The following is a 112,588-nucleotide window of genomic DNA, read 5'->3' as shown; positions in this document are numbered from 1 at the left end:
CAGGCCCAGGAGCACAAGTACGAGCTCATCGCCCGCAAGCTCGACCTCCAGCCGGGGCAGCGGCTGCTCGACGTCGGCTGCGGTTGGGGTGGCATGGTCCGCCACGCCGCCAAGCACCACGGCGTCAAGGCACTCGGGGTGACGCTCTCCCGGGAGCAGGCGGACTGGGCCAAGCGGGCCATCGACCGCGAGGGCCTGGGGGAGCTGGCCGAGGTGCGCTTCATGGACTACCGCGACGTGCCCGAGAGCGACTTCGACGCGATCAGCTCGATCGGCCTGACCGAGCACATCGGTGTGGCCAACTACCCGGCGTACTTCGCGGCGATGCGCGACCGGCTGCGGCCCCACGGACGGCTGCTCAACCACTGCATCACCCGCGACCACAACCGCTCGACCCGCACCGGCGCCTTCATCGACCGGTACGTCTTCCCCGACGGGGAGCTCACCGGTGCGGGCACGGTCATCGCGCGGATGCAGGACGCAGGGCTGGAGATGCAGCACGCCGAAAACTTCCGGGTCCACTACGCCCGCACCCTCGCCGGCTGGGTGGACAACCTCGTGGCGAACTGGGACGAGTGCGTCGCCGAGGTCGGTGAGGGCACGGCCCGCCTGTGGGGCCTCTACCTCGTCGGCTCCCGGATCGGCTTCGAGCGCCACGACATCGAGCTGACCCACGTCCTCGCGACGAAGACGGACTCCTCCGGCGTCAGCGGCTACCCCCTGCGCCACACCTTCTGACCGGCGCCGCGAGCGGTCGGCAGGCGCACCGAGAGCGAGCGGAAGCGGACGTACCCCGGGAACCCAGCCCGACGGGCATGTCGCCCGGCAGGGCGTCTGACGCGGCGTCAGCCGAGGATCAGACGTGCCCGGACAGCTGGGCCATGCGCGACTCGAGGGCGGTGAGCATCGCGCTGCACCGCTTGTCGGCGTCCTTGCGGGCGGCCTTGGTGCCCCCTTCGGCCGGCTCGGTGCACATCGGCAGCACGTCGACGGACAGGCGGGCCCCGCCGGCGAGCGAGCGCAGCTCGTCGAGCTTGGCCGCGAAGGGGGAGCCGCTGCCCGGGCTGTAGTACCGGACCGCGTCGTCGACCTCGTCGGGGAAGAGGTCGGCCTTGGTGACGACGATGACGAGCCACACCGGTCGGTCGCGCCGCAGGGCCATGGAGGCGATGCGGTGGGCCGTGATCGTCCAGTCCTCGAGCTCGGCGGCCAGCTGCTCCTCACGGGTCGCGGCGGCGTCACCGCTCGTGCCGGCGGTGCGCCGCGGGGTCGCGTGCCCCCACGCGACGACGTGGAGGACACCGTCGACGGGGTCGTCGTGGAAGACCTCGTCCAGGGCGCCCAGGCGCGTGGCCGCGTTGTCACCGGGAACGACGCGGAAGCGGAAGCCCTTGCCCTTCGCCGAGCGCCGGGTGCGCCGCTCCATCGTCGCGGAGCCGACCTCGACGGTGCTCTCCGCGGTGGTGCGCCGGGCCAGCCGGTCGGCGAGCCGGGTCTTGCCGACACCGGTCATGCCGGTCACGGCGACGGCGGGGAAGCGCCCGCGGAAGAGGTGACCCAGCTGGTGCGGGGCCCCCGACAGCGCCGAGAGGGCGGTGCCGGCGAGGGTCGTGCCCATGGCAGTGCGGGTGGCGGAGGACATGCGCGCCATCTCAGCCCAGCGCCTTCTTCACGTCGGCGAGGGAGGGGTTGGTCGCGGAGGAGCCGTCGGGGTAGAGCACGGTCGGCACCGTCTGGTTGCCGCCGTTGATGACCTCGACGAGCTCGGCAGTGCCGGGAGTCGTCTCGATGTTGATCTCGGTGTAGCCGATGCCCTCGCGGTCGAGCTGGGACTTCAGCCGGCGGCAGTAGCCGCACCAGCTCGTGGAAAACATCGTGACCGTCCCGTCAGCGGGCAGGTCGACACCGGGGGGCAGGATCTCGCGAACGTTCACCCCTCCAGCCAACCACGAGTCGGCGCCCGGACCATCACTCGGGGCGGGTCAGGCGGCCTCGACGTCGTCGAAGGGGACGGTGAGCACCATGCCGCGACCACGGACGTGGTACCGGGAGCGGCCTCGTTTGGTGACGACGCCGACGAAGCCCTCGTAGCGGCCCGGCGTGAGGACCCGGACCCGGTCGCCGATGGCGACGGGGACGCTCGACGGGGGCCGGGAGGCGCGGCGCTCGATGGTCGCCAGCTCGCGCTCGTAGGCCGGGCTCATCACGGCGGGGACCCCGTCGTGGGTCCAGGTGAAGACGGCATCCGCCGAGAACCCAGCACTGCACTCGCGGCAGGAGGTGACCCGCGACGGGCGGCGGTGCCGGTCCACGGTGTGCCCGGCCGGGCAGGTCCCCACCCAGGCGCCCGGGATCGTCGCCGCCTCCTCCGGCAGACACCGTCGGGGGCTGGCCCCGATGCTCACGGCCATCGCCTGCCAGCGGGGGCCGTGCCCGTGGCGTGGGCCGACGAGAGCATGGGCGATCTCGTGCAGGACGGTGTCGCGCACCTGCTCCCGGTCGTGCAGGCGGGTCAGCGGCGCGCTCAGCCCGATCGACCGGCGACCCCAGCGGCAGACGCCGGCGCGCTTCTTGGCCCGGTCGAGCTCGAGCTGCCAGTCGTGCAGCCCGTGCTCGTCCATGAGCTCCCGCGCCATGCGCTGCGCCTCGCCGATGTCCATGGCAGGAGCGTAGGTCGTGTGGCCGACGGCCCGGTCCGGCCACGGCCACCTGTGGACCGCTCCCTTCGTGCGGTGCCGGGTGTGGAATACCTGCGCTCCGCACGGGGTTGCCGCCAACGTGATGCCGAAGCTCTCTCTCCTCGACCTGGCCACCGTGGGCCGCGACCAGCCCGTCCGAGACGCGCTCGCGGACACCGTCACCCTCGCCCAGCGGGCCGACGAGCTGGGCGCCTTCGAGCGTCTCTGGTTCGCCGAGCACCACAACATGGGCCGGATCGCCTCTGCCGCCACCTCCGTGCTCATCGGCCACGTCGCCGCCCGCACCGAGCGGATCCGCGTCGGCTCCGGCGGCGTCATGCTCCCCAACCACTCGCCGCTCGTCATCGCCGAGCAGTTCGGCACCCTCGCCGAGCTCCACCCCGGTCGCATCGACCTCGGGCTCGGCCGCGCACCCGGCACCGACGGCGCGACGATGCGCGCGCTGCGCACGGACCCGCGCGCCGCCGAGTCCTTCCCCCAGGACGTCCGCGAGCTGCAGGGCTACCTCGCCGACGAGTCGATCGTCGACGGAATCCACGCCTATCCCGGCCGCGGCACCCGGGTCCCCCTCTACATCCTCGGCTCGTCGCTCTTCGGCGCCCAGCTCGCCGCCGCCTACGGGCTGCCCTACGCCTTCGCCAGCCACTTCGCGCCCGACGCGCTCGAGCAGGCCGTGCAGGTCTACCGCGAGCGCTTCACCCCGAGCGAGCAGCTCGACGCCCCCTACGTCATCGCCGCGGCCAACGTCATCGCCGCCGACGACAGCGCCACGGCGACCGACGCCGCGGACCAGGTGCTGCGGGCCCGGGTGCGCATGCTCGCCGGCCGGGTGGGCGGCAGCGACTCCCGCCTCGACGACGACATGGTCACCGCCCTCCTCGACACCGCCGTGGGCGCGCAGGCCCGTCACATGCTCACCCACACGATCGTCGGCGACGCGACCCAGGTGGCCGAGGGGCTGCGCCAGTTCGCTTCTCTCGCAAGGGCGGACGAGGTCATGCTGACCAACCCGGCGCCTGCCCTCGACCTGCGGCTGCGCACCCTCGAGATCCTCGCCGGCATCCACACGGACGGCGACTGACGCCCCCTTCGGCCTCGCCCGCGACCAATGCTTGGTGGTCCTGACGAAGTCCTGAAGCGCCCTTCCGCATCCCTGACGTGCTGGGGATGGAGTCGAGGGACGGTGCGCGCATAGCGTCCAACCCACCGAGGCAACGCAATCGCGAGGCCGGAGATGAAGGGTGAAGCACATGAAGCGCACCACCAAGCGCGCTACCACCGTCCTGGCGCTCGCCGCCGTCGTCTCGCTCGGCGGGGCCGGGCTCGTCCAGGCGGACCAGGTCGACGAGCCGTCGTACTCGGAGTTCAAGTCCGGGACCTACCAGGACCCGACGGACGGCCAGTACATCGTCAACGGTGACATGCCGCTCAAGGGTGAGAAGCAGCTGCGCGACTTCTACCAGGACCTCGTCAACCCGCAGTACGAAAACCAGCTCATCGTCAACACCGTCTACGGCAAGGACGACATCTGGAGCGCCAGCCAGGCGCAGGATCTCACCTACTGCGTGAGCACCGACTTCGGCTCCGACCACACGGCGATCGTCGACGCCATGGAGGCTGGCGGCAACCAGTGGGAGAGCGCGAGCTCCGCGGTCGACTTCACCTACGACTCCAGCCAGGACGCCAACTGCTCGACGAGCAACGACAACGTCCTCTTCTCGGTCGAGCCGGTGCAGGGCGCCAGCTACATCGCCCGCGCCTTCTTCCCGAGCACCTCGAAGTCCGCGCGCAACGTGCTGGTCAACACCGACCAGATCTTCTCGTCGGGCTCCTGGACGGCCGACAACGTCCTGGCGCACGAGCTGGGTCACGCGCTCGGCTTCCGTCACGAGCACACCCGCCCTGAGTCGGGGACCTGCTTCGAGGACAACAACTGGCGTCCGCTGACCCCGTACGACTCGTCGTCGATCATGCACTACCCGCAGTGCAACGGCTCGAGCGACGACCTGAGCATGACCGAGGCGGATCGCGAGGGTATCCGCTCGGTCTACGGTTCCTGAGCCTCCCTGGGCTCCGGGACCACCCCTGGAAGGGATGCCCCCTTCGCGCCGGACTTCCTCCCCGGACGCGAAGGGGGTTTCTCATGCCCGCGACTCGTCCCTGACCGGATAGCTGCTGGTCGGGCCCTGCCGCTGGCGGCGGCCGCGGTCAGTCGGTGGGCGGCACGCGGGAGGGGTCGGTGACGAGCAGGGGGTGGACCGCTGCGCACGCGGCGTCGATGGCCTGCCACCCCGGGGCCGCGTCGTCGTCGACGTGCTCCTCGGGCTCGGGTTGCTCGTCCTGCCTCTACTTCTTGCCCCACCTGGACATGCGGCCAGTCTGGCAGTCCTCCGGCCCGGTGGGCCTGCGCCGGGCCGGAGGGCCGGCGACGATGAAGGGATCCTCACGAGCGACTCATGGTCACCTCATGGTGGCTCCCTAGCGTGCAGTCATCGGGGTCGGCCGCAGGGGCAGGCCCGGGACGTCGAAAGGCACGCCACCATGAAGCGCATCCTCTCCACCCTCGCCGCCTCCGGGCTCGTCCTCACCGCTGCCGTCGCGACCGCTCCGTCAGCCGCGGCCGGCGACCGCACCTGCCGCGGCACGATCGGCAAGGTCACCGTCGACGACGTCAAGGTCCCGAAGGGAGCCACCTGCACGCTCAAGGGCACCCGGGTCAAGGGCAACATCACCGTCGGCTCCAAGGCCGTGCTCAAGGGCCACAACATGCGCGTCGACGGCAACATCCAGTCCTCCGGTCACAGGTCGGTCGCCCTGGGCTACAACACGATCGACGGCAACATCCAGCTGAAGTCCGGCGGCAGCATGAGCATCCGCAAGAACACCGTCGACGGCGACATCCAGGTCTTCAGCAACAAGAGCGGCGCGAAGAACATCTACGACAACCGCGTCGACGGCAACCTGCAGTGCAAGAGCAACTCGCCCGCCCCCAAGGGCGCGCGCAACAAGGTCAAGGGCAACAAGGAGGACCAGTGCCGCCGCTTCTGAGGCACCGCGCTGGCACCATGGGCTGATGGATGACATCGAAGCCTTCTGGCAGCGGGCGCAGCAGCACGCCGACCTCGCCTCGGTGAGCTCGTACACGGGTGAGAACCCGCTGGCGCTGCTGCGTCCGCCAGCCTGGGGCTTCGGTGCGACGCCGGCCCAGGCGGACGAGCTGCTCGACCTCGTCCTCGCGGGTACCAAGACCGCGACCGCCTCGTCGCAGTGGGAGTACGAGGCCGAAGGGGAGGAGCTGCCCTCGGCCGGCACGCTCGGCATCGTCGTCGACGGCTCGGGCACGCCCCGTGCGCTCGTCGTGACGACTCGGGTGCGGGTGCTCCCCTTCGACGAGGTCGACGAGGAGCACGCCCGCGCCGAGGGCGAGGGCGATCGCACCCTGCGCCACTGGCGCGAGGTGCACGAGCAGTTCTTCACCGAGCACGCGGGCGGGCGGGACTTCGCCCCGGACATGCCGGTGGTGCTCGAGGAGCTGCGCGTGGTGTACGCGGAATAGCCCGGCTCCTCGGAGCCTCAGACCCGGTGCCGCAGACCCGTCGCGCGCTGGGTGCGCCGCTCGACCGCGGCCCGCACCGCTGCCTCGGAGCCGACGAGGGTCACCGACTCCTGGGCCCGGGTGATCGCGGTGTAAAGCAGCTCACGGGTGAGCAGGCGGGAGTCGGCGTCGGGCAGGAGCACGGTGACCGAGCGCGCCTGGCTGCCCTGGCTCTTGTGGATCGTGAGCGCGTGGGCGGTGTCGACCTCACCGAGGGTCGAGGCGGCGTGGACGATCGGGGCATCGGGCTCGCCGAAGACCCCGACGACGCGGTGGTCGGCCCGCAGCGCCATGACGCCGGTGTCGCCGTTGAAGAGGCTCAGACCCCGGTCGTTGGTCGTCACGAGCAGGGGCCGGCCGACGACTTGGCGACCGAGGTGGTCGCTCGCCTCGGCGAGCCACCGCTCGACGCGGTCGTTCCACGGCCCCACGCCCCACGGTCCGTCCCGGTGGGCGCACAGCAGCCGGTGCTCACCGAGCTCGCGCAGGGCGTCGGCGTAGCGGCCCGCGAGGGCGAGGTCGCGCAGCCGCTCGGCATGGGTGAGCAGTCGCAGGCGCAGGGCCTCGTCGGCCTCGATGACGTCGGCGACCGGCAGGTGCTCGACCGGGCCACCCGGGCGGGCCTGCGCGAGCAGCTCGAGCACGAGGTCCGCGTCACCGACGCGCACGGCCTCGGCGAGCGTGCCGATCTCGTGGCCGAAGCGGTGCGAGGTCTGCAGGCGCGCCACCGGGCCGTCGTCGCCGTAGCCCGCGACGAGGTCGGCGAGCACGGCACCGGCCTCGACCGAGGCGAGCTGGTCGGGGTCGCCCACGAGGAGCAGCCGGGCGCCCGGGCGCAGGGCCTCGAGCAGGCGGGCGGTGAGCGTCAGCGACAGCATCGACGCCTCGTCGACGACGACGATGTCGTGGGGCAGCGGGTTGCCCCGGTCGCGCCTGAAGCGGTTGCCGCTGTCGGGCCGCCACCCGAGCAGACGGTGGACGGTGACGGCCTCGATGTCGGTGCCGAGGCGCTGTCGGTCCTGCTCGGGCATGTGGCCCAGGGAGCCGAGGACGGACTCGCGCAGCCGGGCGGCGGCCTTGCCCGTCGGCGCGGCCAGGGCGATCCGCGGCCGGTGACCGGTGGCCTCGGCCTGCTCGAGCAGCAGGGTGAGCAGGCCGGCGACGGTCGACGTCTTGCCGGTGCCCGGACCGCCGGCGAGCACGGTCGTCAGGCGGCCGGCGGCCGCCCGGACGGCGTCGCGCTGCTCGCCCCAGCCGTCGCGGGGGAAGACGCGCTCCAGCCCCGCCTCGAGCATCTCCTCGTCGATCTCGGGGGCAGGGGTCTGTGCCCTGCGCTGGAGGTCCTGCGCGATCTGGACCTCTTCGCGGTGGTAGCGGTCGAGGTAGACGAGGTCGTGCTCGACGAGCAGCACCCCGGCCTCGGCGAGTGCGCTGCCGCCGACCTGCTCGAGCCACTCGGGTGTCGGCGGCAGGGCGACGGGCGACTCCTCGAGCAGCTCGCGCGCGTGGGCCGGGTCGAGGCTGGTCGACCCCTCGCGGGCGGCGCGCACCACGAGCGCGAGCGTGACGCGGGCGAGGGGGTCCTCATCGCCCACCAGCGTCGCGAGACGGCTCGCGACGTGGACGTCGGCAGCCTCGATGACGCCTGCGGCGTTGAGGTCGGCGAGCTCGCCGGTGGCACTGCGGGCGACCCGGCGGTCGTAGCGGTCGAGCACCTCGGTCATCGGTCCACCCCTTCGCTCGTCGTCGCGCCCGGGCGGGCCCCGGCGCCCGAGCCCGGACCTGCGCCCGCACCCGCGGGTCGGCGCCCGTCGAGCAGGTCGGAGACACCGGTGACCAGGGCGACCGGCGGGGCCCAGGAGAAGACGCCGGTCGGGTGCCCGTCGACGAGCGGTGTCTGCTCCCCGGCCATCCCCCGGAGGTAGAGGTAGAGCACGCCGCCCAGGTGCCGATGCGGGTCGTAGCCCGGCTGCCGCCACCGCAGGAAGCGGTGCAGCACGACCCCGTAGAGGATCGCCTGGAGCGGATAGCTCGAGTGCGTCATCGCCTCCCGCAGCGCGGTCGGGTCGTAGTGGGCCGTCGTCAGCGGGGTGTCGACGGGCCCGAGCCAGTTGGTCTTGTAGTCGACGACGAGGTGCCGCTCGCCGATCCGCAGGACGATGTCGACCGAGCCGGTGAGATAGCCGCGGAGCGTCTGTCCGCCGAGCACGGGGTCGTCGAGCACGTCGGCGAAGGGCAGCACCGGGTCGTCGGCCGGCAGGTGCTCGCGCATGAGGGCGGCGAGGTCGCCGAGCACGGCGCCGTCGTCGCTGGGCGGCGGGGCGTCGTCGCCACCGCCCAGCGGCAGCTCGAAGTCCATCTCGCACAGGCGGTCCCGCGCCCCGACGTCACGCAGCCGGGTGCCGGGGGCCAGCGGCCCGAGCGGGGTCTCGATGACCTCGACGAGCGCAGCGGCGAGGGCGTCGCGGTCGAGGTCGGGCACCGGCCAGGCGATGACCTGCTCCTCGATGTGCGCCCGCAGCTCGCCGAGCAGGTCCTCGGCCTGCGCGTCCGCCTCCTCGAGCACCGCGTGGACGAGCGAGCCGAAGCCCGCTCCGACGGGCAGCTGCGCCATGGGCGAAGGCAGATGCCCCTCGCCTCCCGCAGCCCCGGCCGCGTCGGCACGGCCCGTCGCATCGGTACGGCCCGCCGCGTCGGCTCCACCCGCCACGACGAGGTCGGCGGGACCCCCTTCGTCCTGACGGTCGGTGACCTCCGGCTCGCTGGCCACGAGATCCTCGGCACTGGCCCGGGGGACCTCGTCGAGGGGGCGGGTCAGCGCGGTGTAGGAGGTCCGGCGCCAGGCGTCGTCGACCGTGCGGGTGAAGTCGCGGACCGCCAGCTCGGTCACCGGCTGGGGCTGCGACATCTTCACGGGGGTGGGCTGGTCGACGTACTCGACCCGCAGCGCGCCCCGGCGCTCCCAGTCCGCGAGGCGGTCCTGCAGGGTCTCGTCGCCGGGCACCGGGTGCTTCGGCGGGACCTCGGCCTGCCCCTGGGTGCGGCCGAGGAGGACGCGGTGCAGCGGCGACGGTCCGGTGCTCTGCGCCGAGGGGAACCACCACGTGACGACCTGGCTCTGCGCGCGGGTCAGCGCGACGTAGAGCAACCGCAACGACTCGCCGCTCTCCTCGGCGGCAGCCCGGGCCAGGCGGTCGGAGCGGCCGTCGTCGGAGGTGATGCCGATGTCGAGTGCCCGGGTGCGGTCGGCCCTGTGAAAGTGCAGCACGTCCGGCCGCGGCAGCCACCGGTCGCACACGAAGGGGAGCATGACGACGGGGTACTGCAGCCCCTTGCTCGCGTGGATCGTCGCGAGGTGGACCGCGTCGGCGTCGCTGTCGAGGCGGCGGGCGCGCTCCTCCTTGCGGCTGGCAGCCATGCGCTCGCGCAGCCACGCGGTGAGCGAGGCCAGGCCGTCGCCCTCGGTGACGACCCGCTGGTGGAGGGTCTCGCCGATGTGCCGCAGGTCGGTGAGCAGCCGCTCGCCGTCGGTGCGGCGCAGCACGCGGGCGTCGAGCCCGTCGGCGGTGGCGGCGGCGAGCACCGCGGCGACGCCGCGTCGCCCGAGCAGGGCGGCCCAGGTGCGCAGCCGGTGGGCGACCTCTTCGGTGAGGTCGTCGCCGCGGGTGTCGAGGTCGGTGGCCGTGGCCCCGACGAAGGGGGTGAGCGCCGCCGCGCGCACCCGCTCGGCGCGGTGGGTCAGCTCCATCGCCTCGAGGAGGGTGAGCCAGTGCTCCGCGGCGACGGAGTCGTAGATGCTCTCGCTCGAGACGATGACCGAGCGCAGCCCGACGGCCGTGAGTGCGGAGCGCACGGTGTCGAGCTGCTTGCGGGTGTGGGCGAGCACGGCGATGTCGCCCGCCCGCAGCGGGCGCCCGTCGAAGGTCGTGCGGCCGGCGAGCAGCCGGGTGATCTCCGCGGCGCAGTCGGCGGCGACGAGCGGGCGGACGGTGGCGATCGAGATGCTCTGCCCGGGCTGCTCGACGCGGGCGCTCTGCACCGCGCGCAGCCGCACGGGGGCGAGCTGACCCTCAGGGAGGCTGCCGTCGGCGGTCCCGAGGCGAGAGCCCCCACGGGCGGCAGTCACCTGGTGCACGACGATCTCCTCGTCGCCGAGCTGTGCCCCGCCGAGCAGGACGCCGAGGCTGCGCACGAGCGGCGCGTCGGAGCGGTGGTTGACCCCGAGGGTGTGCCGGGTGGTCGCCGACTCGGCGGCCGTGAGATAGGTGTCGACGTCGCCGCCGCGGAACCCGTAGATCGCCTGCTTGGGGTCACCGATGAGCACGAGTGTGCTGTGCCCGCTGAAGGCGCGGTCCAGGATCTGCCACTGGACCGGGTCGGTGTCCTGGAACTCGTCGACGAGCACGACCCGCCAGCGCTGCCGCATCCGCGCTCGGGCGGGGGAGTCCTCGTCCTCGAGTGCGATCGCGAGGTGCGAGAGCAGGTCGTCGTAGCCGAGCACGCCCATGCGGCGCTTGCGTCGGTCGAGCTCCTCACGCACGAGCCGGGCGAAGCCCAGGCTCCGGGCGTCGGCGGAGCGTCCCTCGAGGGAGGCGGGCTCGAGCTCGGCATGCGGGTTGTCGGTGACGGCGCGGGCGATCTCTCCGGCGCGCTTGCGGGAGAAGGCGGCTGGTCCGCCCTGTGCGAAGCCGCGGACGTAGAGGTCGTCGACGACCTCGTCGCGCAGGTCCGACAGGTCCTCGACGAGGCGGGCGTGCTGGTCGGTGTCGCCGGCGACACCGAGCCCGCGCAGCACGAGCTGGCAGAACTGGTGCGTCGTCGCGATCGTCGCTGCGTCGAAGTGGGTCAGCGCGTCGCGCAGCCGCCGGGCCCGCTCGGCGACCTCGTCGGCGCTGCCCTGCCGCAGCAGCGCGACGACCTCGTCGTCGGTCGGCAGCTGGGGGTCGGCGACGAGCCGGTGGACGTGCCGCAGGTGCTCGCGGACCCGCTCGCGCAGCTCGCGGGAGGCGGCCCGGCTGAAGGTGATGACGAGCATGTCCTCGAGGCGCACCACGCCCTCGGCGACGTGCCGCGCGACGAGCGCGCCGATCGTCCACGTCTTGCCGGTGCCGGCGCTTGCCTCGAGCAGGACGGTGCCCGTGGGCAGTTCGCCAGCGATGTCGAAGGGGGTGAGTGCGCTCGCGCTCATGCCGTGCTCCCCACGTTGTCGAGCGCGGGTCCCCACACCCGCGGGGCGAGGGTGGCCAGGTCGCTGCCCGGGCCGGCGAGGGTCTGTTGCAGCACGTCGAAGGGGGCCTCGCGCCCGTGGACGAGGCGCCACCAGGAGTCGTCCCGCTCGCCCGGGATGATGTCGCCGTTGTCGAGTCGGGTCGCGTCCCACTGCTTGGCGGCCTGCTGCTGGGCGAGCCGGGTGCGCGTCGGGTTGCGACTGACCGCCTGGGCCCACGCGTGGGCGGTCTTGACGGGTAGGGGCAGCGGTGCGGTCTGGCCGAGGGCGAAGACGTCGAGCAGGGTCGTCAGGTGCGAGCGGGCGGCATCGCGGGGCAGCACGCCATAGCTCGTGCGCGCGACCTTGCCCCGCGACCCCTTGCCGAGGGTCGAGGCCTGCCAGCCCTCGTCGTCGGTGCCGGCAGCGGTGAGCGCAAGCTGGCGGATCCACGCGGCCATGACCTGCTTGGCCCCGAGCCGGGAGTAGGTGACGTCGACGAGGTGCAGACCGCGGACGCCATCGACGGTGCCGGTGAGGCGACGGTCGCCGGGCAGGGTGACCTCGATGTCGACCGAGCGCGGGTCCTCGGGTGGCCCGAGGGCGAGCTGGCCCATGAGCTGCTCGACGGCGCGGCCGATCTCCTCGAGCGTCGCCTCGCCGAGGCCGGCGGGTGGCAGCGCGCCGCGCAGCAGCTCCGCCTGGTAGATCGAGCGCGGGTCCTGGCCGGCGATGCGGGCGCGCAGGGCGCGGTCTCCGACGGCCCACTTCTCCAGGGCGTCGAGCTCGATCGGGAGCCGGTCGCTCACCTCGTCGGCCTCGCGGCTCACCCCGACCTGCAAGCGGTCGCGCAGGAAGCCGCGCGCAGGGTTGTCGTAGAAGGCGATGAGGTCGGCCAGGCCGACGTCGGCGACGACCCCGGCCGGCAGCGGGGCGGTGACCAGTCGCCCGGGCGGGGTGCGCTCGCCGACCGCGGCGCGGGCCGCGAGCAGCGCCGAACGGTCGAAGCTGAAGAGTCGCTCGCCCCCGGGCCCCCCGACGGTGAGGTTGCGCGCGTCGAAGGGCTGCAGCGGGTGGTGCGTGACCTCGATCGGGCAGCTCGTCGTCTCCCGAGCGGCGTCGAGGAGCTCACCGAGCGGCACGGCGGGCGGGCAGGGCTCGCCGCTGTGCTCGTCGGCGCCGGTGTAGGCGATGACGAGTCGCTCGCGGGCGGCGAGGACGGCGTCGAGGAGCAGCTGGCGGTCCTCGCTGCGGGCGTCGCGCTCGCCGGTCATCGGGCGGCGCGCGAGCACGTCGTCGCCGTCGATCGCCTGCTGACGGGGGAAGGAGTCGTCGTCCATGCCGAGCAGGCACACGACGCGGTGCGGCACCGAGCGCATCGGGGTCATCGTGCACACGGTGAGGCCACCGGTCCTGAAGCTCGCCCGACTCGGGCGCCCGGCGAGCTGGTCGGCGAGCAGCACCCGCACGTCGGCCAGGCGCAGCGGCACCTCGTCGCTGGCGTGCCGGGCGGCGGAGCCGAGGGTGCGCTGGAGGTCGCCGACCTGCCAGCGGTCGCGCGGGGGCACGTCGGTCAGGGAGAGGACGGTCTCGGTGAGGGCGTCCATCCACTGGGTGGCTGGGCCGGCGTGCTCGAGCCGGTCGAGGCCCTCACCGATGCGGGCGAGCAGCTCGCTCACCCGGCCGACGAGGTCGACCGAGCCGCTGCCGACGTCGTCGAGGGGCATGACGCCGCCGACCTGCAGCGGGCCGTCGGCGGAGACGGTGACCCCGACGAGGAGTCGGTCGAGGCCAAACCGCCAGGTCCCCTGGGGCTCCACGTCGAGGGCGAAGGGGGCCCGCCCCGCCTGGTCGTAGCCCCACCGGATGCCGGAGTCGCTGACCCACCGGGTCATCGTCGCGAGGTCGTCGTCGTCGAGGCCGAAGCGGCGCCGGACCGGCCCGCTCGCCGCGAGGTCGAGCACCTCGCTCGCGGTGAGGCGCCCGCCGGCGAGGCCGACGACGCGGTCGGCGACGTCGAGCAGGGGGTTGGTGGCCCGCAGCGACCGGTCGGCCAGCCGTACCCGCAGCCGGTGGGCGGGGTGGGTGTCGACGCCGTCGGCGTCAGTGCCGTGCTCGCCCAGGCCGAAGGCAGCGCCGATGAGCGGCGCATAGGTCTCGACGTCGGGGCACATGACGAGCACGTCGCGCGGCTCGAGCGTCGGGTCGTCCTCGAGCAGGCCGACGAGCACCTCCCGCAGCACCTCCACCTGCCGGGCCGGCCCGTGGCAGGCGTGCACCTGGATCGAGCGGTCGTCGGGGACCACCTGGCGCTGCGCCCGCTCGGTCTCGTCGGGCACGTGGTCGTCGCGCAGATCGGCCTGCAGCCACTCGAGCACCGACCGCGCCTCCAGATCGCCCCCCGAGGAGGGCCCCTGATCGCTCCCTGCCCCTCGAGACGGCGCTGGCGCGCCTCCTCGGGAACCGGAGATCGCCCCCAGCACCCGCACCAGCTCGCGCGAGTCCCGCCCCAGCGAGGCGAGCAGCGGGTGCCGGACGAGGTCGCTCGTCGCGTCGTCGTCGCGGGCCACCACACCCTCGGCGGCGAAGGGGGTCAGCCGCTCCCACAGGTCGGGCGAGGGCTGGGGCAGCCACAGGTGCACGTCGCGGCTGCCGGCCAGGGCGTGCAGCAGCTCGACCTCGGTGACCGCGAGCCGGGTGTGCCCGAAGAGCGAGAGCCGCTCCGGCAGCTCGAGCCCGTCACCGTCGCCACGCAGCCGCTCCACCGTCTCGGCGTGCCGCACGTCCGGCGGGGGCGCGTCGACGACGCCGACGAGGCGCCGCCACAGCTCGGCCTGCCAGACCAGGTCGTGGTCGAGGGGGCCGCCGGTGCCGTCGGTGTCACGCCCCTCGCGCCAGTCGGTGAGCATCGTCGGCCGGCTCTGGCCGTAGCGGTGGAAGAGTCGGGCCAGCCGCAGCGCGACCGAGTAGCGGCGGCCGGCGCGGGTGCCGTCGGGGTCGTCGGTGCCGTGCCCCAGGTGCCGGCTGAGCGCTGCGCACCACGGCTGCCCGAGCCCGGCGTCGATGACCTCGAGCAGCGGCCAGACGAGGTGCTGCGGCAGCCATGGATCGTCGTCGTCACGCCCGGTGAGCATCGTGACCAAGGAGCGCGGCCGCAGGAAGGTGACGCCGGCGCAGACCCCGTCGTGGCTCCCTTCGCCCGTGCCGAGGCGGTGGGACAGGCGCTGTGCCAGCCAGCGCTCGATGCCCTGCTCGGGCACGACGACGACCTCCTGGGCGAAGGGGTCGGGCAGCGGGCTCGCCAGCAGCTCGCCGAGCTCGTCGGCGAGGGTGTCGGTGCGCTGCGCGCGATGGAGGTGGAGGGCCACGGTCAGACCGTATCCGGGCGAACCGACAGCGCGGCGCGCACCTGTGGACGACGGTGTCGCCCCGCCGTGGTGGACTCGGTCCATGACCGACCTGCGTCACCTGACGACCGAGCGGCTGCGGCTCGACCGCCCGAGCCGCGACGACCTGGCCGAGCTCTTCGCGATCTACTCCGACCCGAGGGTGTGGACGCACTTCCCGTCGCTGCGCCACACGACGGTCGAACAGACCGGGCGGATGCTTGACGCCTGGGCCCTCGCCTGGCGGGACGTCGGCCTGGGGACCTGGGTCGTGCGTCGCCACGACGACGACGCCGTCATCGGTCACGTCGGGTGCTCGCCGCGCGCGCAGTGGTGGAACCTCGGCTACCGCTTCGCCGCCGAGACCCACGGCCAGGGTCTCGCCAGCGAGGCCGCCCGCCCCGCCCTCGAGGCGGCGCCCAGTGTGCGCGACGTGCCCGTTGTCGCCTATCTCCTCGAGCACAACCACGCCTCCCGGCGAGTCGCGGACAAGCTCGGCCTGGCCCTCCAGCACCGCGGCCCCGACGCCGACCATCCCGACCCGGACGCCGTCCGGCTCGTCTACGCCGACCGCGAGCTGACAGCCGACCAGCTGGCCGGCATCGTGCGCGAGTAGACCACGCGAGCGCGACGGCGGGCCTCGAGCGGGAGGCCTCCTCAGGGAGCGTGGGCGAGCACCTCGGCCATGACCGGGGCGTCGACGTTGCCGCCGCTCGCCACGACGACGACGGTCTGCCCGGCGAAACACTCCCTCTGGGCGATGAGCGCGGCCAGCGCCGCGGAGCCGCCGGGCTCGACGACGAGCTTGAGCGTGCGGGCAGCCTCGCGCATCGCGACCCGCGCCTGGTCGTCGGTGACCTCGAGCCCGGTCACCCCGTGCCGGGACAGGGCAGCGAGGGTGTGCTCGCCGACCGTCGGCGAGCCGATCGCATCGAGGAAGACCGGCACCGCCGGCACCTTCTCCACCCTGCCGGAGACGAGCGAGCGCGCCATCTTGGGGTAGCCGTCCCGCTCCACGACGAAGGGGGCCACCCCCGGGTGCGTGTCCCGCACCGCCGTGATGACGCCCGACGAGAGCCCGCCACCGCTGCACGGGACGATGACCGCGTCGGGGGCGTGGCCCCCTTCGCGCAGCTGGTCGACGATCTCGAGCCCGACGGTGCCCTGGCCGGACATCACCCGGGGGTCGTCGTAGGGGTGCACGAGGGTGAGCCCACGCTGCTCGACCAGCTCGCGACCGACGACCTCGCGGTCCTGTGTCGCGGGGTCGTAGAAGACGACCTCGGCGCCCCACCAGCGGCAGCCGTCGACCTTGATCTGCGGCGCGTCCTGCGGCATGACGATCGTCGCCGTCGCGCCGGTCATCCGGGCCGAGGCGGCGACGGCCTGCCCGTGGTTGCCGGTGGAGAAGGCGAGCACACCCGCCGCCCGCTCCGCCTCGGTCAGCGAAAGCAGCGTGTTGAGCGCACCGCGGATCTTGAAGGACCCGGTGAGCTGCAGGGCTTCGGCCTTGACGAGCACCCTCGCGCCGCAGAGCTCGTCGAGCATCGGGGAGGAGAGCAGGGGCGTGCGCCGCACCCGGCCCTCGATTCGCTGCGCTGCCGCCCTGATCGTCTCGATGCCGAAGTCCATGTGGACATCCTGCCGCTACGCCCGCGAGATCACCCCGGCAGTGGCTCGGCGCCGCGCTCCTCGAGCATGGTGGTCATCGTCTCGACCTCGCTCGTCTGGCTGGTGATGATCGACTGGGCGAGCGTCTCGACGGCGCGGTTCCTGGAGTAGTCGCGGGCGGCCTCGGCCATCGGCACGCCCGCCTTGTGGTGGCGGATCATCAGCTGGAGGAAGTAGACCTCGGCCTCCTTGCCGCGCAGGCCCTCGAGCTTGGTCAGCTCCTCGGCCGAGGCCATGCCGGGCATGAGCCCGTCGTCGGTGAGCTCGCTCGCCTCGTCGCCGTGGGCGTGGCCGAGGCCCTTCATCCACCCCATCTGCTCGCCGTCGCCGGTCGGCGAGAGCCCCCACGCCTGCAGCCAGCCGGCCATCTGCCCGGACTGGTGGGACTGGGTCCGCGCGATGTCGTAGGCGAGCGAACGGACGAACCTGTCGTCGGTGCGGTCGTAGATGATCCACGACATCTCGACGGCCTGGTCGTGGTGGGTCTGCATGTCGCGGGCGAAGCCCGCGGCCACGCTGTCGTCGGCCGGCAGGTCGTCGCCGCCGGCCCGGCTGATGGCCAGCCCGCCGACGAGACCGACGACGAGGGCCACGAGCGCCGCGACGACGACCCGGGGGGTCACTTGACCAGGCTCGTCTTGGGGGTCACCCCACCGGTGCAGGCAGCGCCCGGCTCGGGGGTCTGCGGACCCTGGCGGTACTCCTTGATGAAGCCCTTGATCCGCGGGTCGTCGGCGGAGTCGACGGACAGCTGGTGGCCCCAGGCGGACAGGACGATCTTGCTGTCCATGTCGCCCTCGTAGGGGGAGAGGAGGGTGTAGGTGTCGGGCAGCGCCTGGTCGAGCTTCTTGACATCGGCCTCGGGCAGCTCGGGGTCGTAGGTGATCCACACGGCGCCGTGCTCGAGGGAGTGGACGGCGTGCTCGTTGGGCAGCGGTACGTCGTAGGTGCCGCAGTTGAGCCAGATCGCGTTGTGCTCGCCGCCGACGGGCGGCGACTCCTTGTAGTCGACCTTGCCCTCGACGTGGTTGCCGCCGGAGTACTCGTAGGTCTTGACGCCGGACAGGTCGCCCTGCGCCTGGCGGTCGTCCCGCTCGCTGAGGATGGCCCAGCCCACCGCGCCGGCGATGAAGACGATGACGAGTGCTGCTGCGCCGGCGAGGATCAGCGAACGGCGCCGCTCGGCACTCTGCGCCTGCTTGCGGGCCTCGGCGAGCCGCTGCTCGCGCGCGGACGGGGTCTTCGACTGCTTGCTCATGTGTCCCTCGGGCTGGTGGTCGGGCCGGCTCGGATTATTGCACCGTCAACTGAAGGCTGGCTGGGGGTGCCGCCCACTAGTGTGACGGCATGCGCTCAGAGACGACGACCCTCACCTCCCCCCAAGACGGGCTGCCGCTCTTCGTCCGCACCTGGCTGCCCGACGGCGACGCGAAGGGGGCCGTGCAGCTGGCGCACGGCATGGCCGAGCACTCGGGCCGCTACGAGCGCCTCGCCCGGGCGCTCACCGACGCCGGCTACGTCGCCTGGATGCACGACCACCGTGGGCACGGCGAGACCTCGACCGAGACGGCCGACCGCGGGTACTTCGCCGACGACCACGGCTGGGACACGGCCGTCGAGGACATGCACACGGTGCTGAAGGCGTTGCGGGAGGCCCACCCCGGGCTGCCCGTCTTCTTCCTCGGCCACTCCATGGGCTCGCTGCTCGGCCGCGACTTCATCACCCGCTACGGCCAGGACCTGGCCGGCGCGGTCCTCAGCGGCACCGCTGCCGACCCGGGCCTCCTCGGCAAGGTCGGGCAGGCCCTCGCGACCGTCGAGGGCAGGGTCCGGGGACGTCGGGCGACGTCGCGCCTGATGAATGCCATGACCTTCGGGTCGTACAACAAGGCCTTCAAGCCCGTGGCCACCGACTTCGACTGGCTCAGCCGCGATGCCGACGAGGTGCGCAAGTACGTCGACGACCCGCGCTGCGGCGGGGTCTTCACCGCCGGCTTCTTCGCTGACCTCCTCGGTGGGGTCAACCGCCTGGGCGAGCTCGCCGCCCGCGTCCCGAGCGACCTGCCGCTCCTCGTCATCTCCGGCGAGGACGACCCGGTGGGCGGCAAGGCCGCGGCCGGGGTGCGCGCCGCCGCCGAGGCCTACCGAGAGGGCGGGGTGCAGGACGTGACCCTCGAGATCTTCCCGCAGGCTCGTCACGAGCTCTTCAACGAGACCAACCGCGACGAGGTGACCGGATTCGTCATCGGCTGGCTCGACGACCACCTCCCGACGAAGGGGGCGTGACTCCCGTGACCGAGCGCAAGCGCGACGCCCGCCAGGCCATCGAGGACCTCGAGTTGGACAAGCACCTCGCCACCGCCGGGGCGGCGGCGGCGAAGCTGGCCCAGGAGGCGGTCAGCCTCGTCGGCACCTACGCCGACGATCACCGCGAGCAGGCCCACGGGCTGCTCGCCCGTGCCGAGAGCGAGGCCGACCGGGTGACCGGTGGCCGCGCCACCGACCTGCTCGGCAAGGTCCGCTCCGGCCTGGCGGCCGGCGTCGACCTCGTCGCCGACCAGCGGCCCGACCCTGCGGCGGCTGCGTCCGAGTCGACCGACGCCCCGGGCTCTGGTGACGCGGACTCTGGTGGCGCCAGCTCTGGGGACACGGACTCCGACGACCCGGGGCAGCCCCCTTCGGCCGGATGACCGCCCGACGACGGCTCGGCGGGGCGCTGCTCCTCCTCGCCGTCGCCTACCTGCTCGGCGAGGCCTGGGCCGTCGCCGGCTGGCGGGGTCTGCCCTACAGCTGGACCGATGACGCGATCAGCACCCTCGGTGTCCCCGAGGTCATGTGGACCAGCGAGGGCTCGCGCGAGTCGACGCGGTACGCGGCGATGAATGCGACCTTCGTCGCCTCCGGCGTGCGGGTGCTGCTCGCGACGGTGGTGCTCGCCCCCTTCGTCCCGCGGTGGCGGTGGCTCGTCCTGCCGCTCGCCCTCGCCCACGGGATCGGGACCGTCGTCGTCGGCTTCGTCCCCACCGGGCTGACCTCCGAGCGGGCCAACGGGCACGGCCTCGGCGCTGCCCTCGCCATCGGCGGCGGCACGCTCCTGCTCCTCGCGCTCACCGCGACCCTGGCCGCTCGGCACCGGGGGCTCGCTGCCTGGACCGGGGCGTGCGCCGCGGTCTCCGTGCTCGGATGCGCGCTCGTCCTCGTCGGGGTGGGGGGCTTCGGGCTGGCGGAGCGGCTCGCCGTCGACGCCGTCATCATCTGGCAGATCGGGGCCGGCGCCGCGCTGCTGCTCAGCCGACCCCGGTGAGGCCCTGCTCCGCGGCTGCGGAGCGCACGGCCTCGACGAAGAGGTCGATCGACGGTCGCGGGGTGGAGCTGGCCCGCTGGGCGATGGACACGGTCCGCAGGATCGGTTCGTCGAGGGGGATGACGTCGACGCCCGGAGGCAGCAGCGTGAGCCCGAGGTCGGAGACCAGGGTGACGCCCAGGCCGCCCGCGATCATGGCCAGGGCTGTGAACTGCTCCTCGACCGTGTGCACGATCCGCGGGTCGAAGCCGTGGGCGTGGCACTCCACCCGCACCGCCCGGCCGAAGTGCGAGCGCGGCCCGGCGAGGATCCACGGGAAGTCGGCGAGCGCGGTGAGCGACACACTCTCGCCCGACAGGACACCCTCCGGCACCGCGGCGTGCAGGCGCTCGACGGCCACGACCGACCATTGCAGCGCCGGGTCACGGTCGAGGGGGTGACCGGAGTAGTCGATGACGAAGGACAGGTCGAGCAGCCCGTCGCGCACCGCGTCGGCCGTCTCCTCGGGGGCGAGCTCGCTCGTCTGCACCCGGATGCCGGGGTGCTCGACGGCGAGGGAGGACAGCGCGCGGGGCAGCAGGCCCGAGGCCACCGACGCCCACACCCCGACGCTCAGCCGGGCGGTGATGCCCGACTGGGCCTGCTCGATCGCGGCGGTCGCGCGCTCGACCGAGCCGAGGATCTCCTCGGCGTGGTCGGACAGGAGCAGGCCGAGCTCGGTGAGCTGGACCCGCCGGCCGTGGCGCTCGATGAGCTTGACCCCGACCTCGCGCTCGAGCTGGGCGAGCTGCTGGGAGACGCCCGACGGGCTGTAGTGCAGGGCCTGCGCGGCAGCGGTCACCGTGCCGCGCCGGTGCAGCTCGCGCAGCATCTGCAGGCGTCGCAGGGACAGCTCCATCCGCCCACAGTAGGCCGCGGCCCGCTGCTGGGGCGGGAGGCGCGTGATCGTGCAGGCCGGGTGCACGATCACGTGCACCTTCTGTAACTGGACGTGAGGCGGGTCACACGCTGACGCTGGCCGTACTGCGCCCCCTTTTCAGATTGGCGGTCATCACCATGACGGCGACCCACACGACCAACCCGGCCCACGACTTCGTCGACCGCGAGCCCGAGCACCAGATCACCTGGGTCGACCCCGTGACGGGCGCGCAGGGGTACCTCGTCGTCCACACCCTCGTCGGCGGCATCGCCACCGGCGGCACCCGGATGCGGGCCGGCTGCACGATCAGCGAGGTCGGCGACCTGGCCCGTGGCATGGCCACCAAGACGGCGGCCTTCGGCCTGCCCGTCGGCGGAGCGAAGGGGGGAGTCGACTTCGACCCCAAGGACCCGCGGGCCTTCGGTGTGCTCACGCGATTCTTCACCGCGATGCGCCCGTGGCTCGACGGCCGGTGGGTCACCGCCGAAGACCTCGGCGTGACCCAGCAGCTCATCGACGACGTCTTCGCCGAGGTGGGCCTCTCGCAGTCCTTCCACGCGGCGATCTCGCGCTCGCCGCAGCCGGAGGCGACCCTCGCCCGGGTGCAGGCCGGGCTCGAGGTCATGACCGACGGCTACCCGCTCGGCGACGTCATCGGCGGCTACGGGGTCGCCGAGGCCTGCCTCGGCGCGGCCGACGGCTTCGGCTGGGCGACCCGGGACACGACGATCACGATCCAGGGCGTCGGCACGATGGGTGGCGGCGCGGCGTGGTACCTCCACGAGGCGGGTGCCCGGGTGACGGCCGTCGCCGACGCCCGCGGCACCCTCTTCGACCCGGCCGGCCTCGACGTGCCCGCGCTGCTCGACCTGCGCGACGAGTACGGCGAGATCGACCGGTCGCAGGTGCCGGCACACGTGCAGCAGCTGCCGCGCGACGCGATCGTCGGCATCGAGGCCGACATCTTCGTCCCGGCCGCCGTCTCCTACGCCATCCGCGAGGACAACGTCGACCAGGTGGTCGCGCGGGTCGTCGTGGAGGCGGCCAATGCCGCGACGACCTGGGGTGCCGAGGACACGCTCACCGAGCGCGGCATCGTCGTCGTGCCCGACTTCATCGCCAACGCCGGCGCTGCCGCCTGGGCCTGGTGGCTGCTCCAGGGGCAGGTCGGCTGCGACCCCCGGGACTCCTTCAACCGCCTCTCGGCCGAGATGCGCGCCAAGGTCGCAGTCCTCGCCGAGCGCTGGACCTGCGACCGGATCCCCATGCGGCAGAGCGGGTTTGCGCTGGCATCGAGCAACCTGCGCGCCCTTGAGGGGGCGCAGATCGTCATCCCTTGAGTCCCGCTCGGCTCGCTGACCGCCGGAGGCAGGTCGGTCGGGGCGGCCGGACGCGGCCGTCAGCCCCGCTTGGCGACGATCCGCTGCACGGCGTCGTCGAGGTGCGCCTGGAGGGCCGCCTTGGCGCGGGCCGGCGGCGCGGTGAGGATCGCCTGCCGCAGAGCCTCGTGGTCGTCGACCTGCGTCCAGAGGTCGCCGTAGGTCGTGCGCAGCTCCCCCAAGCACATGCGCGTCTCGACGATCAGGGTCCGCATGGCGCGGATGAGGCGGGGACTGGCCGAGGCCTCGACGAGCACCTCGTGGAAGTGCTGGTCCGCGTCCGAGACGGCGGGGCCGTCCCCCTTCGCCGCGGCCCGTCGCATCCGGGTGACGACGCGCTCGAGCTCGTCGGCCGTCGACTCGCGGCGTCGGTCGGCGATGACGATCTCGAGGGCTCCCCGCTCGATGACCGAGCGCGTGCGGTAGACGTCGCGGACGTCGTCGAGGGTGAGCTCGTTGACGAAGACGCCGCGATTGGTGATCGCCTGGAGCAGCCCCTCGGACACCAGTCGCTGCATCGCCTCGCGCACCGGGCCACGGGAGACCTCGAAGCGGGCGGCGAGGTCCGCCTCGCCCAGCTGCTCGCCCGGCTCCAGCCGACCGGACATGATCGCCTCGCGCAGCTCGTCGGCGAGGTACTCCACGGTCGAGCGGCGTGGGTGGGGCGTGAGATCGCTGACGGGCATGTCCCTGCCTTCGTGATTGCCAGATTGTTGACAATCTATGAACCCGGCTCCTACGTTGTCAACATGCCCAGCCAGCCCGTGGTCGTGGTGCTCCACGACGGACAACTCCCCGACGAGCAGGTCATGGCGCCGGTCGTCGAGCGCGCCCGAGAGGTGCGCTACGCGACCGCCGAGGAGCTGCCCGAGGCGATCGCCGGAGCCGAGGTGCTCTTCGCCTACGACTTCTTCTCCACCGCCATCCCCGACGCCTGGCCGGCCGCCGACGCGCTCGAGTGGATCCACGTCGCCTCGACCGGGGTCGACGCGATCCTCTCGCCGGAGGTGCGCGACAGCGACGTCGTGCTCACGAACTCGCGCGGCGTCTTCGACGCCTCGATCGCCGAGTACGTCCTCGCCCAGGTCCTCGCCTTCGCCAAGGACCTGCCGCAGTCGACCCGGCTGCAGCAGGCCCACCGGTGGGTGCACCGCGAGTCCGAGCGGGTCGCCGGCACGCGGGCACTCGTCGTCGGCACCGGCCAGATCGGCCGGGCGATCGCCCGGCTGCTGCGCGCAGTCGGCGTCGAGGTCTCCGGCTCCGGCCGACGTGCCCGTGACGACGACCCCGACTTCGGCACCGTGACCGCGCAGGAGGACCTGCACCACGCTCTCGCCGCTGCCGACTGGGTCGTGTGCATCGCCCCTCTCACCGACGCGACCCGGGGGATGTTCGACGCAGCGGCCTTCCGCGCAATGCCCGACCACGCCCGCTTCATCAACGTCGGTCGGGGGGAGTCCGTCGTCACCGACGACCTCGTCGACGCGCTGCGCTCCGGGACGATCGCCGGCGCGGCTCTCGACGTCTTCGACACCGAGCCTCTCCCGCAGGACCACCCGCTGTGGGACCTGGCTGGGGTGCACATCACCCCTCACAGCTCCGGGGACTTCATCGGCTGGCGGGACGAGCTCGTGCGCCTCTTCGCCGACAACTTCGCTCGGTGGGTCGACGACGAGCCGCTGCGTCACGTCGTCGACACCTCGCTGGGATACGTACCGACCGACGGGAGCACCGCATGACGCCCACCGAGATGACCGCCGTCGAGCTCCTCGCCGCCTACGGCGCCAAGGAGCTCTCACCGGTCGAGGCGACGACGGCCGTCCTCGACCGCATCGACGAGGTCGACGGGCAGGTCAACGCGATGTGCCTCGTCGACCGTGAGGGGGCCCTCGCGCAGGCCCGCGCCTCCGAGGCCCGCTGGCAGGCTGGCGCACCCCAGGGGCTGCTCGACGGGGTGCCCACCTCGATGAAGGACATCTTCCTCACCCGGGGGTGGCCCACCCTGCGCGGCTCGCGGTCGATCGACCCTGACCAGGCGTGGGACGTCGACGCCCCGGTCACCGCTCGTCTGCGCGCCGACGGCATGGTCCTCGTCGGCAAGAACACGACACCCGAGATCGCCTGGAAGGGCGTGACCGACTCGCCCCTCACCGGTGTCACGCGCAACCCGGTCGACCCCCGGATGACCGCGGGTGGTTCCTCCGGAGGTGCCTCCGCGGTGGTTGCCGCCGGGATGGCGCCGGTCGCCGTCGGGACCGACGCCGGCGGCAGCATCCGCATCCCGGCCTCCTTCTGCGGGATCGTCGGCTTCAAGCCGACGCACGGCCGGGTGCCGATGTTTCCGGCCAGCCCCTTCGGGCCCCTCGCGCACGCCGGCCCGATGACCCGCACCGTCGATGACGCCGCGCTGCTCCTCGACGTCATCTCGCAGCCCGACCCCCGTGACCCGACGGCGCTCGACGTGCCGTCGACGCCCTTCCGCGAGCAGGCCACCCGCGACGTCTCCGGGCTCCATGTCGCCTACTCGGGGACCCTCGGGTGGATCGACGTCGACGACGAGGTCGCTCGGGTGTGCGACGCCGCGGTGGCGGCGATCGACGCGGCAGGGATGCCGGTCACCGCGACCGACCCGGGCTTCGCCGACCCCTTCGACGCCTTCGAGCTGCTCTGGGGGGCCAGTGCCGCGACGCTCCTGCGGACCATGCCGGGGGCCCGCGAGACCATCGACCCCGGACTCGGTCGGGCCTGGGACCTCGGTGAGTCGGTGAGCGGCATCGACGTCTTCGAGGCCCGGGCCGTCGCCGCCCAGCTCGGCATCACCATGGGTGCCTTCCACGAGCAGCACCCCCTGCTCATCACCCCGACGATGCCGATCCCGGCCTTCGAGGCGGGGCACGACGTCCCGCCGGGCAGCGGGATGACGCACTGGGCCCGGTGGACCCCCTTCACCTACCCCTTCAACATGACCCAGCAGCCGGCGATCAGCATCCCCGTGGGGACGACCTCCGCCGGCCTGCCGGTCGGCCTGCAGATCATCGGCCCGCGCCACGCGGACGGCCTCGTCCTCGCCGCGGCGCGGTGGGTCGAGGGCGTGCTGGCCGGCTGACCCGGAGCCCGCACGGTCGGTGCCTCAGCGCACCTTGAAGGTGTAGAAGTACGGACGCTGCCGCGGGAAGGTGAAGTTGCCGTCGGCGTCGGCCTGCATCCAGCGCGTGAAGCACACGGTCCGCTCGTCGGGGCCGGGGTAACCGTCGGTGTCTGCGCCGGACCCGCCCCTGGCCCTCTGGACGTCCTGGACGTTGCGCCGGGTGTACGTCGGAAGGTCGAGCCCGCCTGGTAGCCGTCGCCGTGGTGGTGGCGGTCGTAGCCCCTTGGCGATCAGGCCCTTGTCGTGCGTGCGGACGGCCGGGTGGCTCTTGCCGAGGACGAAGGCGCCAGTGCCCGAGTAGCAGGCGGGGGGGCGCCCCCGCCGTCGCCGAGCTCCTCGGCGACCACGCGGTGGAGCCGCTGGCCGCGACCGTCGACCCACTGCCCGATCGGCACGGTGTCCGGGACCCCGCGGCGCATCGGACGACGTCAGAGGGGGGGCCCGCGACGGTCTGACGGGCGAAGGGGGGTCAGACCTCGGCGAGGACCTTGCCCCAGATGTCGAGTGCCTCGTCGACCTGCTCGGCGGTGACGACGAGCGGCGGGATCATTCGCACGACGTTCATGTGGGCGCCGCAGGTGAGCAGGAGCAGGCCCTTCTTGGCGGCCAGCTGCTGCGCCGCCTGGGCGCGGGCCGTGTCGGGCGTGCCGTCGGCCGCGGTGAACTCGCTGCCGACGAGCAGGCCGAGGCCGCGCACGTCGCCGATCCCGTCGACGGCGGCGGCCTTCGCGCCCTCGAGCAGCTGGGTCCCGCGCTCGGCGGAGTTGGCGACCAGGCCCTCCTCCTCGATGACCTCGAGGGTGGCGACGGCCGCGGCGCACGCGACGGCATTGCCGCCGTAGGTGCCACCCTGCGAGCCCGGCCACGCCTTGCTCATCAGCTCCTCGCTCGCCGCGATGCCGGAGATGGGGAAGCCGGAGGCGATCCCCTTCGCCAGCGTGATGATGTCGGGCTGCACGTCGAAGTGCTGGTGACCGAACATCTTGCCGGTGCGGCCGAAGCCGGTCTGGACCTCGTCCATGACGAGGAGGATCCCGTGCTTGTCGGCCCGCTCGCGCAGACCCTGGAAGAAGGCGGTGTTGCCGGGGATGTACCCCCCTTCGCCGAGGACCGGCTCGACGATGAAGGCGGCGGTCTCCTGCGGCGAGGTGAGCGTCGCGAGGATGTAGTCGAGCTCCTTGAGCGCGAAAGCGGTGGCCTCCTCCTCGCTCCAGCCGTAGCGGTAGGCGGTGGGGAAGGGGGCGACGTGCACCCCGCCCATGAGCGGGCTGAAGCCGGCCGAGAAGCGGGTGCCGGAGGTCGTCATCGTCGCCGTCGCGACGGTGCGGCCGTGGAATCCGCCGTGGAAGACGATGACATTGGGCCGACCGGTCGCCTGGCGCGAGAGGCGCAGGGAGGCCTCGAGCGCCTCGCTGCCGGAGTTGGCGAAGAAGAGGCTGTCGAGGTGTGCCGGGAGCACCCCCTGCAGCTTGTCGACGAGGGCGAGCAGCGGCTGGTGCATGACGGTCGTGTACTGGCCGTGGATGAGCTTGCCGACCTGCTCCTGCGCGGCGGCGACGACCTTGGGGTGGCAGTGGCCGGTGCTCACGACGCCGATGCCGGAGGTGAAGTCGAGGTGGCGGTTGCCGTCGACGTCGAAGACCTCCGAGCCGAGGGCGTGGTCGATCGTCACGGGGGTGGCCTGCTTCAGCAGGGGGGACAGCGCTGTCATCGGGACCTCCGAGGTCGGGTTGTTCGTCTGATTGTTGACAATACGTCTACGGTTGGGGAGACGGCAAGGACGCTGACGAAGGAGCCTTCCATGACGACCACCGACACGCCACAGGTCACCCGCGAGCAGGAGCGCGAGGCCATCGCCTCGGTGCCCACCGGCCTCTTCATCGGGGGCGAGTGGCGCACGACCCGCGCGACGATGCCGGTCGACGACCCCTCGACCGGCGAGCACCTCGCCGAGGTCGCCGACGCCGACCCCGACGAGGCCGCTGCGGCCCTCGACGCCGCCGTCGCGGCGCAGGCGGAGTGGGCGCAGGTGTCGCCCCGCGAGCGCAGCGAGATCCTCACCAGGGCCCGTGACCTCATGCTCGCCGACGTCGACCGGCTGGCGCTGATCATGACCCTCGAGATGGGCAAGCCCCTGACGGAGGCGAAGGGGGAGGTGGCCTACGCCGCCGAGTTCTTCCGCTGGTTCGCCGAGGAGGCCGTGCGCATCGACGGCGGCTTTATGACCGCGCCGGCGGGCGGCTCGCGCTTCCTCGTCGCCAAGCAGCCGGTCGGCCCGTGCATCCTCATCACCCCGTGGAACTTCCCCATGGCGATGGGCACCCGCAAGATCGGGCCGGCCATCGCCGCCGGGTGCACGTCGGTCATCAAGCCTGCGGCAGAGACGCCGCTGTCGACCCTCGCGCTCGCCGACATCCTCGTGCAGGCGGGCCTGCCCGCGGGCGTGGTCAACGTCGTGACGACGAGCAAGAGCGACGACGTCATGCGCCCGATGATCCTTGACCCGCGCTCGCGCAAGATCTCCTTCACCGGGTCGACGCCGGTCGGCAAGCACCTGCTCGAGCTCGCCGCGAAGACCGTCATGCGCACGTCGATGGAGCTCGGCGGCAATGCCCCCTTCCTCGTCTTCGACGACGCCGACCTCGACGTCGCCGTCGAGGGGGCCATGGCGGCGAAGATGCGCAACATCGGCCAGGCCTGCACCGCGGCCAACCGGATCCTCGTGCAGCGTCCGGTCGCCGAGGAGTTCGCCCGTCGCCTGGGGGAGCGGATGGGCGCCCTGCCGATGGGCCGCGGCGTCGAGGAGGGCGTCGTCGTCGGGCCGCTCGTCAACCAGAAGGCGGTCGACAAGGTCGACGAGCTCGTCCGCGACGCGCTCGACCGAGGTGCCACCGCGCAGCTCGGCGGCGCCCCCGCGGACCGCGACGGCTACTTCTACCCGGCGACCGTGCTCACCGGCGTGCCCGCGGAGGCGCAGATGGGCAGCGCCGAGATCTTCGGCCCGGTCGCGGCGATCACCGAGTTCGACACCGAGGAGGAGGCGATCGCGCTGGCCAACGACACCCCCTTCGGCCTGATCTCCTACGTCTTCACCCAAGGCCTCGACCGCGGCCTGCGGGTGAGCGAGGCGCTCGAGGCCGGCATGGTCGGCCTCAACCAGGGCGTCGTCTCCAACCCCGCCGCCCCCTTCGGCGGGATCAAGGAGTCCGGCGTCGGCCGCGAGGGCGGCTTCACCGGCATCGACGAGTTCCTCGAGACGAAGTACATCGGCATCAAGGTCTGATGTCCGACGCGGCAGGATGGGAGCCATGACCCTCCAGCACATCGCCCTCGAGTGCGACTGGCAGGCGGCGCAGTCCGCTGGCAGCTATCCCGTGTCCACGCGCGGGCGGACGATCGCCGAGGAGGGGTTCATGCACTGCAGCGGGTCGGCGGAACAGCGCGACGGGGTGGTGGCCCGCTTCTACGCCGACGTCACCGAGCCGCTCCTCGTCCTGACGATCGACGAGGCCTCGCTCGGGGGGCACGGCCTCGACGTGCGCTACGAGCCGGCGGTCCTCGGTGGCGACGAGCTCTTCCCGCACGTCTACGGCGGTGACCTGCCGATCGGGTGCGTCAGCCAGGTCGACCGCCTCCGTTGACCGACGAAGGGGGAGTCAGCTCCCCTTCGCGATGGCGGCCGTGATCGCCCCGGTGACGTCGACGAGGTCACCCGGCGCGAGCTCGAGGTCGAGCCCCCGCCGCCCGCCGCTGACGAAGACGGTGTCGTGGGTGAGGGCCGACTCGTCGAGCACGGTGGTCAGACAGCGCTTCTGGCCGATCGGGCTGATGCCGCCGACGACGTAGCCGGTGGTCTTCTCGGCGAGCGCTGGGTCGGCCATGCTCGCCTTCTTCGCGCCGACGGCCGCGGCGAGGGCCTTGAGGTCGAGCTGGTGGTCGACGGGCACGATGCCGACGACGAGCCCGTGGTCGCGGGGCAGGTCGGTCTGCGCGAGCAGCGTCTTGTAGACCCGAGCGGGCTCGACCCCGAGCGCCTCGGCGGCCTCGAGCCCGTAGGACTCGGCCCGCGGGTCGTGGTCGTACGGGTGCTCGGTGAACTCGATGCCCGCGGCGGCCAGCGCTCGTGTGGCCGGGGTCGCGCCGCCCTTCGCCTTCTTGCCCATGGGCCCAGTGTCCTAGGTCCCGCAGTAGGTGATGTAGCCGCGGGTGAAGTCGGGGTCGGCCGGCTCGGCGTAGCGCCCCCACCCCTCCCGCTCGTCGAAGGGGAACCGCAGCGCCTCCAGCAGCTGCTCGAAGGGGGCGAGGTTGCCCGTGTGCGCCGCGGCGAGAGCCTCCTCGACGAGGTGGTTGCGGGGGATGTGGACCGGGTTGGTCTCGTCCATGATCGCGGCGCTGGCCGCGGGGTCCTTCCCCTCGCCGTGCAGGCGGGTCAGCCACCGGTCCTGCCAGGTCTGCCACCGCGGCAGGTCCTGGATGCGGTCCAGGGTCGGCGTCGGCTCGTCGCGCAGCACCCGGGCAAGGTCGCGGAAGAGGCCGGTGAAGTCCAGCGCCTCCGCCGCCGCGACCTGCAGCAGGTCCTCGACGAGCCCGGTGTCCTCGGCGACAGCGCGGCCCAGGCCGAGCTTGCGCCGCAAGAGGTCGAGCCGGTGCTGCTCGTAGGCCGGGGTGAAGGCCTCGAGCCGCTCCTGCGCCTGCGTCACGAGGTCGTCGGCCTCGCCCTCGGCGAGCGGGATGAGGCACTCGGCGAGCCGGGCCAGGCCCCACGTCGCCATCGTCGGCTGCGCGGAGTAGCGGTAGCGGCCACCGGTGTCGACGCTGCTGAAGAAGGTCTCCGGGTCGTAGGCGTCGAGGAAGGCGCACGGGCCGTAGTCGATCGTCTCGCCGGAGAGGGTCATGTTGTCGGTGTTCATCACCCCGTGGACGAAGCCGAGGGACATCCACTGCGCGACGAGTGCGGCCTGTCGCTCGACGACCGCGGACAGCAGCGCCATCGGGTCCCTAGGCGGCACGTCGGGGTGGTGCCGGGCGCGGGCGTGCTCGACGACGGCAGCGAGCTGCTCGCGGCTGCCCTGGCTCGCGACGAGGACGAGCGTGCCGATGCGCAGGTGCGAGGCCGCGACCCGGGTGAGGATGGCGCCGGGCAGGGGCCGTTCACGCAACACCTGCTCACCGGTCGCGACGGCGGCCAGGGCGCGCGTCGTCGGGACGCCGACCGCGTGCATGAACTCGGAGACGAGGACTTCGCGCAGCACCGGGCCGAGGGCCGCACGGCCGTCACCGCCCCGGGAGAAGGGAGTGCGCCCGGACCCCTTGAGTGCGATGTCGCGGCGTCGGCCGTGGGTGTCGACGACCTCCCCGAGCAGATGCGCCCGACCGTCGCCGAGCATCGGGGAGAGATGACCGAACTGGTGTCCGGCGTAGGCCTGGGCGATCGGCTCGCAGCCGTCGGCGATGGCATTGCCCGCGAGGACGGCAACCCCCTCTGGGGAGCGCAACTCCTCCGGGTCGAGGCCGAGCTCGACGGCGAGGCCATCGTCGAGCGCCAGCAGCTCGGGGGCGCGCACGGGGACCGGGTCGACCCGGACCCCGAGCCAGCCGAGGTCGCGGACGAAGGTGTTGTCGCAGGGCCACCTCATGCCCCCACCATCGCAGACGCTCACGCGCGTCGAGCAGGTGGCCGGCCCAGTGGAGCGATGCGTGACGACGTCGTCGGGCTGGCTGCCCCCTTCGGGTGGACGATGCCCTCCTGCACGGTGACCCACGGGGTTCGCGTCGTCTGGTGTCCACCTTCCGTCAACCTGACCTTGGTATCCATGACCCATGCAGCAGAACCTCCGCGAGTACATCGACCGGCTCATGGTCGAGGGCTACACCGTGCGTGACGACCAGGGCGACGACCCGATGCTCATCGCCCCCGACGGCAAGGCCGTCGAGACCTGGCGGGAGAACTACCCCTACGACTCCCTCATGGAGCGCGAGGAGTACGACGTCCAGAAGTACCTGCTGCAGATCGAGCTGCTGAAGTTCCAGAACTGGGCCAACGACACCGGCCGCAAGTTCGTCGTCCTCTTCGAGGGCCGCGACGCGGCGGGCAAGGGCGGCACGATCAAGCGCTTCACCGAGCACCTCAACCCGCGTGGTGCCCGCGTCGTCGCCCTGACGAAGCCGAGCGACCGCGAGCTCGGGCAGTGGTACTTCCAGCGCTACATCCAGCACCTGCCGACGAGCGGCGAGATCGTCCTCTTCGACCGCTCCTGGTACAACCGGGCCGGCGTCGAGCGGGTCATGGGATTTTGCAGCGACGAGCAGTACGAGGGCTTCATGGACCAGGCCCCGAAGATCGAGCGGATGCTCGCCGACTCCGGGGTGCACGTCACCAAGCTGTGGTTCTCGGTGACCCAGCAGGAGCAGCGCACCCGCTTCGCCATCCGCCAGATCGACCCGGTGCGCCGGTGGAAGCTCTCCCCGATGGACCTCGAGAGCCTCGACAAGTGGGAGGCCTACACCGAGGCCAAGGAGGAGATGTTCCGCCGCACGGACACCCGCCACGCGCCGTGGACGGTCATCAAGTCCAACGACAAGAAGCGCGGCCGGATCAACGCGATCCGCTTCTTCCTCAACCAGTTCGACTACGAGGGCAAGGACTCGCAGGTCGTCTTCACGCCCGATCGCAAGGTCGTCTCCCGAGGCCGCAAGACCGAGGGCGACTGATGCCACCCGGTCCCTGAGCGGGTCCCACGTTCCGCGTGGGCGGTCGCTCAGCGACCGTCTCGAAGGTGGTCCCTGAAGAGGTCGCTCAGCGACCGTCTCGAAGGGCCGGCAAAGGTCGACATCGTGGCCGCCCGGGTGCAGGGTGACCCCGTGACCAAGGATGCTGCCACCCGCCTGCCCCGCGGCCGGGCCCTCGCCGACATCGGCCCGCTCGAGCAGCTGCGCGCCGGCCGCCTCGGCGTCCGCCTGCCGCTCCTGCTCGCCGGGCTCTTCCTCTACGGGGCGTCCATGGCCATGGTCCTGCGCGCGACCCTGGGGCAGATCCCGTGGGACGTGCTGCACGTCGGCGTCTCGCAGCACATCCCGCTGAGCTTCGGCACGATCGTCATCGGCGTCTCGCTGCTCGTGCTGCTCGGCTGGATCCCCCTGCGGCAGAAGCCCGGTCTGGGCACGATCGGCAATGCCCTGCTCATCGGTCCGTCGGCCGATCTCGTGCTGTCGATCCTCGACGAGCCGTCCGGCACGGTCTGGCGGGTCGTCCTGCTGCTCGGCGGCGTGGTGCTCAACGGCGTCGCGACAGGCATGTACATCGGCTCGCAGTTCGGACCCGGCCCGCGCGACGGTCTGATGACCGGCCTGGCTCGCATCACCGGTGGTTCGATCCGGGGTGTGCGCACCGGCATCGAGGTCGCCGTGGTCGCCGTCGGCTGGCTGCTGGGCGGCACCGTCGGGGTCGGCACGATCCTCTACGCCGTGGCCATCGGGCCGCTGGCACAGCTCTTCCTGCCGCTCTTCACGGTTGAGCTCGGGCGCCCCGTCCCACCCTCCGATACATAACTGGACGTAATGGTTCGGATCATGTCACGTTATGGGTAGGTCATGAGTCCCAGCGCGAAGCCCCGGCTGGCTGGGCGGCAACCCTCCTCCCTTCGGTGGGGTGCCCCGGGTGAGGACCTGGGCGCGGTCGACCGACCGGGCCAAGCGAGGGGCGTTGCCGCCCCGTGATCTCCACAGGAGCACCCATGTCCGCCACCGCCACCGCCACCGCCTCGACCATCCTCACCTCGAGCGTGCAGGGGCGCCTCGTCACCGGGACCGAGGTCGCGATCACCTCCCGCCAGCACGAGTTCACCATCGACGAGCCGGAGAGCCTCGGCGGCGCCGACCGGGGCGCAAACCCGATCGAGCACCTGCTCGCCGCCCTCGCCTCGTGCACCGTCATCAGCTACCAGGTCTGGGCCGGCAAGCTCGGCATCGCGGTCGACTCCATCGACGTCGACCTCGAGGGCACGATCGACCTCGCCGGGTTCTTCGGCACCGACGAGACCGTGCGTCCCGGCTTCCAAGGGATCGAGCTGGGTATCCGGGTAGCCGGCCCGGCGAGCGAGGCGGACTACCGCCGCCTCGAGCAGGCCGTCGCCGAGCACTGCCCCGTCCTCGACAACCTGACGCTGGGCGTGCCGGTCACGACGTCCCTCGAGGTGGCTCCCGCCGCTGCCTGAGGGCCACGCCGGGGCTACTTGCTAGCGCGCGACCTCGCGCAGCGATCCGTCGACCCGTCGGGTCCAGCCACGTGAGTCGAGGTGCTCGAGCAGCGGCACGGCCACCCGGCGGGTCGTGCCGAGCGCCTGCCGGGCGGTGCTCAGGGTGAAGGGCTGCTCCAGCCCCGCCAGCACCCGCATCGCCCGGGCCGGACCGTCGGGCAGCAGCACGACGTCGTCGGGCAGTCGCAGCAGCCGCCCGAGGCGCGCGGCCGCGGCGAGCTCAGCAGGCCCTAGGCCGAGGTCGTCGAGGTCGCCCCGTTCCGGCGCATCGAAGGGGGAGTCCCGCAGCCTCCCTTCGACCGCCGCGACCCCCACCTCCGCGGGACCGAGGCCGGCCGCGGACGGATCGTGGACCCGGCCGCCGGTGATCGTCAGGTCGGTGCCCGAGACGAGCCTGCGGACGAGCTCGGGGCCGAGCGGCGCAGGGAGGTGCTCCGGCAGCAGCAGTGCCCTGGCGGCCTCGGCGACGGGCATCCCTGCGCTCAGGCGATCGGCACCGTGGTGGGCGGCGACCCACTCGACGAGCTCGGCTCGCCATGACTCCCACGCCCGGGAGTCGACCAGCCAGTCGCCCTGCCGCACAGCGGTGCTCGGCACCGGCAGGCCCAGTCGTTCGAAAGTGGCGACGCGATCTGCCGACCGGGAGCGCAGACGGGTCGTCGCGAGATCACCTCCGGCCAGGGCCTTGGCGCGGCGGGCGGCGGCACCGCGTCGGGTCAGCGGGAGCGGGTCGACGTCGAGGACCCGCACGGCCCACAGCCGCCGGCTGCCCGGGTCGCGCAGGATCGCCCGGTCGCCCACCCGCCACGGCAGATCTACGCGCGCCGACAGCCTGGCGAGGTCGTCACCGAGCGGCCGCACGTGCACCGGCACGTCGATCGACCCCACGTGCAGCGTCGCCTGCTCCGGCAGCCCCGCGCCGTCCTCGAGGTCGTGCGCACCCTGTGGTATTTCCGTAGGGACATGCGTCCCCGGTCGCATCTCCCTAGGGACATGCGTCTCCTTCCGTATTTCCCTAGGGAAATGCCGGCCAGGCGCGCCACCCACCTCGGTGAGCCGCACGTCGACGGTCGGGGCGAGCGCCCAGGCCCCAGGGGTGAGCAGGGCGGCCGTGCGCCCGACCTGATCGACGCGGCGCAGGTTGACGGCCGTCCGTGACACCGGCCCGACCTCGTCGCGGGCCTCGTCCTGGCTGTGCAGCCCGCGGACCGTCACCTCGCGGGTGGAGCCGTGGTCGAGCAGCAGCAGCCGGTCGCCGGTGCGGATCGTGCCGGCCCCGAGCGTGCCCGTGACGACGGTGCCCGCACCCGATAACGAAAAGGCCCGGTCGCACCAGAGTCGCACTGCCGCAGCGGGATCCGGCTCGGGCAGCCGGGCGGCGAGGTCGGCGAGCGCGGTGCGCACGTCATCGAGGCCGATCCCCTTCGACGCTGCCACCTCGACCGCCGGCACGTCGAGACCGGCCCCGGCCAGGCGCCGACCCGCCTCGCCACGGACCGCTGCAATGCGGTCGTCGTCGGCGAGGTCGCAGCGGGCGATGACGAGCAGCCCGTCGGTGATGCCGAGCGCCCGCACGGCCGCGAGGTGTTCGCTGCTCTGCGCCTGCCAGCCCTGATCCGCCGCGACGACGAAGACCACGGCCGGCGCCGGCCCCAGCCCCGACAGCATCGTCCCGACGAACCGCTGGTGCCCCGGCACGTCGACGAAGGCCACCTCGGCCCCGCCCGGCAGCGTCGTCCACGCATAGCCGAGCTCGATGGTCAGGCCGCGCTCCTGCTCCTCGGCGAGCCGGTCGGGGTCGCGCCCGGTGAGGGCGCGCACGAGCGTGGACTTGCCGTGGTCGACGTGGCCGGCGGTCGCGAGCACCCGCCTCATGACGAAGGGGGCCCCGCGCCGGTCGCGTCGTGGGCAGCGCTGTCGCCCAACGCCGCTCGTAGAGCACGCTCGATGTCGGTGTCTCGCTCGGGCGGCACGCACCGGAGGTCGACCAGGCCCCGGCCGCCCTCGACCCGGGCCAGCACGACGGGCACGTCGCCCGGGGGCCGCCGCAGCCGCTCGACCGCCTCGACGGGCACCTCGACCGCCCAGCCGGGCAGCGGTACGCCGGGGGCACCGCCACCCCCGACGCGGCCGTCGACTCCGACGACGTCACGATGCAGCGCCGCGGCCAGGGCGTCGACCCTCGGCCGCAGTTCGTCGGCGGTCGCGCGCAGGGCTGCGGTGACCGGTGGCACCGGGCCACGCACGGTCGCCTCGAGCGCGGCGAGGGTGAGCTTGTCGACCCGCAGGGCCCGGGCGAGCGGGTGGCGGCGCAGCCGCTCGACGACCTCGGCGTCACCGAGGACGAGGCCGGCCTGGGGCCCGCCGAGCAGCTTGTCGCCGCTGGCGGTCACGATCGTCGCGCCGGCGCGCAGCCAGGTCGTCGCGTCGGGTTCGTCGGGTAGCAGTGGGTCGGGGGTCAGCAGCCCGGAGCCGATGTCGGCGACGACCGGCACCGGTGAGCCGTCGGGCCGGGTCAGCCCGCGCAGCTCCTCCAGCCCGACCGACGTGGTGAAGCCGTCGACGCGGAAGTTGCTCGGGTGCACCTTGAGCACGCACCCGGTCTCGGGGCCGATCGCGTCGGCGTAGTCGCGCAGGTGGGTCCGGTTGGTCGTGCCGACCTCGCGCAGGCGCGCGCCGGTCGAGGCGATGAGGTCGGGCAGACGAAAACCGTCGCCGATCTCGACCATCTCGCCGCGCGAGACGACGACCTCGCGGCCGGCGGCCAGGGCGGTCGTCGCGAGCACGAGGGCGGCCGCGCCGTTGTTGACCGCCAGCGCACCAGCCGCGTCGGGCACGGCCTCGAGCAATGCGGCCAACGCGCCGGCACCCCGTCGGCTGCGCGCCCCGGTCGTCAGGTCCATCTCGACGTCGACGTAGCCGGCGGCATCGACGACGGCCTCGATCGCGCTGGGGGACAAGGGTGCTCGCCCGACATTGGTGTGCACCACGACGCCCGTCGCGTTGAGCACCGGCCTCAGGGACGAGGCCCGGGCCGGGAGCGACGCCAGCGCCGCACCGGCCACGTCCTCCGGCGGGATCTCGCCGGCCCTCGCCCGCTGCTGGGCCGCGACGATCGCCGCGCGCACCACCGGCCGACCGAGACGCTCCGCCGCCGCGACGAAGGGGGGATCCGCCAGCAGCGTGTCCGTGCGCGGGATCGACCGGCGCGGGTCCTCGCTCACGGGCGCTGCTCCCTTCGTCGGGCGTGGTGGTCGTGCAGATCTGGCGGAGGCGGACGGGAATCGAACCCGCCAGACCGAGATGCTCGGCCTCACCGGTGTTGAAGACCGGGGGGACCACCAGGAACCCAGACGCCTCCGAGGGACACCCTAGACAGTCGGACGCCCGCGATGCCGATGGCGACCGCGGCTCTGACGAGTCCTGGGCCTACGGTGGGTCCATGGAGCCGATCCGCCTGACCCAGTACGCGCGCGGCGGAGGCTGCGCCTGCAAGATCCCGGCCGGCGAGCTCGAGCAGATCGTCGCCGGTCTGCACGCCACCGCCCCGCCGGGGTCGGACGTCCTCGTCGGTCTCGACGACGGCGACGACGCTGCCGCCGTGCGACTCGCGGGAGGCCAGGCCGTCCTCTCCACGACCGACTTCTTCACCCCAGTCGTCGACGACCCCTACGACTGGGGGCGGATCGCCGCAGCCAATGCCGTCTCGGACGTCTACGCCATGGGTGGCGACCCGGTCATGGCGATCAACCTCGTCGCCTGGCCGCGCGAGCTGCTGCCGACCGACCTGCTGCGCGAGGTCCTGCGCGGTGGGCTCGACATCGCCACCGAGGCCGGCTTCCCCGTCCTCGGTGGCCACAGCATCGACGCTCCCGAGCCGATCTACGGCATGGCCGTCACCGGCACCGCCGACCCCGAGCGGCTCATGCGCAACGACGCGGCGGAGGCCGGTCTGCCGATCAGCCTGACCAAGCCGCTCGGCGTCGGCGTGCTCAACAACCGGCACAAGGCGACCGGCGAGCGGAGCGAGGAGGCGATCGCCTCGATGGTCACCCTGAACCGCGACGCCTCCCGGGCGGCCGTCGCGGCGGGCATCCGGGCGGCGACGGACGTCACCGGGTTCGGCCTGCTCGGCCACCTGTACAAGATGGCCCGTGCCTCGGGCGTCGCCGCTCGGGTCGACGCCACGGCCGTGCCCTACGTCGCCGGCGCTCGCGAGGCCCTCGCCGCCGGGCACGTCCCCGGTGGGTCGCAGCGCAACCTCGACTGGGTGCGGCCGCACCTCGCGGCCGACGGCATCGGCGAGGACGAGCTGATCCTCCTCGCCGACGCGCAGACCTCCGGCGGCCTGCTTGTCGTCGGCGAGGTGCCGGGCGCCCCGGTCGTCGGCGAAACGGTCGCGGCCGGCTCCCTCGGTGACGGCGTGCTCGTACAGGTCTCGTGAGCGAGGTCGACCGGGTCCTCGAGGCGGCTCGGGCCAGCCTGACTCGGTTCACCCCGCAGCAGGCCCACGACGCGGCGAAGGGGGGAGCCCTCCTCGTCGACACCCGCACCTCCGCGCAGCGGGCCCGGCAGGGCGAGCTGCCCGGCGCGCTCGTCATCGACCGCACCGTCCTCGAGTGGCGGCTCGACCCGACCTGCCCGCACCGCATCCCCGAGGCGCTGCCCAGGACCCGGGTCGTCGTGCTGTGCCGACAGGGCTACAGCTCGTCGCTGGCGGCGCACTCTCTTCGCTCGCTCGGGGTGGACGCCACCGATGTCATCGGCGGGGTCGAGGCCTGGGCCGCCGCCGGCCTGCCCCTGCACACCGGCCCCGCCGACATCCGGGAGTGACCGGTCGAGACGCGAGGATGCCCTCCGTGAGCGCGCGGAGCGTCACGGAGGGCATCAGCCGGAACCGGGGCCCGGACGTGCGGGCTGGCGGGCTGCGCCTCAGACGGGGACGTGCCCGATGTAGTAGCGCTGCACGTAGACCTTGGAGATGTAGACGCTGCCGGTCTTCGTGAGCTTGCCGGCCGTCGGGTACATGGTGGAGCCGTAGCCGGTCGGGGTACGCCAGCTCTTGGTGCACCGCGTCACGTACTTCGAGCTGTTGGTGAAGGAGGCGACGGTGCCGAAGGCCGTCGGCTGCAGGTTGGCCTTGGTGGTGCCCTTGCCGACGACGCAGTACCGGTAGGTGGCTCCCGGGACGGGCTTGAAGGAGCGGCCCAGCGTCGTCCACGAGGAGTACGAGAGGGACTTGCCGACGGTGGACGTCGACACGGTGCTCCAGCCGGAGGCGTTGGCGGGTGCAGCGGTGGTGCCGGCGATGCCCGCGGCCATGGCCACCGCCGCGGCCACGCCGAAGAGTCGAGTGCGCATGTGGAGTTGTCCCCTGATCTCGTGATGGTGGCCGACCCCGTGCCAGCCTGGTAGAAGACTGCCAGAGCCGCACCACCGTGCGCCAGAGGTGATCAGGCGTGCTGCGGCTTCCTCGTGATGACGGGGATGATCGCCCCCACGAGGGCGATGACGCCGACGACGGTGAAGGCGAGCGTGTACGCCTGGTCCTCGCCGATGAGCCACGAGATGAGCAGCGGGCCGACGACGCCACCGATCGACCAGCCGATGAGCATCAGGCCGTAGATCGCGCCGGAGTTCTTCACCCCGAAGAAGTCTCCGGCGGTCGACGGGAGGGTGCCGAAGGCCCCGCCGTAGCAGGTGTAGACGATCGCGCACAGCACGTAGAAGGCGACCGCCGAGCCGGCGTGGGGGATCGCGAGCAGAGCGAGCCCCTGCAGGCCGAGGATGCCGATGAAAGCCGGCATCCGCCCGATCTTGTCGGAGACCGCCGCCCAGAGGATGCGGCCGCCGCCGTTGAAGAGGCCCATGACACCGACGAGGGTCGCGGCCGCCGCAGCACTCATGCCGGCGACGTCGGTCGCCGTGCCCGCGGCGACCGAGATGAGCGAGATGCCCGCCGTCACCGAGATCGTCAGGATGAGCGTCAGCAGGTACCACTGCGGGGTGCGCATCGCCTCCTGCTGGGTGAAGTCCTTGCCGGCGGTGCTGGCGGGAGCAGCCCCCTTCGCCGCGGCCGGAGCGCCGCCGACGGTGTAGCCGGCCGGGGGGTTCTTGAAGACCGAGGCGCCGACGAGACCCATGACGAGGTAGGCGATGCCGAGGTAGAGGAAGACCTTGGTCGGGTACTGCTGGAAGTCATCGCTCGAGTCGATGAGCCGCTGCGCGAGCGGCGAGGTGATGACCGCACCGAAGCCGAAACCACCGACGGCGATGCCGGTGATCAGGCCCCGCTTGTCGGGGAACCACTTCTGCAGCATGGCGATCGGCACGATGTAGGCCAGGCCGAGGCCGAAGCCGCCGAGCACGCCGTAGCCGAGGACGAGCAGCCACAGGTCGGAGGCATCGCGCGCGAAGCTCGCGAGGATGATGCCGATCGAGTAGATCGTCACCCCGACGAGGGCGACGAGTCGTGGCCCCTGCTTGTCCTGGATCCGCCCACCGAGGAAGGTCCCGACGAAGATCATGCCGATGGCGACCTCGAAGGGGATGGTCGCCTGCACCTTGGTCAGCTCCAGCGCCGACGGGTCGGCCTGGATCGCCTTGCTGAAGGTGCTCCACGCGTAGACCGCGCCGATCGCGAGCTGGACGAGGACGCCGCCCGCGAGGATGAGCCAGCGGTTGCCGCCGGCGCTCGTCGGGGCCTGCTCGGTTGCCGTGCTCATGGAATCTCCCACTGATCGGGTGCCACCGGAGGGTGACGCCGTGCTACCGGACGGTGACGCTGCTGTCGTGGACGATGCCCTCCCTGCGACGACGCTCGAGGCGGTCGCGCTGCACCCGGACGGTGTAGCGCGGGTCCTTGGCCGACTCGATGCCCGCCTCGACGATGCCCATGCGGGTCAGTGCCGAGGCGGCGGCGAGGGCGGCGCCCGAGGCGACCGCGACGACCCGGCTGCGCCCGGCGAGCAGGGTGCCGAGCCCGCCACCGATGGCGAGGGCGCGGGCCAGGCGCAGGCGACCGCCTGCAGTGCCGGTGCGCACCGGCTCGTCGATACCCAGGTCGGTGAGGTGCTCCTCGAGGCGGTGCATCGCGAGCAGCTCGGTGCCGACACCGAGCAGCGCCAGTCGTCGCACCGGTCCGGCGAGGGCCGTGGGCGTGAGCACCATCTGCACGCCGCCGGCGGCCAGCGCGGCCGACCCGACGAAGACGAAGGGGAGCTGCCGCCGGCTCTCGTGCCACACCGGGTGCGCGGTGTCGGCGAGCAGCACCGCCGTGTAGGCCGCGAGCGGGGCGCCGAAGGCGGCCTGGCCGATGGTCGAGGGCGTGCCGAGGGCATCGGTGACCCGGGTGAGCGCGGGTACCGGACCACGGGAGGGCAGCAGGCGCAGCACCTCGGCGCCCGTGGTCACCCCGGCGAAGCCCGCGTAGGCGGACAGGATCCACGTGCCGACGGACATCGGTGAGGTGAGCTTGACCGTGCGCATCATGTTGAGGAAGCGCTCGGGCCGGCCGAGGTCGGCGACGAGAGCGATGCCGCTGAGGCCTACGGCAGCCATCGCCGTCAGGCGCGAGTTGCGTTGCAGCACGGAGTTGCCCGTGGCCGCAGCGCCCGCCTGGATGATGCCGGAGACACCGGCGATGCCGCCGACGAAGAGATAGGCGGAGATCTTGTGGTCCCACGGCACCGGCTTGACGATCGGCTGGCCGTAGTAGCTGCTGAACTCCGCGTCCGGCACCGCCGGCGCCTCGCGTCGGCCCCCGCCCTCGCGGGTGAGCCAGCTGCGGGCGGCGCCGGCCCTCCTCGGTCCCTGAGGTGCGACGGAGGAGCCTCGAAGGGACGCGCGGTCGCGCCGGCGCCGCCGACCACCCTCCTCGGGCGGTCGGTAGCTGTCGAAGGGAGAGGTCGTCACGATCGGCTCCCGAGGAAGGAGACGGCGACGGCGCCGAGCAGGCCGACCCCGGCGAGGCCGGCGGCGCGGAACATCTCGGGCAGGCGCTTGGTCGGGGCCTCGGGGTCCGGCGGCAGCCCGTACACCTCGGGCTCGTCGAGGAGGAGGAAGACCGAGCCGGTGCCGCCGACCCCGTCGTGCTCGTTGGCCCCGTAGAGGCGCGCCTCGGTGAAGCCCTGCTCGTGCAGCTGCGCCACGCGCGCCTTCGCCGTGGCGACCATGTCGTCGTGGGTGCCGAACTTGATCGACGTCGTCGGGCAGGTCTGCGCGCACGCGGGTGTCTGGTCGTGGGAGAGACGGTCGTAGCAGAGCGTGCACTTCTGCGCGACGCCCACGTTGGGCACGTGGTCGTCGGCCCGGACCGAGACGCTCGCGTCGTTGCGTCGCTCGATGACGCCGAAGGGGCAGGCGCCGACGCAGTAGCCGCAGCCGTTGCAGATGTCGGCCTGGACGACGACCGTGCCGTGCTCGCTGCGGAAGAGCGCACCCGTCGGGCACACATCGAGGCAGCCGGCGTGGGTGCAGTGCTTGCAGACGTCGGAGGACATCAACCAGCGAAACTCCGGCACGGCCCCGACCATCGGCACACCGTCCGCGGTCAGGCCGAGGTCCCCTCCCGGTCCCTGAGGAGGCGCGCCAGCGCCGTCTCGAAGGGCGGCGAGCATGTCGGTCAGTGCGGGCCCGTGCCCCTCGATCGGCGCAGGCAGGGTGCCGTAGCCGGCGGGCGCGCCCCCGGTCCCTGAGGTCCGAGCTTGCTCTGCGAGGTGGGCGGCGCCCCCGGTCCCTGAGGTCCGAGCCTGCTCTGCGAGGTGGGCGGCGCCCCCGGTCCCTGAGGTCCGAGCTTGCTCTGCAAGCGAGGAGTCGCGAAGGGACGGCATCCCCAGGTCCACGAGCCGCTGCCCGGACTCGCGGGCGGCCTCGATCCGCTCGCGGGTCTGCTCGACGAAGGCGACGTGTCGCCACGTGCTCGCACCGAGGTCGCCGGTGTTGTCGTAGGAGTTGCCGGTGATGGCCAGCCCGTCGAGCGGGATGCCGTTCCACTCCTTGCACGCGACCTCGCAGGCCTTGCAGCCGATGCAGATCGAGGTGTCGGTGAAAAATCCCTTGCGCTCGGGCGCCTCCTGCCACCCGGCGTCACGGGCCGGGTCGGTGGCCCCGGCGAGCTGGCGGGCGAGGTAGCCCATCACGGTCTCCCTTCGTCGTGGGGCTCGTCGCGGTGGGTGTTGCCCGTCTCGACGGTGGTGCCCGAGCGCGACTGGTACTCGGCGACGAAGCGCAGCAGCTCCTCCCCACGCGGCCGACGGCCGGGGATGATGTCGCAGGAACCCACCTTCGACTCCTGGATCTGGACGTTGGGGTCGAGCGCGATGCCGAGCAGGTCGTTGGCCCCGTCGCCCTCGACGACGGCATCGCGGCCGACGCCCCAGTGGTAGGGCAGACCGATCTGGTGGATCGTGCGGCCCTTGATCGTCAGCGGGGTCATCCGCTCGGTGACGAGCACGCGCGCCTCGATGGCGCTGCGCGCCGAGATGAGGGTCGCCCACTCGCCGTTGACCAGGCCCTGCTGCTCGGCAAGCTCTGGCGAGACCTCGCAGAACATCTCGGGCTGCAGCTCCGACAGGTAGGGCAGCCACCGGCTCATGCCGCCGGCCGTGTGGTGCTCCGTGAGCCGGTAGGTCGTGAAGACGAAGGGGTAGACGTCCGACCCCGGCTCGTCCCCGGAGGGGCTCCACAGGTTGTCCTTGCGCGGGTAGACCAGCCGGGCCGGGTTGCGCTGCTGCCCGTAGAGCGGGTTGGCGACCGGTGACTCCTGCGCCTCGTAGTGCGAAGGGAGCGGACCGTCGACCATGCCCTTGGGTGCGAAGAGCCAGCCCTTGCCGTCCGCCTGCATGATAAAGGGGTCGTCGCCGGCGATGGCCGCCGGCCCGCCGACGTCAGGGTCGGGCCGGAAGGACGGGTCGCGGTCGACAGGGAAGTCGGGGACGTCCTTGCCCGTCCACTTCTTCGCCTCCTCGTCCCACCAGACGTACTTCTTGCGCTCGCTCCAGGGCCGACCCTGGGGGTCGGCGGAGGCGCGGTTGTAGAGGATGCGCCGGTTCATCGGCCAGGCCCAGCCCCACTCGGCAGCGGTCTCGTCCTGCTCCTGGCCGGGCACGCGGTTGGCCGACCTGTTGACCCCGCCGGCGTAGACGCCGGTGTAGATCCAGCAGCCGCCCGAGGTCGAGCCGTCGGCCTTCATGTCGGCGAACTTGTCGAGCAGCTGCCCGGCCTTGTCGCCGGAGACGTGGTAGCCGTTGATCTCGCGCAGGACCGCCTCGGCGTCGGTCTCGCCGTGCTCGTCCTTGGGGTAGTCCCACGTGAGGTCGAGCAGCGGGCGGTCACGCTCGTCGGTCGAGTCGGCGAGGCGCTCGCGGATGCGCACGCCGAGCTCGTGGAAGAACTCGAGCTCGCTCTGCGCGTCGTTCGGCGGCTGCACGGCCTGGTGGTGCCACTGGAGCATCCGCTGGGTCTGGGTGAAGGTGCCCGACTTTTCCACGTGGTTGGCCGCGGGGAAGAAGAAGACCTCGGTGTCGATGTCCTCGGTCTTGAGCTCGCCGCTGGCGATCTCGGGGGAGTCCTTCCAGAAGGTCGCCGACTCGATGAGCTGGAAGTCGCGGACGACGACCCACTTGAGGTGCGTCATCGCCAGCCGCTGCATCTTGCCGTGGGCGGAGCCGACCGCGGGATTCTGCCCGAGCACGAAGTAGCCCTCGACCTCGTCCTCGAGCATCGACATCACCGTCTGGTAGGTGCCGTGGGCGCCGGTGAGGCGCGGCAGGTACTCGAAGCAGAAGTCGTTGTCGGGGGTCGCCGCGTCACCGAACCACGCCTTGAGCAGGCTCGCGGTGTAGGCCGGCGCCTCGGTCCAGAAGCCCTTCTGCAGCGGCGAGGAGATGCTCGCCAGGTACTGCTCGAGGCTGTCGTGCGTGCCGACCACCGGCATCGGCAGGTAGCCGGGCAGGAGGTTGAAGAGGGTCGGGATGTCAGTCGAGCCCTGAATGCTCGCGTGCCCGCGCAGCGCCATGATGCCGCTGCCCGGTCGGCCGACATTGCCCATGAGCAGCTGGAGGATCGCGGCGGTGCGGATGAACTGCGCGCCGAGGCTGTGCTGGGTCCAGCCGAGGGCATAGGCGAAGCAGGTCGTGCGCTCGCGACCTGAGTTGCTCGTCAGCGCATCGGCGATCTCACGGAACTGCCACTGCGGGATGCCGCACACCTCCTCGACCATCTCGGGCGTGTAGCGCGCGTAGTGCCGCTTGAGCACCTGGAAGACCGAGCGGGGGTGCTGCAGAGTCTCGTCGCGCTCGACCTTCGCGTGCTCGAGCGCGGGCCCGGCCGCGCCGTGCTGGTCGCCCGCGGCGCGGGCGCTCTTGTGCGCTCCGTGCTCGTGACCACCGCTCGGGCCGCCGACCTCGTCGTCACTGGGGTCGCCCCCTTCGCCGTCCTCGCGCTCGGCGTAGGCCCACGAGCTCATGTCGTAGGTGCCGGTGCGCTCGTCGTAGCCGGAGAAGACGCCGTCGAGGTCCTCGGTGTCGACGAAGTCCTCGCCGACGAGCGTCGCCGCATTGGTGTAGGCGACGACGTAGTCACGGAAGAAGAGGTCGTTGTCGACGACGTGCTTGATGAGCGCGCCGAGCAGCACGACGTCGGTGCCCGCCCGGATCGCGACGTGCGTGTCAGCGATAGCGGAGGTGCGGGTGAAGCGCGGGTCGATGTGGATGATCCGCGCACCGCGGGCTTTGGCCTCGGAGACCCACTGGAAGCCCACCGGGTGGCACTCGGCCATGTTGGAGCCCTGGATGATGATGCAGTCCGCGTTGGCCATGTCCTGGAGGGACTGGGTGGCGCCGCCGCGCCCGAAGGAGGCTCCCAGACTGGGAACCGTGGCGGAGTGTCAAATACGCGCCTGGTTCTCGATCTGGATCGCGCCGGCCGCCGTGAAGAGCTTCTTGATGAGGTAGTTCTCCTCGTTGTCGAGGGTGGCTCCCCCGAGCGAGGCGATGCCCATGGTGCGCCGAAGGGGGCGGCCGTGCTCGTCGTGGTCCTGCCACTTCGCCGCCCGCGAGGCGAGGAAGCGGTCGGCGACCATGTCGATGGCCTCGTCGAGCTCGATCCGCTCGAAGTCCGTGGCCCCCGGCGCGCGGTAGAGCACGTGCGTCTGCCGGGTCGGCGAGTTGACCAACTGCTCGCTCGCAGCGCCCTTGGGGCACAAGCGCCCCCGGCTCACCGGCGAGTCCGGGTCACCCTCGATCTGGACGACCTGCTCGTCCTTGACGAAGACCCGCTGGCCGCAGCCGACGGCGCAGTAGGGGCAGACGCTCTGCACGACGCGGTCTGCCGTCGACGTGCGCGGCTCGGTCTCACGGGTGCGGCGCGAGGTGACGGCGTTGCCCCGCCCGAGGAAGTCGCCCGAGGCCAGCTGCCGCAGCACGGGCCAGCCGAGGAAGGTCGAGTCCTTCGGTGCCATCGCTGCTTCTCCCTTCGTGAGACGACGTGCTCTGGATCACCGTAGCCCCTTCCGGTCCCTGAGGAGTGAGGCCGCCTGCGCCTGCCGACCTCCGGTCCCTGAGGAGTGAGGCCGCCTGCGCCTGCCGACCTCCGGTCCCTGAGGAGTGAGGCCGCCTGCGCCTGCCGACCTCCGGTCCCTGAGGAGTGAGGCCGCCTGTGCCTGCCGACCTCCGGTCCCTGAGGAGGTCGCCCCGCGACCGTCTCGAAGGGACGCCAGCCCGCCTACCAGGCGTAGGGCTCGAAGTTCTTGAGGAAGACGCCGTAGAGGTCCTCGCCGCGCTCGCCACGGACGATCGGGTCGTACACGCGGGCGGCGCCGTCGACGAGGTCGAGGGGCGCGTGCCAGCCCTGGGCGGCGATCTCGAGCTTTTCGTGGTGCGGTCGCTCGTCGGTGATCCAGCCGGTGTCGACCGCCGTCATGAGGATCTTGTCGGTGTCGTACATCTCGCCGGCGGAGGTGCGGGTCAGCATGTTGAGCGCCGCCTTGGCCATGTTGGTGTGTGGGTGGCCGGCGCCCTTGTACCGGCGGGAGAACTGCCCCTCCATCGCCGAGACGTTGACGACGTAGGCCCGGGCGGCGTCGCCGACGACCTGGCGGCGGCGCTCGACCGCCGCCCGCATGGCCGGCCGCAGCCGCGAGACGAGGAGGAAGGGGGCCACCGAGTTGCACATCTGCACCTCGAGCAGCTCGAGGGGGTGGACCTCGTCGACGGTCTGCTTCCACGAGTTGGTCGTGACGACGTCGGGGAGCAACCCGCCGGCGTCGACGGCAGTGCCCGCGAGGTGGGCCTCGAGGGAGGCGTTGCCGGCGGACAGGGCCAGCCGGGTCAGGTCGGCGGCGCTGCGCCCGGTGAGCTCCTCGTGCGGCACGGGATGCTCGCCGAGCGTCCCGACGAGCGCGGCGGGGTGGGCATCGCTCACCCGGTCGAAGGAGATCGTCGCCGGTGTCGGCCCGTCGATCTCGAGGGGCTGCGACTCGCCGTCGACGAGCTGGCTGTAGGCGCCGGGGGAGCGGCGCACCGTCTGGCAGGCGTTGTTGATGAGGATGTCGAGGGGCCCGCCGGCGGCGATCTCGTCGGTGAGCGCGACGACCTGGGTCGGGTCGCGCAGGTCGATGCCGACGATCGTCAGCCGGTCGATCCACTCCGGCGAGTCCGCGAGCTCGGCGAAGCGCCGGGCGGCGTCGCGCGGAAATCGGGTCGTGATCGTCAGGTCGGCCCCGTCACGCAGCAGCCGCAGCGCGATGTACATGCCGATCTTGGCCCGCCCACCGGTGAGCAGCGCGCGGCGACCGCGCAGGTCGGTGCCCTGGTCGCGGCGGGTGTGGCTCATCGCGGCGCAGTCCGGGCAGAGCCAGTGGTAGAAGGCGTCGACGAGCGTGTAGTCGGCGTGGCAGATGTAGCAGCCGCGCGGGATCTGCAGCTCGCCGACGAAGCGGCTCTCGCTCGTCGCGGCGAGCGGGATCCCCTTCGTCTCGTCGTCGATGCGCAGCGGTGAGCCGGTCGCGGTCTTGTCGAGCACGGCCTGGTCGTGCGCCATCTTGGGGCCGCGCTCGGCCTGCCGGGCCTCCCGCCGCCGGGCCTTCTTCACCCGGTTGTACATCGTGCCGGCGGCCCGCTTGACCTTGGCGATGTCCTCGTGGCCCGGGGGCAGCTCGTGCAGCATCCCCAGGACACGAAGGGTGGTGGCCAGGTCCTCGGGGTCGACGCCGGCCACGTCGGGCGTGGTCGAGGCGTCGTCAGGGGTGGTGCTCACGGGGTTCGAGGATACGGCCCACACCCACCCCGACCCGCCAAGTGCGCATTTCCCTAGGCAAATGCGATCCCCCCGCCGTTTCCCTAGGCAAATGCGCACCCCCTGCGCATTTGCCTAGGGAAATGCGCAGGCCATGTGGCGGGCGCAGCCCTTGCCCCTCCCCGCCGGGAGCGGAGCGGCTCCCTTCGTCCGGACGGGACACCTAGGGTCGAGCCATGAGCCTCGCCGACCGCACCTTCGCCGCCGTCATCTTCGACAACGACGGCACCCTCGTCGACTCGACCGGCTCGGTCGAGCGCTCGTGGGTCCGGTGGGCGGTCGAGCACGGGGTCGACCCCTACGCGCTCGTCGGCCACCACGGCATGCCGGCGGCGGCGATCATCGCCTCGGTCGCGCCCCACGTCGACGCGGCCGCGGCACTGCGCCGGATCGAGCAGCTCGAGGTCGACGACGTCGAGGGAGTCATCGCGCTGCCCGGTGTGCACGACGCGCTGGAGGCGCTGGCGCACGCGCCCGTCGCCGTGGCGACCTCGGCGACCCGTGACCTGGCCACGGTCCGGCTCGCGGCCGCCCGCATCGCCATCGACGAGGTCGTCACCTTCGACGACGTCGAGCGGGGCAAGCCGTACCCCGACCCCTTCCTCCTCGCGGCGCAGCGTCTCGGGGTCGACCCGGCCGACTGCCTCGTGTGCGAGGACGCGCCGAGTGGCATCACCGCGGCCGGGGCGAACGGCTGCGCCGTGCTCGCCGTGACGACGACGAGCGAGGCCGGCGCCCTCTCGGACGCCGACCTCGTGGTGAGCTTGCTCGCCGACGTGACCTTCGCGGTCGAGGACGGCCGGGTGCGGGTCAGCCCGCGCTGACCCCCTTCGCGCTGGCTCCCGTCGATCAGGCGCCGGCCTGCGGCGGGGCGGTGGCGTCCGCGCCGCCGGTCCCCAGGTCCCGCTCGACGTAGGTCTCGATGTCGTTGAGGTCGTCGGCGCTGCGCTGGGCCACGGTCAGCAGGTCCTGCATCGTCGAGACCTCTTCGACCTGCTCCTTGATGAACCACTGCATGAACTGCTCGGCGGCGAAGTCGTTGTCGTCCCGCGCGACCCGGGTCAGCTCGTTGATCTGCTGGGTGACCCTCTTTTCCTGGGCGACGGCCAGCTCGATGGGCGTGACCACGCCGTCGAAGTCGCTGGTCGGGGCCGGGGTGGCGGGGATGCGCACCGGCTGGTCGGTGTCGAGCAGGTACTGGACCATCATCATCGCGTGGCCGCGCTCCTCGGCGGCCTGACGGTAGAAGAAGCCCGCCAGCTGCGGCAGCGTCATGCTCTCGTAGTGTGCGGCGATCGCGAGGTACTGGTGGTGGGCAGCGAACTCCTCGCCGATCTGGGCGGTCAGCTGGGCGGCGAACTTCGACGTGGTCATGGGGCCTCACGCTAGACCCGTGTCTGGAACCGTTCCAGCAAGGACAGGCGACCCTACGCGGCCTTGCGGAGCCGCTCCTTGGCCTTGGCCGTGACGAGCTTGCGCTTGTGGACGGCATAGCCGTCAGGGAGGCGCCCCTCCTTGAGCAGGCGGATCGGGCAGGAGCTGCAGCGCTTCTTGCTGACGCAGCACTTCTCCTTGACCTTGACCTTGCCGATCTTGACCTTCTTGCCCATGCCTGCACGGTAGGCCATGGGGGTAAGGCACGCCTACCCTGCGTTCGCTCCTCGGGAACCGATGCCGCGGAGGGGTCCTGGTTCCCGCGTGGTCCCCGCGGTCCGGTCAGGCGAAGGGGAGCGCGCTGCCCATCCCTTCGGGTCGCCCCGGCTCGGCGTAGTGCTCGACGCCGAAGGCCGCGGCGAAGATCTCGCGCGGCATCTGCAGCATCTGCTGCACGTCACTCTGCGAGGCATGGCAGGTCAGGGCCGCGCGCTTGACGTCGATGACCTCGGTGACGTCGACGGCGTGGTGGATCTCGCTCTGCGGCAGGCCCATAGGGTTGCCGTCGTCCATCGGGTCGTCGGGCGAGAAGCCCGGGTCGATGCCCATCGCCTTGGCCGCCTCGATCTGCTCGCGCATCCGGTCGCGGTTCATCGTGTTTTCGAGCACGCGGGGGCGGCGGGCGGCCAGCTCGGCCGCGCGGTGGGCGACGTGGTGCACCTTGACGTGGTCGGGGTGGCCGTAGCCGCCGTGCCAGTCGTAGCCGACGAGGATGTCGGCGTCCTCCTCGTCGAGGACCGCGGCCAGCCGGGCGGCGGCCTCGTCGAGGTCGGCGCCGTGGAAGGACCCGTCCCAGGCGTTGTGCTCCCAGCCGGTCATGCCGGAGTCGACGTAGCCCAGCCAGACGACCCGGGCGGTGCCCGTGACGGCGGCCGAGTCCTCGGCCTCCTGCCGACGGTGGTCGGCGAGGCTCCTCCCTTCGCCCAGGTCGTCGGGGACGGTGCCGTGCTCGCCGCCGGTGGCGTAGACGACGACCACGCGGCCGCCGGCGCGCGCGGTGAGAGCCATGGATCCGGAGGTCCCGCTGGCCTCGTCGTCGGGGTGGGCGTGGAAGAAGACGGTGGTCGTCACGAGGCCATCGTGCACCGCTGCGCCGACACCTCGCTGGCCGCGGCGGGCGAAGGGGGACACGCTCACCCTGACCGGGTGGGGCAGGAGCGTTCCGCAGAGCGGAACCCGCGTGACAGGTTCGGGGTTGCTGAGGCTATCCTTACAAACTCCGCGGCGTGGTGGCCCACCCGACGCGGCCACCCCCCCTTCGCAAAGGACCTCATCGTGCTCAGCCGCACTCGTTCGCTGGCCCTCGTCAGCGGTCTCGCCCTCGCCGTGTCCGCCTGCGGATCGTCCGACTCCGACTCCGCATCCGGCCCGACCATCGCGGTCGAGGACAACAACGGCACGCAGCAGGTGCCGCAGGAGCCGAGCTCCGTCGTCGCGACGGACAACCGGACCTTCGAGACCCTCGCCGACTGGGACGTCGAGCTCTCCGCCGCCGCGGTGAGCCTCATGCCCGACACGATCGAGTACACCCAGGACAAGGAGCTCGTCGACCTCGGCACCCACCGCGAGCCCGACCTCGAGGCGATCGTCGCCGCCAAGCCCGACCTCGTCATCAACGGCCAGCGCTTCACCCAGCACGAGGCAAAGCTCAAGGAGCTCGCCCCGGACGCGGCCTTCCTCAACCTCGACCCGCGCGAGGGCGAGCCGCTCGACACCGAGCTCAAGCGGCAGACCGACGTGCTCGGCGAGGTCTTCGGCAAGGAGGCCGAGGCCACGCGGCTCGGCAAGGACCTCGACGCGCAGGTCGCCCGCGTGAAGAAGGCCTACCAGCCCGGCGACACGGTCATGGCGATCAACACCTCCGGCGGCGAGCTCGGCTACATCGCGCCGACCGTCGGCCAGACCTTCGGCCCGGTCTTCGACCTCTTCGACCTCGAGCCCGCCCTCGAGGTCGAGGGCGCCAGTGACGACCACCAGGGCGACGAGGTGTCCGTCGAGGCGATCGCCAAGGCCGACCCCGACTGGATCCTCGTCCTCGACCGGGACGCGGCCGTCGCCGCCGACGAGGAGGGCTACACGCCCGCCAAGCAGCTCATCGAGGACTCCGAGGCGCTCAAGGACGTCACCGCGGTCAAGGAGGGACAGGTCGTCTTCGCCCCGGCCGACACCTACACCAACGAGGGCATCCAGACCTTCACCGAGTTCTTCGAGGACTTCGCCGACGCGCTGGAGGGGAAGAAGAGCTGACGACCACGACGGCGGAGCGCGTCGCCTCCAAGGGGCGCCTCCTCGACGCGAAGCTCGTCCTCGGCATCCTCGCCGTGGGCGGGCTCCTCGTCGTGTCGCTTCTCACCGGGGTGTACGACATCTTCGACGGCGACCGGGGCGGCGAGATGTTCGCCATCACCCGCATCCCGCGGACCGTCGCCCTTGTCCTCGCCGGCGCCGCGATGGCGATGTCGGGCCTGGTCATGCAGCTGCTGACCCAGAACCGCTTCGTCGAGCCGACGACGACCGGCACGACCGAGTGGGCCGGCCTGGGCCTGCTCACCGTGATGATCCTCTTCCCCGGGGCCAGCCTCCTCGAGCGGATGATCGGGGCGGTCATCGCAGCCTTCATCGGCACGATGGTCTTCTTCCTCTTCCTGCGAAGGGTGACCCTCCGGTCCTCGCTCATCGTCCCGATCGTGGGGATCATGCTCGGCGCCGTCGTCGGGTCAGTCTCGACCTTCATCGCGCTGCAGACCGACATGCTGCAGAACCTCGGGATCTGGTTCGCCGGCAGCTTCACCTCGGTCCTGCGCGGCCAGTACGAGGTGCTGTGGATCGTCGCCCTCGTCGCGATCGCGATCTTCGTCGTCGCGGACCGCTTCACCGTCGCCGGCCTCGGCGAGGAGATCTCGACGAATGTCGGGCTCAACTACAACCAGGTCGTCCTCATCGGCACGGTCCTCGTCGCCGTCGCGACCGGGGTCGTCACGGTCGTCGTCGGCAACCTGCCCTTCCTCGGGCTCATCGTCCCCAACATCATCTCGATGTGGCGCGGCGACGACCTGCGCAGCAACCTGCCGTGGGTCTGCCTGCTCGGCATCGCCATCGTCACCGTCTGCGACCTCGTCGGGCGCACGATCATCGCCCCCTTCGAGGTACCCGTCTCGCTCATCCTCGGCGTCGTCGGCGCGGTCGTCTTCATCGCCCTCCTCCTGCGGCAGCGTCGTCGTGGCTGAGGCACCCGCGCAGCCGCGCACCACCCCGCCGGTCACCGCCCCCGTGGCGACCGGCGGAGCACGCGAGTCCGGCCCCCTCCCCACCGCCCGCTCCCGCCGGCGCTACCGAGTCGTGCTCGTCGGCCTGCTCGTGCTGGCCGTCGGCCTGGGCTTCGCCCACCTCGCGGTGGACAACCCGATGCCGGTCGGCAGCGAGGGGTTCTGGCTCGTCGCGCAGATGCGGGGCAGCTCGCTCGTCGCGATGGCGGTCGTCGCGGTCTGCCAGGCGATGGCGACGGTGAGCTTCCAGACGGTGACCAACAACCGGATCATCACGCCGTCGATCATGGGCTTCGAGTCGCTCTACGTCGCCGTGCAGACCGCGGCCGTGTACTTCCTCGGTGTGTCCGGGCTCGGCATGCTCACCGGGCTGCCGCAGTTCCTCCTGCAGATCGCGCTCATGGTCGGGCTCTCGCTGGCGCTCTACGGGTGGCTGCTGTCGGGGCGCTATGCCAACGTGCAGATCATGCTGCTCATCGGCATCGTCATCGGCGGTGGGCTCGCTTCGGTCTCCTCCTTCATGCGGCGGATGCTCACGCCGAGCGAGTTCGACGTGCTCACCGCACGGATGTTCGGCTCCATGACCAACGCCGACCCGATGTACTTCCCCATCGCGATCCCGCTGTGCCTGGCCGCGGCGGGACTGCTGTGGTGGCGGGCCCGCCGTCTCGACGTCGTCGCCCTCGGCCGAGACGCGGCGACCAACCTCGGGCTGGACCACCGGCGCGAGCTCATGGTGACGCTCTTCCTCGTCTCGGTGCTGATGGCCGTCTCGACCGCGCTCGTCGGGCCGATGACCTTCCTCGGGTTCCTCGTCGCGACCCTCGCCTACCAGTTCGCCGACACCCACGACCACCGGCGGATCTTCCCGGTCGCGGTGCTCACCGGCTTCGTCGTGCTCTGCGGCGCCTACGTTGTCATGAAGCACGTCTTCTACGCCCAAGGCGTCGTCTCGATCATCATCGAGCTCGTCGGCGGGTCGGTCTTCCTCCTCGTCATCCTCAAGAAGGGGCGCCTGTGATCACCCTGACCGATGTGCGCAAGACCTATGGCAGCGAGGTGACGATCGGTCCGGTCGACCTCGAGATCCCGGCGGGCGGGGTGACCGCGCTCGTCGGGCCCAACGGCGCGGGCAAGTCGACGCTGCTGACGATGGTCGGCCGGCTGCTCGACATCGACGAGGGCGTCATCGAGATCGCCGGCTACGACGTCGCGAGCACGAAGTCCAAGGACCTGGCCAAGATCGTCTCGATCCTGCGCCAGGAAAACCACTTCATCACCCGGCTCACCGTGCGCCAGCTCGTCGGCTTCGGCCGCTTCCCCCACTCGCAGGGGCGGCTGACCGTGCAGGACGAGGAGGTCATCTCCCGCTCGATCGACTTCCTCGACCTCACCGCGCTCGAGGGGCGCTACCTCGACCAGCTCTCCGGGGGGCAGCGGCAGCGGGCGTACGTCGCGATGGTGCTCGCCCAGGACACCGACTACGTGCTGCTCGACGAGCCGCTCAACAACCTCGACATGCAGCACTCGGTGCACATGATGCGGCACCTGCGCCGGGCGGCCACCGAGCTGGGCCGCACGATCATCGTCGTGCTCCACGACATCAACTTCGCCGGCCACTACGCCGACCGGATCTGCGCGGTCAAGGACGGGCGGGTCGTCGAGTTCGGCCCGCCGGAGCAGATCATGACCGACGAGGTGCTCACCCGCGTCTTCGACACCGCGGTCCAGGTGGTCGACGGGCCGCGCGGCCCGCTCGCCGTGTACTACTGAGTTGCGGCTCGGTGGGGCTCCACGAGCGCCCGCCCCGTCGACCGACCTGCCGGCTCAGCCCGCGACGGGCGTGGCGACCGGCTCGTTGGCCGGCGGCGCGAGCTGCTCGCGCCGTTCGTAGGCCCAGCCCGGGCCGCGCAGGAGGAAGCCGAAGCGGTCCGACCAGGTCGGCGCCGTCGAGATGTCCTTGGCCATGTCGCGCCACTCGTGCGTGGCGATCGTCCCGAGGTTGAAGGTGTCGATGTTGCGGGTCAGGCCGTAGCGCACCCGCTCGACCTCCGGCTCGAAGGTGCCGAAGAGCTTGTCCCACAGGATGAGGATCGAGCCGTGGTTGATGTCGAGGTACTGGCGCTGGCTGCCGTGGTGGGCGCGGTGGTGGCTCGGGGTGTTGAGCACCTTCTCGAGCCAGCCGATCGAGCGGACGGCCTCGGTGTGGATCCAGAACTGGTAGATGAGGTTGATCGCCCGCGCGTCCTCGATGTAGCGCGGCGGGATCCCCATGAGGGCGAGCAGCCCGTAGGGCACGACCATCGTGAATCCCTCGGCGACCGGCTGCCGCAGCGCGGTCGAGAGGTTGTAGCGCTCGCTGCTGTGGTGGACGACGTGCACGGCCCACATCCAGCGTGACTCGTGGGCGAGGCGGTGGTTCCAGTAGTAGACGAAGTCCCAGGCCGCGATCCCGAGCAGGTAGCTGGCGGCGCCGGTCCGCATGCCGAAGGGGGAGAGTCTCGTCAGCCGCGTGGCGGAGGTCTGGGCGGCCCAGATCGTCGCGGCGGCGACGGCCGAGGAGGCGACGGCGGCGACCGCGGATCCGCTGGTCATCAGGCCGAGGGCGTCGACGCGAGAGCGGACGGTGACCGGCTCTGGTGTGTCGGAGGGCAGTGTGCCGGCCTCGGGCAGCTCGCCCCCGTGGCGGCGACGGCTGCGCAGGACGTCACCGATCGTCGTCGCGACCCCGGCGGCCGCGGCGACGGCGAGGAGGGCGGTGCCCCCCTTCGACTGGCCGGGCGTGAGGCGGCGCAGGAGCGGAGCGGTGGCGAGGGGGACGACGAGGCTGCCGACGCCCATGCTCAGGCTGGCGATCGTGTCGTTGAGCTCGTAGTCGCCCGGGCGGTCCTCACCGTCGGCGGCGGGGTGCTGGCGCTGCCACCAGAACTCGAAACCCATGGCCCCGATGTACGCGGGGATGGCGAGGACGGTCAGGTCGGGGCGTGCCATGGGGGCTCCTTTGCCGTGGGCGAACGTAACTGACCATAGGGTCAGTTATCGCGCCTGACAAGATGTGCCCGATCACAGGAGGTGGCCCCGTGAGCACGATCGGGACGAAGGGCGTCGCCCGCGCCGAGCGCAGGCGGCAGCTCGTGCACGAGGCGGTCGAGGAGCTCGGCAGCCAGGGCTACGCCCGCGCCTCGATGGCCGACGTCGCCGCACGCGCCGGGGTCTCCAAGGCGATGGTGCACAACGTCTTCGGCTCCAAGGCCGACCTCGCGCTGGCCTGCCTCGAGGAGGTCGGGCCGCGCCTCGTCGCCACGATCGCGCAGGCCCAGACGGCGACCGACCCCGGGGAGCGCGCCGTCGACACCTTCACCGCGATCTTCTCGGCGATGGCCGAGCACCGGTACGCCTGGGCCCTCGTCAAGGACGAGACCCTGCCCGCGGGGTCGGGGGCGGCCGAGCTTGCCGAGGGCTACCGCGAGCAGCTGCACCTCATGGGGGCCGCCGGCACCCGCGACGTCCTCGAAGCCGCGGGCCTGACCGACCCGCTCGACCACGACCTGCTCGACCGCATCTGGGAGTCGATCGTCGAGGCCGCGGTCGCGTGGTGGCAGGAGCACGACGACCACACCGCAGAGCAGATGGCGCAGCGGCTCACCCGCCTGCTGGCCGCGGTCACGCTGCGGGGGTGACAGGGCCCGGTCCCTGAGGAGGCGAGGGACGAGCCGTCTCGAAGGGCGTCATCGCCTCGCGGTCGTGGGGCAGCGCCCGGCTGGCCCGCCACGCACCGAGCACGGCGATCGCCAGGCCGATCGGGATCACCGTGAGCAGTGCGCGGTGCAGGCCGACGGCATCGGCGGCCAGGCCGTCGACCGGTGTGGCGAGGCCGTCCGAGAGGGCGCCGACGAGGATCGGCCCGATCGTCGCGCCGACGAGGTTGAAGGAGGCGAAGTAGACCGCGATCGCGGTGGCCCGCAGCTGGGGTGGGGTGACGTCGGCGATCGCGGGTGATGCTGCCGCGGAGAGGAACTGGGTGCCCGTCCACCCGACGGCGAAGAGCGCGACGAAGGCCGCGGCGCTCCCGGGGCCGAGCAGCAGGGCGGCGAGCGTCAGGGGGATTGCGGCGGCGAAGCCGGCTGCGGCGACGACGAGTCGACCCGCGGGGTGTCGGTCGGAGGCCCGGTCGGCCAGGCGCCCGCCGAGCAGCAGCCCGACGATGCCCGCGAGCCCGAGGATCGCGCCGGCGCCGATGGACGCCGACCCGATCGACAGGCCGAAGTAGCGCTGGAGCAGCGGCACGACGAAGGTCGCGACGCCGTAGGTCGGGATCTGCAGCCCGATGCCGGCGACCATGAGCCAGGTGATCGTGCGGATACGCAGCACCGCGCGATAGGGGTGCCGCTCCTGCTCCTGCGCGCGCAGCTCGACGGTGTCGGTGGCTCCGCGGGCCGGTTCCTTGACGAAGAGGACGGCGATCGCGAGGAGCAGGCCGGGTACCGCCGCGATGACGAAGGGAGCCCGCCACGTCCCCGTGGCCTCGACGAGCACGCCGACGGTGAGGAAGGCGAGGAGCAGGCCCACGGGGATCCCGAGTGAGACGATGCTGATGGCGCGGCTGCGGCGCTTCGGCGCGTAGACGTCGCAGATCAGCGCATTGGACGCCGGGCCGTAGCTCGCCTCGCCGATGCCGACGCCCAGGCGGAAGAGGAAGAGGAAGAGGAAGCCCTGCACGAGCCCGCTCGCCCCGGTGAAGAGGCTCCACACGACGAGTCCGGCCGCCATGACGTAGCGACGCGGGACCCGGTCGGCGAGCCGACCGAGGAGCACGCCGGCGATGGCGTAGACGACGGTGAAGGACCCGCCGAGCACGCCGACCATCGTGTCGGTGAGGCCGAACTCCTCCTTGAGCGGCTCGACGATGACGGCAGGGATCGTCCGGTCGTAGAAGTTGACGACATTGGCCAGGGTCAGGCTCGCGAGGAGGTACCCGCGCTGCCCGCGCGTCAGTGGCTGCGGCATGCCCCCAGTCTGTCGTCTGCCCCGGTCCCTGAGGAGCTTGCTCTGCAAGCATCTCGAAGGGCTGCCAATCCCGGGTCCCTGAGGAGCTTGCTCTGCAAGCGTCTCGAAGGGCTCTATCGTCGACCCGTGATCACGCGCCTCACCGTCTTCTGCGGCTCGACCCCCGGCACCGACCCTCGCTGGGTGGACTTCGCGCACGACGTCGGGGCCGAGCTGGCCCGCCGGGAGATCGGCCTGGTCTACGGCGCGGGCGGCGGTGGCCTCATGGGCGCCGTGGCCCAGGGTGCGCTCGACGAAGGGGGCGAGGTCATCGGCGTCATCCCGACCTTCATGATCGAGCGGGAGTGGGGCCGCGACGACCTCACCGAGGTGCACGTCGTCGAGACGATGCACGAGCGCAAGGCCCTCATGGCTGACCTGACGAGCGCCTTCCTCGCGCTGCCGGGCGGCATGGGCACGCTCGAGGAGGTCTTCGAGGTGTGGACCTGGCGGCAGATCGGCCTGCTCGACAAGCCGGTCGGCTTCCTCGACGCCGACGGCTTCTGGACCCCGCTGCTCGAGTCCCTCCGCGGCATCTCGCAGGCCGGCTTCATGTCGCAGGCGAGCCTCGACGACGTCGTCGTCGCGCCCGACCTCGATGCCGCGCTCGCAGGCCTCGAGGCCCGCGGCTCTGGCACCCGGCTGCTGCGGGCGGTGACCTGACCCCCTTCGTCAGGCGGCGTCGGGACGGGTGCCGATGAGGCGAAGGGAGGCGCCCGCGCACTCCGGGCACGGGTGGACCAGGGGCGCGTCGACCTCCGGCCACAGGATGCGGAAGGTCTCGTGGGCGGCGCACCGGTAGGCGACGATCCGCGGCCCCTCGGCGGGACGGGCGAGCTCGGGCGCGGTGAGGCGACGGACGGGGCGGGTGTGGCGCTGCATGCGAGTGATGGTGCGCTGCAAGGGTTTCGGCACTGCTGCCCGGATGTTTCCGGGGTATTGCACGGGGCGTCGCTCGCTGCCGAGTAGCGTTGACCTCATGACTCAGATGCGCGCGGAGAAGGACAGCATGGGCACCATCGAGGTGGCCGCGGACAAGTACTGGGGGGCGCAGACCCAGCGCTCGCTCGGCAACTTCGACATCGGTCGTGACACCTTCGTCTGGGGCCGCTCGATGATCCGCGCCCTCGGCATCCTCAAGAAGTCCGCCGCCCTGGCCAACGCCGAGCTCGGCGAGCTGCCGCAGGACGTCGCCGACCTCGTGGCGCAGGCGGCCGACGAGGTCATCTCGGGCGACCTCGACGACCACTTCCCGCTCGTCGTCTTCCAGACAGGCTCGGGCACGCAGTCCAACATGAACTCCAACGAGGTCATCTCCAACCGCGGCATCGAGATCGCCGGCGGCGAGATGGGCTCGAAGACCCCGGTCCACCCCAACGACCACGTCAACCGCGGCCAGTCGAGCAACGACACCTTCCCCACGGCGATGCACATCGCGATCGTCCTCGACCTCAATGAGCGTCTCTACCCCTCCGTCACGCAGCTGCGCGAGACCCTCGCCGCCAAGGCGAAGGAGTACGCCGACATCGTCATGGTCGGCCGGACCCACCTGCAGGACGCCACCCCGGTCACCCTCGGCCAGGTCATCGACGGCTGGGTCGCCCAGATCGACTTCGCCCTCGACGCGGTCAAGCACGCCGACGAGCGCGCCCGCGAGCTGGCCATCGGCGGCACCGCTGTCGGCACGGGCCTGAACGCCCATCCCGACTTCGGCACGCTGTGCGCCGCGAAGATCAGCGCGGAGGCCGGCCACGACTTCGTCCAGGCGCCCAACCTCTTCGCCAGCCTGTCGGCGCACGACGCGCTCGTCGAGGTGAGCGGCTCCCTTCGCACCCTCGCCGGCGCCCTGATGAAGATCGCCAACGACGTGCGTTGGTACGCCTCCGGCCCGCGCAATGGCATCGGCGAGCTGGCCATCCCGGAAAACGAGCCGGGCTCGTCGATCATGCCGGGCAAGGTCAACCCCACCCAGGCCGAGGCGATGACGATGGTCGCCACCCGGGTCTTCGGCAACGACGCGACGGTCGGCTTCGCCGGCAGCCAGGGCAACTTCCAGCTCAACGTCTACAAGCCGGTCATGGCGCACGCGGTCATCGAGTCGATCCGCCTGATCTCCGATGCCTGCGTCTCCTTCGACACCAACTGCGCCGTCGGCATCGAGCCGGTGCGGGAAAAGATCGACGAGAACCTCTCGCGCAACCTCATGCTCGTCACCGCGCTCAACCGCCACATCGGCTACGACAAGGCCGCGGCGATCGCCAAGAAGGCGCACAAGGAGGGCACGAGCCTGCGCGAGGCCGCCGTCGCCTCGGGTGACATCTCCGGCGAAGACTTCGACGCCTGGGTGGTCCCGGCCGACATGACGCACCCCAGCGCCTGAGCGGCGACGCCCCACCCGCCCGCGGATTCTCGGGTGACCCGATAAACCCCGCCTTCGCAGGAGTATCAAACTCTTGCGAAGGCGGGGTTTCTCTTGCTCAGCTGCGGGGCGGGCCGGTCAGAGCCCCTCGTCGCTGACCTCGGCGCTCGGGCCGCCGCCGGTGCCGTACCCACCGAGCAGCTCCGCCAGGCGAAGGGGGCCGCGCGCCTCGTCCTTGTGCCCGGCCCGCTCGAGGGACCGGCCGAGGAGCAGGTGGGCGTAGGCGTCGTCGGGGCGGGCCGCGATGACCTCGCGGGCGGCGGCGGCCGCCCGCTCCAGCTGGGCGGAGTGGAAGTAGGCGCGGGCCAGGAGCAGGTGCATCTCGGCGGTGCCGTGGCCCACCGGGTCGTCCGCACCTTCGGCTCGGGCCGCTGCGAGGTCGGTGAAGAAGTCCTCGAGGTCGCGGGCGGCATCGGTGTACCGGCCGTCGTCGAAGGCGTGCTTCGCGCGCTCGTAGCGCTCGAAGCCGTACAGCTCGCGCGTCGTCGTGGTCATGTCGTCCTCAACCCCGAGCGGTCGATAACCATTCCCAGTCAGTGCCTGGCGGCGAAGAGGCCCAGCCAGTCCCCGAGCAGGCGGGCGCAGCCGTCGACCGCCGCGGACCAGTCGTGCGCGGTCTCGTCGGCGTTGTCGCTCACGACCTTGACGAGGTGCACGGGCACGCCGAGCTCGGTGCACGCGAGGGCGATGGCGTAGCCCTCCATGTCGACGAGGTGGGCGCGCTGGGCGAGCGCGGACCGCACGACCGGGTCGGTGACGAAGAGATCTCCGCTCGCCAGCACCGTCACGTGGCCGCCGGGCAGCTCGACGACCTCGCGGGGGTCGAGACCGAGCTGGCGGATCGGCTCGGCCGACAGGTCGTGGTTGATGGCCCTCCCGATCTCGTGCAGGCCGGTGACGCCGTCGCGCAGGGCGCCGGCCGTGCCGATGTTGACGACGACGAGCTCGTCGCGCCGCGGGTGCTCGCAGATCGCCCGCGTCACCTGCACCGCGGCGAGCGACTTGCCGACCCCCGTGACGAGGACCTCCAGCCCGTCGGGGACGTGGGCGGCCTCGGCCTCGATGGCGGCGACGACGAGCAGGTGCATGGCGTCACCGTATCCGTCGTATCGTGCCCAGCATGTCCCCCTTCGCCCCGCACGCGCTGATCACCGGCGCCCGCCTGCGACCCGGCGCTGCACCGGTGGACCTGCGGCTGCGCGAAGGGGGAATCGCCGAGATCGGCGAGCACCTCACGACCGCGGGGGCAGAGGTCCACGACGCCCGCGGGGCGCTCGCGGTCCCGGGCCTGTGGGACGCGCACGTGCACTTCGGCCAGTGGGCGGCGATGAGCCGGCGGGTCGACGTCGCCGACACCGCGAGCCCCGAGGAGGTCACGGCCAGGGTCGCGCGTCACCTCGACGTGGAGCGGCCGGCGCCCGGGACCGTCGTGCAGGGCTTCGGCTGGCGGGTGGCCGGCTGGGACCGGCTGCCGAGCACCGCCGAGCTCGACGCCGTCGCCGGCGACCGGCCGGTCGTCCTCATCAGCGGCGACTGCCACGCGGGCTGGCTGAGCAGCGCCGCCTTCCGCGCGCTGGGCCTGCCGGTGCACGAGGGCCACCTCGACGAGGACGAGTGGTTCCCCATCTACCAGCGGCTGGCCGACCTACCGGAGGACCCGGCCGTCGTGCGCGGCAGCCTCGAGTCCGCGATGCAGGCTGCTGCGGCGAAGGGAGTCGTCGGCGTCGCCGACATGGAGTTCGAAGCGGGGCGCCTCGAGTGGCCGCGGCGCACCGCCGACGGGCTCGACCTGCTACGCGTCAGGCCGGCGACCTACCCCGAGGGGCTCGACGACACGATCGCCGCCGGGATGCGCACCGGCGACGTGCTGGACGAGACCGGCCTGGTGACCATGGGCCCGCTCAAGGTCATCACCGACGGCTCGCTCAACACGCGCACCGCCTGGTGCTGCGAGCCCTTCGTCACCGACGACGACCTCGGCGACCCCCACGGCAAGAGCACCGTCGGTCCCGAAGAACTCACCCGGCTGCTGCGGCGGGCGCACGCTCACGGCCTCGACGGTGCGGTCCACGCCATCGGCGACCAGGCCCTGCTCGACGCGCTCGACGCCTATGCCAGGAGCGGGGCACGCGGCACGATCGAGCACGCTCAGCTCGTGCGCATGGAGGCACTGGGCCGCTTCGCCGACCTCGGGCTCGTGGCGAGCGTGCAGCCGGCCCACCTGCTCGACGACCGCGACTCGACCGAGGCCCTGTGGCCCGACCGGCTCGACCGGTGCTTCGCCCTGCGCTCGATGGCGGCGGCGGGGATCCCCCTTCGGCTGGGGTCGGACGCTCCCGTCTCCCCGCTCGACCCGTGGCTCGCGATGTCGGCGGCGGTCCACCGCAGTGCCGACGAGCGCGAGCCGTGGGCGCCGGAGCAGGCGATCACGCCCCGCGAGGCGCTGCTCGCCTCGACCGACGGGGTCACCCAGCTCGCCGTCGGCGGGCCGGGTGACATCGTGCTCCTCGCCGAGGACCCCTGCCCCGCAGGCCTGTCCGGCACCGCCGAGCAGGCGGCCCACCTGCGGGCGACGCGGGTGCTCGCGACCTTCGTCGGCGGGCGCCTGACCCACTCCGCCTGACGTCGTTGATGTCACCTGGTGGCCCGGAGCAGGGGGACCAGGCGACACCAACGACGCCGGGCTGGTGCTGGCAGATACCTCAGTTGGCGGTGTCGATCCTGACGCCGTAGTAGCTCGCCGCGTCGACGACCGGCTGGTAGAAGCTGTACGACCCGGCGTTGTAGCCCTGGTTGTACCCGCACTCGACGCCGACCGGGCCGCCGGAGGTCATGCCCTGGGCGAGGTTGCCGACGCCGATGTAGGCGCCGCCGGAATCGCCGCCCTCGGTGCACACGCTCGCCTCGGCGAGGCCGGAGACGACGGTGCCGCCGTAGTTGACGGTGCGGTTGTAGGCCTTGATGGTCCCGCAGGTCCAGCCGGTCGTGTTGCCGGCCTTGCAGATCTCGGAGCCCACCGGGTTCTTGCTCGCGCCCGCGACGGCGTAGTAGCCCGAGTGGCCGCGGCTGTCGACGTAGGGCCGACCCGTGTCCTCGGAGTCGATGTCCATGAGGCCCATGTCGACGCTGCTGTACCCGGTGCGGAAGCGCGTGTGCGTCCCCTTGCCGATGTGGGTGCCGTTGGCGTCGAGGATGTCGGGGAGCCCCTCGACGCAGTGGCCGGCGGTGAGCAGCACGTTGTTGCCCGACGAGGTGCGGCCGGGGTAGCCGAGGCTGCAGTTGGTGCCGGGGGACAGGTCCATGATCCGGCCCGGGTAGACGTCGGCCTGGGTGGTGAGCTCGTCGGCGGTGGTGACGCTCACCCGGTCCATGGCAGCCAGATGCTGGCGAAGGGAGGCGGGCGCGTCCTCGGCGATCCGCACCTCCACGGTGCCCTTCTGCAGGTTCGGTCCGACCGTGACGACGTGCTGGGTGGCGCCGGCGCGACGCATGACGGCCTGGGCCACCTTGTCGAGCGAGCTCTGGGTCACCGAGGTGCTCGGCCGGAGGCCGGCCGCGCGGACGGCGTCCGCGTCGGCGGTGGAGTCGACGCCGACGACGAGCTGGGTCCCGTCGAACCACGCCCCGTCGACGGCGACCCCCTTCGCCTCGAGACCACGAAGGGAGGTCTGCTTGCGGTCCTTGGCGGCGAGGTAGTTCGTGGCCTGGGCGTGGGTGCGGCCGTCCCGCTCCATGACGTACGAGGTCATCGGGTCGGCGCGGTTGATGCCGTCGTCGGGGACGGGCGCCGCGCTTCCGGCCGGCGCCAGGACGATGCCGGCGCCGAGGACGGCCCCGGTGAGGGTGAGGGTGGTGCGCAGGGTCATTGCCTTCTCCTTCATCAGGCCGGGGTGTCCGGCTCGTGAGTCGAAGGTGGCGGCAGCATGTGACCCGCGCCACGGGAACTGACCAAGTCCGGACGCGACTGACCGTCCCCGGGGACAAGCACGCGCAACCGCTGACTCCCGCGGGAGCCTTTCGCGAGGGGTGCGCGCACCGTTCACGTCGACTTCACGTCCCCCGTTTGCACCCCGGGGAAGTCTTCGCTAATCTGGAATCGTTCCAATCCACGGAGCACTCAAGTGCACCGTGAGGCGGGACCACTGACCCCAATGAGATGCACAGGAGCTCAACGCATGTCCCTCATCAACACCCAGATCAAGCCCTTCCAGGCCACCGGCTACATCAACGGTGAGTTCAAGGACTTCTCCGAGGCGGACATCGCCGGCAAGTGGGCGATCTTCTTCTTCTACCCGGCCGACTTCACCTTCGTCTGCCCGACGGAGCTCGAGGACCTCGCGGCTGAGTACGACGCGGAGCTCAAGGGCCTGGGCGTCGAGGTCTTCTCCGTCTCGACCGACACCCACTTCACCCACAAGGCGTGGCACGAGACCTCCGACGCGGTCGGCAAGGTCACCTACCCGATGCTCGGCGACCCGACCGCCACCATCTCGCGCAACTTCGAGATCCTCCGCGAGGACGAGGGCCTGGCCAACCGCGGCACCTTCCTCGTCGACCCGGACGGCGTCATCCAGTTCCTCGAGATCACGGCCGAGGGCATCGGCCGCAACGCCAAGGAGCTCGTCCGCAAGGTCAAGGCCGCCCAGTACGTCCGCAACAACCCCGGTGAGGTCTGCCCGGCCAAGTGGGAAGAGGGCGCTGACACCCTCGCCCCGAGCCTGGACCTCGTCGGCAAGATCTGATCGAGCCCTGACAGATCTGCCGGGTCGTTGACCCAGCACAGCATCTCGGTGAGGGGCGACGCAGCCCCGTCGCCCCTCACCCGTGCCCCCGCCGGCACCCACTGACCACCCCCCTTCGTCCTGCAGGAGTCGCTCGCACCATGGCCCTCGATCCCAACCTCGCCGCCCAGCTCAAGGCCTACCTCGACAACCTCCGCGAGCCGATCGAGCTCGTCGCCTCCCTCGACGAGGGCCCCAAGTCGCGTGAGCTCGACGAGCTGCTCGTCGAGATCGCGGACATGAGCCCGCAGATCACCCGTCGCGTCGTCGAGGGCGCCGAGCTGGACGCCCGAGTCCCCTCCTTCGCGATCACCCGCGCGTCCGATCCGCAGGTCTCCGTCCGCTTCGCCGGCATCCCGATGGGCCACGAGTTCACCTCGCTCGTCCTGGCCCTGCTCCAGGTCGGCGGGCACCCGAGCAAGGCGTCGCAGGACCTCATCGAGCAGGTCAAGGGCCTGACCGGTGAGCACCACTTCGAGACCTTCTTCTCGCTGAGCTGCCAGAACTGCCCCGACGTCGTGCAGGCGCTCAACCTCATGAGCGTGCTCAACCCCGGCATCACGCACACGGCCATCGACGGCGCGGTCTTCCCCACCGAGGCCGAACAGCGCGGAGTGCTCGCCGTGCCCACCGTCTTCCGCAACGGCGAGTCCTTCGGCTCCGGCCGCATGGAGCTGGCCGAGATCGTCGGCAAGGTCGACGAGCTCTCCGGCGGTGACTCCGCGGCCAAGTCCGCCGAGGAGCTCTCCGCGCGCGAGCCCTACGACGTCCTCGTCGTCGGCGGCGGCCCCGCCGGTGCCTCCGCCGCCATCTACGCGGCGCGCAAGGGCATCCGCACCGGTCTCGTCGCCGAGCGTTTCGGTGGCCAGGTGCTCGACACCATGTCGATCGAAAACCTCGTCTCCGTCCCGCACACCGAGGGCCCGAAGCTCGCGGCCGACCTCGAGCGCCACGTCGGCGAGTACGAGGTCGACATGATCCGCAGCCAGGCTGCTGCGGGCCTGTCCGCCGGCGACGACGGCCTCACGGTCGTCGACCTCGTGGGCGGCGCCGCGCTCAAGGGCAAGACCGTCGTCCTCGCGACCGGTGCCCGCTGGCGCACCATGGGTGTCCCCGGCGAGGAGGAGTACCGCAACAAGGGCGTCACCTTCTGCCCGCACTGCGACGGTCCGCTCTTCAAGGGCAAGCGCATCGCCGTCATCGGCGGCGGCAACTCCGGCGTCGAGGCCGCGATCGACCTCGCCGGCATCGTCGGTCACGTGACCCTCGTCGAGTTCATGGACGAGATGCGCGCCGACGAGGTGCTCCAGCGCAAGCTGCGCTCGCTGGCCAATGTCGACATCCGGCTCGGCACGAAGACCACCGAGGTCGTCGGTGACGGCGGCAAGGTCACCGGCATCGTCGTCGAGCCGCGTGATGGCGGCGAGGGCGAGACCCTGGCCCTCGAGGGCGTCTTCGTCCAGATCGGTTTGCTGCCCAACACCGAGTGGCTCGGTGACGCGGTCGAGCTCTCCGAGCGTGGCGAGATCGTCATCGACGGCGTCGGCCGGACCAACCTGCCGGGTGTCTTTGCCGCGGGCGACTGCACGGTCGAGCCCTACAAGCAGATCGTCACCGCGCTCGGTGCGGGCTCGACCGCCTCGCTGAGCGCCTTCGACCACCTCATCCGCACTAGCGCCCCGAGCGAGGAGGCCGCGATCGCTGGGACCAAGGCTGCCGACGGCCCGCTCGAGGCCGGCGACCAGATCGACGTCCCGGACTCGGTGGGCGCGCGGGCCTGAGGCCTCGGTAGCGTCAGCGTCGTCCCCCCTTCGACCTGATCAGGAGACTCCATGAGCGAGCAGATCGACCTCACCGACCACGGCCCCGCGCCCTACGTCGTCGACATCGAGTCGGCAACCCTGCAGAACTCCAACTACCGCTCCACCCTGTGGACCGGTACCAACCTGCAGCTGACCGTCATGGCCATCGCGCCCGGTGACGACATCGGCCTGGAGGTCCACGAGGACCACGACCAGTTCATCCGGGTCGAGGAGGGACGCGGCCGGGCCCAGATGGGGCCGGCCGAGGACGACCTGAGCTTCGACCGCGAGGTCGGGGACGACGACATCATCATGGTGCCGGCCGGTCAGTGGCACAACGTCACCAACATCGGCGACGTGCCGCTCAAGGTCTACTCCCTCTACGGCCCGCCGGAGCACGTCCACGGCACGGTCCACGCGACCAAGGCCGACCAGGACGCCGACCCCAACGAGCACTGATCACGACGAAGGGTGGGACCCGCCAGCTGGTGGGTCCCACCCTTCGAGACGCTCGCGGGGCGACCTCCGGGTCCTGAGGAGGAGGCCGTCCGCGGCCGACGTCTCGAAGGGCAGGGACCACCCTTCGTCATGTGGTGGCGCGTCAGGTGACCGGCCGGTAACGTCCAGCGCCATGCGGAGCACCATCGAGTACACCCACGTCCCCGGGGACGGCGCGCCCGTCGTCCTCGTCCACGGCATCGGCCACCGGCGGCAGGCGTGGGGCGAGGTGCCGGAGCTGCTCGCGGCGCGCGGTCACGACGTCTACGTCGTCGACCTGCCCGGCCACGGGGAGTCGCCGCGGCCGTCCCGTCCCGACGGCTGGTCGATGCGCAGTCATGCCGAGCAGTTCGAGCGGCTCTTCCGCGAGCTGGGCATCGAGCGGCCGCACGTCGTCGGCAATTCCCTCGGTGGCGCGATGGCCCTCGAGATGGCCGCCCGCGAGGGCGTCGTCAGCAGCGTGACAGCCCTGTCGCCGGCCGGGTTCTTCCCGCCCTGGCACCTGCCCAATGTCGCGGCCAACCTGCTCTTCATGAAGGCCGGCAGCCACCTCCCCGAGGCGCTGCACCGCCGCCTCACCGCCCACGTCTGGTTTCGCAAGCTGGCCTTCCGCGCCCTCTACACGCACCCGGAGCAGGTCACCGTCGAGGCGGCGGTGGGGGACACCCTCAACCTGCGCCGGGCACCCGGCTTCTGGCCGCACTTCGTCCGTGCGACCTTCCTGCGCGTCACCGCGCCGCTCGCCGTCCCGACGACCATCGCCTGGGGTGACACCGACCGCCTGCTGCTGCCCTCCGAGGCCGGCACCGCACGGGCCCGCTTCCCCGAGGCGACCCACGTCTCGCTCGAGGACTGCGGGCACTGCCCCCAGATCGACCACCCCGAGCTCGTCGTCGACACCGTCCTCGCGACGATCGAGCGGGCGAACTCTCGGCAGCCCGCCGTCTAGCAGATCCGGGACGGGGACGGCTACTCATCAGCCGACCTGTGGATGAGTACTTCCCCCCTGCTGCCTCCTGTGGGCGCACGGGCACTCTCGGTCCAGCGGCGCAGCCGCAGGGACCCGGGGAGAGGCCCCGGTCCGGGAGGAGGAGCAGAGATGGACATGTCACAGGGATCGCGACGGGTGCGACGAGCGGGTGCGGTGCTGGCCGCCATGTCGATGATGGCGGCGGGGGCCGCGATCGCGGCGGCGCCGGCGACGGCTGCCGGTGGGGGCGGGGACTGCCCCGCCGCCGACCAGAGCCCCCCGTCGCCCAACACCTACTACGCCCGGGACGGGGTGAGCATCCGGGGCGTGCGGGTCCGGTCCACCGAGACCGTGGGCTACGGCTACAACACGCGGCGGCTCGTCCACTACACGACGACGCAGGACACCTACGTCCAGAACGAGGTCTGGGACCTGACCGACCGCCTCATGCCCCGGCGGGTCGAGTGCGTCCGCGACGACACGGACGGCACGCCGGATGTCGAGGTCGCCCCGGTCACGTCGGGCGGCGGCGGCGGTGGCAGGACCGGGAGCCTCGGCAGCGGGAGCGTGGGCTGGAGGGTGCTGCCCGGGGCCGAAGAGGTCCGCTACGGCAAGGTCGGTGAGATCCAGTCGATGTGACCGCCCGCCGACGAGTGGCGTCCGAGCATGACCCAGAGCGCAGACCAGACGACGACCGTGCAGACCGACGTCCTCGTCATCGGCTGGGGCACAGCGGACAAGACCCTCGCCGGCTGAGCAGGGGTGCGAGGTTTCTCGGCGAGGCGTAGGTTACTGGCGAGAAACAAACCATTGGATGGAAGGTCACCGATGACTGCCGCGCCCGAGAGCCACCCGCAGGGCACCACCCGCCGCGAGCTGCCGGACCGTGTCGACGTCCTCGTCGTGGGCGCCGGCATCTCCGGCATCGGTGCTGCCCACCGCATCCTCGAGGCCACGCCCGACGTCGATCTGGCGATCGTCGAGGCCCGCGAGGCGACCGGTGGCACCTGGGATCTCTTCCGCTACCCGGGCGTGCGCTCGGACTCGGACATGTTCACCCTCTCCTTCCCCTTCCGGCCGTGGCAGGGGCGCAAGGCGATCGCCGACGGTGGTGACATCCGGGAGTACATCCGCGAGACGGCGCGCGAGGGAGGGCTCGACGAGCGGACCCACACCGGCTGCCGGGTCGTCGCGCTCGACTGGTCGAGCGACGCCCAGGAGTGGACCGTGCAGGTCGACACGGCCGGGGGCCGGCGCGAGGTGCGCGCCGGGTGGGTGCACTTCGGCAGCGGCTACTACGACTACGAGGAGGCGCACGACCCGGGCTTCGCGGGGGTCGAGGACTTCTCCGGGACCGTGGTGCACCCGCAGTTCTGGCCGCAGGACCTCGACCACGCCGGCAAGCGGGTCGTCGTCATCGGCTCCGGTGCGACCGCCGTGACCGTCGTCCCGGCGATGGCGCAGACTGCGGCACACGTGACGATGCTGCAGCGCACGCCGAGCTATGTCTTCTCGCAGCCGGGGGTCGACCCCTTCGTCCAGCTGCTGCGCAAGCGGCTGAGCCCGCAGCGGGTGCAGTCGCTCACCCGGATCAAGAACCTCGGCATGCAGTCCTTCCTCTACGAGCTCTCGCGCAAGCGCCCGCGGGCGGCCAACGCGATCGTCCTCGGACAGATGCGCGCCTTCTTGCCCGAGGACGTTGTCGCCGAGCACTTCACGCCGCCCTACGACGTGTGGGACCAGCGCCTGTGCGCCGTGCCCGACGGCGACCTCTACGCGGCGATCCGGCGCGGTGCCGCCGACGTCGTCACCGGGCACATCGACCGATTCGTCCCCGAGGGCGTGCGCCTCACCGACGGCCGGGTCGTCGAGGCCGACATCGTCGTCACCGCCACGGGTCTGCGGCTGCAGCTTTTCGGTGGCGCGAGCGTGGCCGTCGACGGCGAGCCGGTCGACATGGCCCGCCGATTTGCCTACCGGGGCCTCATGCTCGCGGGCGTCCCCAACGTCACGATGACCGTCGGCTACGTCAACGCGTCGTGGACCCTGCGCGCCGACCTCGTGAGCCGCTACGTCGCCCGCCTGCTCGGCCACCTGCGTGACCGTGGCTTGGGCACCGCCGTCCCGGTCGCGCCCGACGGCATGACCGCCGGCCCGATCATGGACCTGACGGCGGGCTACGTGCAGCGGGTCATCGCGACCTTCCCCAAGGTCGGCGACCGGGCGCCGTGGACGATGCCGCAGAGCTACGTCAAGGACAAGATCGCCTTCCGCCGCGCCGACGTCACCCAGGACATGTTCTTCGCTCCGCTCGGGGCGAAGGGAGTGGCCTTGCCCCAGAGCGCACCCGCGCCTGCCGAGCTGCCGCTGCCGGGCTCGTCGAGCAATGCGGACGGCACCGCCGGAGACCTGGTCGACGCCACCGCAGCGGTCGTGCCGTGAAGCGGCCCGACCTCGTCGTCGCCGGCGGCACGGCCGTCGTCACCGGCGCGGCCGGAGGCATGGGCGAGCACATCGCCACGGGACTGGCCCGACGTGGCGCCGACCTCGTCGTCCTCGACCGCGATGCCGACGGTCTGGACCGGGTCGTCGCCGAGATCGGCCGGGAGACGCCGGGGGCGCGGGTGACCCCCTTCGTCGTCGACCTGGCCGACCGGGCCGCCGCCGACGAGACCATCGAGCGCATCCATGACGAGCACCCCGGCGTGACGATGCTCTTCAACAATGCGGGCGTCGCCGTCGGTGGTCGCTTCACCGAGGTGGGTGCGGCGGACTTCGACTGGCTGCTCGAGATCAACCTGCTCGTCCCCATCCGGCTCACCCGGGCGCTGCTGCCGCTCATGCTCGGCAACGGCGAGGGGCAGGTGGTCAACACCTCGAGCCTCTTCGGGCTCATCGGTCCGCCCGGGCAGAGCGCCTACTCGACGAGCAAGTTCGGGTTGCGCGGCTTCAGCGAGTCGCTGCGCAGCGAGCTCGAGGCGGAGGGGCGGCCCGTGGGGGTCACCTCGGTGCACCCCGGCGGCATCCGCACGGGCATCGCTCGCAATGCCCGCATCCCCGAGGGGGTCGACCGCCAGGAGGCCGAGGAGGGCGTCCGCGACTTCGACAAGGTGCTGCGGTACCCCGCCGACCGGGCCGCGGAGGAGATCATCGAGGCCGCGATCGCCCGTCGCCCGCGCCTGCTCATCGGCAACGACGCCCGGGCCCTCGACGCGGTCGCCCGGGTCCTGCCGGGTCGCTACTGGTCGCTCATGGGACGCGCGATGTCCCTCGCGGCGAAGCGCTCGTAGGGCCGGCGCCACGGTGTGGACCCGGGGTGTCCGCCGGCACCGACCGAGTGGGACGATGCGGCCATGACCATGCCCCAGCAGCTCCAGGGCCGACTGCGCCTGCCGATCATCTCCGCGCCGATGTTCCTGGGCTCGGGCGTCGACCTCGTCGTCGGTGCGTGCCGCGCCGGCGTCGTCGGTACCTTCCCCGCGCTCAACCTGCGCACCACAGAGGACTTCGACGCCTGGCTGACGCAGATCGAGACGGCCCTCGCCGAGCCCGACCCGAGCGGTCGCCCGCCCGCCCCCTTCGGCGTCAACTTCATCGTCCACCACACCAACAAGCGCATCGAGGCCGACCTCGGGCAGATCGTCGCGCACGAGGTCCCGATCGTCATCACGAGCCTCGGTGCGGCCCGCGAGGTCGTCGAGGCCGTCCACTCCTACGGCGGCCTCGTCTTCCACGACGTCACCAACGCCAAGCACGCGGCCAAGGCGGCAGAGGCCGGGGTCGACGGGCTCATCCTCGTCTCGGCCGGTGCAGGTGGTCACGCCGGCGGGCTCAACCCCTTCGCCCTCATCACCGAGGTGCGGGCCGTGTGGGACGGTCCGCTCGTCCTCGGTGGCGCCCTGTCGACCGGCCGTGACGTGCTCGCCGCGCAGGCGGCCGGCGCCGACCTCGCCTACATGGGCACGCGCTTCCTCGCGACGACCGAGTCGCTCGTCGCCCAGGAGTACCGCGACATGATCGTGGACCACACGGCCGAGCAGATCGTCTACACCCCGTCGATCAGCTCGATCCCCGCGAGCTTCCTGCGCGGCAGCATCGTCTCCGCCGGCCTCGACCCCGACGCGCTGCCCGTGCCCGAGCGGGTCGACCTCGCGCACGTCACCAACCCGCACACCGAGGAGTCGCAGGCCACGACGACCGCGCCCAAGGCGTGGAAGGACGTCTGGAGTGCCGGCCAGTCCGTCGCCGGCATCAACTCCGTCGTCCCCGTGGCCGAGCTCGTCGACCAGCTCGAGGCCGAGTACACCCAGGCGAAGGGGGAGCTGCTCGCGGTCCTCGGGGAGTAGGCGCGAGACACCCTTCGACGTGCCGGGTCCCGGGGCCTAGCGTGGGGGGCATGGCTGAGATCCCCACTCGCGTCCTCGGGGACGGCACGTCGGTGCCGGTCCTCGGATTCGGCACCTACCCCCTGCGGGGCGACGACGGCGTGCGCGCCATCGCGTCGGCGCTCGAGGTCGGCTACCGGCTCATCGACACGGCGGTCAACTACCGCAACGAGCGTGAGGTGAGCGAGGCGATCCGGGCGAGCGGGGTCGACCGCGGCGACGTCTTCGTCCAGACCAAGGTGCCCGGCCGCGACCACCGCGGTGCACGCGACTGCATCGAGACCTCGCTGCAGGTCATGGGCCTGGAGTACCTCGACAGCGTCCTCATCCACTGGCCCAATCCCTCGCAGGGGGCCTACGTGCAGGCCTGGCAGGGGCTCGTCGAGGCGCGGGAGGCCGGGCTCGTCCGCTCCATCGGCGTGAGCAACTTCCACCCCCACCACCTCGACGCGATCATCGAGGCCACCGGGGTCACCCCGGCAAGCAACCAGATCGAGATGCACCCGAGCTTCCCGCAGGCGGAGCAGCGCGCCGACGACGAGGCCCGTGGCGTCGTCACCCAGGCGTGGAGCCCGATCGGGCGCGGGGAGATCTTCGAGGCGGCCCCGGTCGTCGCCTCCGCCCGCGCACACGACGTGACGCCCGCCCAGGTCGTCCTGCGCTGGCACCTGCACCTCGGGTCGCTGCCGTTGCCGAAGTCGGCTGACGCGCAGCGTCAGCAGGCCAACCTCCAGGTCCTCGGCTTCGACCTGTCGGAGGCCGAGGTCGAGGCGATCACTACCCTCGGGCGTCCCGACGGGCGCCTCTTCGACGGCGACCCGGACACGCACGAGGAGATGTGACCGACCACCGCTGGCCGGTGCGCCCCGTGCCCGGCGAGACGGTGCCGACCCCCTTCGGCATGTCGGCCTACTGCGTCGGCGACCCGGCGGCGCACGCTCCCGACCGCGACGCGCTCGTCGTCGTCCACGGGCCCGGTGACGACTCCCGATGGACCTTCGTCGAGGTCGACGACGTCGTGCGGGCCGTCGCCGCCGGCCTGCTCGGGCGGGGGCTGCACCCGGGTGACCGGGTGCTGCTGCGCATGGGCAACCGGGCGGAGTTCCCCTTCGTGTTCTTCGGGGCTATCGCGGCCGGGCTCGTCGCGGTGCCCACGAGCGCACAGCTGACTGCTGACGAGGCCGCTGGGTTGCTCGCCGACTCCGGGGCGCGGGCCGTCGCCGTGGACCCGGACCTCGATCTCGCTGTGCCGCAGGGGGTCTCGGTCGTCACCGCCGAGGACGTCGACGGCTGGGTGGCCAGCAGCGACCGAGCCGAGCACGAACTCGGCGACCCGGATCGGCCGGCCTTCGTCACCTACACCTCGGGCACCACCGGCAGGCCGAAGGGCGTCGTCCACGCCCACCGCAGCGCCTGGGGCAGGCGCCCGATGTACCGCGGCTGGTACGGCCTCGACGAGGGCGACGTCATGGTCCACGCCGGTGCCCTCAACTGGACCTACACGCTCGGGGTCGGCCTCACCGACCCGTGGGCCAACGCGGCCACGGCCATCGTCTACGACGGGCCGCGCGACGGTCTGGTCTGGCCGCGGATCGTCGAGGAGCACCGGGCGACGCACGTCGCGGCCGTGCCCGGGGTCTACCGACACCTGCTGCGTCACGGCGACCCGGGGGAGTGGGACCTGTCGTCGCTGCGCGCTGCGCTCGTCGCCGGCGAGGCATTGCCCGCCGCGCTGCTGGAGGAGTGGGGCGAGGTGACCGGCGTGCCCCTCTATGAGTCGCTCGGCATGAGCGAGATCTCGACCTTCGTCTCGACGGGGCCGGATGTGCCGGTGCGACCCGGCAGCCCCGGGCGGGCGCAGCCGGGTCGCCGCATCGGCGTCCTCGACCCCGATGTGCTCGAGGACCCGGCGGCCTCGCCCGTGGAGCTCGGCGTCGGCGAGGTCGGGCGCCTGGCCGTCCACCGCAGCGACCCGGGCCTGATGCTCGGCTACTGGCAGCGACCGGAGGAGACGGCCGAGGTCGTGCGGGGGGAGTGGTTCGTCAGCGGTGACCTCGCCGAGGTCGACGCCGACGGCTACCTGACGTACCACGGTCGCTCGGACGACGTCGTCAACGCCATGGGCTACCGCGTCTCGCCGGTCGAGGTCGAGGACGCGCTCGCGGGGGTGACCGGTGTCGCCGAGGTGGCCGTGACGGCCCTCGACGTCGGCGACGGGGTGAGCATCGTGTGCGCCTGGGTCGTCCCGACGGATCCAGATGACGACCCGGATGCCCTGCGGCAGAGGGTGATCGAGCGGGCCGGCGAGCGGCTGGCCACCTACAAGCGACCCCGCGAGGTGCGCTTCGTCGACGCGCTGCCGCGCACGGCCAACGACAAGGTGGTCCGGCGCGACCTGCGGTGAGCGTCAGCCCCGCTCGCTGTCCCACATGACGGCGAAGGTGCGCGGTGGGTCCCACTCGAGGATCTCGCCCTGGAGGGTGGGCGTGTCCTGCGGCTGCTGGTCCGCCTCCGGCCAGGAGGGCAGGGTGACGCGGGCTCCCTTCGCCCGCTCGCCGACGACGTGGGCCGGGAACCAGTCGTGGAGGTGCTCGGACTCGGTGAGGGCACGCCTGGCATGTGCCCGTGAAGGCATGTCGTGACTTGACGATTCCATCAAAAACGATAATCGTTCTCAATTATGCGCACCACACGACGCCACACCCAGATCCTCTCTGCCGCCGCCGTGCTCACGCTCGGCGTGACCGCCTGCGGGTCCGGCACGACCGCCGACCCGTCGGCGAGCTCGACGCCGACGCCGATCACCCGCGCCGACGACGTCTCGACCTCGGTGGGAGCGCCCTCGGGCGCGACCGTCGAGGAGGGCAGCCGCACGCCGCGGCTGGCGGTGACGCATGACGAGGGCGTCATCGTCCTCGACGCGGTTTCCCTCGAGCTGCTCGGCGAGTTCCCGCTCGAGGGATTCACCCGGCTCAACCCGGTCGGCGACGACCGGCACCTCATGGTCACCGAGGGTGATGGTTTCCGCGTCCTCGACCTCGGCGGCTACTCCCTCCCGCACGGCGACCACGACCACCACCACTCGACCGAGCCCACGCTCACGGAGATGACCTTCACGGCCAAGCACCCCGGCCACGTCGTCGTCCACGCCGGACGCACCGTGCTCTACGGCGACGGAGACGGCTCGATCCGCTCCTTCGACTCCGACGCGCTGCGGGAGGGCGCGACGCGCAAGCCCGAGGTGACGACCCGGGCCGAGCGCACGCCGCACCACGGGGTGGCCGTCGAGCGCGAGGACGGCTCGGTCGTCACGACGGTGGGGACGGAGGACGAGCGCACCGGCATCGTCATCCGCGATGCGAAGGGGAAGAGGGTCGCCTCCTCCGACGAGTGCCCCGGAGTCCACGGTGAGGCCGCGGCACAGGGCGGCGCCCTCGTCTTCGGGTGCGAGGACGGGCTCCTGCTCGTCCGGGGTGACGAGATCACCAAGGTCGACGCCCCGGACGACTACGGGCGCATCGGCAACCAGGCGGGCAGCGAGGAGTCGCCTTTCGTCCTGGGTGACTACAAGAGCGACCCCGACGCCGAGCTCGAGCGCCCGACGCGGGTGAGCATCACCGACACCCGTGACAGGTCGCTGCGGCTGGTGGACCTGCCCGCGAGCTACTCCTTCCGCTCGCTCGAGCGCGGCCCCGACGGCGAGGGCGTCGTCCTCGGCACCGACGGCCGGCTGCACGTCATCGACATGGCGAAGGGAGAGGTGAGTCGCTCCATCGACGTGGTCGAGGAGTGGACCGAGCCGACCGAGTGGCAGCAGCCCCGGCCCACCGTGCACGTCCAGGACGGCACGGCCTATGTCACCGAGCCGAGCAGCAAGGCCCTGCACATGGTCGACCTCGAGTCCGGCAAGGTCGTGAGCAGCGGCGAGCTGCCCGTCGTGCCCAACGAGATCGACGGCACTCTGGGGTGAGCACCCGGGTGGGCCGGCCGGCGTCAGCGCCGGGTCAGGCCCACCCGGAAGCCCACCGGCATGAGGGTCAGCCGCTCGGTGATCGTCAGCTCGTAGCCCGGCTCGGGCGTCAGGTCGAAGCGGTGGAGGAGCTTGGCCAGGACGATGACCGACTCGTGCAGCGCAAACTGCCGCCCGATGCACGCCCGCTCACCCGTGCCGAAGGGCTTGTAGGCGTGGGCCGGGCGTGCCCGGATGTGCTCCGGCAGGAAGCGGTCGGGATCGAAGCGCTCCGGGTCGGGCCACACCTGCGGGTCGCGGTGGAGCAGCGGGATGAAGACGAGGACTCTGTCCTCCGGCGTCATCCGCAGGCCGCCCGGCACCCCCGCCGAGCCGTCGGCGCCGATCGTCGTCGTCTCCCGCGGCGAGCGGGCGAAGCCCGGCGCCGTCGGCCACAGCCGCAGGGTCTCGTCGACGACGCGGCGCAGGTAGCGCAGCTTGGGCACCTGCTCGAAGGTCGGGGTCGCTGACGGGTCGGTGCCGAGCACCTCGTCGAGCTCGGCCCGCACCCTCGCGAGCACCTCGGGCTCACGGGTCAGGTGGTACAGGGCGAAGGAGAGCGCGCCCGACGTCGTCTCGTGGCCGGCGACGAGGAGGGTGAGGATCTGGTGCCGCACGTTGGCGGCCTCGAGGAGCGCGCCGGAGTCGTCCACGGGCTCGTGCATCATCCGGCCGAGCAGGTCGTCGTGGCGCTCCGCCGATGCCTCGCGCTCCGCGACGATCTGCTGGAGCAGGTCGTCGATGTAGCGGTGCCGCTCCAAGGCCCGTCGGTCCCTGCGCCGCACCATGCGCCGGCCGACGAAGGGGAGGGCCGCCATGTTTGACCTGGCGGCAGCGTGCGACATGTCGCCGACGAAGGTCGTGACGAAGGGGTCGACCTCCGCGGTCTCGAAGCTGCCGAAGGTGTGGCTGAAGGCGGCCCGCCCGATCGTCTCGAGGGTGAGCTTGGTGAGCCACGGGGAGACGTCGACGGTCCTCCCTTCGCCGGCGGCCTCGTCCCACACCGAGATCAGCTCGTCGGTCGCCGCGACCATGACCTCGTGGTACCCGCGCATCGCCGACTTGCTGAAGGCCGGCATGAGCAGGTCGTGGGCCAGCCGCCAGTTGGGCTCGTCGGTGTCGGCGGTGAAGAGCCCGTCGGCGACGAACATCCGCAGGTCCTCCACGCCGGGGGCCAGCGCCTTGGTGAAGCGCCTGTCGTCGCACAGCTCGCCGACGAGGTCGACGCCGCGGGCGAAGACGAACTTGCGGCCCATCGCGAGCATCTCGAAGATCGGCCCCAGGTCGGCGCCGAGGCGCAGCATGTTTTGCACCGGCGTGGTCGGGTCCATGCCCTTGCGGAAGGCGTCGCCGAGGAGACGGCGTCGGCCCGCGGGGTGGGGGAAGTCGTGCTCGCGCCAGCCCATCCCGGCATTGGTCGGGTAGTCCACGAGGGTGTCGATGGCGGCCACGCTGCCGCTCCCTTCGTCAGATGTAGTGACTCGGCTCACGGTAGCCGCCCGGTGGCGACGACGACACCGCCCGGCCCTTGCCGATCGCCGCGGGGGTCATGGGATGATGTGCGCCATGAGCAAGCACCCCCCTCGTCTGTCCCACCCGCCGACCGGGCCGCACGCCGTCGAGGACCTCGGGCACGCGCAGAACCCCGCGTGGTGGACCGTCATGACCCTCGGCATCATCGCCGGTGTCGTCGGCACCTGGGCGGTCGTCGTGCTGAGCCCCGTGCTCGGTGTCGTCGCCGTCGTGCTGTCGGTGCTGACGATCGTTGTCGGCGTCGTCATGTCGAAGATGGGCCTGGGCTCCTACACCTACGGCAAGGGCGACACCGCGACCGACAGCGCGTCGGTCGGCATCAAGTAGCCCTCACCCGCTGGCCTTCACCCCGCCGGCTGAGGTGGGGCCCCTCATCCCCGCCGGCTGAGGTGCGAGCGCCAGCGAGCCTCGAAGCCTCACCCCGGGACGTTGTCCTCGATGTCGGCGAGCCAGCGGGTGGCGACGGCGTCGCTGGGCATCCGCCAGTCACCACGTGGTGACACCGCGCCGCCCGGCAGCACCTTGGGCCCGTTGGGCAGCGCCGACCTCTTGAACTGGTTGTCGAAGAAACGCTGCACGAAGACGAGCAGCCACCTGCGGATCTCGGCAAGGTCGTAGGCGCCGCGGTCCTCCTCGGCGACGGAGCTGGGCCACGCTCCCTTCGTCGCGTCCGACCACGTCTGCTCCGCGAGGAAGGCGATCTTGCTCGGCCGGTCGCCGCGACGCAGCACGTGGAAGAGCGTGAAGTCCTGCAGCGCGTAGGGCCCGATCTTGTCCTGCGTCGACTGCGGCCGGTCGGCGTCCTTGCTCGGGACGAGCTCGGGGGAGATCTCGGTCGCGAGCACCGAGCGCAGCGTCTCGGAGACCTCGGGCAGCTGGCCGGTGTCGGCGACCCAGTGGACGAGGTGCTGCATGAGCGTCTTGGGCACGCCGGCGTTGACGCCGTAGTGGCTCATCTGGTCGCCGACGCCGTAGGTGCACCAGCCGAGGGCCAGCTCGGACAGGTCGCCGGTGCCCAGGACGATCCCGCCGCGCTGGTTGGCGATGCGGAAGAGGTAGTCGGTGCGCAGCCCGGCCTGCACGTTTTCGAAGGTCACGTCGTAGACCTCGTCGGGGTGGTCGGCGTCGGGGTCGAGCCCGTAGGGGTGGCCCATGTCGCGCAGCATCTGCGTCGCGGTGGGCCGGATGTCGAGCTCCTCCCACGTGATGCCGAGCGACTCCATGAGGGCGACGGCATTGATCTTGGTGTGGTCGCTCGTGGCGAAGCCAGGCATCGTGATGCCGATGATGTCGGTGCGCGGGCGCCCCAGGCGGTCCATCGCCTTGGCCGCGACGAGCAGCGCGTGGGTCGAGTCGAGCCCGCCGCTTACGCCGATGACGATCTTGGGCTGCCAGTCGGCGCCACCGATGGCGCGCAGCCGCTGCTCCACCGCGGAGACCTGGATGTTGTAGGCCTCGTAGCAGTCCTGGGCGAGGCGGGCCTCGTCGTCGGGGACGAAGGGGAAGCGGTCGAGCGGGCGCAGCAGCCCGAGGTCGCCGGTGGGCGCCTCGAGCTCGAGGTGCAGGTCGCGGTAGGGCGCCGACTCCGAGCCGATCCCCAGGGCGACGCCGTTGTCGTCGAAGCTGCCCTGCCGCATCCGCTCCTGCCGCAGCCGGTCGACGTCGACGTCGACGAGGGTCTCGCGGGGGCCGGAGGGGAAGCGCTCGGACTCGCCGAGGAGGTCGCCCCCTTCGTAGACCATCGTCTGGCCGTCCCACGACAGGTCGGTCGTGGACTCGCCGGCGCTCGCAGCGGCGTACACGTAGGCCGCGTTGCACCGGGCCGAGGCGGAGCGTGCGAGCAGGTGCCGGTCCTCCGCCCGGGCGACGGTGATGGGGGAGGCGGAGAGGTTGAGCAGGACGGTCGCGCCGGCCAGGGCGGCCTCCGCGCTCGGCGGCACCGGCACCCACATGTCCTCGCAGACCTCGGCATGGATGACCAGGCCCGGCACGTCGTCGACATGGACGAGCAGGTCGGTGCCGAAGGGGACGCCGTCGAGCACCGCCGCGTCCTCGCCCTGCGCGAAGGTCGGGCGGAACCACTCGTCGACGATGCCGGCGCCGGCGGCGAAGTGCCGCTTTTCGTAGAACTCGCGGTAGTTGGGCAGATAGGCCTTGGGTGCGATGCCGATGACCTCGCCGCGGTGGATGAGGACCGCGCAGTTGTAGAGGCGGTTGCGGTGGCGAAGGGGGGCGCCCACGACGACGAGCGGCAGCAGGTCGGCGGTGGCCCGGGTCAGGTCGACGAGGGCGGCCTCGACGTCACGGAGCAGCACGTCCTGCAGGAGCAGGTCGTCGATGGCGTAGCCGGTGAGGCTCAGCTCGGGGAAGAGCGCGACCGCCGCACCCTGCTCGCCCACGTGCCGGGCCCGCTCGAGGATCGCCGCGGCATTGGCCTGCGGGTCGGCCATCGTCACCGGCAGCGTGCACGCGGCGATGCGCGCGAAGCCGTGGCGGTAGAGGTTGCGGAAGTCGCGGTCCATGCCCCGAGCCTATGACCCCCGCCCTCCACCGGTGGTCGAGGTGCGAGGAGCTCTGCGACGAGCCTCGAGACCCCGCTCCCGGCGAGGAGGCCCGGCGCGCCGCCAGTCCGGCAGTCAGGTCGTGCGTCGCCGGGGCAGGACCTACGTCATCAACAAGCAGAACCCGCGGCTGAAGGCCCGCCAAGGCTGCGCCGGCGATATCCACTGGTCTGGGCGGCTCCCTTCGTCTTGGATGGAGCGATGCAGACGCACTCACTCGCCGAGCGACCTGACCTCGTGGAGGCCTTCTGGTCGATCGCGGGGGACTGGCCGACCTTCATGCTCCAGGACCCGACCTCCGACCGGGCCTACGAGGCGGCGGTCGAGGCCTTCCCGCAGCTGCACCTCGTCGTCATGGAGGGCGAGACGGCGGTGGCGCGGCTGCACGCGGTGCCCTTTGGCCATGGCCTGTCGGACCTGCCGGCCCGGGGCTGGGACGCCGCGATGCAGGAGGCCGAGTGGCTGGCGGCGAAGGGGGCGGCCCCGGACTGGTCGACGGTCAGCCTCATCGAGGCGCGGGTCGCGGTGGACCGGCGGGACGAGGGCCTGAGCGGTGCACTCCTCGCCGAGGCGCGTCGGCGCTACGCGGCGCTCGGGTGCCGCGATCTCTTCGGCCCGGTGCGCCCGACCCGCAAGTGGCTCGAACCCCGCACCGCCGCAGACGAGTACGCGCGTCGGGTCCGCGAGGACGGGCTGCCCGTCGACCCGTGGCTGCGCGCGCACGTGCGGCTCGGCGGCCGGATCGTTCAGGTGGCGCCGCTGTCGATGACGATCCCGGGCACGCTCGCCCAGTGGCGGGAGTGGACCGGCCTGCCCTTCGACGTGGACGGGTCCGTCGAGGTCGAAGGGGGTCTCGCCCCCGTCCACGTCGACCTGGCCAACGACCACGCGGTCTACGTCGAGCCGAATGTCTGGGTGCACCACGACCTGTGCTCCCTCGCTGGTTGAGGTGCGAGGCCGCCCGCGGCCGAGCCTCGAAACCGCCTATCGCCTGAAGACGAGGAGGGCCACCCCCAGCAGGGCCGACGAGGCGACCCAGGGCCGAAGCCGTGAGCTCGAGCGAGGAGAGCGGAGATCGCCATACGCTTCGGCCCTCTTCCGGCACTCGCGCTCTATGGCGCAGCCGTCGAGGAGCAGCAGCGTCATGGCGCTGAAGATCAGTCCAAAGCCAACGAGGGCCGCGGGGAGCGACAATTCGGCGGTCAGGGCGATGCCACCGGCGACGAGGAGGAGTCCATAGGCGACGACGTCAGCCTTGGCGAGGGTGCCGACGATGCCGCGCTCCTCCATCACGACGGGCCTGAGCAGGAAGCGGCGTGCTCGACGCACGTGCTCCTCGGCTTCGTCGGTGACACCTGCGCGTCGAAAGAGCTCCGCCTGATGGAACTGGCGCTCAGCGCGTGCGTTGAGCGTCAGGCGACCGAGCGCTCGCGCGCACGGCGGCCAGACGGTCACGACGCTGGCCAGCGCACCAACCAGGGCGCCTGCAAGTTCAACGTTCATGTCGTACCCCCTGCGGGTTCCGAAGCGCCGCCTGGTGCAGCGCAGCCGAACAACCTACGACCGGCCACCGACAGCCCAATGTCCTAATCCGGACAAGTAGCCTGACGCCCGTGATCACGGGTGAGATGAAGAGCAAGGTCGATGCCGTCTGGAACGCCTTCTGGAGCGGCGGCATCTCCAACCCGCTCGAGGTCATCGAGCAGATCACCTACCTGCTCTTCATCCGTCGGCTGGACGAGCTGCAGACGACGAAGGAGCGGCGCGCTCGTGTCGAGGGTGGGGGTGTGAAGGACCCGATCTTCGGGCCTGGCGAGTCCAACCTCCGGTGGCAGAACCTCAAGAACGCCGGCGCGGCCGAGGCCCACCACACGATGGCCCAGCAGGTCTTCCCCTTCCTGCAGCAGCTCGGTGGCGAGGGCTCGACGTACTCCGACCACATGAAGGACGCGCGCTACACGATCCCGACCCCCGCGCTGCTGTCGAAGGTCGTCGACCTCATCGCCGACATCCCGATGGACAAGCGCGACACCAACGGCGACCTCTACGAGTACCTGCTCTCCAAGATCGCCTCGGCAGGGACCAACGGGCAGTTCCGCACGCCGCGGCACATCATCGAGCTGATGGTCGACATGATGGCCCCGGCCCCGACCGACGAGATCTGCGACCCGGCCTGTGGCACAGCGGGATTCCTCGTGGCGGCCTCCGAATACATCCGCGAGCATCACCCGTCAGCACTGACCAACGCCCAGCAGCGGACGCACTTCCACAACAGCATGTTCCACGGCTACGACTTCGACTCCACGATGCTGCGCATCGGCAGCATGAACATGCTCATGCACGGTGTCGAGGCGCCGGACATCAGCTACCGCGACTCCCTCTCCGAGGGGGCGAGCGGCGATGCTGAGAAGTACACGCTCATCCTCGCGAACCCGCCCTTCGCCGGCTCGCTGGACTACGAGGCGACGGCGAAGGATCTGCAAAAGATCGTCAAGACGAAGAAGACCGAGCTGCTCTTCCTCGCCCTCTTCCTCAAATTGCTCAAGCCGGGCGGCCGCGCGGCGGTGATCGTCCCGGACGGGGTGCTCTTCGGTTCGTCGAAGGCGCACAAGACCCTGCGGAAGATGATCGTCGAGGAGCAGAAGCTCGACGCGGTCGTGAAGCTCCCCTCCGGCGTCTTCAAGCCCTACGCCGGGGTGTCGACGGCGATCCTCTTCGTCACGAAGACCGACTCCGGCGGCACCGAAGACGTGTGGTTCTACGACGTGCAGGCCGATGGCTTCTCCCTCGACGACAAGCGCAACCCGATCGAGGCCAACGACCTCCCCGACGTCCTCGCCCGCTGGCGGGACCGTGATGCGGAGCGTGAGCGAGCGCGGACCGAGCAGTCCTTCACGGTGCCGAAAGGAGAGATCGTCGCCCAGGACTACGACCTTTCAATCAACCGCTACAAGGAGGTCGTCCACGACGAGGTCGACCACCGGCCCCCGCTCGAGATCATCGCGGACATCGAGGCGCTCGAGGCGGAGATCGCGCAGGGGATGGGCGAGCTGAAGGCAAAGCTGTCGTGATCCGACTTTCGGACGGAATCCCTTATCGAAGCGGGGGGTATTGGGGCGCGGAGCCTGGCGGCGCCGAAGTCGATGCTAAAGCTGTTAGAAACGGGGATGTCGGTAATTCAGGAGAGCTGAAATGGGGGGACTTGCCGCTCCGCGGTTACACGACCCGGGAGATCGCCAAGGCTCAAGTTCGCGCAGGTGACATACTGCTTACGTCATCCGGGAATTGCGGGAACGTCGCCTTCGTTTCGAGCGAGCCCACAAACATCACTGTTGCCACAAACTTTGTGAGGATCCTCCGGGTTGACCCTCGGCTGGTCGATCCACGGTACGTATTTCACTTCCTGAGGACTCGGCAGTTTCTGGGCGGTATCGAACCCTTCGTCCGAGGTGCGACGATTAAGAACCTGTCGGTCGAAAGTGCGTTCAAGGCACTGGAAATGCCCGCGCCGGACCTTGCAGAGCAGCGGCGGATCGCGGCGCTCCTCGACCACGCCGACGCGCTCCGCGCGAAGCGCCGCCGGATCCTCGCGCACCTCGACGACCTCACTCAGTCAACCTTCGTCGATATGTTTGGTCACCCTGTTACGGGGAGTCGCTGCCCCCGGGCTGCCGTGGGTTCGATCGCCGAGGTGCGGACAGGCAACTCGCCGAGTCGGGCAATACCCGAGAACTTTGGAGATGCGATCGAGTGGGTGAAATCCGACAACCTCGCCGGAGGATTCGTCGAGCGGGCCTCTGAGGGACTCTCGGCGCGTGGTAAGTCCGTCGCGCGGATAGCACCTGCAGGGTCTGTTTTGGTGACCTGCATTGCTGGAAGTGCTGCCTCTATCGGTAGAGCCGCTGTTGCAGACCGGGAAGTGGCGTTCAATCAACAGATCAACGCAGTTCTGCCGTCAGGTGATATTCACCCATACTTTTTGCTTACACAGTTTAAGGTTGCTCCTGATCTCGTTCGAGCCAAGTCGACCGGGGGGATGAAAGGGATGGTGAGCAAAAGTGCCTTCCAAGCGATTCAAATCCTGTTGCCGCCACTCGGGGATCAGCGAGAATTCGCGAAGCGAATGGAGCGGGTGTTTGCACTTCGGGCTCGAGTGGAAGGCTTAGTGCGTCTGGACGACGAACTCTTCGCCTCACTCCAGTCCCGCGCATTCAAGGGCGAGCTCTGATGACCGCCCTCCCGTCCTGGGACCAGTTCATGGTCCCCGTACTCCGGCTCCACACGGATGGCGAGGTTCGCTCCCTTCGGTCCATCCGGACCGGAGTGGCGAGCGCGACGCTGACCGAAGACCAGCGTGCGGAGGTGCTCCCTTCGGGCTCGGCTAAGTCGGACAACCGCATCGGGTGGGCCGTCTCCTACCTCTACCGCGTCGGCGCGCTGGAGCGGCAGGCTCGCGGCCAGTACCGCATCACCGACATCGGGCGCCGCGTCTTGGCCGACCACCCGCAGGGCATCACCGAGGTGCAGCTGCGCCAGCACGCCCGTCCCGGCGACACCTGGTGGGTGGCCAAGGCCCACGAGCCGGCTGCCGCGTCGCCGGTGACCGCCACCCCCGAGATCGACCCGACCGAGCAGGTGGAGGAGGGCATCGCCCGCATCCACGCCGATGTCGCGGCCGAGCTGCTCACCAGGCTGCACGCCAACGACCCCGCGTTCTTCGAGCAGGCCGTCCTCGACCTGCTCGTCGCTATGGGCTACGGCGGCGCGGACGGTCGCGCCACCCGCACGCAGCTGTCCAACGACGGCGGCATCGACGGGATCATCGACCAGGACGCGCTCGGTCTGAGCCGGGTCTACGTGCAGGCCAAGCGCTACGCCCTCGACACGAGCGTCGGGCGCCCCGAGATCCAGGGCTTCGTCGGCGCGCTGCACGGGCAGTCGGCCAACCAAGGCGTATTCATCACGACTGGGCGCTTTGGTCCGAAGGCCCGCGAGTACGCCGACGGGGTGGCCACGAGGGTCGTGCTCATCGACGGTCAGCGGCTGGCGGCGCTGATGATCCGGTACGGCGTCGGGGTGCAGGTGCGGCGGTCGGTGCAGATCGTCGAGGTGGACGAGGACTTCTTCGAGTAGGGGGTCGCTGTCGGGGTGGCATGTCATGTTTGGGCATCCAGCCGCCCGACTCCGCGGGCGCGTGATGATCAGGGGGCACGATGGCCATCTCTCCGGAGGAGCAGGCACGTAGGGCGGAGGCGCTGCGGCAGTTTCGCCACAGCACCGAGATGTCGGGAGGCCGGCTGTCGGACGACGCCGAGCACGACCTCGCGGAGTATGTGCGTGGTGAGGTCGACGAGGCCGAGATGCTGCGCCGTGTTCGGGCGCGCTTCGGTCTGGGCGAGTGATCATTCTGGGTCGGCTTGGTCCAAGACTGAGATGTGCTGGGCAGTGCACAATGACTGACATTGCGCCCCTGACAATGTCAGTGAACGGGCGCTAGGCTGACATTGTGGACCTGGAAATGTTCGTCAACAGCACAGGTGGTGACCTCGTCGATATCGACGGCGTCGACCCTGCTGGCGGGGAGTGGCGACACAAGGCCTTTGTCCCCGCGCCGCTCGCGGGAGACATGCCGACCCTCAGCCAGGCCACGTTCATGGCCGTGGCGGAGGCAAGGGCAGCATTGGCGGCCCTGGACAGCACGGCACGACGGCTGCCCAACCCGACGCTCTTGCGGCTGCCCGCTCTGCGACGCGAGGCCCAGAGCACCTCGGCATTGGAGGGGACCTACGCGCCGCTGGCGGATGTCCTTGTCGCCGATGACGAAGAGCCGTCCAGTGCCGACCTCGTCGAGATTCTCAACTACGTCAACGCGGCGAACCACGGGTTCGCGTGGATGGCCGATGGCCGCCCACTGACGGTGTCCTTCGTCGGGGATCTCCAAGGGATCCTCATGCGGGGGACCCCGCTGGAGTCGGACTCGGGGCGCCCGCGGGACACCCAGGTCGTCATCGGCCGACGTGACGACCTCGACCCTCGTCGCGCACCCATCCACAACGCCAGGTTTGTCCCGTCCCCGCCGGGCCCATCGCTGGAGCAGGGCTTGCGGGATCTGGTGGGCTGGATGCAGGACGACCATCTGGGTCGGATCGACCCCGTCGTGGCAGCCGCGATGTCCCACTACCAGTTCGAGACGCTCCACCCCTTCCGCGACGGCAACGGCCGCATCGGGCGGCTGATGATTGTGCTGCACCTCCAAGGCCTCGGCGTCCTCAGCGAGCCGACGCTCACCGTGTCGCCGTGGTTCGAAGCGCGCCGCGCGACCTACTACGAGCGGCTGCTCGGCGTGAGTACCACGGGTGACTGGGACGCCTTCGTGCGCTTCTTCGCCCAGGGGCTGCAGCAAGCGGCCGACAGCACTCAGGCAGAGATGCTCGCGCTCGTTGACGTCCAGGCTGAGCTGCGAGAGGTCGTGCGCGCCTCGAAGCTCAGAGCCGAAAAGGCGCTCGCCCTCGTGGACCTGGCCATCGCCAACCCCTCCTTCACCGTGCGGAAGGTCGAGGCCGACCTCGGGGTCTCCTACGGTCGGGCCAACGCCATGGTCGGCCAGCTCGTCGAGCTGGGTGTGCTCGACGTCGTCGATGCGTCGGCGTACAAGCGGCGCTTCTATGCGCCGCGCGTCCTGCGCGTCCTCACGTCTCGGTCGGGTGCGTGACGTGAGGGTCCTTGATCAGTTCAATTGGCTGTCCAACCGGGTGATCAAGTCGTCCGCTCAGGGGGAGCGATGAGCAACTTCGCCTTCATCAAGGCCACGTGGCCAGCGATCCACGCCAACTGCCGCCACGCCGAGTCGTACCTGACGACCGACCCGCGCACCGCGTGCTTCTACGCGCGGCGGGCAGCCGAAGAGCTCGTCGGGCACCTCTACGACCTCATGTCGCTGCCCATGCCCTACAAGGACGACCTCGCGGCGCGGATCAACGACCCGGCCTTCAAGGTGAAGACCGGCCCGGCCTTCACCCAGAAGCTCAACCTCATCCGCAAGTTGGGCAACACCGCCGTCCACGACGCCACCGCGATCCCCGCACATGCCGCGCTGACCTCCCTTCGCGAGCTGCACCACGTCGTCATCTGGGCCGCCTTCCGCTACTCGACGACCCCCGACGACGTCCCGACCGGCAGCCACTTCGACCCCGCCCTCGCGCAGAAGTCGGCGCCGCTGTCCCGCGACGAGCTCGTCAAGCTCGCGGCCAAGATCAAGGCATCCGACAAGGCGCATGCCGCCGAGCTCGCTGCCAAGGACGAGCTCGCCGCTGCCCAGGCAGCCGAGATCGAAGAGCTCAAGGCGCAGGTCGCCGCGGCCCAGGCCGCCAAGACCCAGACGGTCGACGACCACGACTACGACGAGGCGCGTACCCGCCGCGACATCATCGACCAGATGCTCCACGAGGCCGGCTGGCCGCTGGCAGATGCGCAAGACCGCGAGTACGAGGTCAGCGGCATGCCCAACGCGACCGGCGTCGGGTACGTCGACTACGTCCTCTGGGGTGCCGATGGTCTGCCGCTCGCCGTCGTCGAGGCCAAGCGCACGACCAAGGACGCGGCCATCGGGCAGCAGCAGGCCAAGCTCTACGCCGACTGCCTCGAGGCGAAGTTCGGCCGTCGCCCGGTGATCCTCTACACCAACGGCCACCAGCAGTGGCTCTGGGACGACGCCGCCGGTTACCCGCCCCGCATGATCAGCGGCTACCTGACCAGGGACGAGCTGGAGCTGATGATCGCGCGGCGCAGCACGCGCCGGCCGCTCGCCACGGAGCCGGTCAACACCGAGGTCGCCGGCCGCCCGTATCAGGCGCGCGCGATCAAGGCCGTCGGCGCGGCCTTCGACGGCAAGCAGCGTGAAGCGCTGCTCGTCATGGCCACCGGCTCCGGCAAGACCCGCACGACGATCGCCCTCGTGCAGCAGCTCATGGCGGCCGGCTGGGTCAAGCGCGTGCTCTTCCTCGCCGACCGCACCGCCCTCGTCAACCAAGCCGCACGCGCCTTCACCGAGCACGTTCCGGAGGTCGCGACGGTCAACCTCGTGACCGAGCGAAGGGGGGAGGGCCGGGTCTACGTCTCCACCTACCCGACGATGATGAACCTCATCAACGAGCTGAGCGACGACCCCGACCCGAGCACGGTCAAGCGGACCTTCGGCCCCGGTTACTTCGACCTGGTCGTCATCGACGAGGCGCACCGGTCGGTCTACGCCAAGTACGGCGCGATCTTCGACTGGTTCGACGGTCTGCTCGTCGGGTTGACCGCCACGCCCAAGGACGAGGTCGACCACAACACCTACCGGCTCTTCCAGCTCGAAGACGGGGTCCCGACCGACGCCTACAGCCTCGACGAAGCCGTCGCCGACGGCTACCTCGTCCCGCCCAAGGGCGTGTCCGTCGGCACGAAGTTCCTCCGCCAGGGCATCCGCTACGTCGACCTGACAGAGGAAGAGCGCGACCGGTGGGACGAGCTCGACTGGGGTGAAGACGGTGCGCCCACCGAGGTCGGCGCCGAGGAGATCAACCGCTTCCTCTTCAACGAGGACACCGTCGACAAGGTCCTCGCGACCTTGATGGCGGACGGGTACAAGGTCGCCGGAGGCGACCGCCTGGGCAAGACGATCATCTTCGCCAAGAGTCAGCAGCACGCCGACTTCATCCAGCAGCGCTTCGACATCGCGTGGCCGGAGTACGGCGGGCACTTCGCCCGCACCATCACCCACGGCACGCCGTACGCGCAGAGCCTCATCGACGACTTCTCGACGCCGGGCAAGGCGCCGCACATCGCGATCTCCGTCGACATGCTCGACACCGGCATCGACGTCCCCGAGGTCGTCAACCTCGTCTTCTTCAAGGTCGTGCGGTCCAAGAGCAAGTTCTGGCAGATGATCGGCCGCGGCACCCGGCTGTGCCCCGACCTCTACGGCCCGGGGCAGGACAAGCAGGACTTCCTCGTCTTCGACTTCTGCGGCAACCTCGAGTTCTTCCAGCAGGACCTGCCGGGGAGCGAGGGCTCGATCCAGAAGTCGCTCGCCCAGCGACTCTTCGAGGGCCGCGTCGGCCTGATCACCGCCCTCGACCGGGCGAAGGGGGATTCCTCCCTTCGCGCATCGGCAGCGGACCTGCTGCACCAGGTCGTCGCCGGGATGAACCTCGACAACTTCATCGTCAGGCCGCACCGCGAGTGGGTGGAACGGTACGGCGAGCGCGATGCCTGGGACGAGCTGACGACGGAGGAGGCGGGGCGCGTCGTCGACGAGCTGGCGGGCCTGCCGTCGGCGACCCGTGACGACGACGAGGGCGCCAAGAGATTCGACCTCGTCGTGCTCCGACGACAGCTGGCGGACCTCGAGGGCGACGCCGTCCTCGCCGAGCGTCTCCGCGAGGTTGTGCAGCAGGTGGCTGTGGCGCTGCTCGGCAAGACGGCGATCCCGTCCGTCGCGGCGCGCGCCGAGCTCATCGAAGACGTGGCGGGTGACGAGTGGTGGGTCGATGTGACGCTCCCGATGCTCGAGCAGATGCGCCTGAAGCTGCGGGCGCTCGTTCGCCTGGTGGAGAAGACGAAACGCAACCCGGTCTACACGGACTTCGCCGACGAGCTCGGTGAGGCGACCGAGGTGACGCTGCCCGGGACGGTGCCGGGCACCGATATGGAGCGCTTCCGCGCGAAGGCCAGTGCCTACCTGCGCTCCCACGAGAGCAACATCGCGCTGCAGCGGCTGCGGCGCAACCGGCAGCTCACCGCGAATGACCTGAGCGCGCTCGAGCAGATGCTGCTGGAGAGCGGCGCCGGGGCTGCCGCGGACGTGGAGCGGGCGGTCGAGGAGGCGCACGGGCTCGGGCTCTTCGTGAGGTCGCTCGTCGGGCTCGACCGCGAAGCGGCCAAAGAGGCCTTCGGTGGCTACCTCGACGGGGCGCGCTTCGACGTCCACCAGGTGCGGTTCGTCGAGCTGATCGTCGACGAGCTGACCCTCAACGGCGTCATGGAGCCCGGCCGGCTCTACGAGTCGCCGTACACCGACCATGCGCCGACCGGTCCTGACGACCTCTTCGACGAGAACGCAGTTGATGACATCGTCGAGATCCTGCGTGACGTTGAGTCGCGGGCCCAGCCGATGGGGGCGTAGCCCTCAGGCGGCCAGATCCAGGTGCTGGCATCAGCCCCGTCGACTGCTGGAACGTGACACCTGAGGCAGCCGCACCCGCTTGGGCTTGGGCATGGTCACAGGCGGCCCCTGCTCAAGAACTTCGCCGAGGCGATCCACCATCGAGGCGTTCGGCCAGTCCGGGTGCGCTTCGAGCACGTGGCGGATGCCGCTAGCGAGTTGTTCTCGTGTCAGGGCGTCGATGGGCACGGCAAGGTGGGCGCTCGGAGCGCCATCTTCGATGCGTGCCGACCTGAGGGTGCGCAACTGCTCGTCGGCGTAGGCCTGCGCCACCAGCGCCGAGATGAACCGCTCGCGCGCCTCTTCCGAGGCCATCCCGGATCTGTAGACCTCCACCGCATTCGAAGCCTGAGCGGAATCCACGATGGGCACGCCGATGACGATGTCTGAGGCAGTGCTGGTCATCTCTGTAGGGGCGCCACTATCCGCACCGCCCTCGGTCCGCTTCTTGGGCATCAACCGACGCGCTACACGCCGCAGCGCTTCACGGCCGCGTGTCTCCCACCACCGGACGATGTGCGGCGAAGCTTGTCGCGCTGCGTACACGGCGCCGAGCATGAGGAGCGCGGCGGCGAGCTCCGCGCGCAGGTTTCCTGCAGGGTCCTCGGCTGGAGAGTCATCGAAGAAGACGGGCTCTGACGTGTCGAGATCTTCCTTGTCAGCAGGCCTCATCGTCGCTTGGCCCTGAAGGTCGTTGGTGTCGTCCGACCGGGCGAGTGGGCTGTAGCTGCCCGGATCGGTGTGTGACTGTGACAGATGGGTGTTCTGCGGCCGGCGAACCCACATGAGTTCCTCGATCATGTCGGGCCCTTCGTCGCTGGTCATGCTGGGCACAGTAGCGGGCGCGGCAGACACTGAGCAGCGCCCGAGTCGTTGGTCCCACGCCCTACCCTCTCCCCATGGCCAGCGACCGCAAGACGAAGCCCACCGACACCTCCCCCGACGAGGTGCTCGGCGCCGTGGCCGACGAGCGCCGCCGCACGGACGCGCAGGCCGTGCTCGACCTCATGCGCGAGGTCTCCGGGGCGGAGCCGGTCGTGTGGGGGCCGTCGATGATCGGCTTCGGCGCCCAGCCCTACACGACGGCCGACGGCAAGGAGCACGAGTGGTTCCGCATCGGCCTCGCCCCGCGCAAGGCAGCGCTGACGCTCTACGGACTGACCTTCTACGGGTCCAACGAGGACCTGCTCGACCGCCTCGGCACGCACACCACCGGCAAGGGTTGCGTCTACGTCAAGCGCCCGGAGGACGTCGACGGCGCCGTCCTGCGCGAGCTCGTCGAGCGCTCCTGGGCGGGGTCCGACGAGTGAAGGTCGCCGACCTTGCCTGGCCACGACAGGCCGGGCCACTCTCCCTTCGCCCACCGACACCCGACGACATCGCGCAGGCACTCACCTGGCGCAACAGCCCCGAGGTCACGCGGTGGCTGCTGCTGACGACCGTCGACCCGCAGACGTACACGCGCAGCTGGCTCGAGGACGACCCCGACAGCCTCGGCGTGGCCGCACACGTCGACGGTCAGCTCGTGGGGACCGGCTCGCTGTCCATCGGGGACGCCATGGGTCAGGTCCACGCCGGTCAGGACATCTGGAGCCGGGCCCAGGGCAGTCTCGGCTACACCATCGACCCCGCGCACGCCGGTCGCGGCCACGGCGCGCACCTGGCGCGCGGCCTGCTGTCGATCGCCTTCGACGAGCTCGGGCTGCACCGGGTGACGGCCGGCTGCTTCGCCGACAACACCCCGTCGTGGCGGGTCATGGAGCGCATCGGCATGCGCAGGGAGCAGCACGGCGTCAAGGACTCGTGGCACGCCGAGCTCGGCTGGGTCGACGGCTACACCTACGGGATCCTGCGCGAGGAGTGGCCCTGAGCCGAAGGGGGCGTCACCGCCGCCGCGCAGAGGCGGCGGCGATCTGCTCGAGCAGGTCGACGGCGAGCTTCGCCGCCTCGTTGGACCGGGCGCCGGGCGCGGTGAGGGCGACGATGTCGCGCACCGGGTTGGGGTTGGTCAGGCGCAGCCGCCGCACCGTCTTGGGGATCGTGCGGCTCGCCAGGTCGGGCAGCACGGTGATGCCCACACCCGCGGCGACGAAGGCCGTCGCCGTGTAGTGGTCCTGTGCCTCGACCGTGTACCTGGGCCTGAAACCCGCTGCGCGACAAGCCCGGTCGACCATCTCCTGGGTGATGCCTGCGGAGATGTCGTTGCTGATCCACGAGTCCTCGGCGAGCTCGGCCATCTCGACCCGGCGGCGACCGGCGAGCCGGTGGTCGGCCGGGACCAGCGCGACGAAGTGGTCGGTCATGAGCGGCGTGACGATGTAGCCGGGTCGGATCGAGGTCGTCGGGTCGTCCGGCACGACGTCGATGTCGACGGGCGGAGCCTCGCCCGGCGGGTAGCCCTCGGTGAGGACCATCTGCAGGGTGAGCTCGGGCATCTTGGCCTGCAGCCGCTTGGCCAGCTGCGGCATCCACCGGTACCCGGCCGAGGCGAAGTACCCGATGGACAGCGCGCCGGTGCTCCCTTCGCGCAGGTCGTCGACGACGGCGTCGACCCGCTTGAGCTCGGTCATGAGGCGCTCGGACTCCGCGGCGAGCGTGTGGGCGGCGGGTGTGGGCTCGATCCCCCGCCCGTGGCGGGTGAAGAGTGTGAGCCCCGTCTCCTTTTGCAGTGCGGCGATCTGCTGACTCACCGCAGACGGCGAGTAGCCGAGGTGGCCCGCGGCCGCGTTGACGGAGCCGGAGGCCATGACGGACAGGAAGATCCGCAGGCGGTGGGCGTCGACCATGGCCCCGAGCGTAGTCAATGATGAAGCAAAACTGCACAAATATCCGAAAAACTGAATTGGATAAAAATAGTTGAAGCGACCAACATCATGCTCATGGAGAAGCTCTGGATGACCTACATCAACGCCCTTCGTCCCGCCGCCAACCGCCACTGGGGTGCCGGCCCGGACTCCGACCACACCCGCATGGCCGCGGAGCTCGCCGCCATGTCCCAGGACGAAAACATCACCAAGCGCGACCAGATCTCCTCGGCGACCTCCGGTCCCGAGTACCACGCGCCCTACGACCACCGGATGAGCGACCGCTTCCAGCCGATCCTCTCCACCCGTTGACCGTCCGCGACGTGCCCGTCCGGGGGTGATTCCAGCCCGGACGTGACGAAGGCCCCGCGCCGTGTGGTGCGGGGCCTTCGTCGTGCCCGGACGAGGTCCGGTCAGCGCGTACCGACGTCGTCGGTGAGCACGACCGCCCGGCCCGCCTCGAGCCGCGCCACGGGGACGCGGAAGGGGGAGCAGCTCACGTAGTCGAGACCGGCCTCGTGGAAGAAGTGGATCGACTCCGGGTCGCCGCCGTGCTCGCCGCAGACGCCGGTCTTGAGCCCCGGCTGGGTGGCGCGGCCCTTGTCGACGCCCGTGCGCACGAGCTCGCCGACGCCGAGGGCGTCGAGGGTCTCGAAGGGGGAGATCGTCAGGACCCCGTTTTCGAGGTACTTCGGGAAGAAGGCCGTCTCCACGTCGTCGCGGGAGAAGCCCCACGTCGTCTGGGTCAGGTCGTTGGTGCCGAAGGAGAAGAAGTCGGCGGTCTGCGCGATGCGGTTGGCCGTGAGGGCCGCACGCGGCAGCTCGATCATGCAGCCGATCGGGATCTCGATCGACTGGTTGTGGGCCTCGGCGACCTCGGTGATGATCTCCTCCGCCTGGCGGCGCACGATGACCAGCTCACGGTTGGACCCGATGAGCGGGACCATGATCTCCGGCTGCGGGTCCTGACCCGCCTCGCGCAGGCGCACGACGGCCTCGGCGATGGCCCGGATCTGCAGGCCGAAGAGGCCGGGGATCTTCAGCCCGAGGCGCACCCCGCGCAGGCCGAGCATCGGGTTGGACTCGTGGATCGAGCGGACGGCGTCGCGCAGCGCACGGGCCCGGTCGACCTCGGGGCCGCTCTCGCCGCGCTCCTCGGCCAGCGCCACCTCGACGGTCAGGTCGGTGAGGTCGGGGAGGAACTCGTGCAGCGGCGGGTCGATGAGCCGGATCGTCGTCGGCAGCCCGTCCATCGCGGTGAGCAGGTCGGAGAAGTCCTCGACCTGGGCCGGCAGCAGCTCGGCGAGCGCCGCATCACGCTCCTCATCGGTCTCGGCGAGCACGACCCGCTCGATCTGCTGACGTCGCTCGCCGAGGAACTGGTGCTCCGTGCGGCACAGGCCGATGCCCTCGGCGCCGCGGTCGCGGGCGCGCTGGGCGTCCTCGCCGGTGTCGGCATTGGCCCGCACCCGCAGCCGGCGGCGGGCGTCGGCGTGGGTGAGCACGCGGTCGACCGCCTCGAGCAGCTCGGTGGTCTCGTCCCCGTCGGACGCGGCGCGGGCGGCCTCGAGGCCCTCGGAGATGTAGGTCATGACGGGGGAGTCGACGACGTGCACGTCACCGAGGAAGACCTCACCGGTCTTGCCGTCGATGGCGATGGTGTCGCCCTCGCGGACGACGTGCTCGCCGACCCGGATCTCCTTGCTCGCCACGTCGACGACGAGGTCCTCCGCGCCGACGACCGCGCACTTGCCCATGCCGCGGGCGACGACGGCCGCGTGCGAGGTCTTGCCGCCGCGCGCGGTGAGGATGCCAGCGGCGGCGATCATGCCGGGCAGGTCCTCGGGGGAGGTCTCGCGACGCACGAGGATCACCGAGCTGCCCTCGGCCTGCTTGGCCTCGGCGCTCGCGTTGTCGAAGGCGACGGCCCCGACGGCAGCACCCGGGGAGGCGCCCATGCCGGTGGCGATGAGGGTGCGCTCGGCCTCGCGGTCGAACTGCGGGAAGAGCAGCTGGCTCAGCTGCTCGCCGGTGACCCGCTCGAGGGCCTCGTCCATCGTGATGAGCGCCTCGTCGACGAGCTGGGTCGCGATGCGGAAGGCAGCACCGGCGGTGCGCTTGCCGACGCGGGTCTGCAGCATCCACAGCCGGCCGCGCTCGATGGTGAACTCGATGTCGCACAGGTCGCGGTAGTGCGTCTCGAGGCGGCGCATCGCGGTGCGCAGCTCCTTGTAGGCGTCCGGGTCGCGCTGCTCGAGGTCGGTGAGCGCGAGCGTGTTGCGGATGCCCGCGACGACGTCCTCGCCCTGGGCATTGGGCAGGTAGTCGCCGTAGACGCCGGAGTGGCCGGAGGAGGGGTCGCGGGTGAAGCACACGCCCGTCCCGGAGGTCTCGCCGAGGTTGCCGAAGACCATCGCCTGCACGTTGACCGCGGTGCCCAGGTCGTCGGCGATGCGCTCGCGGCGACGGTAGAGCTGGGCGCGCTCGGTGTTCCAGCTGCGGAAGACCGCCTCGATCGCCATGTCCACCTGACGGCGCGGCGTCTGCGGGAAGGGGTTGCCCGTCTCGTCGAGGACGATCTGCTTGAACTCGGCGACGACCTGCTTGAGGTGGTCGGCGGTCAGGTCGACGTCGGCCTGAACGCCGGCCTGCTCCTTGTGTGCGTCGAGGACGTCGCTGAAGCGCTCGGAGTCGATGTCGAGCACCGTCTTGCCGAACATCTGGATGAGCCGGCGGTAGGAGTCCCACGCGAAGCGCTCGTCACCGGCGAAGGAGGCGAGGGAGTGGACGGTGTCGTCGTTGAGGCCGACGTTGAGCACCGTCTCCATCATGCCGGGCATGGAGAACTTCGCGCCGGAGCGCACCGAGAGCAGGAGCGGCTCCTCGGAGTCGCCGAGGGTGCGGCCGATGAGGTCCTCGACGTCACGCAGTCGCTGGGTGACCTCGACGCGCACCTCCGGGGGCACCCGCCCCTCGGAGAGGTAGGCGCGGCAGGCCTCCGTCGTGATCGTGAAGCCGGGAGGGACGGGCAGGCCCAGCTTGACCATCTCGGCGAGGTTGGCCCCCTTGCCGCCGAGGAGGTCCTTCTGGTCGCGATCGCCCTCGCTGAACATGTGGACGTACTGAATCACGGGTGTGCCTTCCCAAACGCGTGCGCGGAACCAGCCCACTATGGCAGGCGTCACCCCCGCGGAGCACGGTCGGTTCCGCACACGGGGCGAAGGGGGTCCCCCGCACCTCTCAGAGGTCGAGGCCGGCGCCGTCGAGCCGGTAGGTCTCCCACTCGGTCTGCGGCTGCGCGCCGAGCGACTCGTAGAAGGCGATGGACGGTGCATTCCACCGCAGGACCGTCCACTCCAGGCGACGGTAGCCGCGCTCGCGGCACTCCGCGGCCAGCTCGGCGATGAGCTCCTTGCCCAGGCCGGAGCCCCGGTGCCGCGGCTCGACGTAGAGGTCCTCGAGGTGGATCCCGTTCTTCCCCGTCCACGTCGAGAAGGTGAGGTACCAGAGGGCGAGCCCCACGACGCGACGCTCCTTGCCCTCGCCGGCCTCGGCGACGTGGCAGTGGGCGGTGGGCTCCCCCTTCGCCGGGAAGAGCGCCTGCACGAAGTCCTCCTCGGTTGTCTCGACGGCGTCGGGCTCCTTTTCGTACGCGGCGAGCTCGCGGACCAGGCGGAGGATCTCGGGGACGTCGGCGGGGACGGCGCGCCGGATGTCGGGGTGGCTCATGGGCCCGACGATATGCCCTCGGTCCCTGCCCTTCGAGACGCTGCGGCCGCAGACGGCCTCGCTCCTCGGGGACCGGAGGGCGAAGGGTCAGTCCAGGGTGGTGCGGCCGCGGTGGATGCGAAGGGAGAGCAGCAGCACCACGAGGCCGGCCGCAGACAGTCCGGCGCCGACGAGCGAGGGCGCCTGCCACCCCCACCCGGCGGAGAGCACGAGCCCGCCGAGCCAGGCGCCGAGGGCGTTGGCGACGTTGAGGGCGGCGTGGTTGCCGGCGGCGCCGAGGGTGCGGGCGCGTCCGGCGACCTCCATGAGCCGCAGCTGGAGGGCGAGGACGAAGGCCGAGACGGAGATGCACACGAGGAGCAGGACGACGCCGGCCGGGACCGCCCAGTTGGCGGCCCACGCGAAGAGGGCGAGGCTGGCCCCGGTCGCGACCGTCGACCCGACGAGCGTGCGCAGCACCGACAGGTCGACGAGCCGCCCGGCGATCATCGTGCCGAGCAGGCCACCGACGCCGTAGACGAAGAGGTAGATCGGCACCGCGTCGGCGGGCAGGCCGGTCTGGTTGCGCAGGATCGGCGAGATGTAGGAGTACATCGCAAAGACGCCGCCGAAGCCCACCGACCCGATGAGCAGTGTGAGCCAGACCTGCGAGTCGGCGAAGGCGGACAGCTCGCTGCGCACGTCGGCCTCGGTGTCGGCGGGCTGGTGCGGGACGAGGATGCTGACGAGCACGGCGGTGAGGACACCGATCGCGGCGACGAGCCAGTACGCGGAGCGCCAGCCGGCCTGCTGGCCCAGCCAGGTCGCGAGTGGGACGCCGGCGACGTTGGCGATGGGGATGCCGAGCATGATCCGGCTGACCGCCCAGCCGCCGCGCCCCGGCGCGACGATGTCGAAGGCGACGATCGAGGCGATGCCGAAGAAGGCGCCGTGCGGGATGCCGGCGACGAAGCGGGCGAGCATGAGCACCTCGTAGCCGGTGGCCATCGCGCTCAGCACGTTGCCCAGGGCGAAGAGGACCATGAGGCCGACGAGCAGCTCACGGCGGGGGAGCCGGTTGCCGAAGATCGCGATCGTCGGTGCGCCGACGACGACGCCGAGCGCGTACGCCGAGATCGTGTGCCCGGCCTGTGGGATCGTTGTCCCGATACCCCCGGCGATCTCCGGGAGCAGTCCCATCGTCACGAATTCGGTGACGCCGATGCCGACGCCCCCGAGCACCAGGGCGGCGAGGGCCGTCCCCACCCGACCATCGGTGGACGATCGTGCAACCGTGGGGGGCGAAGGGAGATTCACCGATCCATTCTCTCCCACCGTTTGACCTCTCAACGACATTGCCTCTACATTTGTAGATGACTGTTCTACGGAAGTAGAAGAATCGATCAGGAGATCACTCGCATGGCACTTCGCCTCTACCGCCTCGGCCGCTGGTGCGCCACCCACGCCAAGAGCGTGCTCGCGGCCTGGCTCGTCGTCCTCGTGCTGGCCGGATCCGGCGCCGCCGCCTTCGGTCGCCCCCTGACCAACGAGGTGTCGGTGCCCGGGAGCGAGTTCGAGGAGGTGCTGGACAACCTGCAGACCGAGATCCCCGACGCAGCAGGCGGCTTCGGCACGGTGGTGCTCCACACCGAGGACGGCGCATTCACCTCCGAGCAGCGCAAGGCGATCGACAAGGTCTACGGCGAGTGGGAGGACCAGCCGAGCGTCAAGCGGGTCATCAACCCCTTCGACAACCAGCGGACCCTCGACGACTCGCGCACCGACCTGACGAAGGCGAAGAAGGACCTCGACAAGGGCCAGAAGGACCTCGACAAGGCCTGGGTCAAGATCTCCAAGGCCCAGGGCCAGCTCGACTACGGCAACGCGTGGATCGACTACTTCGAGAAGAACGACCCCGACAGCCCGCACCTCGCCGAGATCCGCCAGCAGGTCAAGGACGGCGAAAAGGAGATGGCCAAGGCCAAGAAGGACTACGCCAAGGGGGAGCGCAAGCTCAAGACCGGCCGGACCCAGTACGACGCCGGCACGATCGTCTCCGACGGCGCCGCGGACTCCCGATTTGTCACCGACAACGGCTACGCACTGACCCAGATCCAGTTCGACACCAACACCAACTCCGTCGACCCCGAGGTCAAGGAGGCGATCGTCGAGATCGGCGAGCAGCTCGAGGACGCCGGGATCCAGACGCAGTACAGCGTCGAGATCACCCAGGAAAACACCCTCGTCGGCCCCGGTGAGGTCGTCGGCCTGCTCATCGCCGCCATGGTGCTCACCCTCGCCCTCGGCTCGCTCGTCGCCGCCGGACTGCCGATCTCCGGTGCCCTCCTCGGCGTCGGCGTCGGCCTCGCCGGAGCCATGGCCGCGACCCACTTCTTCGACATGCACGCGATGACCCCGGCGCTCGCGCTCATGCTCGGCCTCGCCGTCGGCATCGACTACGCGCTCTTCATCGTCAACCGGCATCGCACCCAGCTGCTCGACGGGCGCGAGATGACCGACTCCATCGCGCACGCCGTCGGCACCGCCGGCAGCGCCGTCGTCGTCGCCGGCACGACCGTCGCCATCGCGCTCACCGCACTCGTCATCACCCCCGTGCCGCTCCTCGGCCAGATGGGTCTCGTCGCCGCCGCGACCGTCGTCGTCGCCGTGTGCGTCGCGCTGACGCTCACCCCGGCCCTGCTCCACGTCGTCGGCCGCCGGGTCATCTCGAAGCGCGCGTGGGCCAAGCACGCCGCCCGGCCCGACACCGACCAGGTCTTCGGCTCGCGCTACGTCGGCGGCGTGACGAAGCGCCCCGCGCTCGTCGTGCTCGCCGTCATCGCCCTCTGCGGGATCATCGCGGTGCCGGCGCTCTCCCTTCGCCTCGGGCTGCCGGACGGGTCGAGCGAGCCGCTCGAGTCCACCGCCCACCAGGCCTACGTCGAGGTCGAGGACAACTTCGGTGCCGGGGCCAACGGCCCGATCATCGCCGTCGCGACCCTGGACGAGCCGGCGGAGGACGAGGACGCCGTCCTCGTCGAGCAGAGCCACCTCGTCAAGCAGCTGCGCACCGTCGGCGGCGTCAAGGCGGTCATCCCCTTCGGGGTCAGCGACGACCGGACCACGCTCGCCTTCCAGGTCATCACCGAAAGCGGCCCGGCGGACAAGGAGACGAGCGACACCGTCCGCCTGCTCAAGGCGAGCGCCGGCCCGATCGGCACGGCGACGCACTCCGAGATCGGCCTCACCGGCCAGACCGTCGCCAACATCGAGATCTCCGAGCAGCTCGCGGCCTCGCTGCCTCCCTACCTGGCGATCGTCATCGGGCTCTCGCTCGTCCTGCTCACCATCGTCTTCCGCAGCATCCTCGTGCCGCTCGTCGCGACCGCCGGCTTCCTGCTGTCCGTCGCCGCGTCCTTCGGTGCCGCCGTCGCGGTGTACCAGTGGGGCTGGCTCGGCTCGCTCCTCGGTGTCGACACCCCGGGGCCGATGCTCAGCTTCATGCCGATCATGCTCATCGGTGTCCTCTTCGGCCTGGCGATGGACTACCAGATGTTCCTCGTGTCGGGCATGAAGGAGGCGCACGCCCACGGCGCCGACGCCCGCTCGGCTGTGCGGCACGGCTTCACCCACGGGGCGAAGGTCGTGCTCGCCGCGGCACTGATCATGGCGGCGGTCTTCGCGGGCTTCATCTTCGCCCACCTGACGATGATCCGGCCGATCGGCTTCGCGCTCGCCGTCGGCGTCCTCGTCGACGCGCTCCTCGTGCGGATGACCCTCACCCCCGCGGTGATGCACCTGCTCGGCGAGGGCGCCTGGTGGATGCCCCGCTGGCTCGACCGGATCCTGCCGGATCTCGACGTCGAGGGCGCCGCCTTGGAGCGCCCCGGCACGAAGGGGGAGACCACGGCCACAGCGGAGGATGCCACCGCCTCGTAGGGTCGGCGGCATGACGACGCAGAACGCCGCCCTCCTCGAGGCCACGACCGACATCGCCGCGACCCCGCAGGAGGTGTGGGCGGTCATCACCGACCCGCGCGCCCTCGGCGGACTCTCCGACCAGGTGCTCCGCACCCACGTCGTCGGCACCGCGCCGGTCGGGCTCGGTACGCGGACGATCAACGTCAACCGGCGCGGCCCGCTGCTGTGGCCGACGCGCGCCAAGGTCGTGCGCTTCGAGCCGCACCGCGACTACGCCTTCCGCGTCAAGGACAACGGGACCATCTGGTCCTTCGAGCTGGCGCCCTCCGCGTCCGGCGGCACGACGGTCACGCACCGTCGGGAGGCGCCGCAGGGGACGACGGCCATCTCGCGGACCCTGCAGGACAAGGTGCTCGGGGGCGTCGCCGACTTCGACCGTGAGATGGAGGCGGGCATGGCCGTGACGCTCGAGCGGCTCAAGGCGGTCGTCGAGCGCGGCTGACCGACGGGGGTCTGCCCCCGGGTGCGCGCGGGCGACAACCCCACCGGACATGGGTACTTCTCCCCATCGACCCGGTCTGTGCGGCCCTCATAGATTCATCCGTGTCAGCAGCACAGGGGAGCGGCTGGCACGGCACGGGGCTGCAGGGGGTCCCGGAGCCGACAGCGAGGGCGGAACTCCGCAGGGGGAGTTCCGCCCTCGCTGTGTGTGCTCGGCGCCGCGCGGTGTCGCGTGGTACCGCCGGGGCCCGGATTGTGTGACCATGGCCCCATGACCACACCTCCAGGGGGTCCGAGCGGCCCGAACGTCCCTCCGCCGCCCGGCGGCTCCTTCGGCCAGGGGCCTCAGCACGGCCAGTTCAACCAGCCCTACGGGCAGGGGCAGCCGGCCTACGGCCAGGGTGCACCGCCTCCCGGTCAGGGCTACGGCGGTCCGGGTGCCCCCGGCGGCCAGCCCCCGAAGAAGGGGATGAGCGGCGGCATCATCGCGGCCATCATCGGCGGTGTCCTCGTCGTGGTCCTCGCCTGCTGCATCGGTGGCTACTTCGCCTTCGGTGGTAGCGACGACGACGAGAGCAGCTCCTCGTCGACGAGCCAGTCGACCTCGCAGAGCTCCACCGAGTCCTCCACCTCCGAGCCGACGAGCGAGTCCTCGACCTCCGAGCCGACGACCGAGTCCTCGACCTCCGAGCCGACGACGAGCTCGAGCAGTTCCAGCGCCGCCGGCGGTGGGGACTTCCCGGCCGAGTTCGACGGTTGGAAGCGCGGCACCACGAGCAACACCAGCGGTCAGCAGACGGCGGTCTACACCAAGGGAAGCGACACGATCTCCGTCGTCTCGAGCTCCTCGGTCAGCCCGTCCGACTTCGAGGCCGTCTGGGACGACGACGAAAAGGTCGGCGACGCCCACTGCGGGACGCTCTCCTCGACGACCCAGTGCGCGGGCGAGAAGGACGGGACGACCTACCTCGTTACCTCCGCCACCGAGAAGTCCGCCTCCACCGTGGCCGGCATCCTCGAGAAGTACCTCGACGCAGTCTGATCACACCTGCTCCACCGGAAGGGTCCCGTCCTTGGACGGGGCCCTTCCGTCGTCCCGGACCCGCATAGGGTGGGGGCATGCCTCGGCACATCACGACGACGATCTCGGACGGCATCGCCCACGTGCGGCTCGCCCGCCCGGACAAGCTCAACGCCCTGACGCTGGAGATGCTCGACGACCTCGCGGCCGTCGCCCACGGGTTGCGGTCCGACCGTCGGCTGCGCGCCGTCGTCATCTCGGGTGAGGGCGACTCCTTCTGCGCGGGCCTCGACTTCGGCTCGGCGATGAAGAAGCCGTCGGGCATCGTCTCGCGCTTCGTCCCGCGCCCGTGGCGGGGGACCAACACCTTCCAGGAGGCCCCGTGGGCCTTCCGCCGGCTGCCGGTCCCCGTCATCGCGGCCGTCAGCGGTCACTGCCTCGGCGGCGGGCTGCAGATCGCCCTGGCGGCCGACTTCCGGATCACCCACCCCGACGCCACCTGGTCGGTGCTCGAGGGGCGCTGGGGGATCATCCCCGACATGTCCGGCGTGCAGGCTCTGTCCGAGCTCGTGGGCATCGATGTCGCCAAGCAGCTGACGATGACCGCGGACAAGATCACCGGCACCCGCGCCGACGAGCTCGGGCTGGCCACGGAGGTGGCGGACGACCCGGTGGCTGCCGCCCTTGCCCTGGCGGAGCGCTTGGCCACCCGCTCGCCCGACGCGCTCGCGGCGACCAAGCGACTCTTCGACGGGACCTGGCACCGCAGCCCACGCCACACCTTTGCGCGGGAGCGAAGGGAGCAGCTCCCCCTGCTCTTCGGCCCCAACGCCGCCCGTGCCCGGGCGGCGAATGCCCGCAAGGCAGAGCCGGAGTTCCTGCCCCGTCAGCGTCGGCTCGTCCCGTGAGCGGCGGTCCCCGGGCCCAGGCGGGCTTCCTGCCGATCGTCCCCGAGGACCTGCCCGAGGGCTGGTCGAGCCGGGCCCCCGACGAGGGCGATGTCGACGAGCTCATCGCGCTCGTCTCGGCCGCGAAGCAGGCGGTCGACGGCTCGGGTGCCGTGGAGAGCGAGCTCATCGCCGGTGAGGCCGTCGGCGAGGGGTCATGGACCCGTCGCCAGGTCGTCGTCGTCGACCCCGGAGGGGCGATCCGCGTGTGGGCGCGGGTGCACGACCGCGCGGCCGGTCGGTGCAACATCGACCTGACCGCCGACCCGGACCTCGGTCGTGAGGTCGAGCAGGCGCTCGCCGCCTCGCTCCTCGCCTGGGCCGAGGCGGTTGCGCTGCGCATCTCGCGTGGCCGCGGCCTCGGCGGGACCCGACTGGACGTGTCGGTCCACGAGGACGACGAGCGGCTGCGCAGCATGCTCGAGCCGGCCGGGTTCACCCGCGCCCGGCGGTGGTTGCAGATGAGCCGCCCCATCGGTCCGGGCGACACCGATCTCGCCGAGACCCGCGAGGGCGTCGTCGTGCGGCAGGTCGCGCGCCGTGACGACGGGACCCCGGTCGCGGCCGACCTGCAGGCGGTCTACCGGATGATCGAGGAGTCCTTCGCCGACCACTTCAACTCCTACCGGGAGTCCTTCCCCGAGTTCCTCTCGCGGCTGCGTGAGGCCCCGGGGCACCGGTGGGACCACTGGTGGATCGCCGACATCGAGGTCGAGGGCCAGTGGGTGCCCGGCGGTGCCGTCGTCGCGTCCGTCCTGCCCGAGGACAAGCAGGGCCACGAGGGCACGTACGTCGACTACATCGGCGTGCACCGGCTCGCCCGTGGGCGGGGCGTCGCGAAGTCGCTGCTCCACGCGGTCATCGCCGACACCGCCCGCCGTGGCCGCAACCGCGTCGCGCTCGAGGTCGACGCCGACAGTCCCACCGGCGCCGACGGCCTCTACGAATCGATGGGCTGGGTCACCCGCTACCGCACCGAGTCGTGGCACCGCGACGTGCGCTTCGAGGGGACCGACGCCCCCGTGCCGCAGGCCCGCCTGGACCAGTAGCCCGGCTGCGCATCTCCCTAGGGAAATGCGCACGCAAGGCCACATTTCCCTAGGGAAATCACCGGAAGGGCTGTCATTTCCCTAGGGAAATGCGCACAGGGGTGGCATTTCCCTAGGGAGATGTGCGCAGGTGCGGTCAGTGGGTGAGGCGGTGGGTCTCGATGGTGAAGTCCTGCGCCCGCAGGCGCTCGATGAGCGCCGAGCCCATGGCCACGGCGGGGGTGAGGACGCCCCCTTCGCTCGTCAAGTCGTCCTCGGCGAGGCACAGCGCGGACTGGCCCAGCATGATCGCCGTGCCGTTGTAACCCGGGTCTGCTTGTGCCGCAACGGTGGTCGCGTACTTCGTGCCCGACGTCGTCATGGCGACGACCTCCATCGTGAAGCGGCCGTTGACCCGCGTCTCCTCGTCGGGGCCCTCGCCCGGGTCGGGGAGGAAGCGGTCGATGACCTTGCGGGTCGGCGCGAAGGAGAGTCCGCCGACGAGCCCGAGGAGGCCGGCGGTCATGCCGGTGGCGGCGAAGGGGGCCTTGGCGCGGGCGCCGAAGTCGGTCACCTCGTGGTACCGGAAGGCGCGGCCGTAGGCCCAGCCGAGCAGGGCATTGCTGCGACGCACGATGCGTGTGTTGTACGACGCCATGATGAAGGGGCCGGTCCAGTGACCGTCCTCGGTGCGGCGCACCGGCAGTCGCGACCCGACGCGACCGGCGACGGAGCGGACCCGGCCGCCCCGTGGGGCGGGCGTGGCCTGGGTGTCGGCGCGATCGGACTTCGTCGGCTCGGCGGCCCGGTCGGGGCTCAGGCCGTAGGGGTCGTTGATGACGCGGCGGTCCTCGACCGACTCGCGGGCGGCGATCGTCTGGCGGCGCATCGAGTCGATGGTGCCGCCGGACAGCCCGCCCTTGAGCCGCCGGACGAAGAGGACGGTGTCGGTCAGCTCGCCGGCCCCCTCGTCGGCGGCGATGCGGGCGGTCTCCCAGACGCCGAGGTCGGACGGGATCGAGTCGAAGCCGCACGAGTGCACGATGCGCGCGCCCGAGCGCTGGGCCACGTCGTGGAAGGCGTCTGCGGTGTCCCGGACGAAGAGGACCTCGCCGGTGAGGTCGGCGTAGTGCGTGCCGGCGACGGCGCAGGCCTTGACGAGCTCGCTGCCGTAGGCGGCATAGGGGCCGACCGTCGTCACGAGCACGCGGGTGCGGGCGGCAAGGTCGGCACAGGCCGCCGGGTCCGAGACGTCGATGACGATGCGGGGCCAGTCCGCGAGAGGGGCTCCGAGCTCGGCGGCGAGCACGTCGAGCTTGGCGCGGGAGCGACCGGCCAGCCCGATCCGCAGCCCCGCAGGGGCGTGGTCACGCAGGTGCTGGGCCGTGAGGCGGCCCACGAAGCCGGTGGCGCCGACGAGGACGATGTCGAGGTCACGGGCCGGGGACTCAGTCATGAGTTCGACAGTAACGCGTTGTGCCGCAGGATGTTTCATCTTCATCGATCACCTGGCGAAGGGGGATGCCCACGTCGTGAGGCTTCCCTTGCGGAGCATCCTCGGCTATGAAGGGTGCGTGGCGTCAGTCGCGCCGCGCACCGACACGAAGGAGAAGCACGATGACGCAGCCTCCGAGCGAGACCCCAGACCTGCCCGAGGAGGCCATCGGCGGCGTGCCGACCGAGGCCCCTCACGCCGACGGTGCTGCCGGTGACGGTGGCGCGGACGGTGCTGCCGGTGACGGTGGCGCGGACGGTGCCGCTGGTGACGGTGGCGCGGACGGTGCCGCTGGTGACGGTGGCGCGGACGGCGCCGCTGGTGACGGTGCTGCTGGTGACGGTGCTGCTGGTGACGGTGGCGCCGACGGCGGGGTCTGAGTGACCGACCCCCACGAGGCCGGTGCACCGACGGGGTGCACCGGCCTCGCCCGTCTGACCGACCTGGCACCCGACGACTTCGCGCGGGCCTGGGGCCGCGAGCCTCGACACGTCCGCGCCGACGCGCTCCCCGCCGGCGGTGCCCTGCTCGGCATCGACGACGTCGACGCGCTGCTCTCTCGCCGGGGGATGCGGGCCCCCTTCGTCCGGGTGGCCAAGGAGGGCCGCACGCTGGCTGATGCCGACTTCACCCGCGGTGGCGGGGTCGGTGCCGGGGTGCGTGACCAGGTCGACGACACGGCCCTGCTGCGGCTCTTCGCCGACGGGCACACGATCGTCCTGCAGGGGCTGCACCGCACCCACCCGCCCGTGCTCGCCCTCGCGCAGGAACTCGCGGCCGACCTCGGGCACCCCGTGCAGGCCAATGCCTACGTGACCCCGGCGGCCAACCGCGGCTTCGCCGCCCACTACGACGTGCACGACGTCTTCGTCCTGCAGACCGAGGGCACCAAGCGGTGGTCCCTCCACGCCCCCGTCCACGAGCACCCGCTGCGCGACCAGCCCTGGCAGGACCGTCGGTCCCAGGTGGAGCAGGCCGCTGCGGCCGAGCCCTACCTCGACGTCACGCTCGAGCCGGGGGACGTGCTCTACGTGCCGCGTGGCTGGCTCCACTCCGCCACCGCGCTCGGCGGGGTGAGCGTCCACCTGACGATCGGCGTGCACGTCTGGCACCGGCACCACATCGCCGAGGCCGTGCTCGACGGCACCCGGCGCGCTCTCGCCGAGCAGCCGGAGCTGCGGACCTCACTGCCGCCCGGCGTCGACGTCAGCGACCCGACCCACCTCGCCGAGCACCTGACCGCCGTGCGCGCGGCCCTCCACGCGGCCGTCGACGCGCTCGACGACGCGGCGGTCGCCGCCCTGCTCGCACCCAAGCAGCGGGCCGCCCAGCGCCCCGCCCCGGTCGCCCCCGTCGCGACGGCGGCTGCACTCGCCGACGGGCTCGCCGACCACGAGGTCGTGCCCCGCGAGCACCTGCGCGCCAGCCTCGAGCCGACCGGGGCCGGTGTCGACCTCGTCAGCCGAGCAGGTCGCCTCCCGCTCACGACCGCCGAGGCCGACGGGGTCGACACGTGGCTCACGGGCTCGGGCGCCGCGCTGGACCGGGCGCTCGCCTATCGCCTCGTGGTCGGCGGGGTGGCGGTCCTTGCGCCCAGAGGCGCCGCGTAGGCTCTCGGAGATGACCGAACCCGTGCCCCCCGAGCGATTCCGCTGCTCGGTCGCCGCCCTCGAGCGCGGCGACGCGCCCGTCGGCACCGCGGTACCGGCGCGCTACTGGATGCTCGTCGGGCACCCCGGCCCCTGGCCGCCCAAGCCGATCCAGGCCCCGCCACTCACCGAGGTCGGCGACGACCTGTCGGTCCAGCTGGGACGCTTCGGCGCGCGGTTGCAGCTCATCCGCCGGCACGGTCGACTCGAGGGAGACCTCGTCGAGGCCGACGGGCTCCAGCCGGTCTTCCTCGTCGACGTCCGGCGCGGCCTCGTGGGCCGTGCCTCGTGGCAGACCCCGGAGGACCTCGTCGCGCTCGCCGGCAGGTTCGACGACCTGCCCGACCCGACGGACGAGCCGCTCCTGCTCGTCTGCACCCACGGCCGCAAGGACGTGTGCTGCGCCATCGACGGCCGCGTCGTCGCCGCCGTCCTCGACGATGCCCTCCCCGGTGCCGTGTGGGAGACGACCCACCTGGGCGGCGACCGCTTCGCCGGCAACGTGATCCTCTTGCCCGAGGGCTCGCAGTACGGCCGGCTCACCGGTGACACCGCCCTTCGCGTCGTGCTCGACCACCTCGACGGACGGGTCGACCTCGACCGGTGGCGCGGGCGTTGCTCGTGGCACCCGGCCGCCCAGGCCGCGGCCCACGACCTGATGCGCACCGACGCCTCCGTCCGCCTGCGCGACCTCGCCCCGCCGCGCCTCGAGGCCGCGGGCGACGATGCCTGGCTGGTGCACCTCGACCACGGTGATCGGTCCTCCCTTCGTCATGTCGTGCGCACGATGAGCGCGCCCCACGAGCTCACCTGCGGAGGTGCTCCCAAGGTGCAGGCGCTCTTCGACGTGACGACCCCCGGCTGAGCGGTGTGAGATCCATCGTCTCGGGCCGGTCCCGGGCCCGTCCCCGAGGCGTCAGCGGCTACGATCTGGGCCCATGACGACGACGCCGCAGAGCACCGCAGCAGACGAGCACCTGGCCGAGTGGGCCGACCGACAGGCCAAGGCCGAGGCGATGATCCCCGTCGTGGGCCGCCTCTACCGCGAGTTCGGCGTCGTGACGTCGATCCACGGCCGCACCCTCCTCGGCCAGTCGCCGACCGACATCCTCAAGGCGCACCGTTTCGCCCGCCGCGTCGACATCGAGCTGACCCTCGACGACACCCTCCCCTTGCTCGAGGCGCTCACCGCCCTCCAGCCCGGCCCCGCCTCCGTCGACGTCGCGCGCCTGCACCGTCGCCGCCTCGAGACCGGCGAGGACGTCTCCCTCGAGGACTTCCTGCGCGCCGAGCTCGGCGACGTCATCGGCAAGCACGGCGGTGACGAGGGCGAGAGCGCCGACGTCGTCCTCTACGGCTTCGGCCGCATCGGCCGTCTGCTCGCCCGCATCCTCATCGAGCACGCCGGCACCGGCCACGGACTGCGGCTGCGCGCCATCGTCGTGCGCAAGGGCGCCGACAACGACCTGTCCAAGCGCGCCAGCCTGCTGCGCCGCGACTCGGTCCACGGCTCCTTCCCCGGCACGATCACGGTCGACGAGGACAACAACACGATCCTCGCCAACGGCACGCTCATCCAGGTCATCTACTCCGACAGCCCCGCGAGCGTCGACTACACCCAGTACGGCATCGACAACGCGATCGTCGTCGACAACACCGGCAAGTGGCGCGACGAGCTGGGTCTCTCCCAGCACCTGCAGTGCCCGGGCGTCTCCCGCGTGCTCCTCACCGCCCCCGGCAAGGGTGGCCTGCCCAACATCGTGAGCGGCATCAACGACGCGATGATCGGCGACGCCGACGTCGTCACCGCCGCCTCGTGCACGACCAATGCCATCGTCCCGGCGCTCAAGGTCATCAACGACGAGTACGGCGTCGTCGGCGGCCACATCGAGACGGTCCACTCCTTCACCAACGACCAGAACCTCATCGACAACTTCCACAAGGGCGAGCGTCGCGGCCGCTCCGCAGCGCTCAACATGGTGCTCACCGAGACCGGTGCCGCCAAGGCCGTGGCCAAGGCGCTGCCCGAGCTCGAGGGCAAGCTCACCGGTAACTCGGTGCGCGTCCCCACCCCCAACGTGTCGATGGCGATCCTCAACCTCACCCTCGAGAAGGCGGTCGAGCGCGAGGCCCTCAACGACTTCCTCCGCCAGGCCTCCCTCTACGGCGACCTGCACAAGCAGCTCGACTACGTCGACAGCCCCGAGGTCGTCTCCACGGACTTCGTCGGCAACCGCCACGCCGGCATCGTCGACGGCCGCGCGACCATCACCGCCGGTGACCGCGTCGTCCTCTACGTCTGGTACGACAACGAGTTCGGCTACTCCTGCCAGGTCGTGCGCGTCCTCGAGGAGATGGCCAAGGTCCACCCGCCGGTCTTCCCGGCGGTCTGAGCCCACCCCGACGCCCCGGTCGCCGTGCGCGGCCGGGGCGTCGGCGTGGTCGGTGGACCTCCACCAGGACGAAGCGGGGGAGCACGTCACCGGCCGAGCGGGCGGACCTCGAGCTCGTCGCCCCCGCAGGTCCGCCCCTCGTCCGGAGCGTCCATGATCCGGCCGGCGTTGAGCACCGACAGCGAGTCGAAGCTCGGACGCCCCTCGATGACCGAGCGGTACTCGTAGCGGGTGAGTCGCTGGGCGCGGCACCGGTCGTCGAAGGTCAGCACGTCGAAGCTGCTCGGCTGGCCGACGAGCTCCGCGTCGGGCCCACCGACGAAGTGGGACAGCGTCCCGCCCCCGGTGAAGGTGCCCACCTGCAACCGGTTGCCGTCGAGCAGCGGCACGTGGCCGTGGCCGTGCACCCGCAGTCGGCCGGGTGCACGATCGAGCGCCGGTGCCTCGTGCGAGACCGTGAGGTCCGGGGGAGCCCCCTCGCCGAGGGCCTCGAGCCAGCTGTCCCTGGCCTCGGTCTGGGCCTCGGTCGTGCCGTCGTCGGCGTCGCCGTAGTAGCGCGGGTCGTTGAAGCCCGCGATCCGCAGACCCCCGACCGTCACCTCGCGGTACTCGCCCGGCCCCGGCTGCAGCAGCTGCACGCCCGGCGTGCGCGCCAGGTCGTCGAGCAGAGCGGTGTCGTCGGGGGCGTTGCTGTCGTGGTTGCCGGCGACGAAGACGTAGGGGACCCCGAGCGAGCCGATCGACCCGTAGAGGTTGCTCAGTCGCGCCTCCTCGACGTGCCCGAGGTTGATGAGGTCGCCGGAGTCGATGACGACGTCGACCCCCTGCTCCTCGATGATCGTGCGCATCAGGGCGTACTGGTTGCTCGAGTGGATGTCCGACACGAGCAGCACCGTGAGCGCCTCGCCGTCGGGCGCGGCCTCGGGCGCGTACTCCTCCTGCAGGGCCGAGGAGAGGGCGAGCAGGTTGCGCAGGTAGGGCGTCGCCTGGTCGGCGCGTGCCTCGACGTCGTCGAGCAGACCGCGGTTGTCGAGGGCCAGCTGGAGCAGGCCGGTGGAGTGGAGCGCGACGAGCCGGTCCGGGTCGTAGGTGCGCTGGGTCGACAGGCCGAGGCCGGCGCAGGCGACAGCGGTGGCGGCGCTCGCCGCCAGCGTCGTGCGGGCCGAAGGGAGGGCCCGCCGCCGCAGACCCACGGCCCCGAGGACGAGGCCGAGCCCGCCGAGCGCACCGACCCCGAAGCGCCACCCCACACCGGTCGCCGCCTCACGGATGACGCGCGAGCGCTCCTGCGGGCTGACGTCCAGCTCCGTCGCACCGAGGTCGCCGGAGGCGACGAGCTGGGTGATCTCGGGCTTGACCCGCGGCGAGACCTGCACCCCGGGCGCGACGCCGGCGAACTGCGCGGACACGCTGCCGACGACGGTGTCCGTGCCGATCCGTGAGCGGTCCGCCCAGCTCGGGGAGAGGTGCACGTCGGCGGCGTAGTAGTCGGTTTCGACGGTGACGGGCCAGAGCGAGGCGGTCGCGAGGCCACCGAGCAGCGCCGCCGCGGCCACGAGCAGGGCGAGCGCGGGGGTCCTCAGGCGGGCGAGTCGACGCACGTGACCACTGTAGGCAGGCTCGGGGAGACCCCTTCGCTACTCGTGGGTAATAAGTATTAGAGTCACCCCATGGATGCAGACGCCATTGTCGTGGGCCACGGGCTGGCCGGACTCGTCGCGGCGGCGGAGCTCGCCGACGCCGGTCGCAAGGTCCTCCTCGTCGACCAGGAGAGCGAGGCCAACCTCGGGGGGCAGGCGCACTGGTCCTTCGGAGGACTGTTCTTCGTCGACAGCCCCGAGCAGCGCCGCCTCGGCATCAAGGACTCCGCCGAGCTCGCGCACTCGGACTGGATGAACACGGCCGGCTTCGACCGCGACGAGGACCACTGGCCGCGGCAGTGGGCGCAGGCCTACCTCGACTTCGCCGCCGGCGAGAAGCGCTCCTGGCTGCACCAGCAGGGCATGCGCTGGTTCCCCATCGTCGGCTGGGCCGAGCGGGGCGACGGGTCAGCGCACGGGCACGGCAACTCCGTGCCGCGATTCCACATCACGTGGGGCACGGGGCCGGGGGTCGTCGCCCCTTTCGCCCGACGGGTCGCCGAGGCCAAGGAGCGCGGCCTGATCACCTACGCCCACCGCCACCGCGTCGACGAGATCATCGTCGAAGGGGGTGCCGTCGTCGGCGTCCGCGGAGCCCGGCTCGCGGACGACGGTGCCGAGCGGGGCGTCGCGACCAACCGCGACAGCATCGGCGGCTTCGAGCTGCGCGCGCCGGTCGTCCTCGTCGCCTCCGGCGGCATCGGCGGCAACCACGA

The 112,588-nt window shown here is 71.5% G+C and carries 102 protein-coding genes, 1 tRNA gene, 1 pseudogene and 1 riboswitch (2 of these 105 running past the window's edge); of the genes and pseudogenes, 61 read left to right on the top strand and 43 right to left on the bottom strand.

What is annotated here, in order from left to right; all coding sequences use genetic code 11:
* Positions 1–738, top strand: the 3' portion of a protein-coding gene (locus AB4Y78_RS08845) for an SAM-dependent methyltransferase (protein ID WP_259909601.1). 531 nt of this gene lie to the left of the window's left edge; the window shows 738 of its 1,269 coding nt (coding positions 532–1,269); the start codon falls outside the window, past its left edge; its stop codon occupies positions 736–738.
* A 118-nt stretch (positions 739–856) separates the two neighbouring features.
* On the opposite strand, the gene AB4Y78_RS08840 is transcribed toward AB4Y78_RS08845, so the two are convergent.
* From AB4Y78_RS08840 to AB4Y78_RS08830, 3 genes are all read right to left on the bottom strand, one after another.
* The gene (locus AB4Y78_RS08840) at positions 857–1,642 is read right to left on the bottom strand and encodes a GTPase domain-containing protein (RefSeq protein WP_259909600.1); all 786 of its coding nucleotides are present in this window, start codon (positions 1,640–1,642) and stop codon (positions 857–859) included.
* Positions 1,643–1,652: 10 nt separating this feature from the next.
* Positions 1,653–1,874 (bottom strand): mycoredoxin, encoded by a 222-nt coding sequence (locus AB4Y78_RS08835; protein ID WP_265232010.1) that lies wholly within the window; start codon positions 1,872–1,874, stop codon positions 1,653–1,655.
* 108 nt (positions 1,875–1,982) lie between these two features.
* The gene (locus AB4Y78_RS08830; protein ID WP_441713374.1) at positions 1,983–2,660 is read right to left on the bottom strand and encodes a SprT-like domain-containing protein; all 678 of its coding nucleotides are present in this window, start codon (positions 2,658–2,660) and stop codon (positions 1,983–1,985) included.
* Between the two features lie 121 nt (positions 2,661–2,781).
* Here AB4Y78_RS08830 and AB4Y78_RS08825 point away from each other — a divergent pair, with 121 nt between their 5' ends.
* From AB4Y78_RS08825 to AB4Y78_RS08810, 4 genes are all read left to right on the top strand, one after another.
* Positions 2,782–3,780 carry an LLM class flavin-dependent oxidoreductase gene (locus AB4Y78_RS08825; RefSeq protein ID WP_007923865.1) on the top strand — a complete coding sequence of 333 codons (999 nt, stop codon included), beginning with the start codon at positions 2,782–2,784 and terminating at the stop codon, positions 3,778–3,780.
* A gap of 169 nt (positions 3,781–3,949) precedes the next feature.
* Positions 3,950–4,759, top strand: coding sequence for a M57 family metalloprotease (locus AB4Y78_RS08820; protein ID WP_441713373.1), 810 nt, complete (start codon positions 3,950–3,952; stop codon positions 4,757–4,759).
* Between the two features lie 481 nt (positions 4,760–5,240).
* The gene (locus AB4Y78_RS08815) at positions 5,241–5,747 is read left to right on the top strand and encodes a hypothetical protein (protein ID WP_007923870.1); all 507 of its coding nucleotides are present in this window, start codon (positions 5,241–5,243) and stop codon (positions 5,745–5,747) included.
* A 25-nt stretch (positions 5,748–5,772) separates the two neighbouring features.
* A complete protein-coding gene (locus AB4Y78_RS08810; protein ID WP_007923876.1) occupies positions 5,773–6,255 on the top strand; it encodes an ASCH domain-containing protein in 483 nt (160 codons plus the stop codon).
* A gap of 17 nt (positions 6,256–6,272) precedes the next feature.
* On the opposite strand, the gene recD is transcribed toward AB4Y78_RS08810, so the two are convergent.
* From recD to recC, 3 genes are read right to left on the bottom strand one after another with little or no spacing between them, the layout of a single operon-like run.
* A complete protein-coding gene (gene recD, locus AB4Y78_RS08805; protein ID WP_265230257.1) occupies positions 6,273–8,018 on the bottom strand; it encodes an exodeoxyribonuclease V subunit alpha in 1,746 nt (581 codons plus the stop codon).
* Positions 8,015–11,482, bottom strand: coding sequence for a UvrD-helicase domain-containing protein (locus AB4Y78_RS08800; RefSeq protein WP_441713372.1), 3,468 nt, complete (start codon positions 11,480–11,482; stop codon positions 8,015–8,017). The genes recD and AB4Y78_RS08800 overlap by 4 nt, the downstream gene beginning before the upstream one ends.
* The gene (gene recC / locus AB4Y78_RS08795; RefSeq protein ID WP_441713371.1) at positions 11,479–14,868 is read right to left on the bottom strand and encodes an exodeoxyribonuclease V subunit gamma; all 3,390 of its coding nucleotides are present in this window, start codon (positions 14,866–14,868) and stop codon (positions 11,479–11,481) included. The genes AB4Y78_RS08800 and recC overlap by 4 nt, the downstream gene beginning before the upstream one ends.
* 82 nt (positions 14,869–14,950) lie before the next feature.
* On the opposite strand from recC, the gene AB4Y78_RS08790 reads away from it, so the two are divergent.
* On the top strand, positions 14,951–15,502 hold the full coding sequence (locus tag AB4Y78_RS08790) for a GNAT family N-acetyltransferase (protein WP_441713370.1): 552 nt from the start codon (positions 14,951–14,953) through the stop codon (positions 15,500–15,502).
* A gap of 41 nt (positions 15,503–15,543) precedes the next feature.
* On the opposite strand, the gene AB4Y78_RS08785 is transcribed toward AB4Y78_RS08790, so the two are convergent.
* From AB4Y78_RS08785 to AB4Y78_RS08775, 3 genes are read right to left on the bottom strand one after another with little or no spacing between them, the layout of a single operon-like run.
* Positions 15,544–16,518, bottom strand: a complete 975-nt coding sequence (locus tag AB4Y78_RS08785; protein ID WP_441713369.1) for a threonine ammonia-lyase — start codon at positions 16,516–16,518, stop codon at positions 15,544–15,546.
* A 29-nt stretch (positions 16,519–16,547) separates the two neighbouring features.
* Positions 16,548–17,180, bottom strand: coding sequence for a DUF305 domain-containing protein (locus AB4Y78_RS08780; protein WP_441713368.1), 633 nt, complete (start codon positions 17,178–17,180; stop codon positions 16,548–16,550).
* Positions 17,177–17,815: a DUF3105 domain-containing protein gene (locus tag AB4Y78_RS08775; RefSeq protein ID WP_441713367.1), complete on the bottom strand. Its 639-nt coding sequence runs from the start codon at positions 17,813–17,815 to the stop codon at positions 17,177–17,179. The genes AB4Y78_RS08780 and AB4Y78_RS08775 overlap by 4 nt, the downstream gene beginning before the upstream one ends.
* 89 nt (positions 17,816–17,904) lie before the next feature.
* Between AB4Y78_RS08775 and AB4Y78_RS08770 the strand changes: the two genes are divergently transcribed.
* The 3 genes from AB4Y78_RS08770 to AB4Y78_RS08760 are packed head-to-tail and all read left to right on the top strand — an operon-like array spanning position 17,905 to position 19,861.
* Positions 17,905–18,843, top strand: a complete 939-nt coding sequence (locus AB4Y78_RS08770; RefSeq protein WP_441737055.1) for an alpha/beta hydrolase — start codon at positions 17,905–17,907, stop codon at positions 18,841–18,843.
* Positions 18,840–19,247, top strand: a complete 408-nt coding sequence (locus AB4Y78_RS08765) for a hypothetical protein (protein ID WP_441713365.1) — start codon at positions 18,840–18,842, stop codon at positions 19,245–19,247. Before AB4Y78_RS08770 ends, AB4Y78_RS08765 begins: the two co-directional genes overlap by 4 nt.
* Positions 19,244–19,861, top strand: coding sequence for a DUF998 domain-containing protein (locus tag AB4Y78_RS08760; RefSeq protein ID WP_265230251.1), 618 nt, complete (start codon positions 19,244–19,246; stop codon positions 19,859–19,861). The genes AB4Y78_RS08765 and AB4Y78_RS08760 overlap by 4 nt, the downstream gene beginning before the upstream one ends.
* Here AB4Y78_RS08760 and AB4Y78_RS08755 read toward each other — a convergent pair.
* A complete protein-coding gene (locus tag AB4Y78_RS08755; RefSeq protein WP_441713364.1) occupies positions 19,845–20,831 on the bottom strand; it encodes a LysR family transcriptional regulator in 987 nt (328 codons plus the stop codon). The genes AB4Y78_RS08760 and AB4Y78_RS08755 overlap by 17 nt on opposite strands.
* An 86-nt stretch (positions 20,832–20,917) precedes the next feature.
* Here AB4Y78_RS08755 and AB4Y78_RS08750 point away from each other — a divergent pair, with 86 nt between their 5' ends.
* Positions 20,918–22,120 carry a Glu/Leu/Phe/Val dehydrogenase dimerization domain-containing protein gene (locus tag AB4Y78_RS08750; RefSeq protein ID WP_441713363.1) on the top strand — a complete coding sequence of 401 codons (1,203 nt, stop codon included), beginning with the start codon at positions 20,918–20,920 and terminating at the stop codon, positions 22,118–22,120.
* A gap of 59 nt (positions 22,121–22,179) precedes the next feature.
* On the opposite strand, the gene AB4Y78_RS08745 is transcribed toward AB4Y78_RS08750, so the two are convergent.
* Complete coding sequence (locus tag AB4Y78_RS08745; RefSeq protein ID WP_007926467.1) at positions 22,180–22,845, bottom strand: GntR family transcriptional regulator; 666 nt, start codon at positions 22,843–22,845, stop codon at positions 22,180–22,182.
* Between the two features lie 63 nt (positions 22,846–22,908).
* On the opposite strand from AB4Y78_RS08745, the gene AB4Y78_RS08740 reads away from it, so the two are divergent.
* Together AB4Y78_RS08740 and AB4Y78_RS08735 are read left to right on the top strand one after the other, a co-directional pair.
* Positions 22,909–23,898 (top strand): D-2-hydroxyacid dehydrogenase, encoded by a 990-nt coding sequence (locus AB4Y78_RS08740; RefSeq protein ID WP_007926465.1) that lies wholly within the window; start codon positions 22,909–22,911, stop codon positions 23,896–23,898.
* Complete coding sequence (locus AB4Y78_RS08735) at positions 23,895–25,265, top strand: amidase (RefSeq protein WP_007926464.1); 1,371 nt, start codon at positions 23,895–23,897, stop codon at positions 25,263–25,265. Before AB4Y78_RS08740 ends, AB4Y78_RS08735 begins: the two co-directional genes overlap by 4 nt.
* Positions 25,266–25,776: 511 nt before the next feature.
* Here the strand turns inward: AB4Y78_RS08735 and AB4Y78_RS08730 are convergent.
* Positions 25,777–27,018 (bottom strand): aspartate aminotransferase family protein, encoded by a 1,242-nt coding sequence (locus AB4Y78_RS08730; protein ID WP_128277004.1) that lies wholly within the window; start codon positions 27,016–27,018, stop codon positions 25,777–25,779.
* Positions 27,019–27,108: 90 nt separating this feature from the next.
* Here AB4Y78_RS08730 and AB4Y78_RS08725 point away from each other — a divergent pair, with 90 nt between their 5' ends.
* Both AB4Y78_RS08725 and AB4Y78_RS08720 read left to right on the top strand, forming a co-directional pair.
* On the top strand, positions 27,109–28,590 hold the full coding sequence (locus tag AB4Y78_RS08725; RefSeq protein ID WP_282071855.1) for an NAD-dependent succinate-semialdehyde dehydrogenase: 1,482 nt from the start codon (positions 27,109–27,111) through the stop codon (positions 28,588–28,590).
* A gap of 25 nt (positions 28,591–28,615) precedes the next feature.
* A complete protein-coding gene (locus AB4Y78_RS08720) occupies positions 28,616–28,948 on the top strand; it encodes a DUF952 domain-containing protein (RefSeq protein ID WP_441713362.1) in 333 nt (110 codons plus the stop codon).
* 15 nt (positions 28,949–28,963) lie between these two features.
* Here AB4Y78_RS08720 and ybaK read toward each other — a convergent pair whose 3' ends face one another.
* Both ybaK and AB4Y78_RS08710 read right to left on the bottom strand, forming a co-directional pair.
* On the bottom strand, positions 28,964–29,470 hold the full coding sequence (gene ybaK, locus AB4Y78_RS08715) for a Cys-tRNA(Pro) deacylase (protein WP_441713361.1): 507 nt from the start codon (positions 29,468–29,470) through the stop codon (positions 28,964–28,966).
* A 12-nt stretch (positions 29,471–29,482) separates the two neighbouring features.
* Positions 29,483–30,943, bottom strand: coding sequence for a protein adenylyltransferase SelO (locus AB4Y78_RS08710; protein WP_441713360.1), 1,461 nt, complete (start codon positions 30,941–30,943; stop codon positions 29,483–29,485).
* A 184-nt stretch (positions 30,944–31,127) separates the two neighbouring features.
* On the opposite strand from AB4Y78_RS08710, the gene ppk2 reads away from it, so the two are divergent.
* The 3 genes from ppk2 (at position 31,128) to AB4Y78_RS08695 (ending at position 33,520) form a co-directional block, all read left to right on the top strand.
* On the top strand, positions 31,128–32,018 hold the full coding sequence (gene ppk2, locus AB4Y78_RS08705; RefSeq protein ID WP_441713359.1) for a polyphosphate kinase 2: 891 nt from the start codon (positions 31,128–31,130) through the stop codon (positions 32,016–32,018).
* Positions 32,019–32,168: 150 nt separating this feature from the next.
* Positions 32,169–32,855, top strand: a complete 687-nt coding sequence (gene yczE / locus AB4Y78_RS08700) for a membrane protein YczE (RefSeq protein WP_441713358.1) — start codon at positions 32,169–32,171, stop codon at positions 32,853–32,855.
* 38 nt (positions 32,856–32,893) lie between these two features.
* A riboswitch (SAM riboswitch) is annotated at positions 32,894–33,008 on the top strand.
* Positions 33,009–33,040: 32 nt separating this feature from the next.
* On the top strand, positions 33,041–33,520 hold the full coding sequence (locus tag AB4Y78_RS08695) for an OsmC family protein (RefSeq protein ID WP_441713356.1): 480 nt from the start codon (positions 33,041–33,043) through the stop codon (positions 33,518–33,520).
* A 21-nt stretch (positions 33,521–33,541) separates the two neighbouring features.
* Here AB4Y78_RS08695 and AB4Y78_RS08690 read toward each other — a convergent pair whose 3' ends face one another.
* The 3 genes from AB4Y78_RS08690 to AB4Y78_RS08680 form a co-directional block, all read right to left on the bottom strand.
* Positions 33,542–35,437, bottom strand: coding sequence for a SelB domain-containing protein (locus tag AB4Y78_RS08690; protein ID WP_441713354.1), 1,896 nt, complete (start codon positions 35,435–35,437; stop codon positions 33,542–33,544).
* Positions 35,434–36,786, bottom strand: a complete 1,353-nt coding sequence (gene selA, locus AB4Y78_RS08685; RefSeq protein ID WP_441713352.1) for an L-seryl-tRNA(Sec) selenium transferase — start codon at positions 36,784–36,786, stop codon at positions 35,434–35,436. Before selA ends, AB4Y78_RS08690 begins: the two co-directional genes overlap by 4 nt.
* A 41-nt stretch (positions 36,787–36,827) precedes the next feature.
* A tRNA-Sec gene (locus AB4Y78_RS08680) sits at positions 36,828–36,923 on the bottom strand.
* 81 nt (positions 36,924–37,004) lie between these two features.
* On the opposite strand from AB4Y78_RS08680, the gene selD reads away from it, so the two are divergent.
* Together selD and AB4Y78_RS08670 are read left to right on the top strand one after the other, a co-directional pair.
* A complete protein-coding gene (gene selD / locus AB4Y78_RS08675) occupies positions 37,005–38,006 on the top strand; it encodes a selenide, water dikinase SelD (RefSeq protein WP_441713351.1) in 1,002 nt (333 codons plus the stop codon).
* A complete protein-coding gene (locus AB4Y78_RS08670; RefSeq protein WP_441713349.1) occupies positions 38,003–38,395 on the top strand; it encodes a rhodanese-like domain-containing protein in 393 nt (130 codons plus the stop codon). The genes selD and AB4Y78_RS08670 overlap by 4 nt, the downstream gene beginning before the upstream one ends.
* Before the next feature lie 99 nt (positions 38,396–38,494).
* Here AB4Y78_RS08670 and AB4Y78_RS08665 read toward each other — a convergent pair whose 3' ends face one another.
* From AB4Y78_RS08665 to AB4Y78_RS08640, 6 genes are all read right to left on the bottom strand, one after another.
* Positions 38,495–38,923 carry a hypothetical protein gene (locus tag AB4Y78_RS08665; RefSeq protein WP_259909568.1) on the bottom strand — a complete coding sequence of 143 codons (429 nt, stop codon included), beginning with the start codon at positions 38,921–38,923 and terminating at the stop codon, positions 38,495–38,497.
* 92 nt (positions 38,924–39,015) lie between these two features.
* Positions 39,016–40,287 (bottom strand): L-lactate MFS transporter, encoded by a 1,272-nt coding sequence (locus AB4Y78_RS08660; RefSeq protein WP_265230236.1) that lies wholly within the window; start codon positions 40,285–40,287, stop codon positions 39,016–39,018.
* Between the two features lie 43 nt (positions 40,288–40,330).
* Positions 40,331–41,476, bottom strand: coding sequence for an NrfD/PsrC family molybdoenzyme membrane anchor subunit (gene nrfD / locus AB4Y78_RS08655; RefSeq protein ID WP_265230235.1), 1,146 nt, complete (start codon positions 41,474–41,476; stop codon positions 40,331–40,333).
* A complete protein-coding gene (locus AB4Y78_RS08650; protein WP_441713347.1) occupies positions 41,473–42,699 on the bottom strand; it encodes a 4Fe-4S dicluster domain-containing protein in 1,227 nt (408 codons plus the stop codon). Before AB4Y78_RS08650 ends, nrfD begins: the two co-directional genes overlap by 4 nt.
* Complete coding sequence (gene fdh, locus AB4Y78_RS08645) at positions 42,699–46,022, bottom strand: formate dehydrogenase (protein ID WP_441713346.1); 3,324 nt, start codon at positions 46,020–46,022, stop codon at positions 42,699–42,701. Before fdh ends, AB4Y78_RS08650 begins: the two co-directional genes overlap by 1 nt.
* A gap of 263 nt (positions 46,023–46,285) precedes the next feature.
* Positions 46,286–47,818: an SDR family NAD(P)-dependent oxidoreductase gene (locus AB4Y78_RS08640; protein WP_259909563.1), complete on the bottom strand. Its 1,533-nt coding sequence runs from the start codon at positions 47,816–47,818 to the stop codon at positions 46,286–46,288.
* Positions 47,819–48,033: 215 nt separating this feature from the next.
* On the opposite strand from AB4Y78_RS08640, the gene AB4Y78_RS08635 reads away from it, so the two are divergent.
* Positions 48,034–48,681: an HAD-IA family hydrolase gene (locus tag AB4Y78_RS08635; protein WP_265230233.1), complete on the top strand. Its 648-nt coding sequence runs from the start codon at positions 48,034–48,036 to the stop codon at positions 48,679–48,681.
* 25 nt (positions 48,682–48,706) lie between these two features.
* Here the strand turns inward: AB4Y78_RS08635 and AB4Y78_RS08630 are convergent, their stop codons facing one another.
* From AB4Y78_RS08630 to AB4Y78_RS08620, 3 genes are all read right to left on the bottom strand, one after another.
* The gene (locus AB4Y78_RS08630; protein WP_007926436.1) at positions 48,707–49,231 is read right to left on the bottom strand and encodes a ferritin; all 525 of its coding nucleotides are present in this window, start codon (positions 49,229–49,231) and stop codon (positions 48,707–48,709) included.
* Between the two features lie 53 nt (positions 49,232–49,284).
* Entirely contained in the window at positions 49,285–49,485 is a 201-nt protein-coding gene (locus tag AB4Y78_RS08625) for a hypothetical protein (protein ID WP_441713344.1), read from the bottom strand.
* A gap of 88 nt (positions 49,486–49,573) precedes the next feature.
* Entirely contained in the window at positions 49,574–50,362 is a 789-nt protein-coding gene (locus AB4Y78_RS08620) for a PIG-L deacetylase family protein (protein ID WP_265230232.1), read from the bottom strand.
* Between the two features lie 204 nt (positions 50,363–50,566).
* On the opposite strand from AB4Y78_RS08620, the gene AB4Y78_RS08615 reads away from it, so the two are divergent.
* From AB4Y78_RS08615 to AB4Y78_RS08600, 4 genes are read left to right on the top strand one after another with little or no spacing between them, the layout of a single operon-like run.
* Positions 50,567–51,538, top strand: coding sequence for a siderophore ABC transporter substrate-binding protein (locus tag AB4Y78_RS08615; RefSeq protein WP_265230231.1), 972 nt, complete (start codon positions 50,567–50,569; stop codon positions 51,536–51,538).
* On the top strand, positions 51,535–52,518 hold the full coding sequence (locus AB4Y78_RS08610; protein ID WP_265232003.1) for an ABC transporter permease: 984 nt from the start codon (positions 51,535–51,537) through the stop codon (positions 52,516–52,518). Before AB4Y78_RS08615 ends, AB4Y78_RS08610 begins: the two co-directional genes overlap by 4 nt.
* A complete protein-coding gene (locus AB4Y78_RS08605; protein WP_265230230.1) occupies positions 52,511–53,578 on the top strand; it encodes an iron chelate uptake ABC transporter family permease subunit in 1,068 nt (355 codons plus the stop codon). The genes AB4Y78_RS08610 and AB4Y78_RS08605 overlap by 8 nt, the downstream gene beginning before the upstream one ends.
* Complete coding sequence (locus tag AB4Y78_RS08600) at positions 53,575–54,330, top strand: iron ABC transporter ATP-binding protein (protein ID WP_007926423.1); 756 nt, start codon at positions 53,575–53,577, stop codon at positions 54,328–54,330. Before AB4Y78_RS08605 ends, AB4Y78_RS08600 begins: the two co-directional genes overlap by 4 nt.
* Positions 54,331–54,384: 54 nt before the next feature.
* On the opposite strand, the gene AB4Y78_RS08595 is transcribed toward AB4Y78_RS08600, so the two are convergent.
* Positions 54,385–55,548, bottom strand: a complete 1,164-nt coding sequence (locus AB4Y78_RS08595; RefSeq protein ID WP_259909557.1) for a sterol desaturase family protein — start codon at positions 55,546–55,548, stop codon at positions 54,385–54,387.
* Positions 55,549–55,637: 89 nt separating this feature from the next.
* Between AB4Y78_RS08595 and AB4Y78_RS08590 the strand changes: the two genes are divergently transcribed.
* A complete protein-coding gene (locus AB4Y78_RS08590) occupies positions 55,638–56,237 on the top strand; it encodes a TetR/AcrR family transcriptional regulator (RefSeq protein WP_007926419.1) in 600 nt (199 codons plus the stop codon).
* Here AB4Y78_RS08590 and AB4Y78_RS08585 read toward each other — a convergent pair.
* Positions 56,221–57,564, bottom strand: coding sequence for a spinster family MFS transporter (locus tag AB4Y78_RS08585; RefSeq protein WP_259909556.1), 1,344 nt, complete (start codon positions 57,562–57,564; stop codon positions 56,221–56,223). The two genes, AB4Y78_RS08590 and AB4Y78_RS08585, sit on opposite strands and share 17 nt — an antisense overlap.
* Before the next feature lie 126 nt (positions 57,565–57,690).
* Here AB4Y78_RS08585 and AB4Y78_RS08580 point away from each other — a divergent pair, with 126 nt between their 5' ends.
* On the top strand, positions 57,691–58,266 hold the full coding sequence (locus AB4Y78_RS08580; RefSeq protein WP_265230227.1) for a TIGR00730 family Rossman fold protein: 576 nt from the start codon (positions 57,691–57,693) through the stop codon (positions 58,264–58,266).
* 9 nt (positions 58,267–58,275) lie between these two features.
* Here AB4Y78_RS08580 and AB4Y78_RS08575 read toward each other — a convergent pair whose 3' ends face one another.
* Complete coding sequence (locus AB4Y78_RS08575) at positions 58,276–58,485, bottom strand: hypothetical protein (protein ID WP_265230226.1); 210 nt, start codon at positions 58,483–58,485, stop codon at positions 58,276–58,278.
* A 97-nt stretch (positions 58,486–58,582) separates the two neighbouring features.
* Between AB4Y78_RS08575 and fumC the strand changes: the two genes are divergently transcribed.
* Positions 58,583–59,983, top strand: a complete 1,401-nt coding sequence (fumC, locus tag AB4Y78_RS08570; RefSeq protein ID WP_441713339.1) for a class II fumarate hydratase — start codon at positions 58,583–58,585, stop codon at positions 59,981–59,983.
* 117 nt (positions 59,984–60,100) lie between these two features.
* Here the strand turns inward: fumC and AB4Y78_RS08565 are convergent, their stop codons facing one another.
* Together AB4Y78_RS08565 and AB4Y78_RS08560 are read right to left on the bottom strand one after the other, a co-directional pair.
* Positions 60,101–60,517 (bottom strand): tetratricopeptide repeat protein, encoded by a 417-nt coding sequence (locus tag AB4Y78_RS08565; protein WP_259909552.1) that lies wholly within the window; start codon positions 60,515–60,517, stop codon positions 60,101–60,103.
* Between the two features lie 38 nt (positions 60,518–60,555).
* Positions 60,556–61,110 (bottom strand): nucleosidase, encoded by a 555-nt coding sequence (locus AB4Y78_RS08560; protein WP_259909551.1) that lies wholly within the window; start codon positions 61,108–61,110, stop codon positions 60,556–60,558.
* A 32-nt stretch (positions 61,111–61,142) separates the two neighbouring features.
* Here AB4Y78_RS08560 and AB4Y78_RS08555 point away from each other — a divergent pair, with 32 nt between their 5' ends.
* Positions 61,143–62,645, top strand: a complete 1,503-nt coding sequence (locus AB4Y78_RS08555; RefSeq protein ID WP_441713337.1) for an amidohydrolase — start codon at positions 61,143–61,145, stop codon at positions 62,643–62,645.
* Positions 62,646–62,724: 79 nt separating this feature from the next.
* Here AB4Y78_RS08555 and AB4Y78_RS08550 read toward each other — a convergent pair whose 3' ends face one another.
* The gene (locus AB4Y78_RS08550; RefSeq protein WP_441737050.1) at positions 62,725–63,888 is read right to left on the bottom strand and encodes a S1 family peptidase; all 1,164 of its coding nucleotides are present in this window, start codon (positions 63,886–63,888) and stop codon (positions 62,725–62,727) included.
* Positions 63,889–64,197: 309 nt separating this feature from the next.
* Here AB4Y78_RS08550 and ahpC point away from each other — a divergent pair, with 309 nt between their 5' ends.
* The 10 genes from ahpC (at position 64,198) to AB4Y78_RS08500 (ending at position 74,862) form a co-directional block, all read left to right on the top strand.
* Complete coding sequence (gene ahpC / locus AB4Y78_RS08545; protein WP_007926408.1) at positions 64,198–64,764, top strand: alkyl hydroperoxide reductase subunit C; 567 nt, start codon at positions 64,198–64,200, stop codon at positions 64,762–64,764.
* A 140-nt stretch (positions 64,765–64,904) separates the two neighbouring features.
* Positions 64,905–66,584: an alkyl hydroperoxide reductase subunit F gene (gene ahpF / locus AB4Y78_RS08540; protein WP_441737047.1), complete on the top strand. Its 1,680-nt coding sequence runs from the start codon at positions 64,905–64,907 to the stop codon at positions 66,582–66,584.
* A 51-nt stretch (positions 66,585–66,635) separates the two neighbouring features.
* Positions 66,636–67,064 carry a cupin domain-containing protein gene (locus AB4Y78_RS08535; RefSeq protein ID WP_259909547.1) on the top strand — a complete coding sequence of 143 codons (429 nt, stop codon included), beginning with the start codon at positions 66,636–66,638 and terminating at the stop codon, positions 67,062–67,064.
* A gap of 172 nt (positions 67,065–67,236) precedes the next feature.
* Positions 67,237–68,052 (top strand): alpha/beta fold hydrolase, encoded by an 816-nt coding sequence (locus AB4Y78_RS08530; protein WP_265230217.1) that lies wholly within the window; start codon positions 67,237–67,239, stop codon positions 68,050–68,052.
* Between the two features lie 150 nt (positions 68,053–68,202).
* The gene (locus tag AB4Y78_RS08525; RefSeq protein ID WP_265230216.1) at positions 68,203–68,712 is read left to right on the top strand and encodes a hypothetical protein; all 510 of its coding nucleotides are present in this window, start codon (positions 68,203–68,205) and stop codon (positions 68,710–68,712) included.
* Between the two features lie 189 nt (positions 68,713–68,901).
* Complete coding sequence (locus AB4Y78_RS08520; RefSeq protein ID WP_265230215.1) at positions 68,902–70,515, top strand: flavin-containing monooxygenase; 1,614 nt, start codon at positions 68,902–68,904, stop codon at positions 70,513–70,515.
* Positions 70,512–71,363 (top strand): SDR family NAD(P)-dependent oxidoreductase, encoded by an 852-nt coding sequence (locus AB4Y78_RS08515; RefSeq protein WP_441713331.1) that lies wholly within the window; start codon positions 70,512–70,514, stop codon positions 71,361–71,363. Before AB4Y78_RS08520 ends, AB4Y78_RS08515 begins: the two co-directional genes overlap by 4 nt.
* Before the next feature lie 63 nt (positions 71,364–71,426).
* Positions 71,427–72,419, top strand: a complete 993-nt coding sequence (locus AB4Y78_RS08510) for an NAD(P)H-dependent flavin oxidoreductase (RefSeq protein ID WP_265230214.1) — start codon at positions 71,427–71,429, stop codon at positions 72,417–72,419.
* Between the two features lie 50 nt (positions 72,420–72,469).
* Positions 72,470–73,300 (top strand): aldo/keto reductase, encoded by an 831-nt coding sequence (locus AB4Y78_RS08505; protein ID WP_441713330.1) that lies wholly within the window; start codon positions 72,470–72,472, stop codon positions 73,298–73,300.
* On the top strand, positions 73,297–74,862 hold the full coding sequence (locus AB4Y78_RS08500) for an acyl-CoA synthetase (RefSeq protein ID WP_441713329.1): 1,566 nt from the start codon (positions 73,297–73,299) through the stop codon (positions 74,860–74,862). Before AB4Y78_RS08505 ends, AB4Y78_RS08500 begins: the two co-directional genes overlap by 4 nt.
* 3 nt (positions 74,863–74,865) lie before the next feature.
* On the opposite strand, the gene AB4Y78_RS08495 is transcribed toward AB4Y78_RS08500, so the two are convergent.
* Positions 74,866–75,093 (bottom strand): hypothetical protein, encoded by a 228-nt coding sequence (locus AB4Y78_RS08495; RefSeq protein WP_441713328.1) that lies wholly within the window; start codon positions 75,091–75,093, stop codon positions 74,866–74,868.
* 45 nt (positions 75,094–75,138) lie between these two features.
* On the opposite strand from AB4Y78_RS08495, the gene aztD reads away from it, so the two are divergent.
* Positions 75,139–76,428 (top strand): zinc metallochaperone AztD, encoded by a 1,290-nt coding sequence (gene aztD / locus AB4Y78_RS08490; protein WP_441713327.1) that lies wholly within the window; start codon positions 75,139–75,141, stop codon positions 76,426–76,428.
* Positions 76,429–76,451: 23 nt separating this feature from the next.
* On the opposite strand, the gene AB4Y78_RS08485 is transcribed toward aztD, so the two are convergent.
* The gene (locus AB4Y78_RS08485; protein ID WP_441713326.1) at positions 76,452–77,918 is read right to left on the bottom strand and encodes a cytochrome P450; all 1,467 of its coding nucleotides are present in this window, start codon (positions 77,916–77,918) and stop codon (positions 76,452–76,454) included.
* Positions 77,919–78,033: 115 nt separating this feature from the next.
* On the opposite strand from AB4Y78_RS08485, the gene AB4Y78_RS08480 reads away from it, so the two are divergent.
* Positions 78,034–78,327: a hypothetical protein gene (locus AB4Y78_RS08480; RefSeq protein ID WP_441713325.1), complete on the top strand. Its 294-nt coding sequence runs from the start codon at positions 78,034–78,036 to the stop codon at positions 78,325–78,327.
* Between the two features lie 89 nt (positions 78,328–78,416).
* Here the strand turns inward: AB4Y78_RS08480 and AB4Y78_RS08475 are convergent, their stop codons facing one another.
* Positions 78,417–80,522 carry an NAD(+) synthase gene (locus AB4Y78_RS08475; protein WP_441713323.1) on the bottom strand — a complete coding sequence of 702 codons (2,106 nt, stop codon included), beginning with the start codon at positions 80,520–80,522 and terminating at the stop codon, positions 78,417–78,419.
* Between AB4Y78_RS08475 and AB4Y78_RS08470 the strand changes: the two are divergent.
* Positions 80,521–80,709, top strand: a pseudogene (locus AB4Y78_RS08470) (ribosomal protein bL36); the annotation flags it as partial. The gene AB4Y78_RS08475 and the pseudogene AB4Y78_RS08470 overlap by 2 nt on opposite strands.
* Positions 80,710–80,762: 53 nt before the next feature.
* Positions 80,763–81,509, top strand: coding sequence for an N-acetyltransferase (locus AB4Y78_RS08465; protein ID WP_441713320.1), 747 nt, complete (start codon positions 80,763–80,765; stop codon positions 81,507–81,509).
* A gap of 36 nt (positions 81,510–81,545) precedes the next feature.
* Here the strand turns inward: AB4Y78_RS08465 and AB4Y78_RS08460 are convergent, their stop codons facing one another.
* Positions 81,546–82,064, bottom strand: a complete 519-nt coding sequence (locus tag AB4Y78_RS08460) for a hypothetical protein (protein ID WP_441713319.1) — start codon at positions 82,062–82,064, stop codon at positions 81,546–81,548.
* A gap of 110 nt (positions 82,065–82,174) precedes the next feature.
* Between AB4Y78_RS08460 and AB4Y78_RS08455 the strand changes: the two genes are divergently transcribed.
* The 6 genes from AB4Y78_RS08455 (at position 82,175) to AB4Y78_RS08430 (ending at position 90,726) form a co-directional block, all read left to right on the top strand.
* Positions 82,175–83,632, top strand: a complete 1,458-nt coding sequence (locus tag AB4Y78_RS08455; RefSeq protein ID WP_441713318.1) for a type I restriction-modification system subunit M — start codon at positions 82,175–82,177, stop codon at positions 83,630–83,632.
* Positions 83,629–84,789, top strand: coding sequence for a restriction endonuclease subunit S (locus tag AB4Y78_RS08450; RefSeq protein ID WP_441713317.1), 1,161 nt, complete (start codon positions 83,629–83,631; stop codon positions 84,787–84,789). Before AB4Y78_RS08455 ends, AB4Y78_RS08450 begins: the two co-directional genes overlap by 4 nt.
* Positions 84,789–85,694, top strand: coding sequence for a restriction endonuclease (locus tag AB4Y78_RS08445; protein WP_441713316.1), 906 nt, complete (start codon positions 84,789–84,791; stop codon positions 85,692–85,694). The genes AB4Y78_RS08450 and AB4Y78_RS08445 overlap by 1 nt, the downstream gene beginning before the upstream one ends.
* Before the next feature lie 80 nt (positions 85,695–85,774).
* Complete coding sequence (locus tag AB4Y78_RS08440; RefSeq protein WP_265230203.1) at positions 85,775–85,963, top strand: hypothetical protein; 189 nt, start codon at positions 85,775–85,777, stop codon at positions 85,961–85,963.
* A 104-nt stretch (positions 85,964–86,067) separates the two neighbouring features.
* The gene (locus AB4Y78_RS08435; protein WP_265230202.1) at positions 86,068–87,273 is read left to right on the top strand and encodes a Fic family protein; all 1,206 of its coding nucleotides are present in this window, start codon (positions 86,068–86,070) and stop codon (positions 87,271–87,273) included.
* A 69-nt stretch (positions 87,274–87,342) separates the two neighbouring features.
* Positions 87,343–90,726: a DEAD/DEAH box helicase family protein gene (locus AB4Y78_RS08430; RefSeq protein WP_441713314.1), complete on the top strand. Its 3,384-nt coding sequence runs from the start codon at positions 87,343–87,345 to the stop codon at positions 90,724–90,726.
* 30 nt (positions 90,727–90,756) lie between these two features.
* Here the strand turns inward: AB4Y78_RS08430 and AB4Y78_RS08425 are convergent, their stop codons facing one another.
* Complete coding sequence (locus AB4Y78_RS08425) at positions 90,757–91,590, bottom strand: hypothetical protein (protein ID WP_265230199.1); 834 nt, start codon at positions 91,588–91,590, stop codon at positions 90,757–90,759.
* A gap of 74 nt (positions 91,591–91,664) precedes the next feature.
* On the opposite strand from AB4Y78_RS08425, the gene AB4Y78_RS08420 reads away from it, so the two are divergent.
* On the top strand, positions 91,665–92,075 hold the full coding sequence (locus AB4Y78_RS08420; RefSeq protein ID WP_265230198.1) for a DUF1801 domain-containing protein: 411 nt from the start codon (positions 91,665–91,667) through the stop codon (positions 92,073–92,075).
* Positions 92,072–92,635 carry a GNAT family N-acetyltransferase gene (locus tag AB4Y78_RS08415; RefSeq protein WP_265230197.1) on the top strand — a complete coding sequence of 188 codons (564 nt, stop codon included), beginning with the start codon at positions 92,072–92,074 and terminating at the stop codon, positions 92,633–92,635. The genes AB4Y78_RS08420 and AB4Y78_RS08415 overlap by 4 nt, the downstream gene beginning before the upstream one ends.
* A gap of 13 nt (positions 92,636–92,648) precedes the next feature.
* On the opposite strand, the gene AB4Y78_RS08410 is transcribed toward AB4Y78_RS08415, so the two are convergent.
* Complete coding sequence (locus AB4Y78_RS08410) at positions 92,649–93,551, bottom strand: LysR family transcriptional regulator (RefSeq protein ID WP_265230196.1); 903 nt, start codon at positions 93,549–93,551, stop codon at positions 92,649–92,651.
* A 93-nt stretch (positions 93,552–93,644) separates the two neighbouring features.
* On the opposite strand from AB4Y78_RS08410, the gene AB4Y78_RS08405 reads away from it, so the two are divergent.
* Positions 93,645–93,881 carry a hypothetical protein gene (locus AB4Y78_RS08405; RefSeq protein ID WP_040881435.1) on the top strand — a complete coding sequence of 79 codons (237 nt, stop codon included), beginning with the start codon at positions 93,645–93,647 and terminating at the stop codon, positions 93,879–93,881.
* Positions 93,882–93,982: 101 nt separating this feature from the next.
* On the opposite strand, the gene ppdK is transcribed toward AB4Y78_RS08405, so the two are convergent.
* The 3 genes from ppdK to AB4Y78_RS08390 form a co-directional block, all read right to left on the bottom strand.
* The gene (ppdK, locus tag AB4Y78_RS08400; RefSeq protein WP_441713311.1) at positions 93,983–96,700 is read right to left on the bottom strand and encodes a pyruvate, phosphate dikinase; all 2,718 of its coding nucleotides are present in this window, start codon (positions 96,698–96,700) and stop codon (positions 93,983–93,985) included.
* Positions 96,701–96,809: 109 nt separating this feature from the next.
* Positions 96,810–97,298 carry a GNAT family N-acetyltransferase gene (locus AB4Y78_RS08395; protein ID WP_007928523.1) on the bottom strand — a complete coding sequence of 163 codons (489 nt, stop codon included), beginning with the start codon at positions 97,296–97,298 and terminating at the stop codon, positions 96,810–96,812.
* Between the two features lie 87 nt (positions 97,299–97,385).
* A complete protein-coding gene (locus tag AB4Y78_RS08390; protein ID WP_441737044.1) occupies positions 97,386–98,543 on the bottom strand; it encodes an MFS transporter in 1,158 nt (385 codons plus the stop codon).
* A gap of 153 nt (positions 98,544–98,696) precedes the next feature.
* Here AB4Y78_RS08390 and AB4Y78_RS08385 point away from each other — a divergent pair, with 153 nt between their 5' ends.
* From AB4Y78_RS08385 to AB4Y78_RS08365, 5 genes are all read left to right on the top strand, one after another.
* Complete coding sequence (locus tag AB4Y78_RS08385; RefSeq protein ID WP_441737041.1) at positions 98,697–101,216, top strand: MMPL family transporter; 2,520 nt, start codon at positions 98,697–98,699, stop codon at positions 101,214–101,216.
* 10 nt (positions 101,217–101,226) lie between these two features.
* Positions 101,227–101,700: an SRPBCC family protein gene (locus tag AB4Y78_RS08380; protein WP_007928515.1), complete on the top strand. Its 474-nt coding sequence runs from the start codon at positions 101,227–101,229 to the stop codon at positions 101,698–101,700.
* Between the two features lie 270 nt (positions 101,701–101,970).
* Positions 101,971–102,741 carry a hypothetical protein gene (locus AB4Y78_RS08375; RefSeq protein WP_441713307.1) on the top strand — a complete coding sequence of 257 codons (771 nt, stop codon included), beginning with the start codon at positions 101,971–101,973 and terminating at the stop codon, positions 102,739–102,741.
* A gap of 77 nt (positions 102,742–102,818) precedes the next feature.
* Positions 102,819–103,628, top strand: a complete 810-nt coding sequence (locus tag AB4Y78_RS08370) for a crotonase/enoyl-CoA hydratase family protein (RefSeq protein ID WP_007928500.1) — start codon at positions 102,819–102,821, stop codon at positions 103,626–103,628.
* Complete coding sequence (locus AB4Y78_RS08365; RefSeq protein ID WP_306512276.1) at positions 103,625–104,716, top strand: GNAT family N-acetyltransferase; 1,092 nt, start codon at positions 103,625–103,627, stop codon at positions 104,714–104,716. Before AB4Y78_RS08370 ends, AB4Y78_RS08365 begins: the two co-directional genes overlap by 4 nt.
* A gap of 136 nt (positions 104,717–104,852) precedes the next feature.
* Here AB4Y78_RS08365 and AB4Y78_RS08360 read toward each other — a convergent pair whose 3' ends face one another.
* Complete coding sequence (locus AB4Y78_RS08360) at positions 104,853–106,151, bottom strand: saccharopine dehydrogenase family protein (protein WP_259911197.1); 1,299 nt, start codon at positions 106,149–106,151, stop codon at positions 104,853–104,855.
* 161 nt (positions 106,152–106,312) lie between these two features.
* On the opposite strand from AB4Y78_RS08360, the gene AB4Y78_RS08355 reads away from it, so the two are divergent.
* From AB4Y78_RS08355 to AB4Y78_RS08340, 4 genes are all read left to right on the top strand, one after another.
* Positions 106,313–106,570, top strand: a complete 258-nt coding sequence (locus tag AB4Y78_RS08355; protein ID WP_441713306.1) for a hypothetical protein — start codon at positions 106,313–106,315, stop codon at positions 106,568–106,570.
* The gene (locus AB4Y78_RS08350; RefSeq protein WP_441713305.1) at positions 106,571–107,800 is read left to right on the top strand and encodes a cupin domain-containing protein; all 1,230 of its coding nucleotides are present in this window, start codon (positions 106,571–106,573) and stop codon (positions 107,798–107,800) included.
* A gap of 10 nt (positions 107,801–107,810) precedes the next feature.
* Positions 107,811–108,704, top strand: a complete 894-nt coding sequence (locus AB4Y78_RS08345; RefSeq protein ID WP_128276997.1) for a sucrase ferredoxin — start codon at positions 107,811–107,813, stop codon at positions 108,702–108,704.
* A 73-nt stretch (positions 108,705–108,777) separates the two neighbouring features.
* Positions 108,778–110,232, top strand: a complete 1,455-nt coding sequence (locus AB4Y78_RS08340; protein ID WP_441713303.1) for a glyceraldehyde-3-phosphate dehydrogenase — start codon at positions 108,778–108,780, stop codon at positions 110,230–110,232.
* An 86-nt stretch (positions 110,233–110,318) separates the two neighbouring features.
* On the opposite strand, the gene AB4Y78_RS08335 is transcribed toward AB4Y78_RS08340, so the two are convergent.
* A complete protein-coding gene (locus AB4Y78_RS08335; protein WP_441713302.1) occupies positions 110,319–111,833 on the bottom strand; it encodes a metallophosphoesterase family protein in 1,515 nt (504 codons plus the stop codon).
* Between the two features lie 69 nt (positions 111,834–111,902).
* Here AB4Y78_RS08335 and AB4Y78_RS08330 point away from each other — a divergent pair, with 69 nt between their 5' ends.
* Positions 111,903–112,588, top strand: partial view of an FAD-binding dehydrogenase gene (locus tag AB4Y78_RS08330; RefSeq protein WP_265230186.1) — the beginning only. It continues 979 nt past the right edge of the window; the window shows 686 of its 1,665 coding nt (coding positions 1–686); the start codon lies at positions 111,903–111,905; its stop codon lies beyond the right edge, outside the window.

Origin of the sequence: Janibacter sp. RAF52, from assembly GCF_052114035.1 — a bacterium.
Classification (GTDB): domain Bacteria; phylum Actinomycetota; class Actinomycetes; order Actinomycetales; family Dermatophilaceae; genus Janibacter; species Janibacter hoylei.
The sequence above is the reverse complement of the archived record's forward strand: the minus strand, read 5'-3'. Positions and strand labels throughout refer to the sequence as shown.

Excerpts from the sequence above, each read along its gene's own strand:
- AB4Y78_RS08740 (WP_007926465.1), top strand. The coding sequence starts at position 22,909 with ATGCCCAGCCAGCCCGTGGTCGTGGTGCTCCACGACGGACAACTCCCC.
- AB4Y78_RS08355 (WP_441713306.1), top strand. The coding sequence starts at position 106,313 with ATGACGCAGCCTCCGAGCGAGACCCCAGACCTGCCCGAGGAGGCCATC.
- recD (WP_265230257.1), bottom strand. The coding sequence starts at position 8,018 with ATGACCGAGGTGCTCGACCGCTACGACCGCCGGGTCGCCCGCAGTGCC.
- AB4Y78_RS08565 (WP_259909552.1), bottom strand. The coding sequence starts at position 60,517 with ATGACCACGACGACGCGCGAGCTGTACGGCTTCGAGCGCTACGAGCGC.
- AB4Y78_RS08830 (WP_441713374.1), bottom strand. The coding sequence starts at position 2,660 with ATGGACATCGGCGAGGCGCAGCGCATGGCGCGGGAGCTCATGGACGAG.
- AB4Y78_RS08660 (WP_265230236.1), bottom strand. The coding sequence starts at position 40,287 with ATGAGCACGGCAACCGAGCAGGCCCCGACGAGCGCCGGCGGCAACCGC.
- AB4Y78_RS08445 (WP_441713316.1), top strand. The coding sequence starts at position 84,789 with ATGACCGCCCTCCCGTCCTGGGACCAGTTCATGGTCCCCGTACTCCGG.
- AB4Y78_RS08520 (WP_265230215.1), top strand. The coding sequence starts at position 68,902 with ATGACTGCCGCGCCCGAGAGCCACCCGCAGGGCACCACCCGCCGCGAG.
- fumC (WP_441713339.1), top strand. The coding sequence starts at position 58,583 with ATGACTCAGATGCGCGCGGAGAAGGACAGCATGGGCACCATCGAGGTG.
- AB4Y78_RS08820 (WP_441713373.1), top strand. The coding sequence starts at position 3,950 with ATGAAGCGCACCACCAAGCGCGCTACCACCGTCCTGGCGCTCGCCGCC.
- AB4Y78_RS08370 (WP_007928500.1), top strand. The coding sequence starts at position 102,819 with ATGCCTCGGCACATCACGACGACGATCTCGGACGGCATCGCCCACGTG.
- AB4Y78_RS08710 (WP_441713360.1), bottom strand. The coding sequence starts at position 30,943 with ATGAGGTGGCCCTGCGACAACACCTTCGTCCGCGACCTCGGCTGGCTC.
- AB4Y78_RS08550 (WP_441737050.1), bottom strand. The coding sequence starts at position 63,888 with ATGACCCTGCGCACCACCCTCACCCTCACCGGGGCCGTCCTCGGCGCC.
- AB4Y78_RS08475 (WP_441713323.1), bottom strand. The coding sequence starts at position 80,522 with ATGGACCGCGACTTCCGCAACCTCTACCGCCACGGCTTCGCGCGCATC.
- ahpC (WP_007926408.1), top strand. The coding sequence starts at position 64,198 with ATGTCCCTCATCAACACCCAGATCAAGCCCTTCCAGGCCACCGGCTAC.
- AB4Y78_RS08810 (WP_007923876.1), top strand. The coding sequence starts at position 5,773 with ATGGATGACATCGAAGCCTTCTGGCAGCGGGCGCAGCAGCACGCCGAC.
- AB4Y78_RS08785 (WP_441713369.1), bottom strand. The coding sequence starts at position 16,518 with ATGGACTTCGGCATCGAGACGATCAGGGCGGCAGCGCAGCGAATCGAG.
- AB4Y78_RS08595 (WP_259909557.1), bottom strand. The coding sequence starts at position 55,548 with ATGGCACGCCCCGACCTGACCGTCCTCGCCATCCCCGCGTACATCGGG.
- AB4Y78_RS08790 (WP_441713370.1), top strand. The coding sequence starts at position 14,951 with ATGACCGACCTGCGTCACCTGACGACCGAGCGGCTGCGGCTCGACCGC.
- AB4Y78_RS08840 (WP_259909600.1), bottom strand. The coding sequence starts at position 1,642 with ATGTCCTCCGCCACCCGCACTGCCATGGGCACGACCCTCGCCGGCACC.
- AB4Y78_RS08735 (WP_007926464.1), top strand. The coding sequence starts at position 23,895 with ATGACGCCCACCGAGATGACCGCCGTCGAGCTCCTCGCCGCCTACGGC.
- AB4Y78_RS08380 (WP_007928515.1), top strand. The coding sequence starts at position 101,227 with ATGACGACGCAGAACGCCGCCCTCCTCGAGGCCACGACCGACATCGCC.
- AB4Y78_RS08505 (WP_441713330.1), top strand. The coding sequence starts at position 72,470 with ATGGCTGAGATCCCCACTCGCGTCCTCGGGGACGGCACGTCGGTGCCG.
- AB4Y78_RS08420 (WP_265230198.1), top strand. The coding sequence starts at position 91,665 with ATGGCCAGCGACCGCAAGACGAAGCCCACCGACACCTCCCCCGACGAG.
- AB4Y78_RS08750 (WP_441713363.1), top strand. The coding sequence starts at position 20,918 with ATGACGGCGACCCACACGACCAACCCGGCCCACGACTTCGTCGACCGC.
- AB4Y78_RS08530 (WP_265230217.1), top strand. The coding sequence starts at position 67,237 with ATGCGGAGCACCATCGAGTACACCCACGTCCCCGGGGACGGCGCGCCC.
- AB4Y78_RS08375 (WP_441713307.1), top strand. The coding sequence starts at position 101,971 with ATGACCACACCTCCAGGGGGTCCGAGCGGCCCGAACGTCCCTCCGCCG.
- AB4Y78_RS08800 (WP_441713372.1), bottom strand. The coding sequence starts at position 11,482 with ATGAGCGCGAGCGCACTCACCCCCTTCGACATCGCTGGCGAACTGCCC.
- AB4Y78_RS08730 (WP_128277004.1), bottom strand. The coding sequence starts at position 27,018 with ATGACAGCGCTGTCCCCCCTGCTGAAGCAGGCCACCCCCGTGACGATC.
- AB4Y78_RS08775 (WP_441713367.1), bottom strand. The coding sequence starts at position 17,815 with ATGAGCAAGCAGTCGAAGACCCCGTCCGCGCGCGAGCAGCGGCTCGCC.
- AB4Y78_RS08510 (WP_265230214.1), top strand. The coding sequence starts at position 71,427 with ATGACCATGCCCCAGCAGCTCCAGGGCCGACTGCGCCTGCCGATCATC.
- AB4Y78_RS08835 (WP_265232010.1), bottom strand. The coding sequence starts at position 1,874 with ATGTTTTCCACGAGCTGGTGCGGCTACTGCCGCCGGCTGAAGTCCCAG.
- AB4Y78_RS08340 (WP_441713303.1), top strand. The coding sequence starts at position 108,778 with ATGACGACGACGCCGCAGAGCACCGCAGCAGACGAGCACCTGGCCGAG.
- AB4Y78_RS08395 (WP_007928523.1), bottom strand. The coding sequence starts at position 97,298 with ATGAGCCACCCCGACATCCGGCGCGCCGTCCCCGCCGACGTCCCCGAG.
- AB4Y78_RS08525 (WP_265230216.1), top strand. The coding sequence starts at position 68,203 with ATGGACATGTCACAGGGATCGCGACGGGTGCGACGAGCGGGTGCGGTG.
- AB4Y78_RS08690 (WP_441713354.1), bottom strand. The coding sequence starts at position 35,437 with ATGAGGCGGGTGCTCGCGACCGCCGGCCACGTCGACCACGGCAAGTCC.
- AB4Y78_RS08630 (WP_007926436.1), bottom strand. The coding sequence starts at position 49,231 with ATGACCACGTCGAAGTTCGCCGCCCAGCTGACCGCCCAGATCGGCGAG.
- AB4Y78_RS08360 (WP_259911197.1), bottom strand. The coding sequence starts at position 106,151 with ATGACTGAGTCCCCGGCCCGTGACCTCGACATCGTCCTCGTCGGCGCC.
- AB4Y78_RS08725 (WP_282071855.1), top strand. The coding sequence starts at position 27,109 with ATGACGACCACCGACACGCCACAGGTCACCCGCGAGCAGGAGCGCGAG.
- AB4Y78_RS08825 (WP_007923865.1), top strand. The coding sequence starts at position 2,782 with ATGCCGAAGCTCTCTCTCCTCGACCTGGCCACCGTGGGCCGCGACCAG.
- AB4Y78_RS08535 (WP_259909547.1), top strand. The coding sequence starts at position 66,636 with ATGAGCGAGCAGATCGACCTCACCGACCACGGCCCCGCGCCCTACGTC.
- AB4Y78_RS08425 (WP_265230199.1), bottom strand. The coding sequence starts at position 91,590 with ATGACCAGCGACGAAGGGCCCGACATGATCGAGGAACTCATGTGGGTT.
- ahpF (WP_441737047.1), top strand. The coding sequence starts at position 64,905 with ATGGCCCTCGATCCCAACCTCGCCGCCCAGCTCAAGGCCTACCTCGAC.
- AB4Y78_RS08495 (WP_441713328.1), bottom strand. The coding sequence starts at position 75,093 with ATGCCTTCACGGGCACATGCCAGGCGTGCCCTCACCGAGTCCGAGCAC.
- AB4Y78_RS08410 (WP_265230196.1), bottom strand. The coding sequence starts at position 93,551 with ATGGTCGACGCCCACCGCCTGCGGATCTTCCTGTCCGTCATGGCCTCC.
- AB4Y78_RS08635 (WP_265230233.1), top strand. The coding sequence starts at position 48,034 with ATGAGCCTCGCCGACCGCACCTTCGCCGCCGTCATCTTCGACAACGAC.
- AB4Y78_RS08745 (WP_007926467.1), bottom strand. The coding sequence starts at position 22,845 with ATGCCCGTCAGCGATCTCACGCCCCACCCACGCCGCTCGACCGTGGAG.
- AB4Y78_RS08815 (WP_007923870.1), top strand. The coding sequence starts at position 5,241 with ATGAAGCGCATCCTCTCCACCCTCGCCGCCTCCGGGCTCGTCCTCACC.
- AB4Y78_RS08770 (WP_441737055.1), top strand. The coding sequence starts at position 17,905 with ATGCGCTCAGAGACGACGACCCTCACCTCCCCCCAAGACGGGCTGCCG.
- AB4Y78_RS08405 (WP_040881435.1), top strand. The coding sequence starts at position 93,645 with ATGGAGAAGCTCTGGATGACCTACATCAACGCCCTTCGTCCCGCCGCC.
- selD (WP_441713351.1), top strand. The coding sequence starts at position 37,005 with ATGGAGCCGATCCGCCTGACCCAGTACGCGCGCGGCGGAGGCTGCGCC.
- AB4Y78_RS08345 (WP_128276997.1), top strand. The coding sequence starts at position 107,811 with ATGACCGAACCCGTGCCCCCCGAGCGATTCCGCTGCTCGGTCGCCGCC.
- AB4Y78_RS08385 (WP_441737041.1), top strand. The coding sequence starts at position 98,697 with ATGGCACTTCGCCTCTACCGCCTCGGCCGCTGGTGCGCCACCCACGCC.
- AB4Y78_RS08650 (WP_441713347.1), bottom strand. The coding sequence starts at position 42,699 with ATGGGCTACCTCGCCCGCCAGCTCGCCGGGGCCACCGACCCGGCCCGT.
- AB4Y78_RS08560 (WP_259909551.1), bottom strand. The coding sequence starts at position 61,110 with ATGCACCTGCTCGTCGTCGCCGCCATCGAGGCCGAGGCCGCCCACGTC.
- AB4Y78_RS08555 (WP_441713337.1), top strand. The coding sequence starts at position 61,143 with ATGTCCCCCTTCGCCCCGCACGCGCTGATCACCGGCGCCCGCCTGCGA.
- AB4Y78_RS08575 (WP_265230226.1), bottom strand. The coding sequence starts at position 58,485 with ATGCAGCGCCACACCCGCCCCGTCCGTCGCCTCACCGCGCCCGAGCTC.
- AB4Y78_RS08460 (WP_441713319.1), bottom strand. The coding sequence starts at position 82,064 with ATGAACGTTGAACTTGCAGGCGCCCTGGTTGGTGCGCTGGCCAGCGTC.
- AB4Y78_RS08695 (WP_441713356.1), top strand. The coding sequence starts at position 33,041 with ATGTCCGCCACCGCCACCGCCACCGCCTCGACCATCCTCACCTCGAGC.
- AB4Y78_RS08440 (WP_265230203.1), top strand. The coding sequence starts at position 85,775 with ATGGCCATCTCTCCGGAGGAGCAGGCACGTAGGGCGGAGGCGCTGCGG.
- AB4Y78_RS08465 (WP_441713320.1), top strand. The coding sequence starts at position 80,763 with ATGCAGACGCACTCACTCGCCGAGCGACCTGACCTCGTGGAGGCCTTC.
- AB4Y78_RS08480 (WP_441713325.1), top strand. The coding sequence starts at position 78,034 with ATGAGCAAGCACCCCCCTCGTCTGTCCCACCCGCCGACCGGGCCGCAC.
- AB4Y78_RS08665 (WP_259909568.1), bottom strand. The coding sequence starts at position 38,923 with ATGCGCACTCGACTCTTCGGCGTGGCCGCGGCGGTGGCCATGGCCGCG.
- AB4Y78_RS08720 (WP_441713362.1), top strand. The coding sequence starts at position 28,616 with ATGACCCTCCAGCACATCGCCCTCGAGTGCGACTGGCAGGCGGCGCAG.
- aztD (WP_441713327.1), top strand. The coding sequence starts at position 75,139 with ATGCGCACCACACGACGCCACACCCAGATCCTCTCTGCCGCCGCCGTG.
- AB4Y78_RS08585 (WP_259909556.1), bottom strand. The coding sequence starts at position 57,564 with ATGCCGCAGCCACTGACGCGCGGGCAGCGCGGGTACCTCCTCGCGAGC.
- AB4Y78_RS08625 (WP_441713344.1), bottom strand. The coding sequence starts at position 49,485 with ATGGCCTACCGTGCAGGCATGGGCAAGAAGGTCAAGATCGGCAAGGTC.
- ybaK (WP_441713361.1), bottom strand. The coding sequence starts at position 29,470 with ATGGGCAAGAAGGCGAAGGGCGGCGCGACCCCGGCCACACGAGCGCTG.
- ppk2 (WP_441713359.1), top strand. The coding sequence starts at position 31,128 with ATGCAGCAGAACCTCCGCGAGTACATCGACCGGCTCATGGTCGAGGGC.
- AB4Y78_RS08430 (WP_441713314.1), top strand. The coding sequence starts at position 87,343 with ATGAGCAACTTCGCCTTCATCAAGGCCACGTGGCCAGCGATCCACGCC.
- AB4Y78_RS08760 (WP_265230251.1), top strand. The coding sequence starts at position 19,244 with ATGACCGCCCGACGACGGCTCGGCGGGGCGCTGCTCCTCCTCGCCGTC.